Annotated in this window: 104 protein-coding genes, 3 tRNA genes and 1 pseudogene (1 of these 108 only partly in view); 68 read left to right on the top strand and 40 right to left on the bottom strand. The window is 61.8% G+C overall.

Annotation, left to right across the window (positions count from 1 at the left end; all coding sequences use genetic code 11):
- A partial coding sequence (locus ABWI03_RS23175) for a helix-turn-helix domain-containing protein (RefSeq protein WP_350835268.1) occupies positions 1–446 on the bottom strand: 446 nt, incomplete at its 3' end.
- A 238-nt stretch (positions 447–684) separates the two neighbouring features.
- On the opposite strand from ABWI03_RS23175, the gene ABWI03_RS23170 reads away from it, so the two are divergent.
- The 17 genes from ABWI03_RS23170 (at position 685) to ABWI03_RS23090 (ending at position 15,501) form a co-directional block, all read left to right on the top strand.
- On the top strand, positions 685–1,137 hold the full coding sequence (locus ABWI03_RS23170; protein ID WP_047272178.1) for a hypothetical protein: 453 nt from the start codon (positions 685–687) through the stop codon (positions 1,135–1,137).
- Positions 1,137–1,814 carry an SMI1/KNR4 family protein gene (locus tag ABWI03_RS23165; RefSeq protein ID WP_298776603.1) on the top strand — a complete coding sequence of 226 codons (678 nt, stop codon included), beginning with the start codon at positions 1,137–1,139 and terminating at the stop codon, positions 1,812–1,814. The genes ABWI03_RS23170 and ABWI03_RS23165 overlap by 1 nt, the downstream gene beginning before the upstream one ends.
- A 137-nt stretch (positions 1,815–1,951) precedes the next feature.
- Entirely contained in the window at positions 1,952–2,248 is a 297-nt protein-coding gene (locus ABWI03_RS23160; protein WP_353798872.1) for a hypothetical protein, read from the top strand.
- 236 nt (positions 2,249–2,484) lie between these two features.
- Complete coding sequence (locus tag ABWI03_RS23155) at positions 2,485–3,225, top strand: Imm52 family immunity protein (RefSeq protein WP_298776596.1); 741 nt, start codon at positions 2,485–2,487, stop codon at positions 3,223–3,225.
- Between the two features lie 46 nt (positions 3,226–3,271).
- A complete protein-coding gene (locus tag ABWI03_RS23150) occupies positions 3,272–3,853 on the top strand; it encodes a prenyltransferase/squalene oxidase repeat-containing protein (protein WP_298776594.1) in 582 nt (193 codons plus the stop codon).
- Positions 3,854–4,835: 982 nt separating this feature from the next.
- Positions 4,836–6,521, top strand: a complete 1,686-nt coding sequence (gene amt / locus ABWI03_RS23145) for an ammonium transporter (protein ID WP_007731720.1) — start codon at positions 4,836–4,838, stop codon at positions 6,519–6,521.
- A 51-nt stretch (positions 6,522–6,572) separates the two neighbouring features.
- Positions 6,573–6,875 (top strand): urease subunit gamma, encoded by a 303-nt coding sequence (locus ABWI03_RS23140; protein ID WP_003943837.1) that lies wholly within the window; start codon positions 6,573–6,575, stop codon positions 6,873–6,875.
- A gap of 29 nt (positions 6,876–6,904) precedes the next feature.
- Positions 6,905–7,342: an urease subunit beta gene (locus ABWI03_RS23135; protein WP_003943812.1), complete on the top strand. Its 438-nt coding sequence runs from the start codon at positions 6,905–6,907 to the stop codon at positions 7,340–7,342.
- A gap of 35 nt (positions 7,343–7,377) precedes the next feature.
- Entirely contained in the window at positions 7,378–9,096 is a 1,719-nt protein-coding gene (locus ABWI03_RS23130) for an urease subunit alpha (RefSeq protein ID WP_003943847.1), read from the top strand.
- 9 nt (positions 9,097–9,105) lie between these two features.
- A complete protein-coding gene (locus tag ABWI03_RS23125; protein ID WP_019746461.1) occupies positions 9,106–9,753 on the top strand; it encodes an urease accessory protein UreE in 648 nt (215 codons plus the stop codon).
- Entirely contained in the window at positions 9,737–10,450 is a 714-nt protein-coding gene (locus ABWI03_RS23120; protein ID WP_019746462.1) for an urease accessory protein UreF, read from the top strand. Before ABWI03_RS23125 ends, ABWI03_RS23120 begins: the two co-directional genes overlap by 17 nt.
- A 10-nt stretch (positions 10,451–10,460) precedes the next feature.
- On the top strand, positions 10,461–11,102 hold the full coding sequence (ureG, locus tag ABWI03_RS23115) for an urease accessory protein UreG (RefSeq protein WP_019746463.1): 642 nt from the start codon (positions 10,461–10,463) through the stop codon (positions 11,100–11,102).
- Positions 11,099–12,046 (top strand): urease accessory protein UreD, encoded by a 948-nt coding sequence (locus ABWI03_RS23110; protein ID WP_047888769.1) that lies wholly within the window; start codon positions 11,099–11,101, stop codon positions 12,044–12,046. Before ureG ends, ABWI03_RS23110 begins: the two co-directional genes overlap by 4 nt.
- Before the next feature lie 34 nt (positions 12,047–12,080).
- Positions 12,081–13,124 carry an urea transporter gene (gene yut, locus ABWI03_RS23105; RefSeq protein ID WP_095969524.1) on the top strand — a complete coding sequence of 348 codons (1,044 nt, stop codon included), beginning with the start codon at positions 12,081–12,083 and terminating at the stop codon, positions 13,122–13,124.
- Positions 13,125–13,228: 104 nt separating this feature from the next.
- Entirely contained in the window at positions 13,229–13,750 is a 522-nt protein-coding gene (locus ABWI03_RS23100) for a gluconokinase (protein ID WP_185564450.1), read from the top strand.
- Positions 13,747–14,529 (top strand): SDR family oxidoreductase, encoded by a 783-nt coding sequence (locus ABWI03_RS23095; RefSeq protein ID WP_166811806.1) that lies wholly within the window; start codon positions 13,747–13,749, stop codon positions 14,527–14,529. Before ABWI03_RS23100 ends, ABWI03_RS23095 begins: the two co-directional genes overlap by 4 nt.
- A 45-nt stretch (positions 14,530–14,574) precedes the next feature.
- Positions 14,575–15,501 carry a D-isomer specific 2-hydroxyacid dehydrogenase family protein gene (locus ABWI03_RS23090; RefSeq protein WP_298776580.1) on the top strand — a complete coding sequence of 309 codons (927 nt, stop codon included), beginning with the start codon at positions 14,575–14,577 and terminating at the stop codon, positions 15,499–15,501.
- Here ABWI03_RS23090 and nac read toward each other — a convergent pair.
- Complete coding sequence (gene nac / locus ABWI03_RS23085; RefSeq protein WP_030535780.1) at positions 15,495–16,418, bottom strand: nitrogen assimilation transcriptional regulator NAC; 924 nt, start codon at positions 16,416–16,418, stop codon at positions 15,495–15,497. The genes ABWI03_RS23090 and nac overlap by 7 nt on opposite strands.
- 191 nt (positions 16,419–16,609) lie before the next feature.
- Between nac and ABWI03_RS23080 the strand changes: the two genes are divergently transcribed.
- The 6 genes from ABWI03_RS23080 to ABWI03_RS23055 all read left to right on the top strand — a co-directional run bounded on the left by ABWI03_RS23080 (position 16,610) and on the right by ABWI03_RS23055 (position 22,421).
- Positions 16,610–17,413, top strand: a complete 804-nt coding sequence (locus ABWI03_RS23080) for a LamB/YcsF family protein (RefSeq protein ID WP_298776578.1) — start codon at positions 16,610–16,612, stop codon at positions 17,411–17,413.
- Positions 17,410–18,117, top strand: coding sequence for a 5-oxoprolinase subunit B family protein (locus tag ABWI03_RS23075; RefSeq protein ID WP_298776576.1), 708 nt, complete (start codon positions 17,410–17,412; stop codon positions 18,115–18,117). The genes ABWI03_RS23080 and ABWI03_RS23075 overlap by 4 nt, the downstream gene beginning before the upstream one ends.
- A complete protein-coding gene (locus ABWI03_RS23070) occupies positions 18,110–19,183 on the top strand; it encodes a 5-oxoprolinase subunit C family protein (RefSeq protein WP_124566648.1) in 1,074 nt (357 codons plus the stop codon). The genes ABWI03_RS23075 and ABWI03_RS23070 overlap by 8 nt, the downstream gene beginning before the upstream one ends.
- Positions 19,180–20,514 (top strand): MFS transporter, encoded by a 1,335-nt coding sequence (locus ABWI03_RS23065; RefSeq protein WP_235171076.1) that lies wholly within the window; start codon positions 19,180–19,182, stop codon positions 20,512–20,514. Before ABWI03_RS23070 ends, ABWI03_RS23065 begins: the two co-directional genes overlap by 4 nt.
- 96 nt (positions 20,515–20,610) lie before the next feature.
- Positions 20,611–21,366, top strand: a complete 756-nt coding sequence (locus ABWI03_RS23060) for an SDR family oxidoreductase (RefSeq protein WP_124566649.1) — start codon at positions 20,611–20,613, stop codon at positions 21,364–21,366.
- A gap of 11 nt (positions 21,367–21,377) precedes the next feature.
- Positions 21,378–22,421, top strand: coding sequence for an L-idonate 5-dehydrogenase (locus tag ABWI03_RS23055; RefSeq protein ID WP_298776572.1), 1,044 nt, complete (start codon positions 21,378–21,380; stop codon positions 22,419–22,421).
- A 59-nt stretch (positions 22,422–22,480) separates the two neighbouring features.
- Here ABWI03_RS23055 and ABWI03_RS23050 read toward each other — a convergent pair whose 3' ends face one another.
- From ABWI03_RS23050 to ABWI03_RS23035, 4 genes are all read right to left on the bottom strand, one after another.
- Positions 22,481–23,149: a 4-carboxy-4-hydroxy-2-oxoadipate aldolase/oxaloacetate decarboxylase gene (locus ABWI03_RS23050; RefSeq protein ID WP_298776569.1), complete on the bottom strand. Its 669-nt coding sequence runs from the start codon at positions 23,147–23,149 to the stop codon at positions 22,481–22,483.
- Between the two features lie 25 nt (positions 23,150–23,174).
- Positions 23,175–24,383, bottom strand: a complete 1,209-nt coding sequence (locus tag ABWI03_RS23045; protein WP_298776564.1) for an aspartate transaminase — start codon at positions 24,381–24,383, stop codon at positions 23,175–23,177.
- Positions 24,384–24,543: 160 nt separating this feature from the next.
- On the bottom strand, positions 24,544–24,948 hold the full coding sequence (locus tag ABWI03_RS23040) for a DUF4259 domain-containing protein (RefSeq protein ID WP_298776562.1): 405 nt from the start codon (positions 24,946–24,948) through the stop codon (positions 24,544–24,546).
- Positions 24,949–24,973: 25 nt separating this feature from the next.
- Positions 24,974–25,594: a LysE family translocator gene (locus ABWI03_RS23035; protein ID WP_095969527.1), complete on the bottom strand. Its 621-nt coding sequence runs from the start codon at positions 25,592–25,594 to the stop codon at positions 24,974–24,976.
- A 399-nt stretch (positions 25,595–25,993) separates the two neighbouring features.
- Between ABWI03_RS23035 and ABWI03_RS23030 the strand changes: the two genes are divergently transcribed.
- Positions 25,994–27,004, top strand: coding sequence for an alpha/beta hydrolase (locus tag ABWI03_RS23030; RefSeq protein ID WP_298776560.1), 1,011 nt, complete (start codon positions 25,994–25,996; stop codon positions 27,002–27,004).
- Positions 27,005–27,024: 20 nt separating this feature from the next.
- On the opposite strand, the gene ABWI03_RS23025 is transcribed toward ABWI03_RS23030, so the two are convergent.
- The 3 genes from ABWI03_RS23025 to hisC form a co-directional block, all read right to left on the bottom strand.
- The gene (locus tag ABWI03_RS23025) at positions 27,025–27,894 is read right to left on the bottom strand and encodes an MYG1 family protein (RefSeq protein WP_124566654.1); all 870 of its coding nucleotides are present in this window, start codon (positions 27,892–27,894) and stop codon (positions 27,025–27,027) included.
- A gap of 37 nt (positions 27,895–27,931) precedes the next feature.
- Positions 27,932–29,626 (bottom strand): bifunctional metallophosphatase/5'-nucleotidase, encoded by a 1,695-nt coding sequence (locus tag ABWI03_RS23020; protein WP_298776557.1) that lies wholly within the window; start codon positions 29,624–29,626, stop codon positions 27,932–27,934.
- Between the two features lie 100 nt (positions 29,627–29,726).
- Complete coding sequence (gene hisC / locus ABWI03_RS23015) at positions 29,727–30,803, bottom strand: histidinol-phosphate transaminase (protein WP_124566656.1); 1,077 nt, start codon at positions 30,801–30,803, stop codon at positions 29,727–29,729.
- Between the two features lie 61 nt (positions 30,804–30,864).
- Here hisC and ABWI03_RS23010 point away from each other — a divergent pair, with 61 nt between their 5' ends.
- The 10 genes from ABWI03_RS23010 to ABWI03_RS22965 all read left to right on the top strand — a co-directional run bounded on the left by ABWI03_RS23010 (position 30,865) and on the right by ABWI03_RS22965 (position 38,821).
- Entirely contained in the window at positions 30,865–31,584 is a 720-nt protein-coding gene (locus ABWI03_RS23010) for a dienelactone hydrolase family protein (protein ID WP_073512862.1), read from the top strand.
- A gap of 96 nt (positions 31,585–31,680) precedes the next feature.
- Positions 31,681–31,772, top strand: a tRNA-Ser gene (locus ABWI03_RS23005).
- An 82-nt stretch (positions 31,773–31,854) separates the two neighbouring features.
- Positions 31,855–31,927 (top strand) — tRNA-Arg (locus ABWI03_RS23000).
- A gap of 187 nt (positions 31,928–32,114) precedes the next feature.
- Entirely contained in the window at positions 32,115–32,891 is a 777-nt protein-coding gene (locus ABWI03_RS22995; protein WP_298776553.1) for a helix-turn-helix domain-containing protein, read from the top strand.
- Positions 32,892–33,046: 155 nt separating this feature from the next.
- Positions 33,047–34,081, top strand: a complete 1,035-nt coding sequence (locus tag ABWI03_RS22990; protein ID WP_298776551.1) for an iron-siderophore ABC transporter substrate-binding protein — start codon at positions 33,047–33,049, stop codon at positions 34,079–34,081.
- On the top strand, positions 34,078–35,121 hold the full coding sequence (locus tag ABWI03_RS22985) for a FecCD family ABC transporter permease (protein WP_298776549.1): 1,044 nt from the start codon (positions 34,078–34,080) through the stop codon (positions 35,119–35,121). The genes ABWI03_RS22990 and ABWI03_RS22985 overlap by 4 nt, the downstream gene beginning before the upstream one ends.
- A complete protein-coding gene (locus ABWI03_RS22980; protein WP_298776547.1) occupies positions 35,118–36,170 on the top strand; it encodes a FecCD family ABC transporter permease in 1,053 nt (350 codons plus the stop codon). Before ABWI03_RS22985 ends, ABWI03_RS22980 begins: the two co-directional genes overlap by 4 nt.
- A complete protein-coding gene (locus tag ABWI03_RS22975) occupies positions 36,167–36,982 on the top strand; it encodes an ABC transporter ATP-binding protein (RefSeq protein WP_298776545.1) in 816 nt (271 codons plus the stop codon). Before ABWI03_RS22980 ends, ABWI03_RS22975 begins: the two co-directional genes overlap by 4 nt.
- Positions 36,979–37,608 (top strand): pyridoxamine 5'-phosphate oxidase family protein, encoded by a 630-nt coding sequence (locus tag ABWI03_RS22970; protein ID WP_298776543.1) that lies wholly within the window; start codon positions 36,979–36,981, stop codon positions 37,606–37,608. Before ABWI03_RS22975 ends, ABWI03_RS22970 begins: the two co-directional genes overlap by 4 nt.
- 34 nt (positions 37,609–37,642) lie before the next feature.
- Positions 37,643–38,821, top strand: a complete 1,179-nt coding sequence (locus ABWI03_RS22965; RefSeq protein ID WP_298776540.1) for a cation:proton antiporter — start codon at positions 37,643–37,645, stop codon at positions 38,819–38,821.
- Positions 38,822–38,887: 66 nt separating this feature from the next.
- Here the strand turns inward: ABWI03_RS22965 and ABWI03_RS22960 are convergent, their stop codons facing one another.
- The 6 genes from ABWI03_RS22960 to ABWI03_RS22935 all read right to left on the bottom strand — a co-directional run bounded on the left by ABWI03_RS22960 (position 38,888) and on the right by ABWI03_RS22935 (position 44,631).
- Entirely contained in the window at positions 38,888–40,090 is a 1,203-nt protein-coding gene (locus ABWI03_RS22960; protein WP_298776537.1) for a DUF6461 domain-containing protein, read from the bottom strand.
- A gap of 98 nt (positions 40,091–40,188) precedes the next feature.
- A complete protein-coding gene (locus tag ABWI03_RS22955) occupies positions 40,189–41,433 on the bottom strand; it encodes an alpha/beta hydrolase family protein (protein ID WP_298776535.1) in 1,245 nt (414 codons plus the stop codon).
- Between the two features lie 80 nt (positions 41,434–41,513).
- Positions 41,514–42,203: a DUF998 domain-containing protein gene (locus ABWI03_RS22950; RefSeq protein WP_124566666.1), complete on the bottom strand. Its 690-nt coding sequence runs from the start codon at positions 42,201–42,203 to the stop codon at positions 41,514–41,516.
- A gap of 10 nt (positions 42,204–42,213) precedes the next feature.
- Positions 42,214–42,618 carry a very short patch repair endonuclease gene (locus ABWI03_RS22945; protein WP_019746481.1) on the bottom strand — a complete coding sequence of 135 codons (405 nt, stop codon included), beginning with the start codon at positions 42,616–42,618 and terminating at the stop codon, positions 42,214–42,216.
- A gap of 10 nt (positions 42,619–42,628) precedes the next feature.
- Positions 42,629–43,489: a hypothetical protein gene (locus tag ABWI03_RS22940; protein WP_095969539.1), complete on the bottom strand. Its 861-nt coding sequence runs from the start codon at positions 43,487–43,489 to the stop codon at positions 42,629–42,631.
- Complete coding sequence (locus ABWI03_RS22935; protein WP_153211133.1) at positions 43,486–44,631, bottom strand: DNA cytosine methyltransferase; 1,146 nt, start codon at positions 44,629–44,631, stop codon at positions 43,486–43,488. The genes ABWI03_RS22940 and ABWI03_RS22935 overlap by 4 nt, the downstream gene beginning before the upstream one ends.
- A 238-nt stretch (positions 44,632–44,869) precedes the next feature.
- On the opposite strand from ABWI03_RS22935, the gene ABWI03_RS22930 reads away from it, so the two are divergent.
- Positions 44,870–45,457 carry a putative glycolipid-binding domain-containing protein gene (locus tag ABWI03_RS22930; RefSeq protein WP_095969540.1) on the top strand — a complete coding sequence of 196 codons (588 nt, stop codon included), beginning with the start codon at positions 44,870–44,872 and terminating at the stop codon, positions 45,455–45,457.
- On the opposite strand, the gene ABWI03_RS22925 is transcribed toward ABWI03_RS22930, so the two are convergent.
- Positions 45,454–46,428, bottom strand: a complete 975-nt coding sequence (locus ABWI03_RS22925; protein WP_296553457.1) for a prephenate dehydrogenase — start codon at positions 46,426–46,428, stop codon at positions 45,454–45,456. The two genes, ABWI03_RS22930 and ABWI03_RS22925, sit on opposite strands and share 4 nt — an antisense overlap.
- Before the next feature lie 48 nt (positions 46,429–46,476).
- On the opposite strand from ABWI03_RS22925, the gene ABWI03_RS22920 reads away from it, so the two are divergent.
- The 4 genes from ABWI03_RS22920 (at position 46,477) to ABWI03_RS22905 (ending at position 47,955) form a co-directional block, all read left to right on the top strand.
- Positions 46,477–47,016 carry a tRNA adenosine deaminase-associated protein gene (locus ABWI03_RS22920; RefSeq protein WP_003943823.1) on the top strand — a complete coding sequence of 180 codons (540 nt, stop codon included), beginning with the start codon at positions 46,477–46,479 and terminating at the stop codon, positions 47,014–47,016.
- Positions 47,017–47,478, top strand: coding sequence for a nucleoside deaminase (locus ABWI03_RS22915; RefSeq protein ID WP_095969542.1), 462 nt, complete (start codon positions 47,017–47,019; stop codon positions 47,476–47,478). It abuts the gene before it with no gap.
- A gap of 138 nt (positions 47,479–47,616) precedes the next feature.
- Positions 47,617–47,808 (top strand): CsbD family protein, encoded by a 192-nt coding sequence (locus tag ABWI03_RS22910; protein WP_003943869.1) that lies wholly within the window; start codon positions 47,617–47,619, stop codon positions 47,806–47,808.
- Between the two features lie 56 nt (positions 47,809–47,864).
- Positions 47,865–47,955, top strand: a tRNA-Ser gene (locus tag ABWI03_RS22905).
- Positions 47,956–48,256: 301 nt separating this feature from the next.
- On the opposite strand, the gene ABWI03_RS22900 is transcribed toward ABWI03_RS22905, so the two are convergent.
- The 9 genes and pseudogenes from ABWI03_RS22900 to ABWI03_RS22860 all read right to left on the bottom strand — a co-directional run.
- Positions 48,257–49,822: an AMP-binding protein gene (locus tag ABWI03_RS22900; protein ID WP_298776527.1), complete on the bottom strand. Its 1,566-nt coding sequence runs from the start codon at positions 49,820–49,822 to the stop codon at positions 48,257–48,259.
- 102 nt (positions 49,823–49,924) lie between these two features.
- Entirely contained in the window at positions 49,925–51,358 is a 1,434-nt protein-coding gene (locus tag ABWI03_RS22895) for an aldehyde dehydrogenase family protein (RefSeq protein WP_298776525.1), read from the bottom strand.
- 19 nt (positions 51,359–51,377) lie between these two features.
- Complete coding sequence (locus ABWI03_RS22890) at positions 51,378–52,481, bottom strand: NAD(P)-dependent alcohol dehydrogenase (protein WP_298776522.1); 1,104 nt, start codon at positions 52,479–52,481, stop codon at positions 51,378–51,380.
- A complete protein-coding gene (locus tag ABWI03_RS22885; RefSeq protein ID WP_296553278.1) occupies positions 52,478–53,716 on the bottom strand; it encodes an NAD(P)/FAD-dependent oxidoreductase in 1,239 nt (412 codons plus the stop codon). Before ABWI03_RS22885 ends, ABWI03_RS22890 begins: the two co-directional genes overlap by 4 nt.
- A gap of 2 nt (positions 53,717–53,718) precedes the next feature.
- On the bottom strand, positions 53,719–53,913 hold the full coding sequence (locus tag ABWI03_RS22880) for a ferredoxin (RefSeq protein WP_095969547.1): 195 nt from the start codon (positions 53,911–53,913) through the stop codon (positions 53,719–53,721).
- Between the two features lie 39 nt (positions 53,914–53,952).
- On the bottom strand, positions 53,953–55,236 hold the full coding sequence (locus ABWI03_RS22875) for a cytochrome P450 (protein ID WP_298776518.1): 1,284 nt from the start codon (positions 55,234–55,236) through the stop codon (positions 53,953–53,955).
- 95 nt (positions 55,237–55,331) lie between these two features.
- Positions 55,332–56,489, bottom strand: a complete 1,158-nt coding sequence (locus ABWI03_RS22870) for a thiolase C-terminal domain-containing protein (protein ID WP_298776516.1) — start codon at positions 56,487–56,489, stop codon at positions 55,332–55,334.
- The gene (locus tag ABWI03_RS22865; protein ID WP_296553459.1) at positions 56,486–56,749 is read right to left on the bottom strand and encodes a Zn-ribbon domain-containing OB-fold protein; all 264 of its coding nucleotides are present in this window, start codon (positions 56,747–56,749) and stop codon (positions 56,486–56,488) included. Before ABWI03_RS22865 ends, ABWI03_RS22870 begins: the two co-directional genes overlap by 4 nt.
- A gap of 6 nt (positions 56,750–56,755) precedes the next feature.
- A pseudogene (locus tag ABWI03_RS22860) lies at positions 56,756–56,899 on the bottom strand (Zn-ribbon domain-containing OB-fold protein); the annotation flags it as partial.
- 416 nt (positions 56,900–57,315) lie between these two features.
- On the opposite strand from ABWI03_RS22860, the gene ABWI03_RS22855 reads away from it, so the two are divergent.
- The 3 genes from ABWI03_RS22855 (at position 57,316) to ABWI03_RS22845 (ending at position 59,951) form a co-directional block, all read left to right on the top strand.
- Positions 57,316–58,170: a MaoC family dehydratase gene (locus ABWI03_RS22855; protein WP_296553286.1), complete on the top strand. Its 855-nt coding sequence runs from the start codon at positions 57,316–57,318 to the stop codon at positions 58,168–58,170.
- Between the two features lie 82 nt (positions 58,171–58,252).
- Complete coding sequence (locus ABWI03_RS22850) at positions 58,253–59,164, top strand: SDR family NAD(P)-dependent oxidoreductase (RefSeq protein ID WP_296553288.1); 912 nt, start codon at positions 58,253–58,255, stop codon at positions 59,162–59,164.
- A 127-nt stretch (positions 59,165–59,291) separates the two neighbouring features.
- Positions 59,292–59,951, top strand: coding sequence for a TetR/AcrR family transcriptional regulator (locus ABWI03_RS22845; protein ID WP_298776512.1), 660 nt, complete (start codon positions 59,292–59,294; stop codon positions 59,949–59,951).
- A 27-nt stretch (positions 59,952–59,978) separates the two neighbouring features.
- On the opposite strand, the gene ABWI03_RS22840 is transcribed toward ABWI03_RS22845, so the two are convergent.
- Positions 59,979–60,152, bottom strand: a complete 174-nt coding sequence (locus ABWI03_RS22840) for a hypothetical protein (RefSeq protein WP_172436512.1) — start codon at positions 60,150–60,152, stop codon at positions 59,979–59,981.
- Between the two features lie 245 nt (positions 60,153–60,397).
- Between ABWI03_RS22840 and ABWI03_RS22835 the strand changes: the two genes are divergently transcribed.
- The 3 genes from ABWI03_RS22835 to ABWI03_RS22825 all read left to right on the top strand — a co-directional run bounded on the left by ABWI03_RS22835 (position 60,398) and on the right by ABWI03_RS22825 (position 61,894).
- Positions 60,398–61,081: a YceI family protein gene (locus ABWI03_RS22835; protein WP_124566673.1), complete on the top strand. Its 684-nt coding sequence runs from the start codon at positions 60,398–60,400 to the stop codon at positions 61,079–61,081.
- A gap of 123 nt (positions 61,082–61,204) precedes the next feature.
- Positions 61,205–61,555 (top strand): YidH family protein, encoded by a 351-nt coding sequence (locus ABWI03_RS22830; protein WP_095969554.1) that lies wholly within the window; start codon positions 61,205–61,207, stop codon positions 61,553–61,555.
- The gene (locus tag ABWI03_RS22825) at positions 61,556–61,894 is read left to right on the top strand and encodes a DUF202 domain-containing protein (protein WP_095969555.1); all 339 of its coding nucleotides are present in this window, start codon (positions 61,556–61,558) and stop codon (positions 61,892–61,894) included.
- On the opposite strand, the gene ABWI03_RS22820 is transcribed toward ABWI03_RS22825, so the two are convergent.
- Positions 61,860–62,801 carry a sterol desaturase family protein gene (locus ABWI03_RS22820; protein WP_095969556.1) on the bottom strand — a complete coding sequence of 314 codons (942 nt, stop codon included), beginning with the start codon at positions 62,799–62,801 and terminating at the stop codon, positions 61,860–61,862. The genes ABWI03_RS22825 and ABWI03_RS22820 overlap by 35 nt on opposite strands.
- Before the next feature lie 129 nt (positions 62,802–62,930).
- Here ABWI03_RS22820 and ABWI03_RS22815 point away from each other — a divergent pair, with 129 nt between their 5' ends.
- On the top strand, positions 62,931–63,386 hold the full coding sequence (locus ABWI03_RS22815; protein WP_095969557.1) for an RrF2 family transcriptional regulator: 456 nt from the start codon (positions 62,931–62,933) through the stop codon (positions 63,384–63,386).
- A 54-nt stretch (positions 63,387–63,440) separates the two neighbouring features.
- Here ABWI03_RS22815 and ABWI03_RS22810 read toward each other — a convergent pair whose 3' ends face one another.
- The gene (locus ABWI03_RS22810) at positions 63,441–64,553 is read right to left on the bottom strand and encodes a GGDEF domain-containing protein (RefSeq protein WP_166813141.1); all 1,113 of its coding nucleotides are present in this window, start codon (positions 64,551–64,553) and stop codon (positions 63,441–63,443) included.
- Positions 64,554–64,821: 268 nt separating this feature from the next.
- On the opposite strand from ABWI03_RS22810, the gene ABWI03_RS22805 reads away from it, so the two are divergent.
- The 5 genes from ABWI03_RS22805 to ABWI03_RS22785 all read left to right on the top strand — a co-directional run bounded on the left by ABWI03_RS22805 (position 64,822) and on the right by ABWI03_RS22785 (position 72,436).
- The gene (locus tag ABWI03_RS22805; RefSeq protein WP_095969559.1) at positions 64,822–65,436 is read left to right on the top strand and encodes a TetR/AcrR family transcriptional regulator; all 615 of its coding nucleotides are present in this window, start codon (positions 64,822–64,824) and stop codon (positions 65,434–65,436) included.
- Between the two features lie 55 nt (positions 65,437–65,491).
- The gene (locus ABWI03_RS22800) at positions 65,492–67,846 is read left to right on the top strand and encodes an MMPL family transporter (protein WP_124566676.1); all 2,355 of its coding nucleotides are present in this window, start codon (positions 65,492–65,494) and stop codon (positions 67,844–67,846) included.
- 114 nt (positions 67,847–67,960) lie between these two features.
- On the top strand, positions 67,961–69,694 hold the full coding sequence (locus ABWI03_RS22795) for an ABC transporter ATP-binding protein (RefSeq protein ID WP_095969561.1): 1,734 nt from the start codon (positions 67,961–67,963) through the stop codon (positions 69,692–69,694).
- Complete coding sequence (locus ABWI03_RS22790) at positions 69,691–71,622, top strand: ABC transporter ATP-binding protein (protein ID WP_353798873.1); 1,932 nt, start codon at positions 69,691–69,693, stop codon at positions 71,620–71,622. The genes ABWI03_RS22795 and ABWI03_RS22790 overlap by 4 nt, the downstream gene beginning before the upstream one ends.
- A gap of 70 nt (positions 71,623–71,692) precedes the next feature.
- Entirely contained in the window at positions 71,693–72,436 is a 744-nt protein-coding gene (locus ABWI03_RS22785) for an IclR family transcriptional regulator (protein WP_298776499.1), read from the top strand.
- A 5-nt stretch (positions 72,437–72,441) separates the two neighbouring features.
- Here ABWI03_RS22785 and ABWI03_RS22780 read toward each other — a convergent pair whose 3' ends face one another.
- Both ABWI03_RS22780 and ABWI03_RS22775 read right to left on the bottom strand, forming a co-directional pair.
- Positions 72,442–73,623 (bottom strand): multidrug effflux MFS transporter, encoded by a 1,182-nt coding sequence (locus tag ABWI03_RS22780; protein WP_298776497.1) that lies wholly within the window; start codon positions 73,621–73,623, stop codon positions 72,442–72,444.
- Between the two features lie 7 nt (positions 73,624–73,630).
- Positions 73,631–74,482, bottom strand: a complete 852-nt coding sequence (locus ABWI03_RS22775) for an alpha/beta fold hydrolase (RefSeq protein WP_296553301.1) — start codon at positions 74,480–74,482, stop codon at positions 73,631–73,633.
- A gap of 101 nt (positions 74,483–74,583) precedes the next feature.
- Here ABWI03_RS22775 and ABWI03_RS22770 point away from each other — a divergent pair, with 101 nt between their 5' ends.
- From ABWI03_RS22770 to ABWI03_RS22700, 15 genes are all read left to right on the top strand, one after another.
- Positions 74,584–75,069: a hypothetical protein gene (locus ABWI03_RS22770; RefSeq protein ID WP_298776494.1), complete on the top strand. Its 486-nt coding sequence runs from the start codon at positions 74,584–74,586 to the stop codon at positions 75,067–75,069.
- Positions 75,066–75,464, top strand: a complete 399-nt coding sequence (locus ABWI03_RS22765; RefSeq protein ID WP_296553304.1) for a hotdog family protein — start codon at positions 75,066–75,068, stop codon at positions 75,462–75,464. The genes ABWI03_RS22770 and ABWI03_RS22765 overlap by 4 nt, the downstream gene beginning before the upstream one ends.
- Positions 75,465–75,545: 81 nt before the next feature.
- Entirely contained in the window at positions 75,546–76,835 is a 1,290-nt protein-coding gene (locus tag ABWI03_RS22760; protein WP_298776490.1) for an aromatic ring-hydroxylating oxygenase subunit alpha, read from the top strand.
- Between the two features lie 122 nt (positions 76,836–76,957).
- On the top strand, positions 76,958–78,301 hold the full coding sequence (locus tag ABWI03_RS22755) for a M20 family metallopeptidase (RefSeq protein ID WP_298776487.1): 1,344 nt from the start codon (positions 76,958–76,960) through the stop codon (positions 78,299–78,301).
- Positions 78,301–79,257 carry a DODA-type extradiol aromatic ring-opening family dioxygenase gene (locus ABWI03_RS22750; RefSeq protein ID WP_298776483.1) on the top strand — a complete coding sequence of 319 codons (957 nt, stop codon included), beginning with the start codon at positions 78,301–78,303 and terminating at the stop codon, positions 79,255–79,257. Before ABWI03_RS22755 ends, ABWI03_RS22750 begins: the two co-directional genes overlap by 1 nt.
- Positions 79,258–79,287: 30 nt before the next feature.
- Positions 79,288–80,160: an alpha/beta fold hydrolase gene (locus tag ABWI03_RS22745; protein ID WP_298776481.1), complete on the top strand. Its 873-nt coding sequence runs from the start codon at positions 79,288–79,290 to the stop codon at positions 80,158–80,160.
- A gap of 109 nt (positions 80,161–80,269) precedes the next feature.
- Positions 80,270–81,226, top strand: coding sequence for an NAD(P)-dependent oxidoreductase (locus tag ABWI03_RS22740; RefSeq protein ID WP_298776478.1), 957 nt, complete (start codon positions 80,270–80,272; stop codon positions 81,224–81,226).
- A 204-nt stretch (positions 81,227–81,430) separates the two neighbouring features.
- The gene (locus ABWI03_RS22735) at positions 81,431–82,414 is read left to right on the top strand and encodes an ABC transporter substrate-binding protein (protein WP_298776476.1); all 984 of its coding nucleotides are present in this window, start codon (positions 81,431–81,433) and stop codon (positions 82,412–82,414) included.
- Entirely contained in the window at positions 82,411–83,274 is an 864-nt protein-coding gene (locus tag ABWI03_RS22730; protein WP_296553318.1) for an ABC transporter ATP-binding protein, read from the top strand. The genes ABWI03_RS22735 and ABWI03_RS22730 overlap by 4 nt, the downstream gene beginning before the upstream one ends.
- Positions 83,271–84,107, top strand: a complete 837-nt coding sequence (locus ABWI03_RS22725; RefSeq protein WP_138871461.1) for an ABC transporter permease — start codon at positions 83,271–83,273, stop codon at positions 84,105–84,107. The genes ABWI03_RS22730 and ABWI03_RS22725 overlap by 4 nt, the downstream gene beginning before the upstream one ends.
- Before the next feature lie 13 nt (positions 84,108–84,120).
- Entirely contained in the window at positions 84,121–84,906 is a 786-nt protein-coding gene (locus ABWI03_RS22720) for a class II aldolase/adducin family protein (protein WP_296553323.1), read from the top strand.
- Between the two features lie 134 nt (positions 84,907–85,040).
- The gene (locus ABWI03_RS22715; protein ID WP_296553325.1) at positions 85,041–86,051 is read left to right on the top strand and encodes an NAD(P)/FAD-dependent oxidoreductase; all 1,011 of its coding nucleotides are present in this window, start codon (positions 85,041–85,043) and stop codon (positions 86,049–86,051) included.
- 3 nt (positions 86,052–86,054) lie between these two features.
- Positions 86,055–86,375 carry a DUF362 domain-containing protein gene (locus ABWI03_RS22710; protein ID WP_021342539.1) on the top strand — a complete coding sequence of 107 codons (321 nt, stop codon included), beginning with the start codon at positions 86,055–86,057 and terminating at the stop codon, positions 86,373–86,375.
- Entirely contained in the window at positions 86,375–87,199 is an 825-nt protein-coding gene (locus tag ABWI03_RS22705; RefSeq protein WP_298776470.1) for an alpha/beta fold hydrolase, read from the top strand. The genes ABWI03_RS22710 and ABWI03_RS22705 overlap by 1 nt, the downstream gene beginning before the upstream one ends.
- Before the next feature lie 166 nt (positions 87,200–87,365).
- Positions 87,366–88,268, top strand: a complete 903-nt coding sequence (locus ABWI03_RS22700) for an IclR family transcriptional regulator (RefSeq protein ID WP_283385090.1) — start codon at positions 87,366–87,368, stop codon at positions 88,266–88,268.
- 7 nt (positions 88,269–88,275) lie between these two features.
- Here the strand turns inward: ABWI03_RS22700 and ABWI03_RS22695 are convergent, their stop codons facing one another.
- The 5 genes from ABWI03_RS22695 to ABWI03_RS22675 form a co-directional block, all read right to left on the bottom strand.
- Positions 88,276–89,799 carry an AMP-binding protein gene (locus tag ABWI03_RS22695; protein WP_298776467.1) on the bottom strand — a complete coding sequence of 508 codons (1,524 nt, stop codon included), beginning with the start codon at positions 89,797–89,799 and terminating at the stop codon, positions 88,276–88,278.
- Positions 89,800–89,843: 44 nt separating this feature from the next.
- Positions 89,844–90,791 carry a quinone oxidoreductase family protein gene (locus ABWI03_RS22690; protein ID WP_298776465.1) on the bottom strand — a complete coding sequence of 316 codons (948 nt, stop codon included), beginning with the start codon at positions 90,789–90,791 and terminating at the stop codon, positions 89,844–89,846.
- A 50-nt stretch (positions 90,792–90,841) separates the two neighbouring features.
- Positions 90,842–93,166 (bottom strand): CaiB/BaiF CoA-transferase family protein, encoded by a 2,325-nt coding sequence (locus ABWI03_RS22685; protein ID WP_296553338.1) that lies wholly within the window; start codon positions 93,164–93,166, stop codon positions 90,842–90,844.
- A 129-nt stretch (positions 93,167–93,295) separates the two neighbouring features.
- The gene (locus ABWI03_RS22680) at positions 93,296–94,267 is read right to left on the bottom strand and encodes an ABC transporter substrate-binding protein (RefSeq protein ID WP_296553339.1); all 972 of its coding nucleotides are present in this window, start codon (positions 94,265–94,267) and stop codon (positions 93,296–93,298) included.
- Between the two features lie 27 nt (positions 94,268–94,294).
- Entirely contained in the window at positions 94,295–95,077 is a 783-nt protein-coding gene (locus tag ABWI03_RS22675) for an enoyl-CoA hydratase/isomerase family protein (RefSeq protein WP_296553341.1), read from the bottom strand.
- 193 nt (positions 95,078–95,270) lie between these two features.
- Here ABWI03_RS22675 and tgt point away from each other — a divergent pair, with 193 nt between their 5' ends.
- A complete protein-coding gene (gene tgt, locus ABWI03_RS22670) occupies positions 95,271–96,560 on the top strand; it encodes a tRNA guanosine(34) transglycosylase Tgt (RefSeq protein ID WP_391622587.1) in 1,290 nt (429 codons plus the stop codon).
- Here the strand turns inward: tgt and ABWI03_RS22665 are convergent.
- The 3 genes from ABWI03_RS22665 to ABWI03_RS34200 all read right to left on the bottom strand — a co-directional run bounded on the left by ABWI03_RS22665 (position 96,551) and on the right by ABWI03_RS34200 (position 99,079).
- Positions 96,551–97,285, bottom strand: coding sequence for a queuosine precursor transporter (locus tag ABWI03_RS22665; protein WP_166813165.1), 735 nt, complete (start codon positions 97,283–97,285; stop codon positions 96,551–96,553). The genes tgt and ABWI03_RS22665 overlap by 10 nt on opposite strands.
- Before the next feature lie 118 nt (positions 97,286–97,403).
- Entirely contained in the window at positions 97,404–98,018 is a 615-nt protein-coding gene (locus ABWI03_RS22660) for a hypothetical protein (protein WP_095969577.1), read from the bottom strand.
- Between the two features lie 341 nt (positions 98,019–98,359).
- Entirely contained in the window at positions 98,360–99,079 is a 720-nt protein-coding gene (locus ABWI03_RS34200) for an RDD family protein (protein WP_378377144.1), read from the bottom strand.
- Between the two features lie 130 nt (positions 99,080–99,209).
- Here ABWI03_RS34200 and ABWI03_RS22650 point away from each other — a divergent pair, with 130 nt between their 5' ends.
- Positions 99,210–99,848: a DUF4190 domain-containing protein gene (locus tag ABWI03_RS22650; RefSeq protein WP_298776458.1), complete on the top strand. Its 639-nt coding sequence runs from the start codon at positions 99,210–99,212 to the stop codon at positions 99,846–99,848.
- 28 nt (positions 99,849–99,876) lie between these two features.
- Here ABWI03_RS22650 and ABWI03_RS22645 read toward each other — a convergent pair whose 3' ends face one another.
- On the bottom strand, positions 99,877–100,632 hold the full coding sequence (locus ABWI03_RS22645; protein WP_351647394.1) for an EAL domain-containing protein: 756 nt from the start codon (positions 100,630–100,632) through the stop codon (positions 99,877–99,879).
- A 218-nt stretch (positions 100,633–100,850) separates the two neighbouring features.
- Positions 100,851–101,593 carry the 3' portion of a tRNA glutamyl-Q(34) synthetase GluQRS gene (gene gluQRS, locus ABWI03_RS22640; RefSeq protein ID WP_298776455.1) on the bottom strand. The gene runs 154 nt beyond the window's last position, so the window shows 743 of its 897 coding nt (coding positions 155–897); its start codon lies off the right edge, out of view — the gene reads right to left on this strand; it ends in the stop codon at positions 100,851–100,853.

Genomic DNA, 101,593 nt, shown 5'->3' with positions numbered 1-101,593 from the left:
TTCTTGACGTCGACGTGGACCATCTGACCAGGTCGCTTGGCGGCGATGACCTGGGGTTTTCGGTTGGTTTCGCCGTTCGGGTCGATGAACCGGCGGCGGTGCAATCCCAGGTTCCGCAGGATTTTCGTGACAGACCGGCGAGCAATGGTGATGCCGTCGGTACGCAGCTCGAACGTGATTCGCGAGGCCGACCATTTCCGGGTTCGGCGCATGGACTCGATCTCGACCATGATCTCCGCCGGCGTGGCGTTCGGGTGGTGTTTCGGTGCGCTGGATCGGTCCTGAATTCCCAGGTCACCGTACTTGCGATACCTATTGACCCACTTGGAAGCGCATTGTCGGGAGATGCCCATTTCTGCGGCGACGTGGGCGATCGGACGACTCTGGCACCGCTCGATCAGGCGTCGTCTTCCTTCCACAGTGAGTGGGGCATTACGGTGTGTCACAGGGCTGGTCCCTTTGCTGTTGATGGTCAGTTTCGCAACTTCCATCCTGCCGCGAAGGACCAGCCCGTCCACTTCAATCCCGCGTCAGCAACGTCCATACCCGCAACAACTAGCGTCGAACTTCATTCACGCGGTGCAAGAAGTCGTAGATTCACTCACCGATGGTGCCGAGACAAGTCCAGAATCACCTCCGCAGCAGTCATCTGATTCGGGTGAGGCTGCACCCGAGGATCCTCGCTTGGATTCCGAAGGCAACCCGCTGACGGCCGCTGACTTAGCTCAATTGTATGCGTCGCTGCGTCGAAAAACGCCGACAAATGTGATCCGCGACATAGTTAACCTTGATCACGAAGGTGGCGGACCGGACCCGGTTCTTCCCGGGCTCACATTGCCCGACGTCCTCGAGGCGGATCACACCGTACCGATGAGGGTCATATTCGACATGCCTGGTTTTACGCAGTTGACCTTCGAGCAGCAAATTCAAGTATTGAACTATGTCGATAACTTCCTGGGTTTGAGCCCGACTGCGAATACGTCAAAGGGCGCCAAGAGTTGGGCAGACTGGTGGGGCTATGTGAAGGGTGGAATCCCGGTTTCCCCTGAATTCCGGGATGCTATGATCGAAATCGAAACTCATCTTACTGAGGAAATTCGTCAAATGATATCTAGTATATTGAATGGAGTTCAGTAGTGGATCTGGTCAAGATTTCGCGGTATGTCGACTCGCCCGTGCTTGTGGAGATTGACGACTTGACACCACTTGAACGTATGGCGCTTCCGATTTATTGGTTGGATGCACTAAATGGTGATCTTGCAGCTCGAATTTCGGGGATATTGGACCAATGGGATGTATTTGGGCGACCGATATTGGGCGACACTTACAGAAACATTAAAGAGAATCTATCCGATGTTCGGTTGCTCAGGTCTGAAAATAGGTTCTTTCTTCTATATAAAATTAAAATGGCAGATGGGACCGATCTCTACTATTTGGGTACGCCACCGGTAGTTGATGGTGGTGAACTTCCAGGGTATTGGAATAAATTCCCCCCCAGTCTAAAGAATTTCTATTCAAATTTGCACAACGGTTGGTACTATATTGCCGGTAAGACTGTCGGGCCACTGCCTCTTGAAGATATGTTTCGAATTGACAGCTTTGAATGGTCTATTCTGGACGGGCTGTCCCCTGAAGAGTACCCAGATCCGGCTCGTTGCATCGCGACATTCAGATCGGGCGGCGGCGGTTATCTTTGCTTGTACTTTGGTGAGGAATCGACAAGGGGTGTTGTGTGGTCATCGACGGAACCCCCTGAACTGGTCGATTACTCCACTTACCTTGATATCTGGACCAACGTCGGACTCGGTGCCTAGAGCCTGCGCCTTGGATAGCCAGACTGGAGACAGTCTAAGCAATTTGTGTGCGGTCTTGCCCCACGTGGCACGTGCCTCGGATCCAGTCTCCAAAGAGCAGATGATCAATTTGTCTGACCAGAAGGGATCTCGAGGTCATGATCGGTTTCGGGGGGGGTACCTCACGCATCGACTCGTTTTCCTGCACCATTGCCGACGAATCGCTGATTGCGCTGGCGTTAAGGGTCGTACAGGGGCTGGCCGATATCTGGGACTCTCGTGTCACCGTGCTCTACCACCGGACCGAGTCATCGCCTCAGCGCAACGTACCCGGCGACGCGATCGTGGGCAGTTGCACCTACTTCGGCCTTGAGTTGCTGATCGACGAAACACAACTCCCGCCCCAGGGTGGAGGCTTTTCCGTACAGGAACAGAACGATCGTCATCCAGCGTGATCCAAGCGCCCTGTGGGCCGCCGACGATATCCGAAGCATCCGCGCTGCAGCAGGATTGCCGACCGGAACGACCGGAGGTGCGTCTACCCAAGGTTCACGAGGGCTCTGGCACCCTAGACGTGAAACCAGGCGTTCCCGCCCAGCTCACGAATGTGATGGCGTCTCCATCTTCCTCTGACGTGGTGACGACCGCCGAGCGTGGGCTCCTAAGTTCAATGGTTGGAAAGGACGGGGCGATGAGCTTTTTCGGGCGACGGCCGACGGTAGCCGGATATTGGGGCACGCGGGTGCAGTCGAGTCAGGAAGTGGCGCAGACGATGCGCGCTTTCCTCGACGACCTGGAAACGATCGACCCGGAGTTGGCGTTGTCGTTGGTCTCGACTGCCGAGTTCGACAAGGTGCCAGCAGATCTCAGTGTGGACGGGTTGGTGCGTATCTTCGAGCATTCCCGCTCGAAGGAGATGGGGTATTCGGACACCCCGGGACCGGGCTACGACATCGACTTGTCGCCCGAGGACGGGACCGCGCGCCGGGTCGGTGCCTGGGTCGGCGGGCTGGAAACCAGTGCTCCCAACAGTGTCCTGGTGTCGTTGCCGACGGAGACGCAGCTCACCGACAGTACCCGGCGGTTGCTCGACCCGGATATCGGAGACGCGATCATGAGAGTGATCGTCAAGCATTGGGAACCGGAGCGAGCCCGGTGGAGCATCGGAGACTACCGGCACCTTCAGAAGCGGTCGAAAGGTGAGGTCGAGGTGGGATGGGAAACATACTTCCATTCAGGAGTTACGTTCGATCGCAGCGCGCTGCCCCAATCTGCGGTGGTGGAGGAACTGCCCATTGGCACGTTGATTCGGTTGGGGGACAAGCCAATGGAGGTCGCTGCCGCCGACATCGTGGTGGTGCGGGCGGCTTGGGTTACCCGCTGTAGGCCACGCAACGGGTCCGGAATTCACCATTGCATCAGACGTCGATAAATGTGTTAACCGGATGGCCTGCTTCGCCTTTCGATAGTATTGCCAGATGGCACCCCGAACCGACTTGCTCGCGTGGCTCCTCGATTCGGATCCAGCGATTCGGTGGCAGGTGGAGCGCGACCTGCTGAACGAAGCGCCCACTGTGTGGGCGGCGACGCGCGCGTCGATCGCCACCAAAGGATTTGGTGCACGCCTGCTTTCATTACAGGATCGAGACGGCCAATGGGCGGGTGGGGCGTTCTTCCCGGCAGAATTCGACTTCGCGGGAACTGAAGCAGCAGAACAAAGTTCGCAACCCTGGACGGCAACAACATGGACGCTCAACTCATTGCGTGAGTGGGGCCTCGACGCCAGTGTTCTGCGGGAGCGTCGTACCGCAGAACTGCTCGCGAAAAACTGTTGCTGGGAGTACGAGGGCCGGCCGTACTGGGATGGTGAGGTCGATTGCTGCATCAACGCCTGGACGGTGGCAAACGGTGTGTGGCTCGACATGCGCGTTGATGAACTGGCTGATTGGTTTGTGCGGCATCAACTTCCGGATGGTGGTTGGAACTGCGAGTGGATCGAAGGTTCGACGCGATCGTCGTTTCATTCGACCCTCAATTCACTCAAAGGGCTTCTCGCGTAAGAGATCGCGACCGGGGGAACAATTGAGACGCGCGCGGCTCGACGATCCGGTGAGGAATTCTTGCTGCAGCGCGGTCTGTTCCGGAGACTCTCGACCGGGGAACCGGTGGGGGACTGGATCGGCCGGTTCGCGTACCCGTTCCAGTGGCGTTACAACGTGCTCAACGCAGCCGACTACTTCCGCGAAGCGTCGTTGTCGGATGGAAATGAGCCTGATCCGCGACTGGCGGACGCGATCGAGATGATCCGGGCCGCTCGAGCCTCGGATGGGACGTGGCTCCAGGCCGGTCGCCAACCGGGGCGGGTGTGGTTCGAGGTCGACACAAAGGCGGGGGAGCCGTCGAAGTCGCTGACTTTGTCCGGCATCCGAGTGCTCGCCTGGTGGGATCAATCCTCCCCTCTAGGGTTCTGCATAACAAAAGAGTTACAGCGAAAGTCATTTCACCTTCGAAGGTTATCGAAAGGTGATCTTTGATCTTCCAGTCGAAATATCCAGTACGGATTAAGAACATATTAACGACAGGATTGCCCTCAGTGCGGTGAAGGTTAATCATCTGAACAGGTGAGAAGATGTTCGGTGAAATTACCTACCCGATTGGATAGGCGGGTCACCGACGTTGGTAATCAAATAAGGTGCTCGCGATTGTCTTGGTTAGGGAGCTAAGTCCCGAGCTGGAAACGGCATTTCTGCTCCGAAAGTGGCGCTCACCTGCGGCTACGTTCCCCATTTTGCAGGACTTAAACCACTTTCGGCGAGATTAGTCTCGCAATTGCAGGTTGTGGAGCGTCCGCAATGTTTAGGCAAAGTCCCATCTTTTCCCAGAACAATGCTCTACTAAACGTGAAAACCGGATGTTCCCCCGATTTTGCTGAGAAGGTGCAACTATGGGGCGTAGCGTACTGTCGCAGCGAACCGGAACATCGCGAATTGCTGCTCTAACCAATGACTTTGTTCAGGTCCGAATAATGCTCGGAGGTCGTCGATGTCGATGGAAATGGTGTTAGCCGAAGCAGTGATAGACAGTGGGGACACGGCGTGGGTGCTGATCTCCGCGGGTCTGGTTCTCTTCATGGTTCCCGGACTCGCCTTCTTCTACGCCGGTCTGGTGCGTGGTAGCAGTGCGCTCGTCATGTTGCAGCAGAACCTCGTCCCACTCGGACTCGTCTCGATTACCTGGGTCGTGTTCGGATACAGCTTCGCGTTCAGTGGAGACTGGGGTTCCGGCTTCCTCGGTGACCTCAAATTGTTCGGCTTGCAGGACATACACACTGCCGCCGCCCCGGGCTTCCACCTGATCGAAGGTGCAGTCGCGGTACCGACTCTGGCGTTCGTGGTCTATCAGATGATGTTCGCGATCATCACGCCCGCGCTGATCACCGGTGCGACCGCAAACCGGCTCAAGCCCTTGGGCTGGGCCGTTCTGCTCGTGCTGTGGTCGATCATCGTCTACCCCCCGATTGCGCACTGGCTCTTCAATCCCGAAGGCTGGTTGGCGCTCCGCGGAGCCCAGGACTGGGCCGGCGGAATTGTCGTCCACGCATCCGCCGGCGCCGCCGCCCTGGCAATCTTGCTGGTGGTCGGCAAACGTCCGGGATGGCCCAACGCCGAGGCAGTCCCGCACTCGGTGCCTCTGGCGTTGATCGGCGCAGGCATCCTGTGGTTCGGCTGGTTCGGATTCAACGCAGGCGACGGATTGGCCGCCGATGGTGTTGCGGCACAAGCCTTGATGAACACTCACATCGCCGCAGCGGGCGGCATGGTCGTCTGGCTCGTCATCGAAAGGTATACCGAGGGCAAGGCCACGGCGATCGGTGGAATCACCGGCGCGGTAGCCGGTCTCGCGACCGTTACTCCATGCGCCGGCTTCGTCAGCACCTTCTCCGCGTTGGCGATCGGCGCGCTTGCCGGACTGGTCTGCCACTTCGCGCTCGCGCTCAAGTCGATCTTCAAGTTCGACGACGCGCTCGACGTCATCGCGGTCCACTTCATCGGCGGCATCCTCGGTTCCCTCCTTCTCGGTTTGTTCGGCGAAAAGGCGATCAATTCGATCGGCCGCGATGGACTCTTCTTCGGCGGCGGCGCAGGACTACTCGGCGAGCAGGCGCTGGCGTTGATCGTCGTCATCGCTTTCTCGTTCGTGGTGACCTGGCTGATCGCCACGGGCATCGAGAAGACCATCGGTCTCAAGCTGGCTCCGAAAGACCAGGTGGACATCGACCGTCGTCAGCAAGGCATGGACGCGTACCGCTACAACGCCGCATTCGTCGACGCCGGTGGTGCGCCGCAGACCAGCGGGTTCGACTCGGGGGTCCTGGTCGAGGGGGCAAAACTTGTTCCGAACCTCGGCGCCCCGAAGCACGAACTCATCACCGCGGTATTGCAGACCATCGAGTCCGAGAAGCTTCGGGAGGCGCTGCTGGCTGCCGGAGCGGAGTCGATAGTCGTATCGGAAGCGCATGTCTCCGCGAGCGACTCGGCCTCGCTCAAGTTTCGCGGGCAACGCAACGACGTCGTGTTCACGGAGCGGTTGCGTGTCGAGGTGCTGGTCGCCTCGGAACATGCCCAGGCGGTTCTGGACGCGATCAACGAGTACTCGGGCGGCAGGAGGAGCGGTTTCGTCCAGCAGGCGGCCGAACCTCTCACCGAAGCGACGGAACAGGGGAGCTGACATGTATTCGACGACAGGGAGTTACCGCATGATCGACAAGGAGCGTTCGGAATGCATCTGACACCGCGAGAACTCGACAAGCTGACAATTCTCATGTTGGCGGATGTCGCACTGAGGCGAAAGGCAAAGGGGCTCAAACTCAATCATCCGGAGTCCGTCGCAGTCATCACTGCAGCCGCTCTGGAGGGAGCTCGGGAGGGCAAGACACTCGAGGAGGTCATGGCCGACGCATCGCACGCCTTGACGGTCGACGACGTGATGGAAGGTGTCGCGGAGATGATTCCGCGTGTGCAGGTCGAGGCGGTGTTCCTCGACGGTAGCCGGCTCGTCACCGTGCACTCTCCGATCCAGTAGCCCGACCGAGATGTCAGGAGCACTCCAAGATGGCAAGCAAATCGACGAAGAAGGATTCCGGCGGCGAGAAGAAAGTGCCGGTCGGCGGATATGTGTTGCGGGACGAGCCGATCGAGCTGAACGAGGGTCGTCCGCGTTTGAAGCTGCGAGTCCGAAATACCGGTGACCGTCCCATCCAGGTGGGTTCGCACTATCACTTCATGGAAGTCAATCGCGCGTTGTCGTTCGATCGTGAACAGTCCTTCGGCTGGCGCCTCGATATTCCCGCGGGCACGGCGGTCAGGTTCGAGCCGGGCGACGAGAAGGAAGTGACGTTGGTGCCGTTCGGAGGCAAGCAACGGGTTCAAGGCTTCAACGGACTTGTCGACGGTTGGGCGCCGACCCACGCCGCCTACCGGCCGAGGCTCCCCGGAGCCGTCCAGCGTGCCGAAGAACTCGGCTTCCTGTCCGAACCTCAAACCGACTGATTCTCGTTCACGGCGGACGAAGGAGAGCAACACCCATGACAAGCATTTCGAGACAAGAGTATTCGGGTCTGTTCGGGGTTACCACGGGTGACCAGATCAGGCTCGGCAACACCGACCTGTACATCGAGGTCGAGGAAGATCTTCGAACCATCGGCGACGAGTCGATCTACGGCGGCGGCAAGACGCTGCGCGACGGCATGGGCCAGGATCCGGAGTCGTGCAGCATCGACGGTGCCCTCGACCTCGTGATCACCAACGTGGTTATCGTCGATGCAACCATCGGCGTCGTCAAGGCAGACGTGGGAATCAAGGACGGGAAGATCGTCGGCTGGGGCAAGGCGGGAAACTCCAGCACGATGGAAGGCGTCACTCCGGGGCTGACGACCGGTCCGGCGACCGACGCGATCTCCGGTGAGCAGATGATTCTCACTGCCGCCGGCATCGATCCACACGTGCACCTCGTGTCACCGCAGCAGGCGTATCACGCGCTCAGTGGGGGAGTGACCACGCTGATCGGTGGCGGCATCGGCCCGACCGACGGAACCAACGGCACCACCATCACTTCCGGCATCTGGAACATGGAGATGATGCTCAAGGCCAACGAGGGTTTGCCGGTCAACGTCTGCATGCTGGGCAAGGGTAACTCGTCCGGGCATCAGTCCCTGGTCGAACAGATCAAGGCCGGTGCGGCCGGTCTGAAGGTCCACGAGGACTGGGGCGCAACCCCGGCCACGATTCGTGAGTCTCTGCGGGTGGCAGACGAAATGGATGTTCAGGTCGCCATTCACACGGATACGCTCAACGAGGCCGGCTACGTCGAGGACACCATCGCGGCCTTCGAAGGACGCACGATTCACACCTATCACAGCGAGGGCGCGGGTGGCGGCCACGCACCCGACATTCTGCGGGTGACGGGAGAGGACAACGTACTTCCGGCGTCGACCAACCCGACGTTGCCGTACGGCATCAACACTCAGGCCGAACTCTTCGACATGATCATGGTCTGTCACAACCTCAATCCCAAAGTGCCCTCGGATGTTTCTTTTGCCGAGTCCCGCGTTCGCGCCGAGACGATCGGTGCCGAGAACGTACTGCAGGACATGGGCGTCATCTCGATGTTCTCGAGTGACTCACAGGCGATGGGCCGCGTCGGAGAAAACTGGCTACGCGCGATCCAAACAGCGGACTGCATGAAGCGGTCCCGCGGGAAGCTGCCCGAGGATTCGCCGACGCACGACAACTTCCGCGTGTTGCGTTACGTCGCGAAGGTCACGATCAATCCCGCGTTGACGTTCGGTCTTTCGCATGTGGTCGGGTCGATCGGTGTCGGGAAGATGGCGGATCTTGTTCTCTGGGAGCCCGCATTCTTCGGTGCGAAGCCGAAGACGATCATCAAGAACGGTCTGATCAGCTGGCACGCCATGGGAGATCCGAATGCGTCGCTCCCGACACCACAACCGGTGATCTACCGGCCGATGTTCGGTGGATTCGGCAAGGCGTTGCCGCAGAGTTCGGTCTCGTTCGTCTCGCGAGCGGCACTCGACGACGGCATCAAGGACAGGCTCGGTCTCGAACGTCAGGTTGTTGCTGTCGAGGGAACCAGAACAGTCACCAAGCGTGATCTGGTTCGCAACTCGGCCACTCCGGAAATCAAGGTGGACCCGGAGACCTTCGCGGTGACTGCGGACGGCGTCCACGCATACGTCGAACCTGCCGAATCCATTCGCTTGAACCAACTTTACTTCTTCAGTTAGGGGTCTCCTGTGTCGGGAACAATCACACACACGCACGGCGCCGATGCGACGCCACACACGCACGGCGAGATGACCGCGCCGAGCGGAAAGCCGACGCGAATCGACGCGCTGCTCGGGAAGGAGACCGACGAGGAGTGGGTCGGTCGACTCGACAATGCGGTAGTCGACGTCTTGTCGCTCGATCAGTGGGAAGCGCAGAAGAGTCGGCTACGACGCACCACGATCGGTGGCCGTGAATTGGCCGTCTCGCTCGATCGGGGTATTCAGTTGCAGGACGGCGACATTCTGCTGTGGGACGAGCCGGCGAACACCGTCGTCGTGGCCAGGATCAACCTCAAGGACGTGTTGGAGATCGACCTGAGCGCACTGGTCGACGTCACGCCCGAGAAGATGATTCAGACGTGCCTGGAGTTGGGACATGCCGTGGGTAACCAGCACTGGCCTGCCGTGGTGAAGGGAATGAAGGTCTACGTTCCGTTGACGGTCGACAAGGCGGTCATGGGCTCGGTGATGCGGACACATGCTTTCGAGGGCATCGAGTACACCTTCATCCCGGGTGCCGAGGTCATTCCCTACATCGCTCCACACGAGGCACGCCGTTTGTTCGGTGCGGCCGCTCGTGAGGGCGAGGGGCATACCCATGACCCTCTCGTCTGAGGGATCCGGGCTCAGCATCAACCGCGCGATGCGGATGATGCAGTTTTCCGATTCCATGTTCCCGGTCGGTTCCTTCTCGTTCTCCAACGGTTTGGAATCGGCCGTGGCGCAGGGAATTGTCACCGACGGTCCGTCGCTGCGGGAGTTCGTACTCTCGGCGGCGCATCAGGGGGCGACGTGCGACGGTATCGCCGTACTCGCGGCGCACCGGGGCGCGACAGCCGGTGACTTCTCGGCGATCCTCGCCGCCGATCATGCAGTGATCGAACGCAAGCTCAACGAAGAAGCACGCACGATGAGTACCCGGATGGGTAAGAAGTTGGCCGAACTCGGCGGGCGCTTGGCCGGTGAGACCCTGTTCAACAAGTGGTTGGCCGCGATCGCATCGGGGGAGACGCCGGGTACCTACCCCGTCGGCCTCGGAATTGCGTTCGCGGAGATGGGTTCTCCGGAGGAGGACGCTTTCACGGTCAATCAGTACGGTGTCGCGATGACGTTGCTCGGCGCTGCCCTTCGCATCGTCCGAGTAGATCACCTTGCGACGCAGGAGATTCTGTTCGAGGTCAATCAGAGCGCCGGCCGTGAGTACGCCGCAGTGCGTGACTACGGACTCGACGACATGTCCAATTTCGCCCCGATGATCGACATTCTGGCTGCGGTTCACGTCAAGGCGCACGTCCGAATGTTCATGAACTAGAAGGAGAACGATGAAGAAGACAACGCGCATCGGAATCGGCGGACCCGTGGGTTCGGGTAAGACCGCACTCATCGAGGCGATCACGCCGGAGTTCATCAAGCGGGGCACCAGCGTTCTGATCATCACCAACGACGTGGTCACCACCGAAGATGCCAAGCACGTGCGTAAGGCTCTCAAAGGTGTTCTCGTGGAGGAGCGCATCGTCGGCGTCGAGACGGGTGCCTGCCCACACACCGCCGTTCGCGAAGACCCGAGTATGAATCTCGCGGCCGTCGAGGACATGGAGAAGACGTTCCCGGACACCGACGTGGTCTTCATCGAAAGTGGTGGCGACAACCTCACACTGACGTTCAGCCCTGCTTTGGTCGACTTCTTCATCTACGTCATCGACGTAGCCGCAGGCGACAAGATTCCGCGCAAGAACGGTCCGGGAATCTCGCAGTCCGACATCCTGGTCATCAACAAGACCGATCTCGCACCGTACGTCAACGCAGATCTCGGAGTCATGGATCGCGACTCCAAGGGAATGCGGGGAGACAAGCCGTTCGTCTTCACCAATTGCATGACAGGGGAAGGCATCAAGGACGTGGTGGACCTGATCGTGCACGGAGTCCTCTTCGACGAAGAGGAAGTGGGAGCGAGCGCACCGTGAGCGCACCGCCCGTCCCGGGAGCATCGCGAGCGCTCCCGGGGCCGATCCCGACCATCCCGGAACTCGACCAGTACCAGGATCAACCGAAGCAGGCCCCAGCCGGCAAGGTCGGGAAGACCGGCGTTCTCGAGATGCGATTTGTCGACCGTGGCGACAAGACGATTCTGCGGGACATGTACCGCAAGACACCGCTGCTGGTTCAGCAGGCGCTGTACTGGGACGAAGCGTTGCCGACCATGCCGTGCGTCTACATGATTTCCACGTCCGGCAGTGTGTTGCAAGGCGATCGACTGTTCCTCACCATCGAGATGGAGCCGGGTTCCCTCGCGCACGTGACCACTCAGTCGGCCACGAAGGTCCACCGGATGGATGCCAATCACGCGTCGCAACTCCAGAAAGTGGTGCTCGCGGAGAATTCGTATCTCGAACTGATGCCGGGGGTGACGATTCCGCACCGCAACGCGAGGTACTACGCGCGCACCGACATCACGGTGGATCCGACTGCAACGCTGTTGTTCTCGGAGATCGTCATGCCAGGTCGTAAGTACCACGACGGCGGAGAGATGTTCGTCTACGACCTGTACTCCACAATGATCAAGGCGGAGCGTCCGGACGGGGAGAACCTCTTCACCGAGAAGCTGGTGATCGAACCGGCACGTTTTCCCGTGCGATACGGCGGAATCATGGGCGATCACGACGTGTTCGGCAATGTCATCTTGTTGACACCGAAGGAGCATGCCGACGCGATTCTCGAAGAGGTAGTTCCGGGCCGTGACGGCAAGGTCGTTTCCGGAGCGAGTCGGCTACCGAACGACGCCGGTCTCATCTTCAAAGTCCTCGGTCCGGAGAGCGAACCCGTCAAGGCAAAGGTTCGTGATTTCTGGGCTTTGGTGCGAAAGGCAGTTCTGGACACCACCATTCCGCCCGTCCCGCTCTGGGGATGACGCGGATCGCCGGAGAAGGATCGAGGGACGTGCGATGACCACCATCACCAAACCGTGGGACGACGTCGCGGACAAGAACGTCGTGCTCAGATTCATCGACACGAATCTCAAAGGCTCCGGGCAAGTGATGTTTCAGGGCAATGCGCTGACCGGCCTGCTGTTTCTGGTCGGCATCTTCTGGGGCGCGACAGCCGCGGACACGATCACCGTCGCGATCGGTGCCGTGGTGGGTCTGGTGGTATCCACCGTCACCGGCATGATGCTGCATTCTGACGACGATTCGATGCGTATCGGCCTGTACGGATACAACGGAATTCTTGTGGGAGCTGCCTTTCCGACATTCCTTGCCGGTGGCGTGATGCTGTGGATCTACCTCGTGGTGGGAGCCGCTGCGTCGACCATCGCGTTCCTGGCTGTTGCCAATGTCTTCAAGACGTGGGGCGTACCGGCGCTGACATTTCCGTTCAACCTCGTCAACTGGTTCTTTCTCCTCGCGGCATTCCAGTTCTTGCGGATCGAAACGTCGGACCTCAGCGCGGGCCAGTTTCCGCAACACATCGGGGACGCGTCGGTTCATGCCGACATCACGTTCAGCTTCCTGTGGGACACGCTGTTCCGCAACGTCTCCCAGATCTTTCTGATCAACAACACCGTCACCGGCATCATCTTCGTGATCGCGCTGCTGGTCGCGTCACGCTGGGCGGCGTTGTTCGCGCTCATCGGTTCCGCGATAGCGATGGGTGCGGTGCTGGCGCTGGGTGCCAACACCGTAGACGTCGGCAACGGTCTTTACGGGCTCAGTTCGGTGCTGACGGCAATCGCTCTGGGGTCGGTGTTCTACAACCCGTCGTGGCGTGTGTTCGTCTACACCGTCTTCGGCGTGCTGGTGACTGTTGTCATCCACGGCACGCTGGTATCGGCCTTCGCCCCGATCGGCCTGCCCGCCGGGACGGGCCCGTTCGTCTTCGCTACATGGCTGTTCCTGCTGCCGAAGAAGAAGTTCGTTCCCATCCAGCACGACACCATCGAGGGCGGAGCGGCCGAGGGCAAGGATTCGATCGCGAAGGCGAACGGATAGGGCTCGAACGGGCAGAAGTTCCTAGATCGTTCCGCTATGGCACCCTCGCGAACCGGTATCACTCGAGTATTGTCTGGCCTTCGGTAGTCGGGCATGGTCGAAGCATGACCGTGCAGGTAGTTGTGATGGGTGTGGCCGGTGCTGGAAAGAGCACCGTGGCAGTAGGTCTCGCCACGTCTCTCGGAGCAGACTTCGTCGACGGTGACGATCTGCATCCCGAGTCCAATGTCGCCAAGATGCGTTCGGGGACACCGTTGACCGACGAAGATCGTGCGCCGTGGCTCGACGCGATCGCGGCCTGGTTGTCCGAGCGTGCCGATGCGGGACGCACGGGCGTCGTTGCCTGTTCGGCTCTGCGGAAGGACTATCGGGACCGGTTGCGCCCGGACGGTCTCGACGTGCAGTTCGTCCACCTGGCCGGCGATGTCGAGACGATCTCCGCTCGTATGCGTTCCCGCGCCGGGCACTTCATGCCGGAGAGTCTGCTCCTCTCCCAGTTCGACGCTCTCGAACCGCTCGCAGACGACGAGCGCGGCGTCACGCTGAATGTCGTCTCCAAACCGAGCACACTGGTGGGCGAGGCAGTCGACTACATCCATACATCTCAGAGGAGCGTCACAGCGTGAGTAGCACCGCAAGCCCCGGCCCGTTCGATATTTCCGGGAAGGTCGCGCTGGTGACGGGTTCGAGCCGAGGCATCGGCTCGGCCCTCGCTACTGGTCTCGCCGAGGCGGGTGCGGTAGTGGTGCTCAACAGCCGAAATGTCGACGTGCTCGAAGCCGAGCGTCGACGCATCGCCGACGCGACCGGTGCAACGGTGCACGCATTCGCTTTCGACGTCACCGATTCGGCTGCCGTCCGGGATGCGGCGACACGCATCGAGGCGGAGGTCGGCCCGGTCGAGATCGTTGTCAACAACACCGGCGTGCAACACCGTGCCCCGCTTCTCGAGTTCGGCGACGACGACTTCCGGCGTGTCATGGACACCAACCTGACCAGTGCGTTCTACGTCGGACGTGAATTCGCCCGAGCCATGGTCGAGCGCGGACGCGGGAAGATCGTCAACATCTGCTCGGTGCAGAGCGAACTCGGCCGAGCAGGTATCGCACCGTATGCGGCCAGTAAGGGTGGGCTGAAGATGCTCACCCGCGGAATGTGCGCCGACTGGGCACCCTTCGGTTTGCAGATCAACGCGATCGCACCGGGATACTTCGACACCGAATTGACCTCTGCGCTGGTCAACGATCCGGAGTTCACCGCGTGGCTCGCCAAGCGGACGCCCGCCGGACGCTGGGGCCGTACCGAGGAGCTGATCGGGTCGCTACTGTTCTTGGCATCCCCGGCTTCGGATTTCGTCAACGGTCAGATCCTCTACGTCGACGGCGGAATGACAGCCGTCGTCTGATTGTCCGCTGTTAGATCGTCCGCTACTCGAACAGAAAGCACCCACATGACAGACGCCAGCGCCCCTCGCATCCACCTCGGTCCCGTCGAGGATCCTCACGTCGCCGACGGAATACGCCGAGCCGGTGGAGCTCTCGTTCCACTGGCAGAAGCCGAGGGCGTCGTGTGGGTACAGGGGCCGGAGACGTTCCCGTCGTCGCTACCCGATTCGGTTCGCTGGGTGCAGTTGCCGTTCGCCGGGATCGAGCCCTGGTTCGACGCCGGTGTGATCGACGACAAGCGGGTCTGGACGTCTGCTGCCGGAGCGTACGCGGGCAATGTCGCCGAACATACGATGATGCTTCTCCTCGCCGGAGTTCGCTCTCTCCCCGAACAATTGGCGGCGCGCTCGTGGCGCAAGGAAGAGTTCGACCCGCGGGTGGGCACCTTGCAGGGCTCGACGGTGGCGATCATCGGTTGCGGCGGCATCGGCCGTGCGTTGATCCCGTACCTCGCCGCGTCCAAGGTCAAGGTCATCGCGATCACCCGCTCCGGGACCCCTGTCGAGGGTGCTTCCGAAACGCTCTCGGCCGACCGCACCGGCGAAATCTGGTCCAAGGCTGATCACTTCGTGATCGCGGCGCCGTCGACATCCGCGACGCGGCATCTGGTCGGCAAGGCTGAACTGGACCAGATGTCGGAGTCGAGCTGGATCGTGAACATCGCGCGTGGGACCCTCGTCGACACGGACGCATTGGTCGACGCCCTCGAAGCCGGTTCGATCGGCGGGGCGGCACTGGACGTCACCGATCCCGAGCCGTTGCCGGACGGGCATCGGTTGTGGAAGCTGCCCAACGCGATCATCACTCCACACGTCGCCAACCCGGCTACGACGCTCACCCGCGTCCTGGCAGATCACGTCGCAGCCAACGTCGCTCGGTTCGCCGCAGGTGAGGACCTCGCCGCCGTGATCGATCCGTCGGCGGGCTACTGACCGCTCGCGTTGGTTCCCTTCACATAGTCGGCCACGACGGTGCGCAGAACATCGCGCACCGCCTCGGCAGGTTTGGACAGGGGCTGATTGGCCGGGGTGCCCAGGGAGACATGCACTTCGATGCCCGGCTCGATGCGTCGTAGCTCGAGGGCTTCGACGTCCATGACCCTGCGGGCCACCGACCACGGCAGGACCGTCGCGCCCAATCCGGTGCGTACGGCCTCGGACAGCGTCATCACCGATTCCACTTCGGCCACGACGTTCGGTTGCTGCTCTGCCCGGTCGAAAGCCTGCTCCACCACCTTGCGAATGGTGTGCATCCGACCCGGAAGCAGCAGCGGCAGTTCGGCGATCTCGGGCAGGGAAATGTCGGATCCCGATTCGCCTGCCAGTCCGGTACCGAACGGCGCGACCACCACCAGTTCCTCGGTAAGCAAGCGTTCGAATGTCACACCCTTGATCGGGCCCGCGTCGTACAACAACGCCAGATCCATGCGACCGGTCATCATCGCTTCGCTGAGCACACCACCGAAGTTCTCGTTGATGTGCAACAAGATATTCGGGTGCTGCTCGCGTACACGGGCCAAGAGCGGCAACGCAATTGCCGTGGCGGTGCTGTACGGGGCGAGGCCGACGGAGACGCCACCCGCCAGCGCCCGTCCGACCACGGACACCTCGGCCTGAGCGCTCTCCACCTGACGCAGAATCACCTGAGCATGCCGATAGAGTGCATGCCCCGCATCGGTCGGCTCGACACCCTGTTTGCTGCGGATCAGGAGTTGCTGACCGAACTGCGTTTCCAGCGACGTCATCTGTTGGCTCAGGGCGGGTTGTGCGATGTGCAGGATGTCGGCGGCTCGGGTGATGCTGCCGGCATCGACAATTCGTACGAACGAGTAGAGCCTTCTCGTGTCCATGCTGTGCAAACTACCAGCTCAACGGACATATCGAATTCCGATCACCCCAACGCGAAACGGTATTAACAACCCTTTGGCGTTCCTGAGTAGCGTCCCAGAAACACCGAAGTCGACACACAGAACTTCGACAATCGGACCAGCCACGGGCAACGGCGCCCGTACGAACAAGTAAACGAACCGGAAGGACCGAAATGGCAACCAGCATCGATCTTGTCGCCGATCTCGGCGAAGGTTTCGGCACGTGGACCATGGGCGCCGACGATGCTCTGCTCGACACGCTGACTTCGGCCAACATCGCTTGTGGATTCCATGCAGGCGATCCACGAACCATGGATGCAACGGTTCGAGGGTGCGTATCCCGCGGTATCGGAATCGGCGCTCATCCGAGTTTTCCGGACCTCGCCGGATTCGGCCGTCGCGCGATGGATCTCAGCGAGAACGAGGTCCGAACCGACGTGCTGTTCCAACTCGGCGCCCTTCACGCCTTTGCGGTCGCGAACGGAACGTCGTTGTCGCATATCGCTCCCCACGGCAAGCTCGGGAATCTTGTTGCCGTACGCCAGGATTACGCGCGTGCCGTCGTCGATGCGGTCGCGGCCTTCGATCCGTCGTTGATCGTGCTCGCCCAGGACGGGGCGTTGGCCGGCGAGGCGACCGCCCGAGGATTGAGCGTCGGCATCGTCGGAATCGCGGATCGCGCATACAACTCCGACGGAACTCTCGTGCCCCGCAGCGAGCCGGGAGCGGTGATTCACGACGTCGACGTTCTGGTCGAGCGGACCGTTCGGATGGTGGTCGAGGAAGTGGTAGAAGCTGTGGACGGCACGTTGATCCCGGTTGTCGCCGATACGGTCCTGGTACACGGTGACAACCCCGGTGCCGTCGCGAATGCGAAGGCGATTCGCGCCGCGCTCGAGGCCGCCGGTGTCACCATTGCGCCGCTGACCCGGGTCGTGGCGTCACGGCGGGCCCGTGATGTCGGGTGTTCCGCGTGAAGACCTACGTCGCCGACTGCGGTGACGCCGCCGTTCGTGTCAGTATCAGCGGCGGGACCGCCGAGCAGAACTGGAACACCGTTCGATCGATCGCTGCACGTTTCGATCTCGGTGCCGACGGCATCGTCAGCGTCATCCCGACATACGACGCCCTGCTGGTCGAGTTCGACAACCTCCTCACCGACCACGACGCCGTCCGCGGCCTGGTTCGCGAAGCAACGACTATCCCCCGACCGCTGGAAGGTGACCCTAGGACGTTCGAGATCCCCGTCGTCTACGGGGGCGAACACGGCCCGGACCTGGGTGAGACAGCGCGGTTCCTCGGCGTCACCGAAGCCGAAGTGGTGCGCCTTCACTCCGCAGCCCCGTTGGTCATGCGTTGCTACGGCTCTCCCGGCGGCGCCCCGATGCTCGACGGCCCGGCGTTCGGTCTCCCCATTCCGCGTCGATCGAGCCCGCGACCGCACGTCGCGGCCGGTTCCGTTGCGGTGGCCGGACGTCAGGCAGTCGTTTCGGCCAGGCCTGCGCCCGGCGGTTGGGCAGTGATCGGCCGTACCCCACTCACCTTGGTCGATCCGACGTCGGATCAGATCTCGGAATACCGCCCCGGTGACCTGTTCGTCTTCCGCGCGATCGACGCCGATCGCTGGGACGAATTCGACGGACGCTCGCTCCTGCCCGTAGGGAGCGAACCCCATGGCTGAGACAGTCACCGTCCTGACTCCCGGAATCAGCTCCGTCCAGGACCTGGGGCGTGGATCGGCGTCGCAGTTCGGTCAGGCGACGGGCGGCGCAGCCGACCAGATCAGCGCGGAGATCGCCAACGCGTTGGTGGGTAGTAGGCGCGAGGCCCCGCTACTGGAGCTGACGGCCCTCGACTTTTCCGCGTCGGCGTCCACGGATCTGCTGATCGCCGTCACGGGCGCACCGGCAACGGTGACCGTCGACGGACATCGGCAACCGCAGTGGGAACCGATCGTCTGGCGCGCCGGTCAGCGGCTTGCCGTCACTGGAATCCACGACGGTTTGCGCGTCTACGTCGCCGTCCACGGAGAGCTGACGGCCGACTATCTCCTGGGGAGCTGCGCTCCCGACCAGGTCCTCGGATTCGGCCGTCACTTGACCGCGGGGGAGACGCTGGTCGTCGACACCGACTGCCCGCCGATCGACCACCCGGTTTTCCGACTACCGCTGTTCCGGCTGCTGCCGGACCGACCGTCCTTCGGCAACGTGTGGACGCTCGACGTGACCGACGGCCCCGACATCGACGACTTCGGTGAGAGTGCAGCCGCGCTGTTCGGCACCGAATTCGTAGTAGGCGATCAGAGCAATCACATCGGGCTGCGGCTGGCACCGGTCGATCAACAGCCGCTCCCACAGCGCACCAGCACCGGCGAGGTCCTCTCGCGCGGCGTCCCCATCGGCGCCGTCGAAGTACCCGCAGGCAACGAACTTCTGGTCTTGCATCGAGGTAGAGGCGTCACCGCCGGCTATCCGGTGCTGGCCGTCGTCACCACCGTTTCACTTTCACAGCTGGGACAGGCCCGACCCGGGCACCGCGTCCGATTCCGGAACTGCAACGTCGCAACGGCGGTTGCAGAGCACCGCGAACAGCAGCACCGCATCGCCTTGCTGAGGCGGCGTGTGGAGAACGTATTCACCACCCTCCGGATACCTCTTCACACCTCGGAAGCCCGAGTACCGAGCCACGTCGGCACCACACGCCCCGCGAGCGCTCCGCGCCGCGCGTCTATTTTGGAGACAGCATGACCAACACCATCGAAGCGGTAGACGGCCAGGTAGCCGACCCGCGCAAGGTTCGAAAAGTCGTCGCAGCGGGCTGCGTCGGCATCTTCGTCGAGCTCTACGACAACGGTGTCTTCGCGTTCATGGCGACGGCACTGGCCATTGTGTTCTTCGACGTGTCGAAGTCGAGCGACGCGCTGATGCTGGTGTTCGCCGGCTACGCGGTCTCGTTCTTCGTTCGGCCCCTCGGCGCGGTGGTCTGCGGCATCCTCGGCGACCGGATCGGTCGACAGAAGATGTTGGTGTTCGTCATCATGCTGATCAGCGTGGCGACCGCCGGTATCGGCTTGCTGCCCACCTACGCGGCCATCGGTATCGCGGCACCGGCACTGCTGATCTTCCTGCGGATCGTGCAGGGATTCTCCGTCGGTGGTGAAGCGGCCGGCGCCATGACGTTCCTCGCCGAACACGCCCCGGAAGGCAAGCGCGGCTTGGTCACGAGCTACGCGCAGATCGCGTCGTTCCTGGCCCTGCTGACCGGAACGATGATCGCGTTCGCCATGTCGCCGTGGCTCAACGCCGAAGCGATCAACGGCGGCGGACTCGCATCGTGGGCGTGGCGCATCCCGTTCCTCATGGCCATTCCGATGGGAATCATCGGCTGGTACATCCGTCGCGCGATCTCCGATACCCCGAACTTCGAGCGGCTCAAGGAATCCGGCGGTTTGTCGCGCAATCCGCTCAAGGAAGCGTTCTCCACTCCCGAGCACCGCCGCGCCATGATCCTCGCCCTGTTCATCCCCCTGATGAACGGTTCCGGCTACTACGTTCTGTTCTCGTACATGCCCACGTTCCTCAAAGGCGATCAGATCGGATTCTCCACCGGGACGGCGCTTCTCGTCACCGCATCCAGCCTGGTCGCGATCTGCTTCGCGATCCCGTTCATGGGTGCTCTCTCCGACCGGATCGGTCGCAAGAAGGTCATCGCCGGTGCTGCTGCAGCAATGGCGATCGGAGCGATCCCCTGCTACGCCATGATCGTGACCGGCAACGTCGGACTCGCCGTGCTCGGTGCCTGCCTCATGGCAGTGATCTTCGCCGGGCACACAGCCGTCATCCATATTCTGATCGTCGAACTGTTCCCCACGCGGGTTCGCTACTCCGCCTACGGCTTGGGCTACAACATCTCGTCCGCACTCTTCGGAGGTACCGCGCCGTTGTTGATGACCTGGTTGATCCCCGAATTCGGTATCTACGTTCCCGCCTTCTACGCGGTCATCACCGCAATCGGCACGCTGATCGCGGTCAGCACCATCACCGATCGCGCCCACGTTCCGCTTCGCGACACTCTGTGACTTCTCGCGTGAGTCACTCCTGATCCGGCCCGGTAGTCGCCTGCAGTCCGCGGCGGCTGCCGGGTCATACCAATTTCTTCCTGTAGGAGCACACAAATGCCTTTCTCCGATTACCGCACAGCACTCGTCACCGGCGCCAACACCGGAATGGGTGCCGCCGTCACCGAGATGTTCACCAAGCGTGGACTCACCGTCTACGGAGTCGCCCGCAATGCCGACAAGCTCGCTGAGGTTGCCGATCGAACCGGAATGATCCCGCTGCCCGTGGACATCACCGACACTGCCGCGCTCGCCGAAGCTGTTGGCGGACTGGAGATCGACATCCTCGTCAACAACGCCGGGGTGTCCGCGACCGGGAACATTCTCGACGCCGAAGAGGCGTCGGTGGACGCGATGGTGGACGTGAATCTTCGTGCCGTCCTGCACCTCTGCCGCATTCTGCTACCGGGAATGGTGGAGCGCGATCTCGGCCACGTCGTCAACATCAGTTCCATCGCCGGCCTGTACAACTTCTACGGCCACACTGCGTACCACGCGACCAAGGCTGCGGTGCACCAGATTTCGCGCCAGCTGCGAAACGACTGCATCGGCAAGCGGATTCGAGTGACCGAGATCTGCCCCGGCCGGGTCGAGACCGAGATCTTCGGCCGAAACCTCGGCGGCACGCCCGAGGCCATGCAAGAAGCATGGGAGACCTTCTACGAGGGCTACGAATCCATCACCACCAAGGACATCGCGGATACCATCGAGTTCGCGATCGACGCTCCCGGCCACGTCAACCTGGGTCTCATCGAGGTGCTCCCCACCTTCCAAGTGCCCGGTGGCCTCGACTTCATCCGTCGCAACGACTGAGAGAGCGCATCATGAGTTTTGTACTACCGGAAACGACGCTCGGAGTGGTGGCCCATGCGGCCGGTGACCTGCGGGTCGAGCACGTCGCGTTGACTGCGCCGACCGCTGAGCAGGCAGTGGTCGAGATCGCCTACGGCGGTGTGTGTGGATCAGATCTGCACTACTGGACGCACGGTGCGGCGGGGGAGTCGATTCTGAAGGCACCGATGCTGCTCGGTCACGAGGTGGTCGGCACGGTCGTGACGACCGCGGCCGACGGAACGGGGCCGGTAGTCGGAACTTCCGTAGCCGTACACCCCGCAACGCCCGGTGGGACCACCCCACGGTTTCCGAGCGATCGGCCCAACCTCTCACCCTGCTGCACATACCTGGGAAGTGCAGCGCAGTACCCGCACACCGAGGGGGCATTCGTGAAATACGCAGTGCTCCCGACACGCATGCTCCGGACACTGCCCGAGGGGCTGGACCTGCGGACAGCGTCGGTAGCGGAACCGGCAAGCGTTGCCTGGCACGCTGTCTCGCGAGCGGGAGACGTACGCGGAAAGAAAGCGCTGGTCGTCGGGTGCGGACCCATCGGGGCGCTGGTCGTGGCCGTGCTCAAACGAGCAGGCGCGCAGTCGATCACCGCGGTCGACATGCACGACGTTCCACTGCAGATCGCGTCGACGCTCGGTGCGGATCGAGTTCTGAAGGCCACCGACGTCGACGCCGTCGCTTCAGCCGATGCCGACGTGGTCGTCGAGTGCACCGGCAATCATCGCGGGCTCGAATCCGCTATCCGCGGGGCGACGCGCGGTGGACGGGTGGTCATGCTCGGGCTTCTTCCGTCCGGACCTCAACCGGTACACATCTCGCTGGCGATCACGCGAGAGTTGGAGTTGGTGGGTTCATTCCGCTTCAACGACGAAATCGACGAGGTGCTTCTCGCCCTTGCCGACGGTTCGCTTGCTGTCGATGCTGTCCTCACACACGAATATCCGGTCGAGGAAGCTGTGGAAGCCTTCGCGGTGGCCAAGGATGCTTCGGTGTCGGGGAAGGTGCTGTTACGGTTCTGAGGCCTTCGACCCTGTGCGCCTTTATTAACCGCGGGCGGTTAATAAAGGCGCACAGCAGGTTATTCGACCACCAAGCCCTTGGCTTCCAGCAGGGCAGTCAGATTGCTTACCTCGAGCGGAGTTTCGCCCCGCTTGTAACGTTCGATGTACTCGGCTTCGGCTTCGTCACGGGCGCGTGAGAGTTCGATGGCCTCGGCAACCTCCTCGCGGCGGACCACGACAACACCGTCGCAGTCGCCCTTGACGACGTCGCCGGGGTAGACGACCTGATCGCCGAAAACCAGGGGATGGTTGATCGGCCCGAGTGATTCCTTGACAGTTCCCTCGATGCACACGTGCTTGGAGAAGACGGGGAATCCGAGTTCGCGGATTTCCCGGGTGTCGCGCACTCCGCCGTCGGTGACCAGCGCGGTAATGCCGCGTGCGACACAGGCATTGGCCAGAACATCGCCGAACTGGCCGGCGGCTTGATCGCCTGAAGAGACGATCAGAACGTCGCCCGGCTGAGCGTAGCTGATCGCAACCTGCAACATGAGGTTGTCGCGAGGATGGCATTTGACAGTGAAAGCGGAGCCGCAGAACTTCATGTCGCGGTCGATCGGCTTGATCGCCGGATGCAGCGAACCCTTGCGACCCTGCGCCTCGTGAATCGTGGCCGCGGAGAACGTCCCCAGTTCGGCTATCAGGTCCTTGTCCGCGCGGTCGATCTTGGTCTTGACGTGAATCATCTTGTACTCCAGAAGGTATGGAAGATCAGGAAAGGCGTTCGACTGCAGCGGCGATCTGTGTCGCGGCTTTTTCGAGGACAGCCTCGGATGTGGCGAAGGAGATGCGGAAGTACGGCGAAGCGCCGTATGCCGAACCCTGAATAGTGGCAACCGACGCCTCGTCGAGGAGATAGAGGACCAGATCCTGGTCGGACTCGATCACGGTGCCGCCCGGGGTCTGCTTGCCGATCATGGCGGCGCAGTTGACGAACAGGTAGAACGCACCCTGCGGCACGACGGGCTCGAGCCCCGGGACAGCACCGAGGAGGCGAGCCGAGAGGTCGCGTCGAAGTCGGTAGCTCCGTACGGATTCGGTGAGGAAACTCTGGTCGCCGGTGAGGGCTTCCACGGCTGCCGCCTGGCTGATCGAGGACGGGCAGGAAGAACTCTGACCCTGCAGTTTGTTGATGGCGCCGATCAATCCGGAATTTCCGAGTCCGTATCCGAGTCGCCACCCCGTCATGGCATGAGACTTGGAGACACCGTTGGTGACCAGCACTTGATCACGAAGGTGCGGGGCGACCTCGAGCAGACTCGTGATCGGAGCGTCGCCGAAGTTGATCTCGTCGTAGATCTCGTCGACCAACACACTGACATGGGGATTGGCCTCGATCACCTCGGCGATGGCCTGCAACTGCTCGCGCGTGTACACCGATCCGGTGGGGTTGCCCGGGGCATTGAGGATGACCCACTTGGTGTTCGGAGTGATCGCGTCGGCGAGAGCATGGGGAGTGAGAAGGAAGTTGTCGGACTCCTCGCACTGAACGATCACCGGAGTTCCGTCGTGAGCGAGGACCATATCCGGGTACGAAACCCAGTAAGGAGCGGGAACGATGACCTCGACGCCGGCTTCGACCGTCGCCATGAGAGCGAGGAAGATGACCTGCTTCGCTCCGCCGCCGACGGTGATCTGGTTGTCCGCGTACTGGATTCCGGTCCGCGAAGCCGCGCGTGTTGCGATTGCCTCGCGTAGTGCCGGGATGCCGTTGACTGCCGTGTACTTGGTTTGGCCGGTGTTGATCGCCGTGATCGCCGCCGACTTGATGTTGTCGGGTGTGTCGAAATCGGGCTCACCGACCGTCAGGTCGAGTATTTCGCGACCCTGGGCCTTCAGCTCGCGCACTCGTTGTGCGGCAGCCACACTCGGCGACTCCCTGATTCTGTCGACGCGCGCAGCCGGAACGAATGTCGCCATGATGGTCTGCTCCTGGGTCCGGGGTGAGCGTGGATTCCCGTCGTCGACGAGCCACAATTCTCACTCGGTGATCCGTTCGACCATAGGGTCCTACCAGGGCATCTGACCAAGACCGAACCGTTGTGGCCCGATAAGCAAACGTGATGGAGCGGTGACGGAATCAGACCGACAGAACGCGCAGGTCCTCGAGACCGTCCACGACGGGAACTCGCCACGACGCAAGCTCTTCCGGTCCCTGCTCGTCCCACAGTTCGAACAGTTCCGAATCGGTCGATGCGATGGTGCGCTCGACCATCTCGATCAGCCAGGTGAACCGCTCGCTGGTCAGGGTCGAGGTGAAGGAATCGAGATCGAGGTCTTGGGTGGCAGGGTCGCGTTTGCGATCGGCGCGCACGATCAACACCAATTCGAGCAAGGCGACGGCGATTTGGCCGCCGTCCACCTCGAGGTAGTCGTCCTCGAATGCCCACTCCACCGATTCGAAGGTGAAGTCACCGTGTCCGATGGACGCGATCAAATCCCCTGCACCGTCGTTCTCGAACGGTCCCGATCCCCACGCGCCCACTGTCTACTCTTTTCCGATTGCCGTGTCAGCGCGCTTCGAGCGCGATCTTCGCTCCGAATCCTAGAAGAACTGTTCCGGTTATGCGCTCGAGTGCCTGTCGCACTCGGGGCTTCTCGAAGGTGCTACGCGCCCGTGAGAGAAGGACCACGTAGCCGCTGAGCCACACGATGGTGATGGCTGCGTGGATGAGCACCAGCAGCGCAAGCGATGGTCCCGTCGGCCATCCGGCCGGAACCAACTGAGGCAGCAGTCCGGTGTAGAAGACGGCGATCTTGGGGTTGAGCAGGTTGGTGGTAAAGCCCGTCTTCCATGTCCCGGCCTTCGGCGCGCGCGGGGCGTCGGCATTGTGTTGCATCCGTGAGGTCCGGCTCTCCCACAGTGCTCGCACACCGAGATAGATCAAGTAGGCAGCACCGGCGAGCTTGACCACGGTGTACGCCTCGGCCGACGCGGCCAGGATCGCCGAAAGCCCGAGGACAGTCAGCAGACCCCACACCAGAAGGCCCGAGACGATGCCGGCCGCTACCCGGAAACCGGCGGATCTGCCCGCGCCGAGAGCTGCCTGCGTCACGACGGCCATGTCCGGCCCCGGGACCAGAGTCAGTAGGGCGAGCACGGCTGTGGCGGCGAGCAGAGCGGTCAGCATGCAACAAGTATGAAGTCGGGGTGGGGAGCGAAGTCGGGCGGTGGTGTCGTGCCTGTGAACAAAGAGTGGCGCCGCGGTGTGAACTGCATGGACACGCCCGGAAACCGGCGTCTCGTGAGCACAGTTCGACAAAGTTATGCACACTGTGGGGAAACGGAACGATGCAGGTAGAAGGAATACCTCTGTTGTAATTCATCCTTTTGTCCACAGGTTATGCACAACTGGGAAGTGGATGTGAATGAAGTTATCCACACCTGTGTGTGCATCGGTGGAGAACTGTCCAACTCCATTGGATACCCGCGAGTAATAAATCCCAACCAGTGGGTTGACCCCGGGACGTTCGTCCTGTCCAATCGAGGGTTAGCGGTAGTCGTGCGATGCTCAGGGGGCGCTTGACGGATGCGGAGATTTGGGTTTGTCGGGATTGTGTTGGTCGTGCTCGCGCTTGTCGTGGGCGCAGTTGCGTATGCCGATCCGGCGCCTGAAAACCCACCCGGAGATATGGCCGGTCAGACCGGTGCTCACATCAATCGCATCGAGCAATTGTCGCCCACTCGCAGTGCCGTGTTCGTCGAGTCGCCGGCCATGCGACGCGAGGTGCAAGTGCAAGTTCTGCATCCAGCGACCAGTGCAGGTTCGCGTCCGTCCTTCTACCTGCTCGACGGAGTAAGTGCCGGTTCGGAATCCGGGTACTCCGAGAGCACCTGGACCCAGAAGACCGACATCGAAACGTTTTTCGCCGACAAGAACGTCAACGTCGTTCTCCCCGTGGGCGGTACCGGCAGTTTCTACACCAACTGGAAGAACGACGATCCGAACCTCGGTGTGAACAAGTGGGAATCGTTTCTCGCTGAAGAGCTTCCGGCGTTGATCGATTCTGCGTTCTCCGGAAACGGGACGAATGTGGTCGGTGGGGTGTCCATGGGTGCGCTCGGCGCGGCCAACCTCATCACGCATCACCCGAAGCTCTACACCGGATTAGCCTCGTACAGCGGCTGTCTCGACAACTCCGAGTCGTCTTCGCAGGATTCCGTGCGGCTGACCGTGGCCAGTAAGGCAGGCGACGCCACCAACATGTGGGGCCCGGCATCGGACCCCGACTGGCAAAAGCACGACCCGTCCACCAACGCGGAAATGCTGCGTGGGAAGACGATCTACGTTTCTTCCGGCACGGGCGCGCCCGGAGAGTACGACAACGTCTTCACGCCGAGTGGACTGCAGACTGCCATCGAAGGCGGACCGCTCGAGGCGCTTGCCAACACGTGTACACAACTGTTCGAAGCGAGGTTGGGGGAGTTGTCGATTCCCGCAGTGTTCGCGTATCGAAACGACGGCACCCATTCATGGCCGTACTGGCAAGACGCGCTTCACGATTCCTGGCCGACAGTGAAGACCGCCCTGGGAATGTGAACTGGACTGCGAGCTGAGAACTACTCGGCCAGTGCCAGTTCGAGCAACTGGAGGGCGCCGTCACGGGTCTGCGCAGCCGCGATGAACCCCGCCTTGTGGCAGAACACCGAACCGTCGACGCCCGTCTCGGCAGCAAGGTCCGAGCCGTTCAGGCCGCGCCACGGCTCCGGCAACAGCTTTCGTGAACCGAACTTGGAGTCCGCAGGCTTGACCGTCTGAATCGACCAGCCGCCGTTGGTGTTCGGGAAGATGGTGAACAGAAGTTCCGGCTGGGCCGACGCGGCGCGGCCGTGGGGAACGAAGCGTTCCAGCACGACGAAGCGCGGATCCGACGCTTTCTCGTAGGTCTCGGTGAACTCGCGCTCGGCTGCAGCGTCGCCGGCGTACTTGGCGCGCAGGCGAATCAAGACCTGAGTTGCGAGAACCACGGCCAGCTCGAACTGGGTGTCGAACTCCTCGTCGGTGGACGAGATCGGGTTGAACAGGTCCAGCACCGAGGACAGATCAAAAGGCTTGGTGCCGTAGTCGTTGAGGGTGTAGATCTCCTGGCCGTTGTCGACGGCGTCGATGCCCTCGACCAGACGACTGTCGATTCGGCGAAAAACGGAGGCGTCGCCTTCACAGAACTGCAGGCCGTATTCCTGCCAGAGCAGACCGAAGGCGGAGTACAGGATGCCGTTGCTGCGCTCGCCGGCATCGCGCTGATGATGGTCGAAGCGACCCTCGGCCGGGTTGTAGCGACCGCCGACGTCGAGCACGATGTCCGCGCTGTCGAGGACGGACTCGTCACGGCTGCGAACGACGGTGGCGTCGGGGTACAGCTGCTTGAGCAGCGATACGCCGAAGACGTCGTCTGCATGGAACTTGCCGTTATGGGTCGCGATGATCACCCGTCGAGACTAGGCAATCGAGCGCGGGGATGCCTATTCAGCCGACGGTGTGGATGCGATCGGTGGCAGGTGGCGAGACCGGGGACCCGGCTGCGAACAGGGCAGTCAAGGCGTCGAGGTCGTTGCCCGCACCGGTCATCTGGGTGGAGTTCTTCAGTGCGGTGAAGCCGTCCCCGCCCTCGGCGAGGAACTTGTTCACCACGACGCTGTAGACGCCGTCGGGGGCGATGTCCTGCCCATTCAAGCGCATTTCCGAGATTCGCGAGCCCGGCGCTGCTCGCCGGTCCATGGCGTAGGTGAAGCCCGCGGACGGGGAGAGGATGCGCTCGGTAGCGGTGCCGTCGAGGTCGATCTGGAATTGCTGTTCGAGAGCGTCCTTCAACACCGCTCCTGTGACGGAGAGCACCTCGAGGCTGTTGCCGAAGGGTTGAACACCGTAGGCCTGGCGGTAGGTGACCTGGCCGGAAGTGCCGAAGTCCAAGTCCTCGCGCATGCCGCCCGGGTTCGTCAACGCGAGTTGAGCGCCTCGTGTCGATCCGGCTGCGAGTTGAGCGTCGGCGACCAGGTTGCCGAGTGTCGATTCACCGCTGGGGACGCGGTCCCGTGTCAGATCGGCGGTGATGGTCCCCACCGGTCGCTGAGCGCTTTCCGACGCCTCCGACCAGGCTCGGTCCGCGAGAGCCTGAATATCGGGATCCGGCGAAATATCGTGTGTCACTATCTGATTGAAAGCGGACGTCTGATCGCGAACGACCTCGCGGGTGTTGCGATCGATGGTGACGTCTGCGACGGACACGATCCGGCCGTGCGAAGCGCCCTGCATGACGACTCTGGGATTGCCTGCGGGATCAGGGAATTCGCAGTTGTACTGCTGGTGGCTGTCGGCGGTGAAGATGACGTCGACCTTCGGTGAGGCACGCAACGCAATGTCGCGGGCCGGCCCGGACTCGACGTTGCAATCGTTGGGCCCACCTTCGACGGCCGGTTCGTCCCCACGGTGCAGGAGGACGGTGATGGCTTTGACGCCGAAGAAGTCGAGGACGTCGGCGGTGCGGTTGATCGCTTCGACCTCGTCGCCGAACTGCAGATCGGCGATCCCGCCGGGCGTGACGATCTGCGACGTGTTGGCGGGGGAAATCGCGATGACTCCGAGCGGAATGCCGTCGACCATGTTCACGGTGAAGGGCAGCGTGGCCGGAGTGCCGTTGGTGTACGTCATGTTCGCGGCCATCAGTGGGAAGTTGGCGCCGTCGAAGGACGGGCTGAACGTGCACGCATCGACGGCGGAGCAGCCGCCGGACTGCATGCGACGGAACTCGGCGAGTCCCTTGTCCAGCTCATGATTACCGATCGCGGAAGCGTCGATCTTCATCCGGTTCAGCAGTTCGACCGTCGGCTCGTCGTTGAACATCGCCGATTCCAATGCCGACGATCCCCAGTTGTCACCGACCGAGTACAGCAGCGAGTTGGTGGCCTGACTGCGAAGCTGTGTCACGTAGGCCGCGAGGTACGCCGCGCCACCGGCCGGGGTCAGTGAGCCGTCGGCCTGCCTGATCTCGCTGCGAACACCTTCCGGCGGGCGGAGACTGCCGTGCAGATCGTTGAACGCCAACAGACGTACCGACACCGTGTCCTGGGACTGGGCGGTGGCGACACCGCTCAGGGAGGTCGCGGTGGTGGCGAGAAGGGTTGTCGCGAGCACGGCACACGTTCGTGTCATGCGTCGCGTCATGCGTCGTGCTCCCTCACTCGGACCGGCTTCGAACCTCCCTGAGTGTGCCCGTCTGCCGAAACGAATTCCAGTCCTCGGCGTAACAGTTATGTATCGAGTGTCACGCGGTCACGCCGATGCCGGCTGCCCGCTTCGCGACGTCGGTGTTCGCGAAAGCGAGGAACGCATCGTTCTCGTGCGGATCGCCGATCGTCATCCGGACGCCCTCGGTGCCGTACTGGCGGATCAGAATGCCCGCTTCGGTACTCGCCTCGGCGAAACCGGGGGAGAGCTCTCCGAGAGGGAGGTAGACGAAGTTCGCCGACGACTCGGGGACGGTGTAGCCGGCTTCGATCAGCGCGGTTCGAACTCGCGTCCGCTCGGCGATGACGCCCTCGGTGCGGGCAAGCAGTTCGTCTGCTGCAGCCAGAGAAGCGATTGCGGCGGCCTGCGCGACAGCGCTCACGGTGAAGGGGGTGTGCACCTTGCCGAGGGCCACGATGATTTCCGGATCCGCGACCGCGTAACCCACGCGGATTCCTGCGAGGCCGTACGCCTTCGAGAAGGTGCGCAGAACAACCACGTTGGGGCGGCTGCGGAACAGTTCGATGCCGTCGGCGTCCGAGCGTGAGTATTCGAAGTACGCCTCGTCGAGCGCTACGACGACGTGTGCCGGGACAGCGTCGAGGAAGCTTTCGAGCTCCGCCTTCGACAGCGCATTGCCGGTCGGGTTGTTGGGGTTGCAGACGAAGATCAACCGCGTGCGATCGGTGATCGCGGCCAGCATCGCATCGAGGTCGTGGCCGAAGTCCTCGGTCAGCGGAACCTTGACCGAGACGGCGTGGCCGACCTGGGTGACCACGGGGTACGCCTCGAACGATCGCCACGCGTAGATGACCTCGTCCCCCTGATCGCACGTGATCTGCACGAGTTCCTGGCACAGCGTCACGGAGCCGCAACCAGCGGCGACGTTGGCCGGCTCGACCTTCAGGAACGCGGCCAGCGCCTCGATGAGTGCGACAGCGGCATTGTCCGGGTAACGGTTGGCATTGGCGACTGCGTCGGCGACGGCGTCACGCACACCGGGCAACGGCCCCACGGTCGTTTCGTTGCTCGCCAGTTTGATCGCACCCGGGAAATTGCGTCCGGGAACGTAGGCGGGGATAGAGGCGAGGTCGGGGCGAATGTGTGCGGTCACGAGTCGATTATGCGCGCACTGATGTGGTGCGTTGCGGCCGTCTGCGTGTCAGAGTTAGAAGATGTCGGAAATCTTCCGGGCCACGGCGTATCTGCGCGGAGCCGAAGGGGAGGTCGCCACGGCTGTTCCACTGACGGTGGTGGAGCCGGACGGCCCGACGCGAGGCGGAATCGTCGTCTTGCACGAAGCCCGGCAGTTCAGCCCGGCTCTGCTCAATCTGATGTGCTCACTGGCCGGCGAAGGGTGGGTGAGCGTCGCACCTCACCTGTTCCATCGCGAACCCGAACACATGCAGGGCGAGGTGTTCGGTGACAACCTCTTCGCCGACTTCGACGCGACCCTCGATTGGCTCGTCGGCCGTGAAGTTCTCGCAGACACCATCGGGGTGCTCGGATTCGACGACGCCGGAACCGCTGCGATGCTCGTGGCCACCAGCCGTCCCGTCGGCGCCGCGGTGAGTGTCGCCGCCCGGGGAATCGTCGAAGCGCTGTCGGTGGATGCTCAGGCGCTCGTCGACGCGGCCACTTCCTTGCAGGCACCGTGGTTGGCGCTGTACGGCGAGGACGATCCCAGCACGCCTCGCGAACACGTGACTCTGCTCCGGGAAGCGACCGCGAAGGCCGACGTCGCGACGCTGGTAGTCAGTTACGCCGGACTGGCTCACCGGGCCGACGAGCCGCCACAGCTGTCCGAGGACGCCGACCTCGACGACCCGGATTCGGCCTCGATCATCGAAGCTCAGACCCGGATCTTCGACTGGTTCGACAGTCACCTGCGGTAAGTCGGCAAAACAAGGCGCTGACCACACGTTTTGCCTTTGGTGGCGAAGGGTGTGTAATCTTTCGATCCGGCGGTCCGAAAGGATCGGAACCCCCAGGGAGGCGTGCCAGAGCGGCCGAATGGGACTCACTGCTAATGAGTTGTCCCTTTTACGAGGGACCGGAGGTTCAAATCCTCTCGCCTCCGCCAAGCCGGTGATTTTGACCGGCGGGTTAGAAATGATAGAAATTACGACGGCAGGACACGCAAGACCTGCTGGACAACAGAACATGCGCCCGTAGCTCAACGGATAGAGCACTTGACTACGGATCAAGAGGTTAGGGGTTCGAATCCCTTCGGGCGCACAAGAAAGAAGGTCACAGACTCCCGGTCTGTGGCCTTCTTTTGTTGTGGCACATTCGTAGTTTCTGAATGTGTGTGACGTCACCTCGGCGAATTTCGGGCGGTGATCCTCGCGATCGTAGGAACCGACAACCGATCCCAGCGACCTATGCTTGCTCCGGAGCAGCCGCGCGAACCGAGGAGAACCCGTTGGAGACCGTCGACAGTCGGACGCTCCCGGTCTACTCGGCCGGGGCGGTCGAGGTGCCCTTTGTCATCGCGGACATGGACGAGCTCGTTTCCCGCGAGACCCGGTGGGAGGCGCACTCGCACCCGACCCACGAGTTGTTGTGGAACGAGCGGGGAGCGTCGAGCGCCACGGTGGGGTCACGAACCTGGACGATCACACCGACGGTCGGTCTGTGGATGCCTGCCGGTGTCCTGCACTCGGCGATCGCACCCGCCGGCACCTGGTATCGGGCCGCTCAGCTCGACATCGCGTCAGTTCCTTCTCTGTCCGACGTGCCGGTGGCGATCGAGGTCACTCCGCTGCTGCGGAATCTCCTCGAGCGACTGGCAGACGATTCACTCGGAACCTCTTCCCGCTCGCTCACGGAGCAGATGGTGATCGACGTGCTGGCACCGTCGCCGAACGAGTTGCTGGTTCTGGTGCCGGACTCGGCGCTTCTGAAACCCATCGTCGACGCGATCGGTGACGATCCGAGTGACATGCGCACGCTGTCCGACTGGGCAAGGCTGCTCGGCGTCAGCCCGCGAACCATCACCCGGGTATTTCGGTCGGAGACCGGGATGAGTTTCGGACAGTGGGTCTCGGCGGTGCGGGCCCAACGGGCCGTGACCCTTCTTGCGCACGGCTTGGATCTGCAAGAGGTTGCCGAGCGGGTGGGATACCACTCGACCAGTGCGTTCGGGGCTGCTTTTCGACGCACCACAGGGGCTACACCAGGGATGTTCCGGGCCAGCTGATGGCCATCTCAGCCTGACTCGATCGCTACACAGGGTGTCCCAAACACGCGATTGCGCCACAATGCTCTCCCGTATACGGTTTAGGCAAACCTCACCTAAGTGTCTTTTCGAGCCGGGTTGAGGGCCGTACCCCTACTCGAGAGAGTTCTGTTTTCATGCGTTCAAAACGCTTCTTGGCGGTGGCCGCAGCAGCGGTCGCAGTTGCACTCGGTATGACAGCCTGCAGTTCCGACTCCTCGGACACCGCCGACGGCGGCAGCACCGGAAGCGGATCCAGTTCCTTCCCGGTCACGATCGAGCACGCTTTCGGAACGACGACGATCGACGCGAAGCCGGAGCGAGTCGCCACCGTCGCCTGGGCCAATCATGAAGTGCCCCTTGCTCTCGGCGTGGTTCCCGTTGGAATGGCGGCGGCGACGTTCGGCGACGACAACGGCAACGGCATGCTGCCGTGGGTCGAGGAAAAGCTCGACGAACTCGGCGCGACGCCGCCGGTGCTCTTCGACGAGACCGACGGCATCGACTTCGAAGCCGTCTCCGATACGAACCCTAACGTCATTCTTGCCGCGTATTCCGGTCTGACGCAGGAGGATTACGACACTCTCAGTGAGATCGCCCCGGTCGTGGCATATCCGGAGGGCCCGTGGGCAACCTCGTGGCGTGACGTCATCAAGTTCAACAGCATGGGCCTCGGCATGGAAACCGAAGGGCAGGAACTGATCTCCACCATCGAAAAGGAGATCGCCGACGAGGTTGCCTCGCATCCGCAGCTTGCCGGCAAGGCAACCATGTTCCTGACGCACGTCGACACCGCTGATCTGAGTCAGGTCAGCTTCTACACCGCGAACGACACACGCGCCGCGTTCTTCGAAGACCTCGGACTCTCGACGCCGAAGAGCGTTGCCGACGCCTCGACGGGTGGTGAGTTCTCGAAGAAGGTCAGTGCCGAGCGTGTGGACGTCTTCGACGACGTCGAACTGATCGTCACCTACGGTGACCAGGCGCTTGTCGACGCACTCAAGGCTGACCCGCTGCTCTCGCAGATGCCTGCCGTCGCCAACAACTCGATCGTGTTCCTCAATGGAACCGGGCCGATGGGAACGGCGGCCAACCCGACTCCACTCGCAATTTCGTGGGTACTCGGCGACTACGTCGATCTGCTCGCCGGGGCTGCTGGAAAGTCGGAGTGACTGTAACCTCGCAGGATTCGACGTCGGGCGCTCGCGATACGCGACGCCCGACGTTCGGCAATTCGTTGTGGCTGATCGCTCTTCTCGTTGTCCTCACGGTGCTCATGTGTACATCTATCGTCGTCGGCTCGCGTGAAGTCGACTGGTCCGACATCGTCGCCGCGCTGGGCGGTTCCACCGACAACATCGGCCAGGGTGCGATCGCGAAGCGCATTCCTCGGACGGTGCTCGCGATAATCGTGGGAGCTGCGCTCGGGCTAGCCGGCGCAGTGATGCAGGGGATAACCCGAAACCCGTTGGCAGATACCGGAATCCTGGGCGTCAACATGGGCGCTTCACTCGCGGTGGTGATCGGAATGGCGTGGTTCGGGCTGTGGACTCAGACCAGCATGATCTGGGTGGCGATACTCGGCGCAGCCGCCGCGGCATTGTTCGTCTACGTAGTCGGCTCACTCGGGCGAGGTGGAGCCACGCCACTCAAGTTGGCTCTCGCCGGGGCCGCAACATCGGCTGCGTTTGCTTCGTTCATCACTGCGATCATGCTGCCGCGAAACGATATTGCCGGCAACATTCGTTCGTGGCAGATCGGCGGCGTCGGTGGTGCGAGCTTCGAGGTGATCCGGCAGGGTCTGCCTTTCCTCATTGTCGGCTTCGTGATCTGTCTGCTGTCAGCGCGCAGTCTCAACTCCCTTGCGCTCGGCGACGAGGTCGCATCAGGCCTCGGCGAACGCGTCGCGGTGGTCCGGGCAGTGTCAGCGCTCGGTGCAGTGCTGCTCTGCGGTGCAGCCACTGCGATTGCGGGACCGATCGGCTTCGTCGGTTTGGTTGTCCCGCATCTGTGCCGATTGTTGATCGGCATCGACAACCGTTGGCTACTAACGTTTTCTGCGCTGACAGGGGCCGGCCTTCTCGTCGCCGCCGACATTCTCGGACGAATTGTCGCCCGGCCGAGCGAAATCGACGTCGGCATCATCACCGCGCTCATCGGAGCGCCCTTTTTCATCTACATCGTCCGCCGTCAGAAAATACGTGAGCTGTGACCACCACATTCGTTACTCCCGAAGTCGAGGTCGACGCAGTCGGAGCAAGCCGTATCCGGCGAGGTAGACGACGCCGCATCGTGATTGCCGTGCTGGCGGTCCTCGTTATCGTCTCGTTCGCGGTCACTCTGATGGTGGGAAAAACCTTCTACCCGCCGTCTGCAGTGCTTCGTGTCGTGTTGGGGGAGAACGTACCCGGCGCCTCGTTCACCGTCGGTCGCCTCCGTCTGCCTCGCGCTGTCCTCGCTGTGGTCGCCGGAATCTGTTTCGGCTTGGGCGGCATCACGTTCCAGACGATGTTGCGTAACCCGCTCGCGAGCCCCGACATCATCGGAATCAGCTCCGGGGCAAGCGCTGCAGCAGCTTTCGCGATCATCTCGCTTTCACTCGGCGGCTCGCAGGTCTCGATCTTCGCCATCGCGGTCGGTCTGGGCGTCGCAGTGTTGATCTACGTTCTCTCCTTCCGGGACGGTGTAGCAGGCACTCGGCTGATTCTGATCGGTATCGGCATCGCCGCGATGCTCGACAGCGTCACCGCCTACCTGCTCAGTACTGCCGCCGCGTGGGATCTGCAGGAGACGATGCGTTGGCTCACCGGCAGTCTCAACGGCGCCAACTGGGGTTCGACGGTTCCCGTGCTCCTGGCGTTGATCGTCCTCGGACCGGTGCTGCTGAGTCAATCGCGCAATCTTTCGACCATCCAGCTCGGTGACGACGCAGCGCAAGCACTCGGCGTGAGAGTGGAACGCACGCGCATTCTGGCGATCGTTGCGGCCGTCGGACTCATCGCCTTTGCCACTGCCGCTGCGGGTCCCATCGCCTTCGTCGCATTTCTCTCCGGCCCCATCGCCGCCCGCGTCGTGGGTCCCGGAGCATCACTCTTGATCCCGTCGGCGCTGGTCGGAGCGCTGCTGGTGCTCGTTGCCGATTTCTGCGGGCAATACGCCTTCGGCACCCGCTACCCCGTTGGTGTGGTGACCGGTGCGCTGGGAGCGCCGTATCTCGTCTACCTCATCATTCGCTCCAACCGAACGGGAGGTTCGCTGTGACCGAATCCCATACTCTGACTGTCGAAAACCTCGAACTCGGTTACGGAGGGCGGACCGTAGTCGAATCGCTCGACCTCGCTGTGCCGCCGGGAAAGATCACGACCATCGTGGGCGCCAACGCGTGCGGCAAGTCGACGCTGCTGCGGTCGATGTCGCGGCTACTCAGTCCCCGAAGCGGTCATGTTCTGTTGGACGGCAAGGATGTTCATCGCCTGCCTGCGAAGAAGCTCGCTCGCACGCTGGGTCTGCTGCCGCAGTCACCGATCGCACCGGAAGGGATAGGCGTCGCCGATCTCGTCGGGCGAGGTCGTCATCCACACCAGCGGGTGCTGTCGAGGTGGAGTCGCGAGGATGACGCAGCTGTCGCCGAAGCGCTTGCGGCAACGGACACAACTGGATTGGCCGAACGATCGGTGGACGAGCTTTCCGGTGGTCAGCGCCAACGTGTGTGGATTGCGATGGCGCTCGCCCAGCAAACCGATCTGCTTTTACTCGACGAACCGACCACCTTCTTGGACGTGAGCCACCAGGTGGAGGTCTTGGACCTGCTTACCGACCTGAACCGGACCCGGGGTACAACGATTGTCATGGTTCTGCACGATCTCAACCTCGCTGCCCGCTACGCCGATCACCTCGTCGCCATGGCAGAACGCCGGGTCTATGCTGCGGGTGATCCTGCCGAGGTGCTCACCAGCGACAACGTCCGCACCGTGTTCGGTCTCGACAGTCGAATCATCCCCGACCCCATCTCGGGTAAGCCGTTGGTGTTGCCGCTGGGGCGCCACCACGTCCTCGACGACGTGTTGACGTGACGGCGTCGAGTGTCCCGAGCGGGCGGATCGAATCCGTGGAACAACTCAATGCGATTCTCGGACAGCCCCATCCGACGATCATGGAGAAGCACACCGCCTACACGACTCCGTTGATCCGTGAATTCATCGAGCAGGCACGGTTTTTTGCGCTCGCGACGTCCGATGCGGCCGGAAATTGCGATTGCTCGCCGCGTGGAGACTTGGTCAGTCAGGTTCTGTTTCCCGACGAGAAGACGCTGGTGCTTCCGGATCGTCCGGGCAACCGGCGCGCTGACTCGTACCGGAACATGATCGAGAATCCCCACGTGGGGATCCTCTTTCTCGCGCCCGGCCACGACGAGATCGTGCGCGTCAACGGCACGGCGACCCTCTCGACAGATGCTGATCTGTTGGAGTCGATGGCGATGAACGGCAAGCCGGCGCAGCTTGCGGTGATCGTGAAGATCGACGAGGCGTATCTCCATTGCGCGCGAGCGATTCTGCGGGCAAAGCTCTGGGATCCGGCGACGTGGCCTACTCCCGAGGACGTGCCGAGTCTGCGCGACATGATGGCCGAGCAGCACACCCTCCAGGTCGAGGATCTCGAACCGGCTCGGCAGGAGGCGTACCGCAAGTACCTGTACTGAACGCGGATTTGTCACCTATGTCCGATAATGATCCGTGCCTTCAATTGCCTCATCGCTGTTCTGGATTGCGCTGATCGCGGCGGTCGCGCCGATAGTCGCGGGCTTGATCCCACGTCGGCTCGTTCCCGAAGTGGTGTTGCTGCTTGTCGCGGGCGCAGTGGTCGGGCCGTTCGCCCTCAACATCGCAGCTGACAGCGAAGCGATCGGAATCTTGCGCGAACTCGGCCTCGGCATGCTGTTCCTCCTCGCCGGTTACGAGATCGACCGACAGGAACTCAGTGGCCGGGGTGGCCGTCGTGCGCTCTACACGTGGCTGTTCTGCCTCGCGCTGGCGTTCACGGTGGTCGCGCTGCTGGGCATGAGGAACGTGATTTCCGCCGAAGCCGCTGTTGCCATCGCGATGACGTCGACCGCTCTGGGCACGCTGCTGCCGATCCTCAAGGACAACAAACTCCTCGACACACGCTTGGGCAAGACCGTCCTCAACCACGGGGCCGTCGGCGAACTCGGGCCGGTCGTCGCGATGGCGGTGCTGCTGAGCGCCCGTGGTGCCGTCCTGTCGCTGATCGTCCTTGCCGTCTTCGCCTTGATCGCTGTCATCGTGGCGGTGCTGCCCGGCAAGCTGATTCACGAAGGCTCGTGGACACATCGACTGGTGCGGGCAGGGGCGGACACCACGGCGCAGACGACGGTCCGCCTCACCGTTCTGTTGTTGGTCAGCCTCGGAGTGTTGTCGGCCGTGTTCTCACTCGACGTCATTCTCGGTGCGTTTGCCGCCGGCTTCATCCTGCGGCGACTGATGCCAGAGGGCGACGAGCGCCTCGAGATCAAGCTCGACGGGATCGCCTTCGGGTTCCTCATCCCGATCTTCTTCATCACGTCGGGGATGGCGATCGACGTCTCGGCGGTCGCCGCCAGTCCCGGCATACTGATCGCGTTTCTGATCCTGATCGTTGTCGTCCGCGGCGTGCCGGTGTTCTTCGTGACCAAGTTCGAGAAGGTCGAGCCGCCCTTCACCACGCGCGAAAGTGCGCAGGTCGCGTTGTACGGCGCGACCGGCCTACCGATGATCGTGGCGGTCACGGGCGCTGCCGTCGACGCGCATCAGATGTCTTCGGACAACGCGTCGATTCTTGTCGCGGCGGGTGCGATCACGGTTCTGCTGCTGCCGATGATTGCCACGCTGTTGACGAAAAAAGAGAAAGTGGCCTGATTCAGAGATCCAACTGCTCGTCGAGCCAGTCGAACATCCGCTGATCCGCCTTGCTTGCTTCGATTGTCACGGGCCAGAGAAAAAGAGATCGTCCACGTCGATACCGGTCTCCAACGCCGATATCTCGTGGGTTCCCGTCCTGTTTTCCCACCGCAAGGGAACCCCGGTTTCCGCGTCGAAGGCAACCGTGGAGTCACGGCCGGCCCAATCCGGTGGCATCTCGAATTCCCAGGCAGGGCGCCCGTCGACCTCTACTTCCTGCCCTGTCGTGTCGGGTGGGAGTAGGTCGGCAAAAGGTGTGTACGGCCAGGTCCTGTGTATCTGGAAGAGTTGTTCGATATAGATGTCGAGACTGTATCCGGTGCTTCGTCGGTCGAGTACACCGTCGGTGCGGAACCACGTCTGCTTTTGCCGGTTCTGCAGAAACAGCACTCCCTGCTCGTCTGCGAGACGGATGCAGGTGCGGGGTTTGAACCAGAATTCGAGACGCGCGGAGGGAACACCGCCCGAGGGGCGCCCGCGGAACATCATCCCGTGTAGCGGTATCCGTTCCGCTGCTTTGTAGCGGCGAGCTACCTCGCTCCACTCGGCGGGCGATTTCTGTGGAGAAGGCTCGGGTGGCACATCTGCCGGGGGCGACTGCCTTCTCGTGGGGACAACGACCACCGTAAAGTGACCTGTCTCGAACAGCGAGGCGGGGACTGCGACGCCGGTGATCTGCTCGGCGAGAGCAAAGGCACCCTCCAGTGCATGCTCGCCTGGATAGCCTTGGGCGTCATCGTCGATTCCGATTCCGCCGACATCAAGAATCAGATCCACTATCTGATCGTCCCCGACCACCGGGCTGGATCCGAAGAGTTCGAATTCAGCCACACGTGTCCCGTTCGACCACCAGATGAACTGACTGTCGGCATTGACGCCGAGATAGTGCGAAGCCACCTCGCGATCGGATAGAAGTGGCCGCATCGATTCTTCGGTGACGGCGAAGGAACCGCCGTCGATCTGCATCAACAGTGTGCTGTCGTCACTCACCGCTGCGAGGGCAACTACCGGCCCAGCCCAGGCTGTCTCGGGCTGTTCAGTGAGATCCGACATCACCTCTCCGAGTTCGGCAATCCCGATCGCCTCGGATTGTGTGTTCTCGTCGGCGCCGAGGGCGCTCAACACCTGTGTGGGGGTGGAGTCAGGGATGAGTGCGGCGCAGTATCCGAGAGACAGGCTCGTGTTGAAATACTGCTGAATCCATCCATAGTCGTGATAGGTAGGCACACTCACAAGCTTCCACAGATCGATACCTGACCACTGCCGAATGCCAACGAACGCATGGCAAAACACGCTTCAGTCGATCATTGGTTCGCGGACCTGAATCAGAGATCCAACTGCTCGTCGAGCCAGTCGAACATCCGCTGATCCGTCAGACGCCTCGCCATGGGCTGACAGTGGAAGTTCGCACCCTCGGCCGCGGTGAACGGAACCACCGTCGTCGGTCCGCCGGAGAGGGCGGCAAGCCGCTTGGATTGTCCAGGCCAGAACTGCTCGCCTTCCGGATCGGTGATGAGCAGGGGAGTGGAGATCGAACCGGCGACGTGTTCGAGGTGATACTTCCGAACGGCGGTGAGAGTGTCGTAGTAGCCACCGGCGAGGTACGGACGCGCACGGAAACGCCAGATCCGGGCGGTGTCCTTCGAGAACTTCATGCCAAGCCCAATCGCCATGTCGCGATCGAACGCCTCCGACTTCTCCTCGTCGAGTAGCTTCTGCATGTTCTTGGGGATATGGGCGAGCCACGACGCGGCCACATCCACAACTCCCGGATCGGCGATCGCCGCCGCGATCCGATGCTCGAATGCCAAAGACTGCGGCACCCAGTAACCGCCCTGGCTGATCCCGTACATCGCCAGCTTCAACGCATCGACGTCCGGCCGGTCCACGAGATAGTCGACGACAGGCGTGATGACGGCTTCCCAGTCGTGACGGAACGAGATGTTGCGCTCGAAGAGCATCGACTGCTGGCCGGGACCGTCGAACATCAACACGTTGTAGCCCCGCTCGAGTGCCCCGGCACCGCCGCTGCCCCACAGCCCGCTGATCGGGCCGTCGCTACCGTTCACCATGATCAACGTCGGCCGTCGCACGTCGCCGGGTGGTCGGAAGAAGTACCCGGGCAGGTAGGTGTCCTCGTAAGGGATTCGGACGCGTTCGACGGGTTGGGCGGTGGTGTCGACGAAGCGGTCCCACGCCTGTCGGTGACGTTTGAAGGTGGGGACCAGCACGGAGTCGTCACTGAGACCGTCGACGGCGTTGATCGCCACACCGAAGTACGACGCCGCCCGCAGGTACGCGTTGGACGCGCTTCGCGAATGTCCGGCCTCGGCGGACTGTTCGGCCTGCCCGAATACCCGTGTGCCGAGGTCGAACCAGGCCTCGTACCAGCCCTCGAGGTCCTTCTCGCCGACATGTGCGATGGCCGAGAGCACTTCGCCGGTGTCTGCCGCGCCGTAGGTGGCTTGTCCGAGGACGACTCGAAGCTCGAAGTCGAAGGATTCGTTTCGATAGAAACCAGCGGTGAACGCCTGGTGTGGGTGGGCGAAGAACGACGACGCGAGAGACATGGGCACACCTTCGCTAGTTCGGGGCAGCCATTTTCAGTTGTACTTCCAGGATCGCCCGAATCGCTTGCCGGAAAACCTTGTCAGCGTGGTGACGCTGTACCCCACGTGGACAACGGCTTCGACATCGCAAATGCCAGGGTGCACAACCACAACGACATTCCCAGCACCTGCGCACGTTGCGCGATACCCAGTCCGAGATTACCGCCGCCGGAGACTTCGATGCTGTTGGTCGTCAACATCCACACCGTCGCAAGGGAAGTCAGGATCAAAATGGTCAGGCCGGTCGTCCGCAGCGATCGATGCTCGCGATACCTGAACGCTCCCACGGTGAATGCGATCATCGCGGTGAAGATCGCGAAGACCGCAACGCTGCTCGTCAACGCGTGAACATGGTGGAGTTGCGGAAGCAGACCGTCGGGTGCGCTCGACGGGCAGCCCTCACCCGAGCATTCGAGGGGGAACGAGGCGTCGGCGATGGTCGCGATGCCGAACACCGCCAGCGCAATCCAGCCGGTGACGTAGAGCCTCCGCCGGGGCGTGATCAGCAGGCCCAGCGCTCCGGAGATCAACATCAAGATCGCGGACAGTACGTCGGCATTGCCGAAGACATCGCGGTATTTCTGGTTCTCGGCATCGAGTTCGCTGAGGAACGATGTCACCGGATCGAGGCCGGTGTCCAGGAAGAATTCGAGAATCCACGACGAGTAGACGATTCCGCCCAGAGCCAGCGCAGCCACCAAACCCCACCGCGCAACGTTGCGTTCCTTCACGAAATCGAGCTTACGGACCGAGCAGGGCTTTCTGGACGCGTTCGGCTGCTACCAGCGGATCTTCGTGCTCCCAGATGCGGATGACGGTCCAACCCTGCTCTGCCAGACGTGCATCGGTGTCGCGGTCACGAACCACGTTGGCGGCCAACTTGTCCGTCCACCACTGCGCGTTGTTCTTGGGAAACGTCGCGTGCTGCGGGCAACTGTGCCAGAAGCATCCGTCCACGAACACCGCGACTTTGCGGCGCGGAAACACCAGATCAGCACGTCGGCGAACACCTTTGACAGGCGCTCGGTCCACGAAGTACCGGAGTCCGCGCCGATGAAGCTCGCGTCGAAGTGCGATCTCGGGTTTGGTGTCGCGCCGACGCTGAGCGCTCATCCGAGCACTGGTGGCAGGATCCGTCGCAGGCACCGTGGTTCCCTCAGCCGTCGGAATCGTCGCTGTCTTCGGGATCGGACCAGGTGGGCGCAAACCTGTTGCGACGCTCTACTTCACCGTGCACGACGGTCACGAAGTCGGTGAACGAGAGCGTCTGACTCTCGGTGGGGCGTCCGTTGCGCGGCGGCGGTTCGTCGACGTCGAAGAACCGGACTGCGCCATCGGGTTCGTAGAGACCGATGTAGACCTTCTCGAAGAGGTCGTAGCGGGTGTCCTCGGCGCCGAGATCCACCCAGGCTTTTCCTGGAACGCCGACCACCGCGCGCTTGCCCCGACCCGAACGCTTCGAGAGCGTCGTGACGTGGTGTGCAAAAGAGGATTTGCCGGTGTCGCTGGTCTTGGTCGGGTCGCCGTCGTCGCATGTGGCATACGGCTCGAACATGACGGCGACCAACACGCTGTACGGCTGACGCTGATGCAGAACCATTGCCTCGCCACGCAATTCGTGGTCGTTGCGGACGATGTTCTTGGTCCAGCGTCCCAGCTTGCCGCTGCGGGGACTGTAGTCCTGGAAGTTGTACGTCTTGATGGAGACGCAGAGGATCAGGCCGAGAGTGGGGTCGAGTGCCTTGACGTCCAGGCGCTTTCGGCCCTTGGCGACATCGACGGTCGCCTCCTGGCCTTCGCCGGACGCTGTCGGGGTGATGTTGGGATACAGCGGACGCAGAGCGTCGGCCACCGTCTGTGCCAGTTGATTGGACAGTCGCTGGGCGTAGTTCTTCTTCTCGCCGCGATCGGCGTCGGCCGGGGGCTTGTCGCCCGCGAGTTGCAGTGCGCTCCAAAGCGGTTCGTGTTCCGGCTCGGAAAACAGTGTTTCAGGTTCGGGGAACAGCGATTCCGTCATGCTGCGGCCTCGGGGTAGCCGCCCATCCGCTCGAGGTGGCTTTCGACGTCCTCGATGAAACCGGGGATGAACCGAAGATTGCCCATGCGTGCACGCTTGAGGAAGCCGGCCGTGGCCCGCGCCGACAGCAACCGCGTGTCTTCGAGGAAACCGCTCAGATCCTCGTAGTCGTACTGGACCGGCCAGGTCGAAGTATGGACGCGGAAGGCCTGGCGGTTACGACCCCAAGCCGCGCTCGGCCATGCGTCGCCTGGTTCGAGCGGAGTCTCGCCGGCGGCGTCGTATGCGATGGGATCGTTCAACCGGCCACCGACCCACGACGCCATCCGCACGCTCACGGCATTGCCGACGAGCTTCCACCGGTGGCTGTGGCGAAGGCCGGGAACCTCGACGGACGGCAGCGTCCAGTCCGGATCGAAACCCTGCAGGCGCTCGGCGTCGACGAGACCGGGAGTGACGATCTCACCGGACGGCAACCGGACCGCCGGTTGGCTGGGGATGCCGACGGACGATCCGCCCTTGAGCGTCGGCACGGCGTTGACGGCCCATCCGAGACCACGGGTGCCTTCGGTCCAGTAGAAGCCGCAGGGGTAGTCCGCGGGATCGCCGCCCAAGCGCTCGCCGGCGTCCTGGCCGAACAGGATTTCGCGAGGATCGTCCGTGCGCGAGGCGAGCATGATGACGCGCTGGCGACGCTGGGGGAGTCCGAAGGCACGGGCGTCGACCACCCGGTATGCCCAGGTGTATCCGAGGTCTTCGAGGGCGTCGGTGATGTGCCGCATGGCAGCGCCCTTGCCGAGTTGCAGCATGAACGGAACGTTCTCGATCAAGAGCCAGCGCGGGCCCTTCTTGCGCTTGACCAGACGGAACACCTCGTCCACGAGGCCTGAGCGCGCGCCGGTGATGCCTGCCGTCTTGCCGGCTTGAGAGAGGTCCTGGCAGGGGAAACCGGCGGCCACCAATTCGATGTCACTGGGCAGCGCGCGCAGTTTGGTGACGTCACCGTGCAGCGGCACGTCGGCGAATCGCGAACGGAGAACTGCCTGGGCGCCCGGATCGATTTCACACAGCAGTTCGGTGTTCCACCCGTGTTCCGATAGCCCCAACTCGAGCCCACCGATACCGGCAAACAAACCCACCATGCTCCGCGACGACGTCACAGCACCCTTCCTCACGAACCGACCTAGAAGCACGGTACTCGAGAACTCCGACACCGTTTGCCAACTATTCGGTCCGCGGCGTGCTCCTGGCGGGAGAACCGTTGTGAAACGGCTAACACCGGACTCCACGGAAGCCGATCGAGTCCCGAAAAGGTCCCTGATCCGAGCAATAACCCGAACCAGCGGTGCTCCACGCCCGTCCGTCCATTACCGTGGTCGGGTGAGCATCCAACCTTCCGGTGACGCGTCCTGGCCCGCGGTATTGACCTGGCAGGCCCACAACGCTCCTCGAATGGAGTCTGTTCGTGTGCAGCTGAACGGAAATCGCATCAAGGCTTCGGGCCGGATCATCGGTGGAGCCTGCAGCGAGCACCCGGCATTCAGCGCGTCATACGACCTGGTCACCGACGAGGCCGGCATCACCCGCCGGTTGTCCGTGCGGACTGCCCTGGCTGCCGGTGAGCGTCAGATGTCGATCAGCCGGGACGAAGAAGGCACCTGGATGGTCGAGAACGGCGCGAGTCATCAGCGCTCGGCGTTCGATGGCGCACTCGACGTCGACGTGATCCTCAGCCCGTTCTTCAACACGCTGCCCATCCGCCGCGTCGGGTTGCAGAACGACATCGAAGACGTCGAAGTTCCGGTCGTCTACGTCAACCTTCTGGACCTGCGCGTCGAGGGCGCAACCATCACGTACAGCAGCGGTACCGACGGAATCAGTGTGTTGTCCCCGGTCTCCAGTTCGACGCTGTCCGTCGACACCGAGGGCTTTGTCCTCGACTACCCCGGACTGGCCACCCGCATCTAGGTTTCGGATCGGCGGATGACGCCGCCGCGTCGACCGGCGTCCCGCATCCGCTGGGGCCAGTCGGGTTCTCCGACCTGGACGTCCTCGATGTCCCAACGCTCGTGCGACTCGTACGCGCTACGCGCAGCGAACCCCGCGTCCACCAATTGGGCCGTCGAGCCGTTGTCCAGCAGATCGGTACGTGCACCCTGCAAAAGGTCGAGCGCTTCGTCCAGCGCGATCAGCAGGGCGTCGCGGTTGCCCTCGCACATCGCCCGCACCAGGCCGGGTGCGCTTCCGGCTACGCGAGTGCCGTCGCGAAATGATCCGGCAGCCAGCCCGAGTGCCAGTTCGCCACCGGCAGCTCCCGTGATCGCGAGTGTTTCCGCCAGCAGGTGAGGCAGGTGCGAGATACGTGCGACTGCTCGATCGTGCTCGAGAGATTCGGCCGGCACGACCACCGAGCCGCAATCGAGCGCGAGGTCGGCGACCTGCGACCACACCTGCGCGTCGACGCCGTCGTCGGTGGCCACTACCCACACCGCGTCGACGAACAGATCGGCATCCCCGACCGCCCAACCCGAAGCAGACGTCCCGGTCATCGGATGACCGCCCACGAACTTGGCGCTCAGACCAGCCCGTTCGACGGCGGCCTTCACCTCGCCCTTGACGCTGACGACATCGGTGATCGGGTTGTTCGGCGCGTGCGCGGCGATGGCCTCCAACGTGGCGTCGACGGCCGGCATGGGCACGGCGATCACGATGACGGCACCGCTCTCGTTCGCCCTGCGCAATGTGGCAACCAGGTCGGTGTCGGCGTCGAAACCGTCGGCTCGGGCCGCGTCGGCGGACTCGCTGGAGCGGTTGTACCCCCACGCCTGACGGCCGGATCGGACGGCCGCTCGAAGGAGCGAACCGCCGATCAATCCGAGGCCGAGAACGCAGACTGGTGGGGCGGAATCGATCGCAGACACGAGTTCAGGTTGGCACATCGATGCTCGGACTTCACTCACTGGCACCAGGCGGACTACCGTTGCGCCATGGGTGCACAGCGCGCGGGTAACAAGAGCGCCTCTTCGAACCAGTCGGAGGAGCTTGAAGGCTTCGGTGTCGCGGTGGTCCGTGAAGAGGGGCGTTGGACGGTCAAGGCACTGACGCCCGACGCGTTGACCTCGCTCTCGGCCGCCGAAACGCAGCTGCGTGAGCTGCGAAGTTCGGGTGCCGTGTTCGGCCTTCTCGACGTCGACGACGAGTTCTTCATCGTGCTTCGTCCGGCGCCGTCGGGCACGCAGTTGCTGATTTCCGACGCCACCGCCGCCATCGACTACGACATCGCCGCAGACGTCCTCGACGCCTTGCACATCGAGATCCCCGACATCGACCCGGACGACCTCGACGATGTCGAGCCCTGGGAAGAGGGCGATCTGTCCGTGCTGGCCGATCTGGGCCTGCCGGAACCCGTGCTCGCTGTCATCGCGGCCGAGACCGATCTCTATCCCGACGAGCAGTTGGGGATGATCGCGCAGCGACTCGGGTTCGCGTCCGAGTTCGGCGCAGCGCTCGACAAGCTCCCGCGCTAGATGACTCTCGCTGACGATCAGCGCATGATCCGTGCGGCCATCGTGGCCGCACGCTCCGCCTCCGACGCGGACGTTCCGGTCGGTGCCGTGCTGTTCGACGCGGACGGCGTCGAAGTGGCTCGTGCCGCGAACGCTCGGGAAGCGTCGTCCGATCCGACCGCGCACGCCGAAATCCTCGCGTTGCGTGCTGCCGCGAAAATCTACGGCGACGGCTGGCGTCTGGAAGGCGCGACGCTGGCCGTGACCCTCGAGCCATGCACGATGTGTGCGGGCGCTCTGGTCCTCGCCCGGGTTTCGCGGGTCGTTTTCGGGGCGTGGGAGCCGAAAACCGGAGCCGTCGGATCATTATGGGACGTAGTTCGAGATAAAAGATTGACCTATCGGCCGCAGGTGCGCGGCGGGGTCCTGGAGGACGAATGCGCTGGGCTTTTGGAAGATTTCTTCCGCGAGCAGCGAGCCTGAAATCGGTATTCCCCAGCGAGAGTGATCGCACACTCGGGTAGCCGGATCCGGCAATCGAGGGCATGGTGGAGGCAGATGCCGTCAGGGCATCGGCGGATCGTCGGAAGGCGATTCGTTCGCGTTCACAGAGGAGTACTCATGGGAATCGCAGACAAGGCTCAGAACAAGGCCGAAGACCTCGGGGGCAAGGCCAAGGAAGCTGCTGGCAGCGCTACCGGTGACCGGGACCTCGAAAACGAAGGCAAAGGCGACCAGGTGAAATCGGCCGTCAAGGATGCAGGCGAGAAGGTCAAGGACGCCGCGTCCAGCATCAAGGACAAGCTCACGTAATACCGCTCCACCTGGCGATTTCAGCCACGGGCACTCCATCCGGTAAAGTCACCAACGGTGGCGTGTCCGAGCGGCCTAAGGAGCACGCCTCGAAAGCGTGTGACGGGTAACCCCCGTCCGAGGGTTCAAATCCCTCCGCCACCGCCAAAGCTCCCCACCTGTTCACGCAGGTGGGGAGCTTTTTTGTGCCTGGACCTGGACTGGATCAAGAAACAATTGAGCAGAAATCTGCCATTCGGACGAAAGTGGCCCCCGGCCTCGGCGGAGGTCGGGGGCCACAACTGAGTCTTACAGGGGAGTAGTCGCCCCAGTCGCGGTGTAAAACCCGTTCATCGACACAACCCACTCGCTCCACGATTGGATCGTTGTCGTTCTCCTGGGACCTGTTTCTGATGGGCGACCGACGTGTCCTGCGTGATCGATGCGATTACCAGTAAGAATTCACGTACTACTGATCGTCAGCGAGTTCTCTCAGTTTCTTGCGAGACACTTTGCCGGCGGCCGATCGCGGAAACTCATCTACGAAGATGTATTCGCGCGGTCGTTTGAACCCGGCGATCTGCTCACGTACGTGCTGGTCCAGCGCAACGCGAAGGCCGTCGTCGTCGCTGAATCCTGGCGCCAACTGGACGACTGCCACCACTTTCTGGCCCCACTCCAGATCGGACACCCCGATGACACCGACATCTGCGACGCCGGGATGTCCGAGCAGTGCACCCTCGACTTCGGCCGGGTAGATGTTCACACCGCCAGAGAGAATCAAGTCTGCGCGGCGGTCCAGGACGTACAGGTAGCCGTCGTCGTCGATGCGTCCGACGTCTCCCGACGTGGCGAATTCACCCCAACGTGCGGCAGCGGATTTCTCCGGGTCACCCAGGTACTCGAACGGGCTGGACTTGAAATAGATGGTGCCCTCTTCGCCTGGAGTCGCTTGTTCTCCGTCCAGGGTTCGAAGTACGACTGCGTCCGGATTCGGCCGTCCGACAGTTCCAGGGTGTTCGAGCCACTCTGCCGAGGAGCATGCGCACACTTGCCCCTCCGTGGAGCCGAGATATTCCCACAGAATCGGTCCGACCCAATCGATCATGGCGTACTTGGTAGCCGGGGGACACGGAGCGCCGGCATGGAGGATGGCCTGCAAACTCGAGACGTCGGCGCTGTCTCGAAGATCGGCCGGCAGATCGAGAAGCCGTTGAAAGTGGGTGGGAACCATATGCGTGGACGTGATGGCGCTTTCGCCGATTGTTCGAAGCACAGCTTCGGCATTGAAGCCCGGCAAGATGTGCAGCGTATGCCCGGCGTGCAACAGGAACAGTGAATTACCGCCTGGCGCAGCGTGATACACGGGAGAGCACACCAAATGCCGTCCGGGGGTCCCCGGCGGGATTCCCAACTTCGACAGATGCTGAACGCCCGATTCGAGCGAACTCTCGGGCGTTGCATCCGAGAGCGGGCGACGTACACCCTTCGGTCGTCCCGTCGTGCCGGACGTGTACATCATGAGCGAACCGAGCGACCGTGTGGCGGGAGTGTCGTCCGAGACGTCGGTGAAGGACTCGTAGCTGCACCAGTTGGCCGGGGCGCTGCCGATAACCACGCGGTGCGGTACGGCGTCCTCCACGCGACCGACGACCTTGTCTGCGAGTTCTGCGTGCACGACGAGAACGGACGCCTCGGAATCGCGAACGATGTACTCGACTTCAGGTGCGGCGAGGTGGGTGTTGATCGGAACGAAGTACAGACCACTCTGCATGCAGGCCAGAGCAATTTCGTAGTACTCCGCCCCATTCGACAACAAGCCCGCGGCAACGTCGCCTTTACGTAAACCCAGACTGGCGAACTTGTTGCTGAGCTGGTTGACCTTGCTGATGAGCTCGCCGAAAGTTTTTGTCTTGCCGTCTATTACGATCGCGGGCCGGGTCGGATCGTGCTGGCCCAGAAGCCAGGCACCGAGCGTCGAGGGATGAGATGGTTGTTGGTGATCCTCGCGTTCGCTGTTGACCACGGTAGACATGAGTGTCCTCTTTCTGAAGAGATTTCGGGGACTGGGTCGGCTGGCCGCCTCGCTGTATCCCGCTGTCGAGGGATCGTCGCTGACGATCGGAAGGGCAGGCCGTTACTGACGCGAGGGACCCGCGATTACCTGTAGTTCGGTGAAACCGTGCAGGCCCCACGGACCATTTTCCACTCCGACGCCGCTGTGCTTGTGACCGCCGAAAGGGAGGTGGGGGCGGACGCCTCCACCATGCATGTTGATCGACACCTGTCCGGCCTCGATTTGCGGTGCGAGCTGCGCGGCGTGGTCGGCGTCCCCCGACCATACGGATGCAGTGAGCCCGTACTCACTTCGGTTGGCGCGGACGATGGCGTCGGCTTCGTCGCGGAACGAGATGATGGGAAGCGCGGGGCCGAATTGCTCTTCGTCGACGATCCGCATTCCGTCGTGCACCTGGTCGAGGATGGTCGGCTGATGAAAGTAGCCGTCCCTGTCGATTGGTTTACCGCCGGCGGTGGCCCGGGCGCCATTGCTCACGGCGTCCGCGACCAAATCCTTGACCCGCTCGTACTGCGGTTTGTTGTTGATGGGCCCGAGTACTGCTCCGTCGACCGTGCCCTCGTCGACCTTGACGGATCTCGCAATTTCACTGAGCGCCTCGACCAGTCGGGGCTGGATACTTTCGTGCGCGTACACGCGCTTGACGGCGAGGCAGATCTGTCCGTTGTTGGCGAAGGCGCTGCGGAAGAGGCTGGGGGCGATCGCATCCACATCCACGTCCCCGAGAATGATGGCCGGATCGTTTCCGCCGAGTTCCAGAGTGACACGCTTGAGGTCGTCGGCAGCCCCGAGCGCGACCTTCCTCCCGACCGAGGTTGACCCGGTGAAACTGACTTTTCGTGGAATGGGGTGTGAAACCATCGCTTCGCCAAGGGGGTCTGGCCCGGTAACCACGTTGAGCACCCCGTCCGGGAAGGTGCCGCGAAGAATATTAGCGAGTGCAAGCGTGGCTAGCGGAGTGTACGGCGAGGGCTTGACGACGATGGTGTTGCCCGCCCGCAGTGCCGGAGCAATTTTCCACATCGCGAGCGCGATCGGTACGTTCCACGGGGTGATGGCACTGACAACGCCCAGCGGTCGGCGGACGACTTCCTCGAAGCCTTGTGCATCGTCTCGGATAATCTGGCGGGGAACATCGAGGTCGGCGTAATAGCGCAGCCACGTCGCCGCCAGATTGAATTCCAGCGTCGAGTCGGCCAGCGGCTTGCCCTGTTCGAAGGTCAAGATCGGGGCGAGTTCGGCAGTCCGACTCTCGATGACGTCTGCTGCTCGGCGCAAAGCGTCACGACGATATTCGTCGTCGATCCGCCACGACAGGTATGCGTTCTGAGCCGCGTCGAAAACGTCGTCGAGCTGGTCCGGTGTGACGGACGGAGCCTGTGCGAATACCTCGCCTGTTGCGGGGTTGATCACGCCGAAGGTGCCGGTGGTGAGAAGATCGCGTCCATTCGACGTTGCTGCCGCCGACAAAGCTAGCGAATCCGTTGAGGTCATTCTCGATCCCATTTCGTGGTCAGTGTTGTGCCGGCGTCAGCACCGGCTTGATGGTCTTGCCGGAGAGCGAATCCTCCACGGCCTGGTTGATCTGCTCGAGCGGGTAGGTCTGGACGAGCTTGTCGAAGGGGAACCAACCGCGCTGCCACAGATCCAGGAGCTGGGGAAGGAAAACCTGTGGGATCGAACTACCTTCCAGGGCGAACGTCACGGTCCGGCCCGTCAGCAACGTCGGGTCTATTTCGAATTTCGCCTGGCTCCCGCCCACCAACACGGCTTTGCCCGGGATGTCGAGGATGCTGACGGCCGTCGTGATGACCGAGGCCACAGCGGTTGTCTCGAAGGAGAAGTCGAAACCGCGTCCGCCGTTCTTGATCGCTTCGACGAGGTCAGGTGTGTCGCCGCGAACGGTACGAGTGGCGCCGACTTCCAACGCTGTTTCGAGCCTGGTATCGACCAGGTCGATGACGACGATCTCGCGGGCGCCTGCTGCCTTGGCGGCCATTACGGCAGCAAGGCCGACACCCCCCGCTCCGAACACTGCAATACTCTGTCCGGCAGCCAGTTTCATCTCGTTGAGAACTGAACCGGCTCCGGTCTGCAGGCCGCAGCCAAGAGGGCCGAGAAGCTCGAGTGGGAGCGTTTTGTCCACCACGACCAGATTGCGCTCGGTTGTGATGGCGTGCGTGGCGAAGGAGGACTGCCCGAACCATCGGTTCGCCAGCGGGAGGCCCATCCGATCGATTGCGCTCGTGCTGAGGTCCGCGCGGCGGCCTGTCGTATTGCGAGCAAAGAACTCGTCGCAGTAGGACGGTATTCCGGCTCGGCAGTTACGGCAGCGGCCACAGGAATCGAAGCTGATCAGTACATGGTCGCCAACCTCGATACCTCTGACCGAGCTACCGACTTCCTCGACGATGCCCGAACCTTCGTGGCCGAGAATGATCGGCCCCATCTTCGCAACCAAATCGGGATTCAGTATATGAAGGTCGGTGTGGCACATCCCCGCACCGACTACCTTCACGAGAAGTTCGTCCGATGCCAGCGGTCCGAGCGTCACCTCCTCGAGTGCGAACTTGCCGTCGCCGTCGCGCAGAACGGCGGCAATTGCGTTGGTGGTCATGATTTCTTCTCCGTGGGGTCGAGGAGCTCGAGCGCATCTGCAAACGTGCCCTTGTTGGCGATGATGCGGCGCAACTTCATGATCTTGCGTTGTTCATTCAAGGTGGCGGAGCCGACCAGACGGTTACCCGAGCGGTACAGGGCCACGAATTTGTCGGTCTCCGGATCGCCGGAAGCAAAAACCACCTCGTCGGCGACGGCGGTCCCGACGAACTGGATCCGGCTGTCGTACCAGTCGCTCCAGAAGTAGGGGACGGTCTCGTAAGGCTTCGCATCGCCGGGTGTGACAGCGTTGACAGCTGACTGGTGGGCCTGGTCCGCGGCATTCGTCCAGTTCTCCAGCCGCACCGAGAGTCCATCGAACGCGGGGTTGGGCCAGTGGACCACATCGCCTGCTGCATAGACGTCTTCGAGTGAGGTTCGAAGGAATTCGTCTGCTATCACCCCGCCGTCCACCGGATGTAGTTCGATGCCCGAATCTGCCAGCCACCGGGTTGCGGGAGCTGCTCCCACACCGACGACAACGAGCTCGGCCGGCAGCGAAGTGCCGGTACTGAGCCGGACGGCCTCGACATGGGTGGTGCCGATCAGCTCTTCGACCTGGACGTCGCACAAGAGCGGAATTCCATTGCGTTCGTGCAGCTTTGCGAGTGCCTGGCCGACGGTCTCACCGACTGCGCGGACGAGTGGAATTGGAGCAGCTTCGACGATCGTCACGTCTGCGCCTCGGTCTCGGGCGGACGACGCGAGCTCGGACCCGATGAATCCAGCGCCAACTATCACGAGCTTTGTTCCGGGGAAGAGTCTTTCGCGGAGCGCGAGTGCATCATCGATCGTGCGGAGCGCGAAAACGCCGTCCAAATCCGGGGTGTTGGGCAACGAGCGTGGCGACGCGCCTGTCGCGATGATCAGCTTCTCGTAGGGAATCCAATCGCTGTCTCCGACTCGCACACGGTGTGATGTCGGATCGAGTTGTGTCGCCGGCTCCCCGAGTAGAAGTTTCACATCGAGGGCGGCGAGCTCCTCGGTGGTTGTGTGAAAGTCGACCTCAGCGCCGTCCTTCAGGAATTGCTTACTCAGGGGCGGCCGGTCGTAGGGAAGATGGAATTCGTCGCCGACCAACGTGATCGATCCCGTATATCCCGCTTGACGAGCAGATTCCGCGGCCCGCAGACCGGCCAGAGACGCCCCGACGACAACGAGTCCCGCACCGTGATCGATATCTGTTGCGCTCACGATCAGGTCTCGTCGAGGGTCAGCGCTTTGGCGGGGCACGATCGAACAGCCTCCCGGACAAGGTTTTTGTCGTCGTCATCGACCAACTCCTTGTGCAGAATCAACGATCCGTCGTCGGCTACCTCGAAATAGTCCTCGGACACGGATTCGCAGATTCCGATTCCTGTGCACCGGCCGCGATCGACAATGATTTTCATAGCGTCGTTCCTGTTCTCTACTGTCTTTACTGGGGTTTGTTACACGCGGACCGGGAGGCGCTTGATCCCGTTGATGAACTCGCTGTAGAGGTACACCGGCTCGCCGACCTCCATGTGCGGCAGTTTGGTCAGAATCTGTGAGTACAGTGCTCGCAGTTGGGCCTTAGCGACCAAATGGCCGAGACAGTAGTGGATTCCACCGCCGCCGAAGGCAACATGGTTGTTGTTGGGGCTGCGCTGTAGGTCGAACCGGTGAGGATCGTCGAAGGTGTCCTCGTCGCGGTTTCCCGAGCAATAGAACATGACAACCTTGTCGCCTCTGATGATCTGGGTTCCGCCCAGCTCGATGTCCGCAGTGGCCGTACGTGCAAATTCCTGGACGGGAGAGGTGTGGCGAATGAACTCCTCGATCGACTGTGCGATACGTCCGTCGAAGTCCTCCGTCAGCCATCGCTTCTGGTCGGGATTCCGATCCAGTGACATGGCGGTGTGGCTGGTCGTCTGTTTCGTTGTGTCGTTGCCGGCCACACTGAGAAGGAGCATCATCGAACCGATTTCGAGCTCAGAGAGCGGTTTGCCGTCGAATTCGGTGTTGGCCATGGCTGTAGCGATATCGTCGGCCGGGTTCTCGCGACGGAAATTGACCAAGTCGTTGCCGATCTCCGACAAGATCGCGATCTGCTGCATCGTGAACTCTGTCGGGGTCAACCCCTCGGGGAGCACCTCGGGGTCGGCGGCGCCGACCAGATTGTCCCCAGCCGTTGCGAAGTCCTGAACCAGGCTCTCCGGGACGCCGACAAGGTCGGCGATAGTGAGCATCGGCAGCTTCGAGGCGACTTCGGAGACGAAGTCGAATTCGCCTGCGCCGACTACCCGGCCGACGATCTGCTCGGCGCGTTCTTCGATCTTGTCCCGCAGACGCCTGACGGCCTTCGGTGTGAAACCAGAGCTGATGATTTGGCGATACCTGGTGTGATCGGGCGGATCCATCATCACGAAGTTCGGGGCGCCGTACAGTTCTGGATCGTTCGGCGCGAACCCCACCCCCCGCCACTTGTGCGGATCGGAGCTGAAGAGCTCGTGGTTCTGGCTGACGAACGAGATGTCCGCACTTTTCACGATGGCCCAGAATCCGGGTTCGCCGTGGTCGGGCTTGAAATGGGGGCGGTCCATGGGCTTGTGCCAACTCAACGGCGCATTCTCGCGCAGCCACGCGAATGTCTTGTCCCGCTCGACAAATGGTTTACTCCAGAACTCGACGCTGGTGAGGTCGATGTGCGGTGCTGTCAGCGGGTGCTCGGTGGATGGAAGTGAGGTCGTCATGCAGGTACCTTTCTGTTGCTCCCCCAGGGATGGGCTGTTCGGTCGAGGATCTACTCTTCGTTGGGTATTACGTTCGGCGAGAGGAAGATTCCTGCTTATGAACGCTGATTCGAGAGCACCAAACTGCCTGCGGCACCGAAGTAGAACCCGACGCCCTGGACAAAACTGATTTCGACTCCGGGAACCTGCTCGCACGCCTCACCGCGTAGTTGGCGTACCGCCTCCTGTATGGCGAACATCCCGTACATGCCGGAATGGGTGTACGACATGCCGCCACCGTTGGTGTTCATCGGAAGTCGGCCGCCCTTGGACGTATGCCCCTCGGCGACAAAGTCTCCCGATTCGCCGAAACCGACAAAACCGAGATCCTCGAGCATGTAGAGCGGGACGTGGGCGAATGCGTCGTACGCCATCAGATGGTCGACGTCGTCGTGGGTGATTCCAGCGGTGGCGAACGCTTCGGCGCCGGCGAGACGGAATGCTCTGAAGGATGCAGGGTCCTGCATTTGCGAAACCATCGGGGCTTCTGCGGACTCACCGGACCCGAGTAGGTATATGTGGCGGTCGGATCCCGGCATGTCTGCCGCTCGTTCGGCACTGGTCAGAATCACTGCGCCACCGCCGTCGGTCAGAACACAACACATGTCCCGGGTAAACGGATACGCCACGCGAGGACCGGCCAGCACTTCGTCTACCGTCGTCGGCTTACGACGGAAAGCCCGAGGATTGTCGAGCGCCCAGTTGCGCTGCGAAACAACCAATTCAGCCATGTGTTCGATGGTCATTCCACGCTCGTGCAGGAAGCGCAGTGCCGGAAGTGTAAAGGTCGTATACGGCATGGTTGCGCCGTAAACAGTCTCGAACTGACCGCTCATGGAGTTCAAACTCCGCGGATACGGTGGGGCGCCGACTTGGGACCTACCGGACTCCCCGTGGGTCACGAGTACAACGTCGGCGGCACCCGAAGCAATGGCGGCCGCGGCGTGACGCACGTGCAGCATGAAACTGCATCCACCGACTCCCGTTCCGTCCAGCCAGCGAGGGGTTATACCCAGGTGGTGAGAGACATCGAGGGAAAGCAGTCCGGTGGTAGCGACGCCGTCGATGTCCGCGGGTGTGAGGCCGGCGTCGGCCATTGCGTTGCGGGCAGCGTTGGCATGTAAATCCAGGACAGATGTGTCGGGCAGGACGCCGATTTCCGTGGTCTCGGCCGCGCCGACGATCGCGATGTCTCCGTTGTGCATCGATGTCATCGGGCAGACTCCTGTACCGGCGTGAACACGGGGAGTTTCATGTCCCCTCGTTCGATGAAAGTGACTTCGAGTTGTTGGTCGAGCACGAGGTACTCGGGGTCGGCCTCCACCCCGACCACGTTGCTCATCAGGTGCGGGCCCTCTTCGAGTTCGACCAGTGCGACGACGATGGGGGTAGCGGGGTCGAAGGGAGGTGTCGGTCGATAGTTGATCACGTAGGACAACAGTCGGCCTCGGCCACTGACGGGTGTCCACTCCACGTTGTCTGAGTTGCAGTTCGGGCAGAATGGCCGCGGATAGAAGTAGTGCCGTGTGCACGCCAGGCAATGTTGAATGGTGAGTTCCCCCCGCTGCGCGCCCTCCCAATAGGGGGCGGTGGCAGGGGTCGGAACCGGTACAGGCCCTGTCAAGGGACAGTCCTCTCGTCGTTCGGATCTGTGATGGATAATCAAGTCTCTCAACGGAATACGTCCGTCAAGTCGGGTGAATGAAACACGTTCCGCGAGTTTGTTTCAAACGGAATACCATCCGTTACGTTTCTTCGAATCGTGTCGAGGCCAGGGTCTTTCGGTTAAACGGAACGCGTTTCGTAACGATCAGAGTGATCCAGTTCATCCTGTATGTCAAGGTCTGTCGACAAATTCGGATGTTCCGGCTTACGGATTCGGATCCGGGCTTGCCATTCGCATACGTAACGTGTTCTCTTTAGTTGGAGTGGGTTGTCGGACAACGTTTTCGGAAACTTTGTCGCGCTGCTGGGCACTTACCGTCCGGTAACCCCGCTCCACTCCTATACGTGCCTATTTGGATGAAATCGAGGTTCTACATGCCGATCGACAGCTCACTCGTCGGACTTTCCGGCAATCCGGTCTGGAAGAGTTGGACGTCGAAAGACGCATTGCTGTATGCCGTGGGTGTCGGTGCGGGTCAGCCTGACCCGCTCGACGAGCTGGAGTTCACCACCGAGAACAGTGAGAACATCCCCCAGAAGGTTCTTCCTACATTTGCGAACGTGGCGTTCTACGGCGACGGCGACGGCGACGGATTCACGCTGCCCGATGATGTGGACTACAGCAAGCTGCTGCATGCATATCAAGCGTTCAGTTTGTCTGGCCCACTCCCGACAGACGGCCGCGTTGAAACCACCCGCACGATCACCGGTGTGTACGACAAGGGTTCAGGTGCCTTGCTCACGACGGAAACCGTCGCCCGCGACTCTGTCGGTCAGATCGTGGGAACCATCGAGTCAGGGTCGTTCTTCCGCGGTTACGGAGGTTTCGGCGGCGAGCGCGGGCCTTCAACTACCTGGGAACTACCGGCCTACAAGCCGGATCACGTTGTCACATACACAACTCGGGCGGACCAGGCGTTGCTGTACCGACTGAGCGGTGACCGTAATCCTTTGCATTCGGACCCGATATTCAGCGCACGCGGCGGGTTTTCCACTCCCATCCTGCACGGTATGTGCACCTACGGTTACGTCGGTCGGGCTCTCCTGCACGCTGTGGCCGATTCGGATCCGACGCGCTTCACGGGGATGTCGGGACGGTTCACCAAGCCACTGTTGCCCGGACAGACAATCACTACCTCGATCTGGGTTGCGGGTGGAGCTGTTCGGTTCCGGACAGTCGATGACATCGGCGACGTGGTCATCGACCACGGCACCGCCACAATTCGCTGACGGCACTGCCGTAATCCACTGACACTCAACCCGTTACATACTCGCCGCGATGTTGTTCGTGGCATGAACAAAGGAAAGATTCATGGGTTCACTCGAAGGTCGCGTAGCGATCGTGACCGGAGGCGGCCGAGGCATCGGTGCGTCGATCAGCAGAATGTTCGCTGCCGAAGGTGCAAAACTGGTCATCAACGATCTCGGTTCGTCGCCGGACGGTCAGGGCGGGGATCAGGGCCCGGCGCGTGACGTCGCTACCGAAATCGTGGCAAATGGCGGTCAGGCCGTTGCCGACGGCGGCGACATCGCAGATGTCGCGACCGGTCAACGCCTTGTCGATCTTGCGCTGGAGCATTACGGCAAGCTGGATGTTCTCGTCAATGTGGCAGGCATTCTCCGAGACAAGATGATTTTCAATCTTCCGGAAGAAGACTGGGATGCAGTCATTCGAGTGCATCTGCGTGGCCACTTCAGCACCATCAAGCCGGCGGCGGCGTACTGGCGTTCGCAGAGGAATCCCGACGGCCACTACCGCATCATCAACTTCACCTCCGATTCCGCGTTGCAGGGTTCGCCCGGGCAGCCGAACTATGCCGCTGCCAAGATGGGGATTATCGGTTTGACTGCGTCGACGGCCAACGCGCTCGGGCGATACGGCGTGACGGCCAATGCGATCGCTCCGGGTGCCGTCACGCGTCTGACGCAGACCGTGCCTGACGAGAAGCGGGTGGGAGAGGGCATCGACGATTCCGTTTCGCCGGACAACATCGCGCCCATCGTCACCTACCTTGCCGGTACGAGTTCCGATTGGCTGTCGGGCCGCACGATCGGCGCCATGGGCTACGAGGTGAAACTGTGGAATAACCCGGAGGTAGTCTCCACGGTCGCCTCGGATGGACCGTGGAACCTCGACGACCTGACCGCCAAGGTCGAGAAGGACTTCCGTCCGTTGGCTGACGGTCTGCACCCGTCCATCTTCATGGGTCAGCTTCCGTCCTGATTCGTAAATGCCTGATTAACGGATGGGACTGATCCGAGTGCCTGAGTTGGTGCCGGTGCAGGGGCGTTATCGTGGAGGCAGATGACGCGTCGGCGTCAGTCTCGGAACATGATGGGGGACAGACTGGATGTCCGCAGTGAAGGTGAACGGCCGCACCGCTGAGGCCAAGGCATTCCGTGTCGAGCGAGTCGTGAAAGCCACCCGCGAGTTGGCATCCGCGGGCGGTTACGAAGCTGTGCAGATGCGGGAGGTCGCTCGAGTTGCCCAGACTGCCCTCTCGACGCTCTACAAGTACTACGCGTCCAAAGACGATCTCATCACGGTAGCCGTTCGGTCGGAACTGGACTCCCTGGCTGAGGATTTTCTCCGCCGTCCGTCGAGACAGCGGACGGCGGAGGGGCGCGCAGGAGAAGTCTTCGTGCGGGCGTTCCAGGGGATGGTCCGAGATCCTGGGTTTGCACACGCTGCGATGTGCGCGCACCAAACGCTACGTGAGTACACCCCCGACCGGGATGAGCTCCGGGTAAGTAGCAACGAGATAACGCCTTGGGCCACCCCCTTCGGCTATATTGCCGTCACTCAAGCGTGGGGGGCGGATCACCGATGCACTCCGATGCAGTCCCGCACACTCGGCATGTTGGAGACCTTGTGGAGTGCCAGCGTTGTCGGGTGGCTGAACGGGGACACGTCGGTCGACGAGGTGAAACGGCGCCTTCGACTGGCGGCGAAGCTCTTGCTCGGCGCGGATTCTGTTGGCTCGAAAGTCAATTCGGAAGAAACAGGCTGACGCGATCGTGCTCGAACCCGACGGTCTTCACGAGCGTCGCGTTATCCACTCCGCAGCCGCAGCGTCGATGTCCTGCTGCAACTTCTCGAAGAAGGACGGCGTCGGGGTAGGTACCAAGTCCGCGGCCGTAGTCAGTGATCGGCCGAGGGCGATTCGCCGCTCGAGCAATTCCTCGTCCGTCAGGAGCGTCAGATCCGGCATCGCGGTCCCCCTTGTCCGGTGCGATTTCTGTCGGGGCAGACCGTGCGCATCGGGATCGATGCATGATTCGATGCGCACGGCCGAGGCATTCCAGGCTGGGGGCCGGAATGCAAAATCTACTTTACCAAATGATTACCAATTGCTGTGGATAGCATGTCGCGCTCGGTTACCGCGGAGTGCTTTCACAGCGTTCTCCCAGGTGTTAAGTCCTGACAATCGTTGAAGCTGCAACTATCGTCGAAAGCATGAAAAAGATCTGGTGGATAGGCGGAGCAGTAGTTGTGGTCGTACTAGCCCTGCTTGTGGGGCCGTGGGCGTACGGGAAATTCATCGCCGAAGACGATGCGCCGGCGGCCGTGGTGTCCACACAGGGGGCCGAGGCGGCGTCCGGATCGATCGACGGGCAGTGGACCGTCGTCCCCGGGCAAGGGGACAACCAGACCGCAGCCGGGTACACCGTCCACGAGATTCTCAACGGATCGAGTGTGACCGTCGTCGGAACCACCGGCGAGGTGAGCGGAAGCGCGGTCGTCGAGGGTGAGAAGCTCACGGCCGGTGAAGTGACTGTGCAGGTGGCGAGTATCAAGACCGACTCGGACCGGCGCGACGGCCAGTTCACGGGCAACGTGATGGACACCAGTACCTACCCGACGGCGACGTTCACGATCGACTCCCCGGTGGATCTTTCGGCCGTGCCGACCGATGGAACAACGGCAACGGTCACGGTGTCTGGAACCTTGACTCTCAAAGGGCAGTCCAAGCCGGTATCGGTCGACATGACCGTGCTGCATTCGGGCGATTCGTTGATCGCCTCGGGCTCGATCCCGGTCACCTGGACCGATTTCGGCGTCGAACCCCCGTCTCTCGGCTTTGTCACCGTCGACGGTAGCGGGTCGGTGGACTTCCTGGTCTCGCTCGCCTCGAGCTGAATTACGTCCACCCGATTCGCACTGCTTCGGGACGGGCAGGGAAGATTAAGGACATGACCTTCCCTTCTTGTTGTCCGTCCCGAAGGCAGCGCGCGAATCGTGCCCGGACGGAATGAACGAGTGATGCCCAGGTGGAGGCCCTTCCGGGCTGGTGAAGACCCCGACCCACGTTTCACTCTCGCCAACGAACGGACATATCTGGCCTGGATTCGCACCGCGACGGCCTTTGTCGCGTCAGGCGTCGGACTCGAGGCCTTCGGCGGCGACATCCTCAACCCGACGGTTCGCGCCGGCCTGGCCGCATTGCTGCTCGTCGGCGGCGCTCTGATCGCCATCACTTCTTTCATCCACTGGATCAGTGCCGAGCGCGCGCTGCGTGCCGAGCGCTCGTTGCCGGTGCCGCTGATGGCGCCGGTGGTCGGCATCGTGCTGGTGATCTGCGCGACCGTCCTGGTGGTCGAGGTCGTGAACTGATTGACCGCGCTGGAACCTTCGGAAGGACTCACGCCGCCGGACCGGGGCCTGCAGTCCGAGCGCACATCCCTCTCGTGGGTGCGGACGAGTCTGTCGATACTCGGCTTGTCGGCGGCCTGCTTGAGATGGTTGCCGCCGTTCGGCTCGGTGGCCTTGATCGGTCCGTCCGTCGCGGCGGTGCTCGTTGTTGTAGTGACGGTCTACGAACGTCGGGCGCGACCCAGGCGGTTGGCCCAGTTTTCAGTCGAAAAGGCAACGCCTGCTCTGGGTATGGGCGCAGCTCTCGCGCTGGGCCTTCTGCTGCTCAGTGCGACGGGGCTGTGGATTCTGTTGAAGTGACCTCGGCTTTCGGTGCCCAGCCGGGCGGGCCGAACACGTAGCCGGCTCGCTGCCGCCACGAGGTCGACGCCTTCCAGTCGCGAGCGATTGCAGCGTACTCCCGCGTTTGGAGCTTCCAGATGTTGTACGTTCCGACCGGCGTCGTGAGTCCGTAGGTGGGCCTGTGGGTTTCGGCCGCGAACGTGCCGAACATCCGGTCCCAGACGATGAGGATCCCGGCGTAGTTGCGGTCGAGGTACTCGGCGTCGGAACCGTGATGGACTCGGTGATGCGAAGGCGTGTTGAAGACGAATTCGACAGGACGCCAGAGTTTTCCGACTCGCTCGGTATGGACGAAGAATTGGTAGACGAGGCTGACGGAGAAGCCGACGAACACCATCCACGGCGGGATGCCGAGGAACGGCAACGGCAGCCACATGATGATCTCGCCGCTGTTGTTCCACTTCTGCCGTAGCGCGGTACTGAAATTGAAGTACTCACTCGAATGATGAGCTTGATGTGTCGCCCAGATGACTCGAACCCGGTGTGCGATGCGGTGATACGCGTAGTAGAGGACGTCGATTCCGAGAAGCAGGATCACCCAGGTGTACCAGGCCGTCGGCGACAGATGCCACGGTGCGAGATACACCCAGATTGCCGAATAGCCGATCAGTGCCAGTACTTTCCAAAATGTGCTCGTGGCGATGGACACCAAGCCGAGGAGGACGCTGGTCCGGGCGTCGGCGCTACGGTATCCGCCCTGCGCCGGCCGCGCACGTCCGTCGGCGTCGTTCGGATGATCTTCGAGTGCTCGGGCGGCGAACCACTCGATGCCGAGGAAGATGACAAACGCAGGGATTGCGAGAGTGACCGGGTCATGGAGTGGTTCGAGAAGTGACCGCCATGACTCGAGAAGCGTTTCCCACATGCGATTTGTCCTGTTCTTTTGCTTCGTTCGTTACATCATGCACCAATATGTAACGTCAAGGAACCCTTTTGGGACAAGAATCTGGCGGGTTTGTTGCGACTTTTCATAGAACAATGGTAGGAATTGCCGGTGCATATCACCGCGAAGGTGGACTACGCCGTGCGGACTCTGGTCGAGCTAGCGGCAGTCGGTCCAGACCCGGCCAAAGCCGAGTTTCTCGCCAAATCCCAGGTCATACCTCACAAGTTCTTGGAAGCGGTGCTCTCGGACTTACGGCGCGGCGGCCTGGTCAACAGTCGTCGAGGCCCGGACGGTGGATACTGGCTCGCCCGATCCGCAGACGAGATCACGATTGCTGACGTCATCCGCGCCGTCGAAGGACCGCTTGCGTCGATACGGGGTCAGCGCCCCGAGGACGTCGACTACGGGGGGCCGGCAACGCCACTCAAAGAGGTGTGGATCGCAGTGCGCGTCAACCTTCGCGCCGTGCTCGAAAACGTCACGCTCACCGACGTCGCGGGTGGCGAGTTACCCGAGTTCGTTCACGAACTGACTGCAGACCCCGGGGCGTGGAATCGTCGCTGAAACGGCGCGATTTCACGCTGTTCGTCGTGGCGTTCACGCTGTTCGTCGTGGCGTTCACACTGTCCGTCGGGGGCGTGAAACAGTTGTCGGCGCAGTGTTCGCGGCGTTGCCGCCCGCAGATTTCGCGTCGTACATCAGGTGATCGGCCGCGATGATTGCCCGGGAGAACTCGTTGTAGTCGAACTCCTCTTGATGTGGGACGAACGGTAGCGTCGCTGCTCCGACGCTGACCGTGGCCAGTGGGCGGTCGGAGGCGTTCACCACTGCTTTGGGCAGTGTTGCGATTCGCTTGCGCAATCCGTACGGGGTGCCGATCATCACGACGGTGAACTCCTCGCCGCCCGTGCGTGCGGCGTAACCGAAACCGTTCACATGCTCCTGCAGGCGAGTTCCGGTCCGGCTGATGACGGCGTCTCCGACTTCGTGGCCGAACGTGTCGTTCACCGCCTTGAACTTGTCGATGTCCACGACGGCAACAGCGATGTCGGCACGATTTGCCGACGCGACCGACCAGATGTGTTCCGACATGTCCCACAGCCCCCGTCGGTTCAGCAGGCCGGTGAGCGCGTCCACTTTGGATCCCGTTGCACGCGAGAGTAACTGGCGCCAGGTGAACTGAATCGTCGCCGGAATGAAGATCACGGCGCACAGTACGACGTCGGTACGCGCAAGCACGCTGGTCGCCGAGTACTCGCCGTTCGTCAGGCCGAGCACGGTCAGGGCGATGACAAACGTCGTGGCAAAGGCGAGGTGGAAGGCCAGCCAGCGATAGTCGAGGAAATAGGTGAAGTAGGCGCCGGTGGCGACGAAGAGCACCGCGCCGAACAGTGCGGCGTTATGGCTGGTGAACGTGATGAGTATCGAGGCGGTTCCGAGATCTGCCCACAGTCCGTAGAGCTCGAGTGTGCGTGCCCCTCTGATTCGGCCCACGAACCAGAGAAAGGTGGGAATCAAGTTGATCGTCGCGATGCCGATGACCCACGCTCGTGCAAACGGTCCGTCGGGGCCCTCGGTGCTGAAGAGAAACAGGTAGGCCACGAGCGAGAAATTGAGTGAGCAGAATCCGATGGTGAGATGAACGAGACGTAGGACCGTGCCTCTTCCGGTCTTCGATCCCCACAGCATGACCGAGGACGAAACCGGCCAGGTGTGCAGGAGCGGATCCATCAGATTCCTTCGCCGAACTCGTTTGGTTAATGAAGAGCAAAGTATGTCAGCCTCTGTTGCTTTACGCGTCAACTCGGGTTGGAGTTTCATGCGGGGCGTCACCGGCAACAACTACTGACGTGTTCGCTGGGGTGTAGGGCGAGCACTGGGTCGTAGGGCGAGCAAAGGTGTGAGCCAGGCCTCGAGAATTCGAGCGGTGTGTTCGAACGCACAATTTTGCAGAGCTCTGCAAAGTTGCAGAGGTCTGCAAGTTCGGTACGGTGGTGGAGTGATAACCGAGCCAAGCCTTCGCGACCGCAAGAAGGCAGCAACCCGTACCGCACTCAGTGACGCGGCGGCACGACTGGCTCGCGCTCTCGGGATCGAATGCGTCACCGCTGATGCGATCGCCTCCGAGGCGGGGGTGTCGACGAGGACATTCCACAACTACTTCTCCAGCAAGGAGGAGGCGGTTCTGGCGAGTTTCGAGGAAACAGTGGCTCTGTGGATCGAGGCGCTTGCAGCCCGGCCCGCGGATGAGCCCATCCTCGACGTGCTCGAGGATCTCGTGGTCGAAATCGTGAGCGATTCCGGCTCGAGCGTGAAGGAAAAAGTAAACATCTGGATGTTGTCGGATTCGAGTCCTGCTCTCTATCGGGATGCGGCCGACATGCATCAGCGGATCAACCGTGCAGTCACTCGGGCATTGGCCGAACGCACCGGCACGGACGCCGAACGGGACCTGTATCCGACCCTCCTCCTGGGGGTGGTGGCCGGGGCTTGTAAGTCGGTGATCGACATCTGGTCTGGTGGAAAGTCGGAGGCTTCCAGTCCGGAAGAGTTGGTCCACGACGCTTTTCGGCAAATTCGTGCGGGATTGCCTGCGCCGCCACCTCGCCCCTGAGACCCACTCGTAATACCTGTCCACGTACACGCACCGAAACAGCAAGGAGCCCGTCGTGGCCACCTATCTCTATCGGATCGGCAAGTTCGCCTATCGGCGAAAAGGCGCGGTCCTCAGCGTTTGGCTGATAATCCTGGTCCTGATGGGCGTCGGGGCAGCCACCCTGTCCGGCCCCACCAAGGATTCGTTCTCCATTCCGGGTACGCCGGCGCAGCAGGCGCAGGACCTGATGGCTGAGCGTTTTCCCGATGCTCCCAATCCGATGGATTCGCTGAGCGCCCGATACGTCGTACAGGCACCGGCAGGCACGACGCTGGCGGACCCGGCGAACGTCAAGGCCATGGACGACATGCTCGCGAGTATTCGCGGCATCGACAAGGTCGCCGACTCCGCCAAGGTGGACCCGGCAACTGCCACTCCGGAACAGGCCGCGAAGGCGTTGGTCAATCCGGTTGCCGGCAACGACTCCATGGTTGCGATGTTCAAGGAGAAGGCCGCTGCAGCGGGAACTTCCGAGGCGCAGGCTGTTGACGACGCGCGGGCGTTGTCGCCGCTCAGTGCCGACGGCACAGTCGGGTATGTCGAGGTTCCGTTCAGCGGTGACTTCGCCGATCTCGATCAGGCGTTGCGTGATTCGATCAACTCCGCAGCCGATGTCGGACGGTCCGAAGGGCTCAACGTCCAGGTCAGTGGTTCGGCCGCCCAGGAAGCAGAAATGCCCGGTGGTGTCACCGAGCTGATCGGTATCGCCGTCGCCGCTGTCGTTCTGGCCATCACGTTCGGTTCGCTTGTGGCCGCAGGGCTTCCGCTTCTCACGGCGATCATCGGTATCGCGATCGGCAGCCTCGGAATCACGGTCGCCACCGGATTCATGGATCTGAGTTCCATGACTCCGACGCTGGCGATCATGATCGGTCTGGCAGTCGCGATCGACTACTCGCTGTTCATCATGTCCAGATTCAGGCATGAGCTCACGCTCACCGACAATCGTGCCGAAGCGGCGGGCCGCGCTGTCGGAACTGCCGGTTCCGCAGTGGTATTCGCTGGATTGACGGTCATCATCGCGCTGGTCGCGTTGCGCGTCGTCGGCATCCCGTTCCTTTCGGATATGGGTGCGGCCGCAGCCTTCACGGTTCTGATCGCGGTTCTGATCGCCTTGACCTTGCTGCCCGCGATTCTGGGTATGTTCGGGCGCAAGGCTTTTGCCGGTAAGATTCCCTTCCTCAGCAAGCGTGCAGAGGAGTCCGAGGACGAGGATTCGGGCAAGCCGAAGTTGGCCCTGCGCTTCATCAGCGCCGTCGTGCGTCGTCCGCTCGTACCGCTCATCGGTGGTGTAGTCCTTCTGGGTGCATTGGCCCTGCCCGCAACGGGATTGAGCCTGGCATTGCCGTCGGAGGCCACCGGTGACCCGGCGACGAGTGCGCGTCAGGCATACGACCTGATCGACGAGGGCTTCGGTGACGGTCGAAACGGGCCGCTCATTGCGGTCGTCGACGCCAAGGGTGCCAGCGTCCCGGCGGGGGAGGCCTTCGCGGAGGTCGTCTCGACCATCTCGAGTTTCAGCGACGTCCAGAACGCACAGGTCGTCGGGGTCAACACGGCCGGCGACACCGCGCAGGTGCTGATCACTCCGAAGAGTGGTCCGACCGATCCGGCGACCATGGATCTGGTGTCCAGCCTTCGTGGAGCCGAAGGTGGACTCAACGATTCGATCGGCGTCAGCTACGGCATCACCGGCCAGACCGCACTCGAAGGTGACGTCTCGGACACGCTGAAGGATGCATTGGTGCCCTACCTTGCGGTAGTGGTGGGCCTCGCATTCATCTTGTTGCTCTTGGTGTTCCGCTCGATCCTGGTCCCGCTGACGGCGACGCTCGGCTTCCTGCTCAGCGTGCTCGCGACATTCGGTGCCACGGTGGCGATCTTCCAGCACGGTTGGCTGGGCATCATCTCGAACCCGCAACCGCTCGTGAGTTTCATGCCGATCTTCCTGATCGGTGTGGTGTTCGGACTGGCGATGGACTACCAGGTGTTCCTCGTGACGCGTATGCGTGAGGAGTACGTCCACGGCGCGACGGCGAAGGAGGCCGTGACCATCGGCTTCAACCACGGTGCCCGGGTGGTCAGTGCGGCCGCGGTCATCATGATCTCCGTGTTCGGTGCCTTCATCGCAGAACCGAACTCGTTCATCAAGTCGATCGGATTCGCGCTCGCGGCGGCGGTGTTCTTCGACGCCTTCATCGTGCGCATGGTCATCATCCCGTCCGTCATGGCGCTGCTCGGCGACAAGGCGTGGTGGTTGCCGAAGTGGCTGGACAAGATCCTGCCGAACGTCGACATCGAGGGTGAGAAGCTCAGCAAGGCCCTCCGTGACGAGAAGGAAGCGGAACTGCAGTCCGCATCTGCTTGATCTCTGCTGTGCGCCTTTATTAACCCCCCGCGGTTAATAAAGGCGCACAGCAGTTTTTGCGTATCGAAATATCCAGCGGCACATGTCGGCCAGGATTGGTAACCTTCGCTCACTATGCTGATCAGGCTGCTGCGCACTTATCTGACGCCGTACCGGGGTGAACTCACGGGCGTTGTCGTCCTGCAGTTTATTTCGACTATGGCGGCCCTTTACCTTCCGAGTCTCAATGCCGACATCATCGACAATGGTGTGACCAAAGGCGACACCGGCTACATCCTCTCCACCGGCGGGATGATGCTCATGGTCACGCTGACGCAGATCCTCTGCTCGGTGGGTGCCGTCTTCTTCGGTGCGCGAGTCGCCATGGGCGTCGGACGCGACCTGCGAGCGTCGGTGCTGCATCAGGTCGGGACGTTCTCGGCCAGGGAAGTCGGCCACTTCGGTGCGCCTTCGTTGATCACCCGAAACACCAACGACGTCCAGCAAGTTCAGATGATGGTCGTGATGAGTTGCACCATCCTCGTCATGGCGCCGATCATGTGCGTCGGCGGCATCATCATGGCTCTGCGCCAGGACCTGAATCTGTCCTGGATCCTCGGCGTCAGCGTCCCTCTCCTCGTGATCTCGATGGGTTTCCTGATCGCCCGGATGGTGCCCGGTTTCCGGGTCATGCAAGGCCGTCTCGACGCCGTCAACCGTGTTCTTCGCGAACAGATCACGGGCATCCGGGTTGTCCGAGCATTCGTGCGGGAACCGTACGAGGTCGAGCGTTTCGGCGACGCCAATCGCGAACTGACGGAGACGGCCCTCGGCGTCGGCCGCCTCATGGCACTGATGTTCCCGCTCGTAATGCTGATCAGCAACGTCACCAGCGTCGCGGTCATCTGGTTCGGTGGCCATCAGATCAACGAGGGCTCGATGCAGATCGGCTCGCTCACCGCCATGCTCAGCTACATCATGCAGATCCTGATGGCCGTCATGATGGCCACCTTCATGGCGGTGATGCTGCCGCGTGCGTCGGTGTGCGCCGAACGTATCTCCGAGGTGCTCGACACGGATTCGTCGGTGATCCCGCCCGAGAATCCGATCCGGGAGCTGAAGGACCCGGGCGTCGTCGAACTTCGTGGCGCTCAGTTCCAGTTCCCCGGAGCCGAGGAACCCGTGTTGCGCGACATCACCTTTCGTGCCGAGCCCGGAAAGACGACCGCGATCATCGGCGGCACCGGATCGGGAAAGACCACTCTTCTCAACCTGATTCCACGATTGATCGATTCCACCTCCGGATCGGTATCGGTGGGAGGAGTCGACGTCCGCGACATCGACACGGAGTTGCTCTGCTCGGTGATCGGTCTGGTTCCGCAGAAGCCCTATCTGTTCTCCGGCACCGTCGCCACCAATCTTCGCTACGGAAACCCAGAAGCTACCGACGAATGGCTGTGGGAGTGCCTCGAAATCGCCCAAGCTGCCGACTTCGTCCGTGCCATGCCCGAAGGCCTGGACACACCGGTGGCACAAGGCGGTACGACGGTATCGGGTGGTCAGCGTCAGAGACTCGCCATCGCCCGAGCGTTGGTGCGTAAGCCGCAGATCTATCTGTTCGACGATTCCTTCTCGGCACTCGACCTCACTACTGATGCGAGGCTGCGTGCGGCGCTGCGGCCGGTCACGCAAGACGCCTGCATCGTCGTTGTTGCGCAGCGTATCTCCACCATCGTCGAGGCCGATCAGATCATCGTGCTCGACGACGGCGCCATCGTGGGGATCGGCACGCACGACGAACTCGTGGTCAGTTGTCCCACCTACGGCGAAATCGTCGCCTCTCAGCTAGCCGTACAGGACGCATCATGAGCAACCGACCGACTTCCTCGCCTCCCATCGGCCCGCCCGGCGGCGGCGATCCCACCAAGAAGGCCATGAACTTCGGCCCTTCGCTCAAGCGTCTCCTCGGTCGCTTGAGTCCGGACAAGCCGATCGTCGTCCTGATCTTCGCTTTGGTGACGGCAAGCGTCGTACTTTCCTCGATCGCTCCGAAGATCCTGGGAAACGCCACCAACCTGATCTTCGACGGCATCGTCAGCAAGCAACTCCAGCCGGGGACGACCAAGGAACAGGCTGTCGAAGGATTGCGCGCTTCGGGGCAGGGTCAGCTCGCCGACATGGTGTCCGGCATGGCCGTTGTGCCCGGAACCGGAATCGATTTCGACGCCGTCGGCAAGGTCTTGATGATCGTGCTGCTGTTGTTCGTCTGCGCGTCGCTGTTCAGTTGGCTGCAGGCGTATCTGCTCAACATCGCGGTGCAACGGACCGTGCGCCGTCTGCGTGAGGACGTCGAGCAGAAGATCCATCGACTTCCCCTGCGGTACTTCGATACCCACGCCCGCGGCGACGTTCTCTCGCGCGTGACCAATGACATCGACAACGTCGCGCAGAGCCTGCAGCAGACGCTCAGCCAACTGGTCATGTCGGTGATGACCGTCCTGGGCATTCTCGTGATGATGCTGTGGATCTCGCCGTTGCTCGCCCTGATCGCGGTGGCAACCGTTCCGCTGTCGATCATGGTCACGGCGTTCATCGCGAAGCGTTCACAGAAGCACTTCGTGGCGCAGTGGAGGAGCACTGGCGGCATTAACGCACAGGTCGAAGAAGCGTTCAGCGGCCACGAGTTGGTCAAGGTGTTCGGCCGCCAGCAGGAGGTCGAGGAGCGCTTCCGCAAGCAGAACGAGGATCTGTACGAGTCGAGCTTCAAGGCACAGTTCATCTCCGGTCTGGTCATGCCGGCCGTGATGTTCCTCGGCAACCTCAACTACGTCGCCATCGCGGTGGTGGGCGGCATGCGCGTCGCGTCCGGAACGATGACGCTCGGCGACGTGCAGGCGTTTATTCAGTACTCGCGGCAGTTCACCCAGCCGCTCACGCAGATCGCGTCGATGACCAACCTGCTGCAGACCGGCGTCGCTTCGGCCGAGCGGGTCTTTGCGCTGCTCGATCAAGACGAGCAGTCGGAGGATCCGAGGGGCGCGAAGTCGCCCACGGTCGACCAGGGCCGCGTCAAGTTCGAGAACGTCACCTTCAGTTACAAACCGGAACAGCCGCTGATCGAGGACCTGTCCCTGACCGCCGAGCCGGGTCAGATGGTTGCGATCGTCGGACCCACCGGAGCAGGCAAGACTACCCTCGTCAATCTCATCCTGCGGTTCTACGAACTCAATTCCGGCCGAATCACTTTGGACGGCATCGATATAGCCGACATGACGCGAGACGATCTGCGCTCACGCATCGGCATGGTTCTGCAGGACGCGTGGCTGTTCGGTGGAACCATCCGTGAGAACATCGCGTACGGCAAGCCCGGTGCCACCGACGAGGAGATCCGTCGCGCGGCAGAGATGAGCTACGTCGACAAGTTCGTGCACTCCTTGCCCGAGGGCTACGACACGGTCATCGACGAGGAAGGCAGCAACGTCAGTGCCGGTGAGAAGCAGCTCATCACCATCGCCCGTGCCTTCATCTCGCAGCCGTCCATCCTGATCCTCGACGAGGCGACCAGTTCGGTGGATACACGTACCGAACTGTTGGTCCAGAGCGCCACCGCGGTTCTACGCAACGACCGCACCAGCTTTGTCATCGCACACCGTCTTTCGACAATTCGTGATGCGAACCTGATCGTGGTGATGGAGGAAGGCCGGATCGTGGAGCAGGGGAGCCATGAGGCGCTGCTCGAATCCCGCGGCGCGTACTTCCGTCTGTACAACAGCCAATTCGTGGGCGCGGAGATCTAATGCCTCAGTAGACTGGAGCAGACTTGGTCCGCTGGGTGGACCACATTCTGTGTACTGGAGGCGCTCGGCGATGCATTCGTTGCTGGGGAAAGCGCGCCTCATACTCGATTCCTTCGATGCGGATTCGGGAGCACTTTCGCTCACCGAGCTTGCGAACCGGAGTGGCGTTGCGAAGGCGACGGTGCATCGAATAGCCGGTGAACTGGTGTCTCTCGGTCTACTCGAACGGGTCGGCACTAAGTACAGGTTGGGGCTACGGCTCTTCGAACTGGGGCAGTTGGTTCCTCGTCAACGGATTCTGCGCGAGGTGTCCTTGACGTATGTGCAGGATCTTCACGCGGCGACCCGGGAGACGGTTCACCTCGCGATTCGCGACGGCCTCGATGTTCTGTACATCGACAAGATCTCCGGTCATCACGGGGTGGACCTGCCGTCGCGGGTGGCCGGCCGGCTGCCGATGTATGCGACGGCAACCGGCAAAGCGATACTCGCGTACTCACCGAATTCCGTTTTTCGAGCGGTGACAGGCAACGGATTTGTCGAGTTCACCGATCGGACGGTGAACTCGGAAGACGGGTTGCGTAGGCAACTCGACGCTGTTCGTTCGCAGCAGTTGGCGGTCGAGACCGAAGAGGTTCGCCTGGGAACATCGAGTATCGCTGCCCCGATCTTCGGTGGACACGGTGAAGCAGTTGCCGCGATCGGTGTGTCGAGTCCGCGGTATCGAATGGATACCGAGCGTTTTGCCGAACCGTTGCGCGCGGCGGCCGACGGGATCAGCCGGAAGGTATCGGTTCTCGAACGCTCGGCATAACCGTTCTATCGACGTACGCAGAGCAGCGCGATCACGCCGAGAACGGAAGCCCCGGTCATGGAGATGGCCACGGCAAGACTGGTGTTGCCGAGAAGACCGACGATGGGCGCAACAACAGCGGCAGCGCCGAACTGCGCAAATCCGATCAGCGCGGCTGCTGAGCCTGCGGCTTCTCCGTGGCGGGACAGTGCAACTGCCGGTGCATTGGGCATGACAAAACCCGTTGCGCAGAGCATCAGCAGGATGGGGACGGCAAACCCGACGAATCCCCACGAGTCGGTGGCGGCAACAACAACAAATGCAGCGCCGACGGCGCTACTGCCCCACATCGCCCAGATCGTGATGGAATTCGGCGACCACCGGCCGAGAAGCACGACGTTGAGCTGGGACGAACCGATCAGAACGACGGCGCCGCCGGCAAAGGCAAATCCGTACGCTGTGGCGCTCAGTCCGAACTGTTCCTGCATCACGTAGGACGACGCGGCGATGTACGACCACAAAACGCCGCGGCCGAGACCGCACACGAGCACCAACACCATGAAGTGGGCATCACGGCCGAGCGCAATGTAGGTTCGCGCGATGGCGCCGATGCCCTTGCCCGACCGATTCTCGGGTGGAAGTGTCTCCGGAAGCGATACCGCCGCGAGCGCGATCATGGCGATGCCCAGGACGAAGAGAGCGAGAAAGACTCCGCGCCATTGTGTTACGGACATCAGTGCCCCACCGGTGGAGGGAGCCAGGATGGGCGCTACGCCCATGACCAACATCAGTCGCGAAAGTACAACCGCCGCATCGTGTCCGGTGAAGAGATCACGAACGATTGCCATCGCGATCACGCCGGTCGCGGCGGCGCCAAAACCTTGAAGGGTCCGCAGCGCGGTGAGGACTTCGATGGACGGAGCAAAAAAGCAGGCCAACGACGCGCCGACGTGAATTACTGTGCCCACGAGCAGGGGACGTCGACGCCCGTAGATGTCGGACAGTGGGCCGATGAGCAACTGGCCGAAAGCCAGACCCAGCAGGGTGCCCGTCAGGGTCAACTGAACCATCGTGTCCGACGTGCTGAATTCCTGCGTGATCTGCGGCAGCGCAGGAAGATACATGTCGACGGTGAACGGCCCGAGGGCGGTGAGAATTCCGAGAAGCAGTACCAATCGGATCCGTGCACCGCCCGTCGGGGCGATCACAGTTCGTTCAGTTGTGCTGTTGGTCAAGGAAACCCGAAACTACACTGTAGTAGTCGTATGGTCGCTCTTCCTGAAGATGATGCGACGCCTTGTCCATGATGTAGAGATGGCCGTGGGGAATCATCCGCGCCAGCATGAGCGGGTAGTCCGGGGTGAGGAACGCGTCGTGCATACCCCAGGCGAAGAGCGTCGGCGCCTGGATCTGGCCGAGTTCAGCTGTGAGATCCTGCCAATCTCCACGAGGTGAGTCCGCCGAGGCAGCCAGGGCCATTTCTTCGGGGTCGAGACTTTGCTCGTATCGCATCTGGAGGGTTTCGGCGGGCAACTTCGATCCGTCGAACCATTCGAGGCCGGTGATCAAGGTGCGGAGTTTTTCGAGGGTGGGGCCGGTGCCGCCGTAGTAGACGTCGCGGGCGTTGCGGCCACGACGGCCGTCCTCGGGGAGCGGCGCGAGTGGTCCGTAGAAGACGGGCATGCTGCCCGTGATTACCAGGGAGCGAACGCGTTCCGGGTACTTTGCCGCAAGATTGAGCGCTATGGTGCCGCCCCAGGAGTTGCAGACAAAGTCTGCGCGTTCGATTCCGAGCTCGTCGAGCAGGGCAACCATCTTGGCGGCGTGGAAGTCCCACATGGGGCCGGTGATGGTGCACTTGTCGGACCGACCGTATTGCAGGAGATCAACGAGAATCGCTCGTCGATCCGAGGCGAAGAGCGGTGCCACCGGCCCGAAGTCGGACCACGCAGTGCAGCCGGGGCCGCCTCCGTGCAGGAAAATCGTGGGGTCGCCCTCGCCGAGGTCGTAGTAATGGAATGTGACGCCATCTGCTTTGGCGTACAAGCTCTTCGGTTGATCAGCCATGGCTATACCTGACCTCGAGGTGAGCGGTATGGGAAGCATTGCGGTCCGGCAGGCGAACCCGGTTCGTGGCTGTGAGACTTCCGAATGCCTAGCGTGCTGGCATGAGAACAGAACTCGAGCACGCGCGTGATCGCGCGGAGGCGATGATCGGTAAGCGGGAAACGCGAGAGTTGGGAACGGTGCGTCCAGCGGAGTCGGTTGCGTTTGCGGTTGCCGCCGCCGAGACGGACTCCCGGTTTCTCGACCCGGAGCACCCGGCATTTGCCGTCCATCCGATGTATCTGCCTTCGCTTTTGCGAGGACCGCAAGGCGGCTCCGATCGAGAGTACCGAGCAGATGGCATGTTTCGTGACGAAGTGCCGGGCACAGACGGTATCGACGTGCGCTTGATGGCGGGCGGGCAGAGTGTGACGTTTTTGCGACCCGCCCCGTTGGGTGAGGATGTCGTCGTAGGGCGAGTACTCGATACCGTGACGACCAAGGGCCGGGCTCCGGACGAGTTTCTGCTGCTCTCGGTCACCAAGACTTACCGGGGTGCGCAGTCCGGCGCATTTGCCGAGGTCGTCGAGAAGTTCATCGTCCGATGACCGAAACGGTGGTGGTGGGCACGCCGATCGAATCGGTGACCTTGGTCTGCGATCCGATTCGGATCCTTCGATTCGGGGCGTCGACGCACAATTCGCACCGTATTCACTACGACGCCTCCTATGCGCAGACGGAGGGGTTGTCCGCACCGGTGGTCATGGCCCAGTTGCAGGGCACGCTGTTCTTTCGTGCCGCGTCACACTTTGCCGGTGGATACGAAGGAGTTGTGTCCGTCTCCTGGCAGAATCGTGCGCCCGCGCCCGTCGGAGCCACGCTCGAGGTGTCGGGTGAAGTGTCCCAAATCGACAGTGACCAACTGACTTTGGCGTTGCGGGAGCATTCGGACGATGGTGTGCTGTGTGCTGTCGGAACCGCTGTGGTGGTCCGGGTCTGCTGAGCGAACCGAATCCGTTGGCGTAGACCGCAATCTCACCCAAGATCTGTTTCATTCAAACATTCAGTGTCGAGAGGACTTCACATGACTGGTGTCGAGGCGTCGGAAGCCACGTTCGCGCTGCCCGAGCGGCCACGAGCGGCCGGTCGGCAGGATTGGACGGCATGGCCGGGTTACAACGCAGCCGGCAGCGGATACCGCGGTTACTGGTACCCGGTCACGTGGTCGAACCACATCACCAAAGACCCCAAGAGCTACACCATCTGTGGTGAAAAACTGGCGATCATCCGCGACGCCGGCAAGGCATATGCCTTGCACGATCGCTGCCCGCACCGCGGCGTTCCGCTGTCCGAGGGCGATCAGCAGTTCCCGGGAACCGTCAGCTGCCCGTACCACGGCTGGACGTACCGGCTCACCGACGGCAAGCTGGCCGCGGTCATCACAGACGGTCCGGATTCCAAGATCTGCGGCAAGCTGAACGTCCAGACCTATGCGATCGAGGAGCGACTGGGTCTAGTGTGGGTGTACATCCCGATCGCCAACGAGCCGGCGCCGTCCATCGACGACCAGTTGCCGCGTGAGCTGGTGGAGAACAAGGGCATCGTCGGTGGTCGTATTCAGCCCCGAGAAGGTAACTGGCGCTTCGCATGTGAGAACGGTTTCGACGAGGGACATGCGAAGTATCTGCACCGCACCGCATTGTGGCGTCTGTTCAAGCCGATGCCGACGTGGAACATCACGAGTATCGTTCCGGAGGGACGCTGGATCTACCGGGTGCAGGAAGAGGTGTACTGGGAGGCGGAGTTCCCGGGCGTGGGAACCTGGACGAACAAGCGGTGGTGGAAGAAGAAGCCGGACGAGACCCAGATTTCGCAGATCGGAAACGTCGGCGCCGGTCTGGACGTCAATCCTGTGATCGCAGCTCAGAACTTCCCCGGTTTTGCTTCACTGTCCATGCCGGGTGTCCTGCGCATCGCGTACCCCAAGTTCATTCACTACGAGTTCTACGTCCCGGTGGATGAAGACAACCACAAGTACGTCGGCCTCATGGTCAACTTCGTCTCCGGCGCAGCAAAATTGGGCTTCTACGCCAAGTACCTCGGCGCGATCCGCTGGCTGTTCCACGGTCAGTTCTCGGGTCAGGATGCGTGGATGGTCGAGGTCACCGATGCGCCGCCGGAGAAGCTGTACCGACCGGACGTGTCGCTGACAACGTGGCGAAATCTGGCAGAGGAAGAGTACGCCGAGAAGATCGCCGACGCGGCCAAGCACACCCCCAAGGCGCCGGTCAGGCCCACCCGAGAGCGCCGGACGCCAACGCCCCGCCCGGCCCCTGTCGCCGACGCTCAGATTCCCACCGGCACCAGCGAATAGGAGAGATACATGTTCAAGATTCTGACGGCTGGCGCTATCGGTGCCGCTGTTGCAGTGGCAGTCCCAAAGCTGTGGCAGCTGGCCGGCGAGCGCAGCAATACTCAGGTACATCAGGTCAATCCATGACCACTGCGAGGGCCGACGCTCTCGCAGGGCTAGGCGACGAGCGCCGGGAATGGGTCGAGCGAGCCTACGCCCATGTCGATCGTGCGCGATTGCGGGATCTCGCCACTTCGGTGGTGAACATTCCCAGTCCGACGGGTGACGAAGCACCGCTGGCCCGCCACATCACGGCGGTCTTGGCAGCGTCGGGCATCGAGGCCCACACAATGGATCTCGATGATCGACAAGCGAACTCGTGGGGAAGGCTCCGCGGTGACGGGTCCGGACCGGATCTGTTGCTGTATGCGCCGATCGACACCGTCACGACGGGCGATCCGGCGGAAGACCTGCCGTGGGTGGGAAACGAGTTGCGAGCGGATCTGACGCCGCATGCTCAGTTCGACGAGAACTACGTGATCGGATTGGGTGCGTCGAACCCCAAAGGCCACGCCGTCTGCATCGTCGCGGCGGCCGAAGCAATTGCCGCAGCGGGTATTCCGCTCCGCGGTGACTTGGTACTCGGATTCGGCGCCGGCGGTATGCCGACCAATGCCCGCCCGGGCGTCGGAAACCCCCGACGCAACACCGGCCAGGGCGTCGGCTGCTCGTTCCTCCTGGAACAGGGAGTGTGGGCGGACTGTGCGCTGATCGCCAAGCCCGGCTGGACGGTTTCCTGGGAAGAAGTGGGCCTGGCCTGGTTCGAGATCACGGTGCACGGTCTGCACACCTACGTCGGCTCGCGCCACCGGTTGCCGTACCGCAACGCGATTACCGCCGCCGGCGAGGTGGTCGCCAAGTTGGAGGAATGGTTCCCGAAGTACTCGGCGGCGCATCAGGACGGTTTGGTTGCGCCTCAGGGGATCGTTGCCAACATCCGCGGCGGGTGGGAGCGAACAGCGTCGTTCACCCCCGAGCAGGTGCGCCTTACCGTTGATCTGCGGCTCAACCCGCGGACGACGCCCACCGCGGCCAAGCGTGAGCTCAAAGCCGTCGTGGCGGAGATCGCACAATCGCTGGATCTGCAGATCGACGTCGAACAGGTTCTTGCCATCCCCGGTGAGGGTTCCGACCCTCGAATGTGGTTGCGCCGCGCCGCGGTCGACGCGTGGGAAGCTGCCGAAGGGAAGCCGCATCAGGATTTCTTCGACGCCAGTGGGGCCACTGACGCAAACATCCTGCGCAGCCGCGGCATCCCGACGATTCGGGTGGGTATGCCCAAGGTGGTCGACGCACCGTTCGAGGTGGACTTCGCGATGGGGATGAACACTGTGGATCTGGCTGCGGCGGAGAGATTTACGAAGTATCTGATCCGAGTGGCCCTCGACACCGTCACCCGCTCGCTCGAGGAAGTAGGAATCGACTGATGGCGAAAATAGTTCTGGGTATCGGTGCCTCCCACAGCACCTTGATGAACACCCATTGGGAAGAGACGACGCACAAGGCGGAGGCCGAACGCTTCCGGGACGCGCTGTATCTGAGCCGGGAGAGGATCGCGGCGTCGAAACCCGATGTCGTCTTGATTCTCGGCTCCAACCACTTTCGCGGTTTTTGGCTGGATCTGATTCCGGCGTTCACTCTCGGCGTCGGAGAGTGCATTTCCAGTGGTGAATCAGGAACACCCAAGGGGCCGCAACGGGTCGATGTGGACTTCGCCAGGCACCTTGCAAACGAGCTGATCGAAGGTGGCCGGTTCGATCTTGCCTACTCGGCGCGATTGCAGATCGATCATGGGCAGTCTCACGCGATTCAGTACCTTCTCGACGGAATCGACGTTCCGATAGTTCCGTTGGTGGTCAACGTATTCGCGCCGCCTCTCCCGACGTTCAAGCGATGTGAGGAATTGGCGAAGGCCCTGCGGGATGCCGTTGCGTCGTATCCGGCGGATACCCGCGTCGTGGTGATCGCGTCCGGCGGATTGTCTCATCGGCTGCCCTGGCCGGACTGGCGTGATCCGCACGGTGAGGACGAGGATTTCATGGTTCAAGCCTGGCTGGACGGCCGGGAGAACTGGTCCGACTACGACGTCCGGCGACGCCAGATCATCCGCGCGGCCGATGCCGCGATCACTCCGGAGTTCGATGACCGAATTCTTGATCTGTTTGCCAGCGGCAAGGCAAGTGAGCTTGCCGAGTTCACGACGCAGCAGATCGAAGACGAGGCGGGCAACGGTGCGCAGGAGCTGCGGACCTGGCTCATGATGGCCGCGATGCTCGACTACGTTCCGGGCGAACGCCTTGCCTACGAAGCGATTCCCGAGTGGCTCACCGGTATGGGTGTCACGATTCTCGATCCAGCTGGAACAGCCAGCGCAACAACATAATCTGCACCTTCAGTAAAGGAAGTTTCTCTGATGACAATCTGGAACGAACTTGCCGGGCTCGATTTCGAGTTGACGACCGTCGACGCCGGCGGTGTGCCCACGCGCTCTCTGCAGGCAGGATCCGGTGACGAGGCCGTGATCTTCCTGCACGGCACCAGCGGACACCTCGAGGCATTTGCACGCAATATTGCACCGCACGCCGAGTCTTACCGGGTTCACGCGATCGACATGCTTGGCCATGGTTACACCGGCAAGCCTGACTACCCGTACGAGATTCCGCGTTACGTCGAGCATTTGGTGACCTACCTCGACGCGGTCGGACTGGACCGTGTGCACTTGGTGGGCGAAAGCCTCGGTGGTTGGGTCGCTGCCTACCTGGCCAGCGAGCAGCCCGAACGTGTTCTGTCGCTGCAGTTGCTGGCAGCAGGTGGAACAGTCGCGAACCCGGTAGTCATGGAGCGCATCAAGACGTCGACCGCGAAGGCCGTCCAGAGCGACGATATCGAATTGACCCGCGCACGTATGCAGTTGCTCATGCACGATCCCGCCGATGCAACCGAGGAATTGGTTCAGGCTCGTCACCGGATCTACCATCAGCCTGATTTTGTCGCCAACATCCACAACCTTCTCTCCCTGCAGGAGATGGAGGTTCGCCAGCGGAACCTGCTGCGTCCGGATCGAATGGCACTCATCAAGGCGCCCACTCTTGTGGTCTGGGGCCAGGAAAATCCGTTCGGTGATGTTCCGGAAGCGAAGAAGATGGCCGAGGATATTCCGGGCGCTCAGCTCGAACTCTACTCGGAGTGCGGTCACTGGCCGCAGCACGAGCAGGCAGAGAAGTACAACCCGCTGAGCCTCGAGTTCTTGGCAAAGGCGTCAGCCGGCGCGAAGGCATCTATCTGAGAAGTTCCTGCCAAATATACTGCTGCGTAATGGAGCCGGCCTCTCGATCGGGAGGCCGGCTCCCGCCTTGCCGAAGGTACAGTCATCGTCTTACCGCGAAGGAGTTCTCGTGAAGAAAGTACTTCTGCTGACGGCCGACGCCGACAACGGGCTCGGTACCGCAATCCGTGACGCCGTCGGAGGTGAGGCGGAGGTAGTTCGATTGTCTGAGCGCACCACGGGGGCGCTCCGTGCGGAGTTGCCGACGTGCGACGTCGTGGTGGGGGACTGGAGTGGTGATCTGCCACTGGGCAAGGAGGAAGCAGAGCTCGGCCGGAATGTGCTCCTCGTCCAACAGCCCGGTGCCGGAACCAATTTCATCGATGTGGAAGCCTGGCGCGCCGTCGGAGTTCCGGTCGCGAATACTCCCGGCGCAAACGCGAATTCGGTTGCGGAGTGGGCAGTGCTGGCGGCAGGTGCGTTGTGCCGCTCCGTGTTCTGGGCGCACAACGAGGTTACCGATGGGCGCTGGCCACAGGAATCCATCCTGTCGCGCGATTGCCGCGATCTGGCGCAGTGCCGGGTCGGCGTCGTAGGTGTCGGTTCGATCGGCCGCCGGTGTGCAGAATTGTTTGCCGCCTTCGGTTGCGACGTCTACGTCACCGCGCGTTCGAGACCGCGTGACACTGTGGCTGCGACGTTTGTGTCGCTCGACGAGTTACTGCCTCTCGCGGAGGTGCTGGTGCTGGCCGTCCCGCTTGCGGAATCAACTCGGGGACTGATCAATTCCCGTCGAATTGCGCAGTTGCCCACCGGAGCGATCGTGGTCAATGTGGCGCGCGGCGCTGTCGTCGACGACGCGGCATTGGCGCGTGCCTTGCGTTCCAGGCATGTCGGCGGCGCTGCCCTCGACGTGTTCGACGTTGAACCACTACCGATTTCGAGCCCGCTTCGTGGATTCGATTCGACCCTCCTGAGCCCGCACGTCGCCGGTGGCAGCGCCGGAGCGCGTGCGTCGATCTACTCGATGACGGCGCAGAATGTCGCCAGTGCACTGCGCTCGCAGACAATTCGGTGGACATTGTGATTCGGTGGACATTGTGATCGAGGGCAGTGTTACCGCAGTATTTCGGTCTGCACGTTCCTCCAGGTGCAGTGTTTCGCCGAGGTAAGTTCCTGTCCCCGGTCCGCACGGTGGACCCGGTTGGTTCTCGGGTGTAGGTACACACAGCTAGGTTTGCTCTCCACGACCCGCAACTGCGGCACAGATCACAAACAAAGGTGTGAGTAGATGGCCTCGCTGTCAAAGTTTGGAAGGACTGCTCTTGTTTCGGCTGCGCTGCTGCTGACCGTTGCAACCGGCGCATGCAGCCGCCCGGCGACGCAAAGCACAGCTGATTCCGCCGGAAGTGGACCACTGCGTATCGCAGTCGGAATCGATGCTTCCTACGCTCCGTTCTTCGTGGCGGAACAGGAAGGCATGTTCGACGCCGCCGGTCTGGACGTCGAACTCGTCCAGTTCGGTCGTGGTGGCGAGGCCGTCGACGCACTCTCGACCGGCCAGGTCCAGATCGCCGGTAGCTCCGATACGACAACGATCGCCCAGTTGCGTCAGAATCCGTCGTTGCGTGCGATGTACGCGTACGAGGCGTCGGGTGACTACATCAAGGTCGTGCTGCGCAACGGTGTCGACTCACCGGCTGCGATCAAGAAGATGGGCATCGTCCCGGGTCTCAGCCAGATTTCGACGGACAAGTACCTTGCTGCCAACTCCATTGCCCCCGGTTCGGTCGAGATGATCTCGGCGACCCCGACGGACATGCCCGCGCTGCTCAGCCGCGGCGACATCGACGGGTTTGTCCTGTGGGAGCCGTGGCCGGCCACGGCCCTGGATCAGGGAACCGGCCACGTGGTGGCAGTAACCGGAGACTACGGCTGGTTCTATCATCATTGGGCGATCACGACGGCTCCGTGGCTGTCGGCCAACGAAGAGACAGCGCGAACCGTCGCGAAGGTGCTCGACGAGGCAACGCGCAAGGTCGAGTCCGATCCGGGCGTGGCAGCGTCCGCGACCAAGGCGGCTGTGAATGTCAGCGAGGATCAGACTATTGCCGCGGTGGACGAGATCGACTTCGCCGTGGTGAATCTCGAAGCTGCGGATGTCGAGTCGGCGCAGTCGATCGTAGATTTCTACAAGTCGATCGGTGTTCTCAGCGAACAGCCGGATCTCGAATCGGCAATGCTTCTGAATTGGTACAAGGATGGTGCACAGTGAGTATCGCAACAAGTAATTCGGCGTCCAGCTCGACAAATAGCGCGGGGGCAGGTGGTCCTGGCAAAAAGAACACCGGTGTTGCCATCGACGTGCTCGACCTCGGAATCAGCTTCGGCGCGGCGGAGATCGTCGCCGGAATCGACATGCATGTGCAGCCAGGTGAATTCGTCTGTCTGCTCGGTCCGAGCGGCTGCGGCAAGTCGACGTTGCTGTCGTCCATGGCTGGCTTCGTGGAACCAAGCGCCGGCGAGATCGTGTGCGACGGAGATGTCGTCGAAGGTAGTAACCGTCACGCCGGCATGGTGTTTCAGAGCTCCGAAGCGTTGTTCGAATGGATGACCGTGAGCCAGAACGTGGCCTACGGCCCCAGGATGCGTGGAGCGAACCGCAGCGAGCAGGCCGGTATCGCGGCCGAGTACCTCGCGATGGTCGGTTTGCCTCACGCGGGTGCAAAGTTCCCCTCGCAGCTGTCCGGCGGTATGCGGCAACGCGTTCAGATCGCGCGAGTTCTTGCCAACCAGCCGTCGTTGGTTCTCATGGACGAGCCGTTCGGTGCGTTGGACGCTCAGACTCGTCAGGTTCTGCAGACCGAACTCGACCGTATCTGGCGGCACACCCGCTGCACCGTGGTATTCGTGACTCACGATATCGACGAGGCGCTGACGTTGGCTGACCGTGTGATCGTGATGTCGGCCGGCCCGCGAGCCCGGATCAAGAGCGTCTACGAAGTCAATGCGGCTCGCCCGCGAGACCGCAACGATCCCGAGGTGATCGAGCTCTACGAGAAGCTGCGGGACGACATTCGGGCAGAAGTGGTTGCGTCGCTGCGGAACCAAGGCATTGAGGAGGACGAGCTGTGACGGCTGTAGTGACCGGTGGTTCAGCCGGTGTGAGAACAGCGAAGGTGGCGCAGACAAAGAAGCGTTCGTCGGCGCGGCGATCCAAGATTGTCAAAGCGACGCTGATGTATGCAGCCTCAGCGGCAATCGGTTTGGGCATCTGGTCGTTCCTGGCGTGGTGGTACGGGCCGACCACCATTGCATCACCGGCCGAGGTATGGTCGGCGGCACAGGAACTGTGGGAGAGCGGCGTTCTGTGGTCGTCGATTACCGCGTCGGGCCAGCGAATTCTCATCGGCTGGTTCCTGGGTGTCGTGATCGGTGCTCCCGTCGGAATTCTGATGGGCCGCATTGCCATCGTGCGACAGCTCCTCGATCCGTACATCGAGTTCTTCCGGTTCATTCCGCCTATTGCGTTTGTCACTCTCGCCGTTGTCTGGTTCGGCATCGGTGAGACGTCGAAGGTTGTTCTGATCTTCTACACCTCGGTATTCATCGTCACGGTCAGCACGATTGCCGCGACCGTTGCGATCAGCGAGAACAAACTGCAGGCAGCGGCGAATCTTGGTGCCAACAAGCTTCAGATCATGAAGACAGTGGTCTTGCCCTCGTCGATCCCCGGCATAGTCACCGGCGCTCGCCTGGCGATGGGCAACAGCTTCCTCACCATCGTGTCGGCGGAGATCGTCGCCGCCGATCAGGGTATCGGTTCGATGATCTGGCAGGCTCGAAACTACGGCCGGATCGACTGGACGTTTGTCGGCATCATCGTCCTGGGCATCATGGGTTTCATCTTCGACCGGATCCTCCGCATTCTGTCCTCGCGGTACCTCGCCCGTTACGGCGTCAAATAGTCAGGAGCGCAGCATGAATCACCCGCTGAGCATTGCCGAGCAGGCCGGTATTCCGGGACCGCCAGAGTTCGCCGACGTCGAGAGTGAGCGGCGTCGACGCAAGACCGCCGTCATCGGCGGGTATCGGATCCTGTCGAAATTCGGTTTGGACGAGGGAATCTCGGGACATATCACCGCTCGAGACCCGGAAGATCCGCAGACTTTCTGGACTGCGCCGTTCGGGCGGCACTTCTCCCAGGTTCTGCCGGAGGAACTGCTGCATGTGGCGTCGGACGGCACGGTCATTTCCGGAAACGGACCGCTCAACCGAGCAGCGTTTGTCATCCACAGCAAGGTTCACGAGGCTCGTTCCGACGTCATCGGAGCTGTTCACGCTCACGGTTTGAACGGTAAGGCGTTCTCCTCGCTGCACACCCGACTCGCACCGATCACTCAAGACGCGTGCGCCTTTCACGAGGATCACTCGATCTACGAGGAATATCACGGGGTGGCGCTGGACGAAGAGGAGGGGATCCGCATCGCGGATGCCCTCGGATCGAACAAGGCCGTGATCCTCACCAACCACGGCCATCTGACCGTCGGAACGTCCGTGGAGAGCGCAGTGTGGTGGTATGTGTCGATGGAGCGGTCGATGCAGGCGGAGTTGACGGCGCGAGCCGCCGGTGATCCGGTTGTCCTGCACGAGAAGATCGCGGCGCAGACCCACGAGGCAGTCGGCACCGAGAAGGTGGGGTGGTTTGCGTACTCGACTATCATCCAGAAGATCGCAGCAGACGAACCCGAGGTATTCGCGTACTGAATTCTTGCGAGCATGGGGCTCGTCGACCGAGAGGTCGGCGGGCCCTTTTCGTGTTGTCCCGCAACTGTTACCGAGGTCTGTTGAGCGGACCGGTTTCATTTGCGGGAGTCCGGCGGCGCAATACCGTATCGAGTGTGAAAACAACGTCTCCCACGGCGACCGACAACGAGATCGGCGTCGATATTCTGATCATTGGTGCCGGCCCCGCCGGGCTATACGGCGCGTACTACGCAGGCTTCCGCGGCCTCTCGGTTGCCGTGATCGATGCCCTTGTGGAACCGGGGGGACAGGTCAGTGCGATGTACCCGGAGAAGGCGATCCTCGACATCGCAGGATTCCCTTCGGTCAAGGGACGCAACCTCATCGAGGGTTTGATGGCGCAGGCCGCCCCGTTCGATCCGGTATACCTACTGGGCATGCAGGCTCGTGAGCTGTCGCATGACGACGACGGCCGGGTGCGGATCATCACCAGCGCGGGCCAGGTAGTGGTGGCCGGCGCGGTTGTCATCACCGGCGGCATCGGAACCTTCACCCCGCGTCCGTTGGCGAAGGGTTTGGAGTTCATGGATCGGGGGCTGAGTTACTTCGTCCCGGATTTGTCGGCGCACACCGGGAAAGATGTTGTCATCGTCGGTGGTGGCGACAGCGCATTCGACTGGGCCGTGCACCTGGAACCGATTGCCAAGTCCGTCACCCTGGTTCACCGGCGAGATCGTTTCCGCGCGCACAAGTCCACAGTTGCCAAGGTGCGGGAAAGCAGTGTCCAGGTTCTCGTCAACGCCGATGTCTCGGCGGTACGTGGAAATGGGTGGATCGGCGAGGTCGACATCACCTACAAACAAGACAAGAGCACGTCCACCCTGCCAGCGCAATCCGTCATCGCGGCATTGGGATTCACGGCCGACCTCGGTCCGATGATGGAGTGGGGAATTGAGATCGAAAATCGCCACATCGCGGTGAATACACGGATGGAGACGAATGTTTCGCGTGTGTATGCAGCCGGGGACATCACGGATTATCCCGGCAAGGTCCGGTTGATCGCCGTCGGTTTCGGTGAAGCCGCGACTGCGGTGAACAACGCTGCGGCAGCGCTGGATCCGGAAGCGGAGATCTTCCCCGGACACTCCACCGAACAGGAGGGTTAGGCCATGGCATTTGTCATCGGTGAAGCATGCATCGACTACACGGACCGATCGTGCATGGAAGAATGCCCCGTGGATTGCATCTACGAGGGTGATCGCAAGCTCTACATCAACCCGAACGAATGCATCGACTGCGGCGCTTGCGAATTGGCCTGCCCAGTGGAGGCGATCACCGTCGACCGGAAAGCAGACCCGGATTTCAAGGAAGACAACAAGCGCTTCTTCCTCGAGATCTTGCCTACACGTAGCGAGCCTGTCGGAAATCCGGGTGGTTCGGCAAAGATCGACATCGTCGGCGTCGATACTCCGATGGTTTCGGCGTTCTGATGACTGGCGGCCTGCAACTCGGATACGTGGATTCGTCCTTCGGGCAATTGCATTACGCGCAACAAGGTTCGGGTGATGCGATTCTCCTGCTTCATCAGGCGCCCCGTTCGTGGGACGAGTTCCGCGAGCTCATTCCACTCCTTGCCGACGACTTCCTCGTTGTCGCGATGGACATGCCGGGGTACGGCAACAGTGCTCCGGTGCCCGGCCCGCAGACCATCGAGACCTATGCGCGAGGCGCGTGGGAATTGCTCGACACCCTGGGCGTCGATCGAGTGACGGTCATCGGCCACCACACCGGTGCGGCAGTGGCGCTCGAGATGGCGGCATCACGCCCCGAGAGGGTGCACGCTGCCGTGCTCTCGTCGTGTCCGTGGACCGACTGCAGCTATCGCGAGGGGCACTCGGGACCCGGTGGGATCGATTGCGTCGACCGAGCCGCAGACGGTAGCCATCTCACCAGGCTGTGGGCGATGCGTCGCCCCTACTACCCGGAACCAGGCACCGCGCTACTCGACAGGTTCATCCGGGACGCGCTTGCCTACCGAGTTGATCCGGCGGAGGGCCACAAAGCCTGTGCCCGCTACGTCATGGAGACGAGGATCGGTTCGGTGACTGCCCCGGTTCTGCTGATCGGAGCGCAGAAGGATCCCTTCTCGATGCCCAACCTGGGCCCCTTGCAGACGAACCTGACAGGTGCGGCGGTCGTGGAAACGGCAATCGTCGAATCCGGGACGGTGGCTCTCATCGAAGAGCACGCCCCCCAGATCGCCGAAGCCGTCCGCGTGTTTCTAGAGAATTACGCAGGTAGACGCCCGGTGTAAACTCTGCGAGACGGGTTCACTGAGCGGACCGTGTGGCGTGCGTCTCACCGCACAGTCGCCATAGTCTGAGTATCGAAGCACCTGCACCCAGCGAGGACCCGACCGATTTCGGTCGCTGTGGCACTCGGTCTCGGCAGGCTGTCACAGATCGTTCAGGAGGACACTCATGGCCGCTCCACAACAATCCGTCGGGTTCGGATCGGTACTACCCATCGCGTCGGAAACGACCGCTGCATCGCAACCTGCAGGTGAACTGTCCTCGGTCCTGGGCAAGTCTCGAATGATCTTGGATGCTTTCGACACGGACCACAGCGATTTGTCTCTGACGGAGCTCACTCGGAGGAGCGGGGTCGCGAAAGCCACGGTTCACCGGTTGGCCGGTGAATTGGTCGAGTGGGGATTGCTCGAGCGCGCGGGTACCAAGTACAGGCTGGGCCTGCGTTTGTTCGAGCTGGGCCAATTGGTGCCACGTCAGCGGATTCTCAGGGATGCAGCCCTTCCGTATATGGAGGACCTTCTGTTGGCGACGCAGGAGACCGTTCATTTTGCGGTTCGTGACGGCATCGACGTTCTCTACATCGAGAAGATCATCGGGCATCGCGGGCTCAATCAGCAGTCGCGGGTAGCCGGTCGGCTCCCTTTGTACTGCACTGCGACTGGCAAGATTATTCTTGCCTTCTCTCCGCAGTCGGTTTTCGACGAGGTTGTCGAGCAGGGTTTCACCGCATTGACCAGCCGAACGACGATGTCCGTCAGCGTGCTGCGCCAACAACTCGAGCGAATGCGCAAGGAACAACTCGCAGTGGAAGTCGAGGAGACGCGGCTCGGATACATGAGTGTTGCCGTACCCGTGTTCAGTGGGCCGCGCACCCTGGCGGGCGCGCTGTCGGTGACTGCTCCGACGGCTCGGCTCAACGTCAGCCGGATCACCGGCGCACTGCGAACTGCAGGCGTCGGGATCACTCGAAAGCTCCATGCCATGAAATGCACACATTCACCCAGCGACCCGCTCGCTCTACGCACCATCTGCAGCCCGGTGATGTGCTCTTTCAACGGTTGCGGTAAGTAGGGCGCACCTAGCGACGTGCGCGGAACTCGCTCTTCTCGCAGTCCCAGGTCTGCGAGCCGACGCCCCGAGCCCGTAGCACTGCTTTCTGCACCTTTCCGGTCTCTGTGAGTGGCAACGATTCTACGACGTCGATATACCGGGGAAGGGCGAAATACGGAAGATGAATCTGGGAAAAATCCAGAATCGAGGTGGGGTCGAAATCTCTTCCGGGGCGCAGGATCACGGTTGCCATGACGTCGTCTTCGGCCAGGTCCGACGGCACCGGGAAGACCGCAACCTGACTGACCGAAGGGTGTAGCGCCAGGACTGCTTCCACCTCGGCGCCGGAAATGTTCTCACCTCGACGTCGAATGACATCCTTGATTCGATCGACAAATCGGAACCATCCGCCCTCCTCGCGAATCACCCTGTCTCCGGTTTGGATCCAGCTTCCCGGCTCGGGGATAGGGTCGCCCAGATATCCCTGTGAACAGGCGCCTGCCACCGTGGTGCGGACTACCAGTTCGCCGGGCTCTCCGTCGGCCACAGCGGTACCGTTGTCGACGACGACGGCCTCGTAGCCGCTCATCACCATACCCATGTACCCGGCTCGTCGGTTTCCTGGAAGCGTGCCGATCACGAGATTGGTTTCAGTACTTCCGAATCCGTCCACAAGTTCCACACCGAATCTCTGTGCAAACGGTTCGATCAGATGTGTAGGGGTTGCCGGGGCAAGCGCTACGCGGACGCTGTGCTCTCGATCCTGTGACGACGGGTCAGCGTTCATCAGCATGGCAACCATCGCGCCCAGGAGATAGTCGACAGTCGCGCCGATCCGGCGAACCTCGTGCCAATGATTCCGGACCGAAAAATGTTGACCCAGTACAAAAGTCGACCCTGCCCAGAGGGACTGAACAAATGTATTGAGCGCATTCGTGTGAAAGAGCGGCAAGCAGTTGTAGAGGACGTCATCCGCGGTGAGCCCCAGTGAGGCGCCGACGCCTTTGCCCCACTGCAGGAACTGCGCGTGCGGGCATCGGACGCCTCGGGGCAGACCGGTGGTGCCGGAGGTGAAGAGTATCGCGGCTAGGTCGAGCGGATCGAGGGTCTCGGGCTCGCAGCCAGGATGCGAACCGGCAGTGGGGACGTATTGTTCACCCATAACCCACACGGTACCGTCGAATCCGGTTACAGCGAACGAGTATTCGGGTGAAACCAGGATCCGTTGCACGCCGGCCTGTTCGAGTGCACTGGCAACACTGTCGGCTCGGAGGGCCGTATTGAGCGGGACGACAACCGCACCGATCCACGCGCATCCGAGAACAAGGTCTGCCAGTTCGATCCTGTTGCCGGACAGTGCCGCCACGCGCTCCCCACGGCTGACGCCGTGATTACGGAGATCCGCCCCCATCGACGCTGCACGATGCCGCAGTTCGCGGTAGGTGACCGTGATCCCGTCGACGACGAGGGCCGGGTGCTCGGGGCGCTCCACGGCTCGCTTCCGGATCAACTCCGGAAGCGAACGCGGAACGGCATGTGTGTCGCGGGGCATGAACGACTCCTTGCCGATAACTCGTAAGACGGGAACTATCCCTGTCAGGGTACGACGACGGCCCGTCCGGCAACCTTGCCCTCGCCCATCAATTGCAGTGCAGTTGCGATGTCATCGAGCGGAAATTCCTGTACCGCAACGGAAATCTTGCCCTCGACAAGGAGCCGAATCATCTCCGGTGCCAGTTCGGCTTGGCGGGCTGTCTTGCGAATCATATTGACGGGCAGAATTCGGACGTCGCTGAGCAGCCAGTTCGGCAAGTCGAGGGTGAGGCTCTTGCCCAACGTGTACCCGATCAGTGCCGCGCGCCCACCGGGGACAACACTTGCCAGAAGGTGCGGCAAGCCGTCACCCCCAAGTGTGTCGATTACCGCGTCGACGCTGGGTTCGGAACCCAGCACGCCGGCAAGTTCGTCGCCCTGTCCGACGACAGGGCACACGCCCTCCGGAAGCAGCACAGCCTGATCCGCGCGCGGGACGACACCGATCACCTCGGACGCTCCGGCAAGCAGGGCAAACTGCGCTGCCATCGATCCGACTGCCCCCGACGCCCCGGCGACGACAACTCGTTCGCCCGGAGCGACGGCTGCTACGTCATTGACGGCAACGTAGCCGGTTGTGCTGGGCAAGAAAAAGGTTGCCGCGACGGCCGGTGAAAGCGCGGGATCGAACGGCGTGAATGCCTTGTCCGCTGCCACCAGATACTCGGCCCAACAGCCGTTCTTGAACAGGCCGACTCCGCCACCTCGGACGAGAAGGCGCGTCCCAGGCTCGTAAGTGTCGGATTCGATTACCGTCGCAGCACCATCGGTTCCGCCGATATGCGGCAGATTCGGCTTGACTCCGAAGTTTCCGCTCGCGACGGTGATGTCGAGATGACCGAGCGCAGCAGCGTCGATCCGTACCAAGGTCTGGCCCGTTTCGCGTGCGGGAATATCGACGTCGTCGATGACCGGTGAGGTGCCGAACTGATGAAGTCGGGCCGCGCGCATGGTGTCTCCTTGAATCGATCGGTGAAAGGTGTTGAGGAATAAGAGTGCGGTCAGGACAGAATCGCCTGGTCGCGGAGCCGTGCGATGAGTTTGTCGTCGTAGTCGAGAACGGACTTCAGAACGTCGTCGGTGTCGGCACCCAGTACCGGCGCAGCGCGTCGGATCGAGCCGGGTTCGGAGTTACGGCGAACCGGGATGCCCTCGTGGAGGAAGGTGCCTGCGAGTGGATGTTCCTGCGGGGAATAGAAGTTGCGTTCCCGTAAGTGCGAATCGCGGTCGATCAGGTCGCGCCCGTCCTGGATGGTTCCAGCCGCGACACCTGCCGATTGCAGGCGCTCCATGACGGTCTCGGGAGGCAGAGTCCGGGTCCAGTCGGCGATCGCGTCGTCGATACGCTCCTGGTCAGCTCTGCGGTTCTCCGCATTCGTGAAGTCAGGATTATCGATCCATTTCTCCGCTCCGATGATGCGACACAATGTATTCCACTCCGTTGTGTTGCGAATGGCAATCGAACACCACTGGTCGCTGCCGAGGCACGGGTACACGCCATGCGGTGCGAGTTCGGGATGGCTGTTGCCGATCGGCTCGGGAGACTGCGACCGGGCAGCGCGGAGAACGCTGGTACCCATGTGTGCCGCCATGGCTTCGAGTTGGGACAGATCGATGTGCTGACCCCGACCTGTACGGTCGCGGTAGTCGAGGGCCGCCAGCACCGCGACTGCTGCTTGCAGTCCGGCGACTATGTCGCCGTGTCCGTAGATGACTCCGACGACGTCGTCGGAGTTCCAGCCGGTGAGCGAGGTCAATCCGGTACTTGCAGAAACGATGTCGGCATAGGACACCCAGTCCTTGCGAGGACCCGTGTGGCCCATGCCGGACATCGACACGTAGATGATGTCCGGGTTGAGTTCTCGCAGTTGCTCGTAGCCGAGCCCCATTTTGTCCATGACCGACGAGCTGAAATTCTCGACCACGACGTCCGAGTTCTCGATCAGGTCCCGCAGAACCGAAAGACCTTCGGTGGATCGGGTGTCGAGTGTGATGCTGCGCTTGTTGCGGTTGACATCGTTGAAGTATCCGCTGGTGTTCGGATTGTCATGGGGACCGCGAGACAGATGCATGAACGGTGCAAAGCGTGTGGGGTCAGGCCGCCCGTTCGACTCGACCTTGATTACCTCGGCTCCGTGATCGGCCAGGATTCTGGTGCCGTACGGCCCCGCGAGTACCCACGTCAGATCGAGCACGCGGATACCTTCGAGGCTGAGGGTGGAATCGTCACTATCTCCCAATATTTCGTGCACGGGCGCACATGGATTGGCGTGCAAGAGATCTTGATGCTGACCCAGCCTGGCAGCCTCGAGTTTGCCGATGCGTCGGCCTTCCGGGAACGCGAAGCCGAATCCGAGATCACGGTATGTGCCGTGGTCGCCGGTCACGTCGGTGAAGAAGTCCCGATCGTTGAGTTGTGGGTTGAGCAACAGTTCGTCGGGCCGATCTACCGCGGCCCAAGGCAATTTGCGTGATTGCGCGCTGACCGCGAATTCTTCCTTCGGCCACTTCGAGATGAAGGTCGACAGAACGTCGAAGATGTGTTCCTGGTGTGTCTTTCGGTAGACCGCATCGGACCACTGGGGTTGATCGAGGTCGCCCTGCGCGTCGTTCTCGATCAACCATGCAAGCATCCCGTCCCACATGCGGGGGCTGCCGCCGAGTCCACCACCGACGTAACCGTCGGCGGCCGGAAACAATCCGTGCGGAACGAGCGGATGCACCCGGCCCGGACGTGGCGGCACACGGTCCTCGTGAATGTAGGCGAGAGTGCCCGCTTCCAGGGCGGCGGCAACACATTCTTGAGCGCTGATTTCCAGCAATGCGCTCTGGCCTCTGGCTCGCGAACGCAAGCCGAGAAGAGCACCGATTGCGGCATTGATTCCGGCGAGTTGTTCAGCCTGGAGTTCAGGGAGCAGGAGTGGAGGGCGATCGGGGTCACCGACTTGAGCCATCATTCCGCCGAGTGCCGCCACGGTGAGGTTTGTTGCCTGCCAATCCCTTCGAGGACCCGATGTGCCGAACGGTGTGACTCGGACGTGCACGAAGGGGTTTCGACTGTTTGTCGGAGTCCCGGTCGCGCTGCCGTCGAGCAGGATGTCAGTACCGCGAAGAAGTGTGTCGAAGGCGAGACGATCATCGTCGTTGTCGAGATCGAGGACCACCGACTTCTTGCCTGCGTGCCAGTGCAGGTACGAATCTCCTTGGGACTCGGCGCGGCTGGGGTCACCGGTCGGTGGTTCCACCAGAACGACTTCGAAGCCCAGGCCGACGAGGATGCGCCCGGCGAATCGCGTGAACGGACTGGAAATCTCTACAACCCGCACCGGGGAATGCACCACAACTACTCCGTTTCAATCCGAGATGAGGCCGAACCGACTGTTGTCGAACGTAGTTCTAGGGGCCGGTCGGCGACATGGTTACGGTCTGCCCACCGGACCCGCTCTCACTCGCGTTCAGGTGGCGTTCTGCTCGAACCATCCCGAGAGGAGGACGGCAGACGGATCGATGTCCGCGGAGATCTTGCCCTGCGCACGGAAGAACGCAACAAGTTCGTTCGCTCGCTCCACATCATCATCGGTGAATCCGCGCCCGCCGAAATCGATTTGGGTCACCCGGTCTGCCGCCTCGGTGGGGTCCATTTGGATGGACGCGGCAATCGCGGTCGCAGCGCGGGCGGGATCGGAGTTCACGATTGCCGATGCCTCGGAGATCACCTTGAACACCTTTCCCGCGGTCTCTTCGTTCGCGGACAGCCAATTATCAGAAGCGATGATCCACTGCGCATACTTGGCGCCGAAATCGCCGGTTGTGGCAACAACGCGTCCGCCTGTATTCACGCTCTGTGTCACCCAGGGGTCGAAGGAGAGAAAACCGTCGATGTCGCCGCGCGCCAACAAGGCGGGTTGTTCGGGCGGACTCGTACTCACAAGCGTGACCGTCGCGGGATCGATGCCGAGGCTGGCGAGGTACTGGTTCGTGAAGTAGAGACCGATACCGGGGAAGACACCCAGGGTCTTTATCGATTTCGGTTCGACGCCGTTTCGCAGAACTACCTGGAAGTACCGGTCGGATTCCTGGAACACGCCCAACGCCCTCAGGCTCGGATTGGCAGCCATGACGGAAAGCGCCGTCGAGTCGGCATTGCCGGATAATTCCGAGGTTCCGGCTACGACGTTCTGTGCGCCGGCCGCTCCACCCTCCGTCTGGATGACCTGGACGTCGAGGCCTGCGGCCTGGAACATGCCCTCGCGGTCTGCCAGGAAAATCGGGGCGTACGACGGGTCCACTCCCACAGCGATCCGTACCAGGCCACCGCTTTCCGCGGAGTTGTCGGTCGCGGGGCGAGTGCAGCCGCTGACAGCGATCGAGAGGGCTGCGAGGGCAGCGACCGTGCCAACCCACTTGTTCTGAAATCTGTTGAGCATGATGACCTCTCGGTAAAGGTGGAGTTTTCAGCGGCCAGTGAAGGTGGGGGGCCGCTTGTCGAGGAAGGACTGAAGGCCCTCGGCAGCATCGTCCGTCTTGATCAGTTCGAGCACGGCGTCGAACTCGAGGTCCAACGCTTGATCTAGTGGCAACGAAATTCCTTCTTCAACAATGCGTTTGATCATTCCGATGGTGGCCGTGGGCTTCGCTGCGAGTTCGTGAGCAAGGTCGGCGCAATGTGTATCGAGCTCGTCGTCCGCAACGACAGTGTCGACCAGGCCGATGTCACATGCACGCTCGGCACTGAGTCGTTTGCCCTCGATCATGAGCACTTTGGCTCGGTGTGTACCGACCAGCCGTGGAAGCCGTTGACTGCCACCCGCACCTGGAAAGAGACCCAGACCGATCTCGGGGAAGCCGATGGTCGCGGACTGCGCCATGACCCGGAAGTCGCAGGCCAAGGTCAATTCTGCTCCGCCGCCGAGTGCGTGTCCGTTGATCTTCGCGATAACAGGTTTCGGTGCCTTCTCGAGGATCCGTTGTACTTCGACCCACGGGCGCATCGCTCGCTGAGTCTCTTCGGTCAAGTTACGCATCACCGTGATGTCCGCGCCGGCGACGAAGAAGCGGCCCGTACCCGTGATGACGATGGCACGGACGCTTTGATCCGACGCGAGTGTCGGCAGTAAATCCAGAAGCTCGGCGATGAGGCTGGGATTGAATGCGTTGGCGGGAGGTTTGTCGATGACGACGGTGGCAATCGAGTCTGTGACGTCGACGGTGACAAAGTTGTAGGTCTGTCTCGTCAAGTGAGCTCCTGTCAGCGGGATGGCGGTGTACACCGGTCGAGCCGGAGGTGTGCCCAGGGAAGTATGTAGCGGCACTCTCAGACCGCGATACCGCTCGGGTCCGTTCAGTAGACCGATGCCGACCAGTGATCGCGCGGGACGTTTTTCTTGCTGTGATCATGTCGGTACTCAGCGCTGTGACAGGATTGAACCCGTGACTTCTGCAGTACCGACACCGCCCGAGCCCGTCGTCGACAAGCGTCCCGAGTCGATCTTCACGATGGGGACCAGGCTCGAGGACCGACTCGGACGAACCGGCACCATCCACACACCGCACGGCGATATCGCGACGCCGTCGTTCGTGGCCGTCGGAACCAAGGCCACGGTCAAGGCTGTGTTGCCCGAGTCCATGAAGGAACTCGGTGCGCAGTCGTTGCTCGCCAACGCGTACCACCTGTACCTGCAGCCGGGACCCGACATCGTCGACGAGGCCGGCGGGCTGGGCAAGTTCATGAACTGGGACGGGCCCACCTTCACCGACAGTGGCGGCTTCCAGGTCATGTCGCTGGGCGTCGGGTTCAAGAAGGTGCTGGCGATGGAGGCCGTCGGCGTGCAGTCCGACGACGTCATCGCGAAGGGCAAAGAGCGCCTCGCGACGGTCGACGACGAGGGTGTGACGTTCAAATCGCACCTCGACGGCAGCAAGCATCGCTTCACCCCCGAGGTGTCGATGCAGATTCAGCATCAGCTCGGCGCCGACATCATGTTCGCGTTCGACGAGCTCACCACGTTGCTCAACACCCGCGGCTATCAGGAGCGATCGGTCGAGCGCACGCAGGCGTGGGCGATTCGCTGCATCAACGAGCACGAGAAGCTCACCGCTGAACGCGCCGACAAGCCCTACCAGGCGCTTTTCGGTGTCATCCAAGGTGCGCAGTACGAGGATCTGCGTCGTCAGGCCTGCCGTGGCCTCGAATCGATCGAAGGCGAGAACGGATACGGCTTCGACGGTTACGGCATCGGTGGTGCCTTGGAGAAGCAGAACCTCGGAACGATCGTGCGCTGGTGCAACGAGGAACTACCCGAGAACAAGCCACGTCACATGCTCGGTATCAGTGAACCGGACGACTTCTTCGTCGCAATCGAGAACGGTGCGGACACTTTCGACTGCGTCAATCCGTCGCGTGTTGCTCGCAATGCAGCGATCTACGTCCGCTCCGGCCGGTTCAACATCAACACCAGCCGTTTCCGTCGTGACTTCACACCTATCGACGACGAGTGCGACTGCTACACCTGCGCCAACTACACCCGCGCGTACATCCACCATCTGTTCAAGGCGAAGGAAATGCTCGCGTCGACACTCTGCACCATCCACAACGAGCGATTCACCGTGAAGCTGGTCGACGACATCCGAGCCAGCATCGAAGGCGGCTACTTCCACGACTTCAAGTCGGACATGCTCGGAAAGTTCTACGCGGCGAAGACGCCTGCACCTCAGGCGTAGGTCGGTTCGCGCTTCTTCACGTAAGCGATGACGCGGTAGGTGATCGGCATGACCAGCACCTCGACAAGCGTCTTCCACAGGAAGCCGACCAGCACGTAGTTGATGAAGTCTTCCCAGGTGCTGATGCCGATGACACCGGCCGCGATGGAACAGAAGATGAGGGTGTCGGCGAATTCGCCGACGACGGTCGAGCCGATCAGGCGCGCCCACAGGTGCTTCTCCTGCATACGCTTCTTCATCATCACCAGGACCAGTGAGTTCAACAGCTGGCCGACGAGGTAGGCGGCCAAGCCTGCGACCAGTAGCCGAGGAATGACGCCGACCACGGTCTCGAGGGCAGCCTGGTTCTCGTAGAACTCCGCTGACGGGAGTTGCACTGCAATCCAGAAGCACGCAGCGGCAAGAATCAGTGCGCCGAAGCCCAGGTAGATCGCGCGTCGGGTCGCCTTGAAGCCGTAGACCTCGCTGAGCACGTCACCGAGGACGTAGGCGAGCGGGAACAAGAAGAATCCACCATCGGTGATGATGGGCAGAATCTGTAAGGGACCGAGCGAGAAGTCGGAATCCGCAAAGAAGGCGACCCCCTTGGTCGCCGCCACATTCGAGATCAGCAGCGTTGCGGTGAAGAGCGCGACGATTGTCGGGTAATAACCCCGGCTGACGTGCGCAAATTTGGTTTCTTGGGTCGATTCGTCTTGCTGATCCTGAGCTGTCACGTCCGTCATCCAAGCACCACAAGGCGCTCGGATGCGAGTTGGCGACCGTCCAGTTGCGCAGAACACACCGAAGGCCCTGCGGTTTCACGTGGAACCGCAGGGCCTTCGAGGTATGTGAACGAACTGATCAGGCAGCTACCGGACCGCCGGTCAGTACGCGATATGCGTAGGTACTGGCGATCAGCGCGACGGGCGCCGTCACCAGTAGTCCGATTCCACACAGCAGTGCACCGACGATGTTGATACCGATCAGAGCGAGCGCCAGCAGGATCAAGGTTCCGACGTTCGACGAGGTCAACGCATAGCTCGACTTGATGCCGGAAATCGCATCCTGGTTCTTGTCCACGATGAAGGTCAGCGTGTAGTAGAGCAGGAACGCCGCGATGATGCCGGGAATTATGCAGAGAGCCAAACCGACGTAGGTAGCTACGGCTACAAGGAAACCGCCGAGGACAACCGCACCGATGTTGGTGAATTGGAAAAAGGTGCCGAAGGCCGGCTTGATTCCGTCCAATTCGCTCAATGCTCCACGAAGGAATGCGGCTTGGATGATGTAGCCGACGACTGCAGTGACCAATCCGCCAACGATCGACAGCGCGTTGAACTCGGTGTTGGTGTAGTCGAAGCCGTTGAACGCGCCCTGGATCAGTCCGGCGATCACAAACGCGATGAGCGAGATCCCGATCCAGACGAGCGCATTGTCTTTGAATTTGTTCCAGCCGTACGTAATTGCTGCACCCACGGAAAGCTGGGGGCCGCCAAAACCTGCGCCGTAGTCATTCGGAGGCGGAGGCGGGAAGTTGCCACCACCGGGAGGAGGCGGGTACCCACCGGGCGGCGGATAGTTTCCGCCGGGAGGGGGATAGTTTCCGCCCTGGGGTGGCGGTGGGTATCCACCGGGCGGCGGGTAATTGCCACCTTGAGGCGGAGGCGGGTAGCTACCGCCCTGTGGAGGCCCGGCCGGAGGGGGATAGCTCCCTGGAGGGGGTGCTCCCTGCTGGCCGTACGGATCCTGGGGTGGGAATTGCTTCCCATCCTCGGGGTTCTGATTGGGGTCGTGCCCACCGGTTGTCATATTCCTACCTAGCCCTTGACTACCTGAGTTCCACCAGCGAGCTCGTCATGCTTGCCCTGCTTGGTGGGGCTGTTGTTGATGGTGACTGCGATGACGATGTACGCAACCAGCGCGAGGATTCCGCCGATGATCGGAATGATCGAGAGCAAAGTGAAAGCGTTGCGAATCGCAGACTGCTGGACTGAGGGGCGAGGTGCGCCGCCCGGACCGTGTACTGAAAGGCCCAGAATCATCTTTCCCAAAGTCCGACCCTGCGTTACTTCCATTGCGATGAAGTACGCGAAGGTCAGAATTCCCGAGAACAGCCCCGAGACCAGAATCAAGCTGTCGGAGTCACTGACCAACAGAGCCAGAATCGCGGCGATGATGCCGACGATGATGCCGTCGATGATGCGGGCACCGAGTCGAATCCACAGATCGCCCGGCTGAGCGCCCGAAGGCAGCCGGTTTCCTCCGCCGTACGCACCTTGGTCGTTGAACTGCGGAGGAGGCGGGAAGTTTCCGCCCTGGGGTGGCGGTGGGTATCCACCGGGCGGCGGGTAGTTGCCACCCTGAGGAGGCGGGAAGTTTCCGCCCTGCGGAGGTGGGTAGCTTCCGCCCTGCGGGGGGCCGGCGGGAGGCGGGTAACTTCCGGGAGGAGGTGTTCCCTGCTGGCCATATGGATCCTGGGGTGGGAATTGCTTCCCGCCTTCTGGATTCTGGTTGGGGTCGTACCCGCCGGTTGTCATGTGTTCCCCTCAGTCGTAAATATCGCGCTCGAGTGTGACAGTGGATATGACCCTACTGGGATCAAAGAGCGATGTGGATGACATCTGCTCACTTGGATTCGGAGGTCACCTGTGGTTTAGGCTGCGTTGTATGACGAGTTCCGGGGGCAACAGCGACGATTCTTCGAGCGATTACCAGGCAAAACCTGGATACGGAGAATTTCCGAGCCTGCCTTCTGAGGGGTACGGCGTGTCCCCGTCCGAAACGCAGTCTTCACCTGAAATTCCCGGATATACCACTCCCAACGAGCAGTACCCGGGTTACCCACCGCCGTCGTACAACCCCACCGGCAATACGCCTGAGCCGGGTGGAATTGGTGAACCAAACCCATATCTGCCGCCGCAGACCTTCAATCCACCTAATCAATACCCGGCCAATCAATATCAGCAACCCGGACAATATGGACAGGCTCAGTACGGTCAGCCGCCGAACCCGTACGGTCAACCGAATCAATTCGCGGGCGGGTACGCACCGCCGATGCGGCCGGTCGGTACCAATGGTCTGGCAATTGCATCGCTGGTTGTGTCGCTTGCGGGCGGTTGCTTTTACAGTCTCGGCGGAATCGTCGGGATTATTCTGGGAATTGTCGCGCTCAACCAGATCAAGCAGACAGGTCAAGAGGGACGCGGTCTTGCGATTGCCGGAATTGCGGTCGGAGCGACTTTCTTGGCGATCTTTGCCGTGATTCTTGTGGTCGCACTCATAGCAAGTGCATCGTCGCCGTACTGAAGTGGCGCTGTACTGAAGTGCGCAGCGCTCACACGGGCGTGACGATGGATGACGCGGGGAGCGGCTTCCCGAAGTAATAGCCCTGGCCCATATCGCAGCCGGCTCTCGAGACGTTGGCTGCGTGTTCGGCGGTTTCGACGCCCTCTGCGATCGAATCAAGCCCGAGCTTGCGGGCGATGTCGGCGATGGACTCCATGACCATGAAGGCGCGATCTCCAGCACGACCCGCTGCGCTGACGGCCCACGTCAACGATTGGTCGATCTTGAGAATGTCGAGCGGCAATTCCGACAACGCGGAGAACGACGCGAAGCCCGCCCCGAAATCATCGAGGGCAATTCGAATTCCTTCGTTGTGCAGGATGTGAAGAGTGTCCGCGGCATGCCTACCTACGACGCCGAGTTCGGTGACTTCGACGATGATTCTGCTCAGTGGCGTTTCTGAACTGTCGAGTGCTCCGAGGATCTCGTGAGCGGCGTGCGGCGTCGCGAGTTGGCGAGGCGAAAAGTTGACCGCAACCATCATGTGCTCAGGCCACGACGCTGTTTGGGCGCAAATCATATCCAGAGCTTGTAATCCGATGGGAATGATGAGTCCGGAAGATTCGGCGGAGCGCATGAAATCTTGAGGCTCGATCAACCCTCGGAGTGGATGGCGCCACCGCAGAAGTGCTTCGTAGCTGATAATTGCTGACGAGTTCAGATTGACCTGGGGTTGATACAACACCTCGAATTGATGGTCGTCGAGTGCCTCGCGAAGCTCGCGGACCAGTCGCCCGTGCCGCACGTGCGTGTCAGCGTGGATGCTGCAAGTGGGTACTGCGGTCGGATTCCAGGTTCAGATCCGGGGCGTGGTTTTGCAGGGACCACTCGCCCTCAATTGCCTTCGCCAGTCTCGACCGTACTTCACTATTTGGAAATTGCCAACGAATAGCTATTGCGGACCGCTTTGTCATATCGGACAATCGAGCTTTTGTCCCGACAAGGCGCTGATTGATACTTCACTTACCTTGCCGGGAAAATCCACGGGGTCCGGGGGATCTTGCGAGAGTCGAATCGATCCGCCAATAGCGGAGGCGTGACAACTTCGCCGGGTTCGGCGAGACCGATGCTCGACGCGATCATCGTCAGAACCTGTTCGGCACTGCGTCCGGCTTCGAGTTGATCTGCCAGCGTCACTGCGCCATCGCGCTTCGCGAGTCGTTTGCCTTCACTGTTCAACGCGAGAGGAACGTGAGCGTACGACGGTGGTTCGATGTCGAGCAGTTGGGCAAGGTACGCCTGACGCGGCGCCGAGGTGAGGAGGTCGTCGCCGCGGACGACTTGATCGATGTTCTGGGCGCCGTCGTCGACGACTACGGCGAGGTTGTAGGCGGGTACTCCGTCTCCGCGGAGCAGGACGACGTCGTCGACTTGCCTCGTCACCTCGCCGAACAGTTCGTCGTGCACGGTGAATGAATCGATATCTGCCCGAAGTCTCAGAGCCGGGGATCGGCCGCTTGCCGACCTGTCGGTGCGTTCGGCCTCCGACAGGTTTCGGCACGTGCCAGGGTAGGCGCCATCGGGAGCATGGGGAGCGGACGGCGCCTGCAGGATCTCCTTGCGTGTGCAGAAGCAAGGGTAGGTCAGGTCGCGCTCGCGCAACCGGTCGATAGCCTTGTGGTACAAGGGAAGACGGTGTGACTGTAGGACGACCGGGCCGTCCCACGTAAGGCCGAGCCTGCGCAGATCGTCGAGTTGTCGTTCCA

Origin of the sequence: Rhodococcus baikonurensis (assembly GCF_040489275.1) — a bacterium.
GTDB lineage: Bacteria > Actinomycetota > Actinomycetes > Mycobacteriales > Mycobacteriaceae > Rhodococcus_F > Rhodococcus_F baikonurensis.
This window is presented reverse-complemented; position numbering and strand designations above follow the sequence as displayed.

Excerpts from the sequence above, each read along its gene's own strand:
- ABWI03_RS23160 (WP_353798872.1), top strand. The coding sequence starts at position 1,952 with ATGATCGGTTTCGGGGGGGGTACCTCACGCATCGACTCGTTTTCCTGC.
- ABWI03_RS23155 (WP_298776596.1), top strand. The coding sequence starts at position 2,485 with ATGAGCTTTTTCGGGCGACGGCCGACGGTAGCCGGATATTGGGGCACG.
- ABWI03_RS23150 (WP_298776594.1), top strand. The coding sequence starts at position 3,272 with ATGGCACCCCGAACCGACTTGCTCGCGTGGCTCCTCGATTCGGATCCA.
- amt (WP_007731720.1), top strand. The coding sequence starts at position 4,836 with ATGTCGATGGAAATGGTGTTAGCCGAAGCAGTGATAGACAGTGGGGAC.
- ABWI03_RS23140 (WP_003943837.1), top strand. The coding sequence starts at position 6,573 with ATGCATCTGACACCGCGAGAACTCGACAAGCTGACAATTCTCATGTTG.
- ABWI03_RS23135 (WP_003943812.1), top strand. The coding sequence starts at position 6,905 with ATGGCAAGCAAATCGACGAAGAAGGATTCCGGCGGCGAGAAGAAAGTG.
- ABWI03_RS23130 (WP_003943847.1), top strand. The coding sequence starts at position 7,378 with ATGACAAGCATTTCGAGACAAGAGTATTCGGGTCTGTTCGGGGTTACC.
- ABWI03_RS23120 (WP_019746462.1), top strand. The coding sequence starts at position 9,737 with ATGACCCTCTCGTCTGAGGGATCCGGGCTCAGCATCAACCGCGCGATG.
- ureG (WP_019746463.1), top strand. The coding sequence starts at position 10,461 with ATGAAGAAGACAACGCGCATCGGAATCGGCGGACCCGTGGGTTCGGGT.
- yut (WP_095969524.1), top strand. The coding sequence starts at position 12,081 with ATGACCACCATCACCAAACCGTGGGACGACGTCGCGGACAAGAACGTC.
- ABWI03_RS23100 (WP_185564450.1), top strand. The coding sequence starts at position 13,229 with ATGACCGTGCAGGTAGTTGTGATGGGTGTGGCCGGTGCTGGAAAGAGC.
- ABWI03_RS23090 (WP_298776580.1), top strand. The coding sequence starts at position 14,575 with ATGACAGACGCCAGCGCCCCTCGCATCCACCTCGGTCCCGTCGAGGAT.
- nac (WP_030535780.1), bottom strand. The coding sequence starts at position 16,418 with ATGGACACGAGAAGGCTCTACTCGTTCGTACGAATTGTCGATGCCGGC.
- ABWI03_RS23080 (WP_298776578.1), top strand. The coding sequence starts at position 16,610 with ATGGCAACCAGCATCGATCTTGTCGCCGATCTCGGCGAAGGTTTCGGC.
- ABWI03_RS23070 (WP_124566648.1), top strand. The coding sequence starts at position 18,110 with ATGGCTGAGACAGTCACCGTCCTGACTCCCGGAATCAGCTCCGTCCAG.
- ABWI03_RS23065 (WP_235171076.1), top strand. The coding sequence starts at position 19,180 with ATGACCAACACCATCGAAGCGGTAGACGGCCAGGTAGCCGACCCGCGC.
- ABWI03_RS23060 (WP_124566649.1), top strand. The coding sequence starts at position 20,611 with ATGCCTTTCTCCGATTACCGCACAGCACTCGTCACCGGCGCCAACACC.
- ABWI03_RS23055 (WP_298776572.1), top strand. The coding sequence starts at position 21,378 with ATGAGTTTTGTACTACCGGAAACGACGCTCGGAGTGGTGGCCCATGCG.
- ABWI03_RS23050 (WP_298776569.1), bottom strand. The coding sequence starts at position 23,149 with ATGATTCACGTCAAGACCAAGATCGACCGCGCGGACAAGGACCTGATA.
- ABWI03_RS23045 (WP_298776564.1), bottom strand. The coding sequence starts at position 24,383 with ATGGCGACATTCGTTCCGGCTGCGCGCGTCGACAGAATCAGGGAGTCG.
- ABWI03_RS23035 (WP_095969527.1), bottom strand. The coding sequence starts at position 25,594 with ATGCTGACCGCTCTGCTCGCCGCCACAGCCGTGCTCGCCCTACTGACT.
- ABWI03_RS23030 (WP_298776560.1), top strand. The coding sequence starts at position 25,994 with ATGCGGAGATTTGGGTTTGTCGGGATTGTGTTGGTCGTGCTCGCGCTT.
- ABWI03_RS23020 (WP_298776557.1), bottom strand. The coding sequence starts at position 29,626 with ATGACGCGACGCATGACACGAACGTGTGCCGTGCTCGCGACAACCCTT.
- ABWI03_RS23010 (WP_073512862.1), top strand. The coding sequence starts at position 30,865 with ATGTCGGAAATCTTCCGGGCCACGGCGTATCTGCGCGGAGCCGAAGGG.
- ABWI03_RS22990 (WP_298776551.1), top strand. The coding sequence starts at position 33,047 with ATGCGTTCAAAACGCTTCTTGGCGGTGGCCGCAGCAGCGGTCGCAGTT.
- ABWI03_RS22955 (WP_298776535.1), bottom strand. The coding sequence starts at position 41,433 with ATGTCTCTCGCGTCGTCGTTCTTCGCCCACCCACACCAGGCGTTCACC.
- ABWI03_RS22940 (WP_095969539.1), bottom strand. The coding sequence starts at position 43,489 with ATGACGGAATCGCTGTTCCCCGAACCTGAAACACTGTTTTCCGAGCCG.
- ABWI03_RS22935 (WP_153211133.1), bottom strand. The coding sequence starts at position 44,631 with ATGGTGGGTTTGTTTGCCGGTATCGGTGGGCTCGAGTTGGGGCTATCG.
- ABWI03_RS22925 (WP_296553457.1), bottom strand. The coding sequence starts at position 46,428 with ATGTGCCAACCTGAACTCGTGTCTGCGATCGATTCCGCCCCACCAGTC.
- ABWI03_RS22920 (WP_003943823.1), top strand. The coding sequence starts at position 46,477 with ATGGGTGCACAGCGCGCGGGTAACAAGAGCGCCTCTTCGAACCAGTCG.
- ABWI03_RS22915 (WP_095969542.1), top strand. The coding sequence starts at position 47,017 with ATGACTCTCGCTGACGATCAGCGCATGATCCGTGCGGCCATCGTGGCC.
- ABWI03_RS22910 (WP_003943869.1), top strand. The coding sequence starts at position 47,617 with ATGGGAATCGCAGACAAGGCTCAGAACAAGGCCGAAGACCTCGGGGGC.
- ABWI03_RS22900 (WP_298776527.1), bottom strand. The coding sequence starts at position 49,822 with ATGTCTACCGTGGTCAACAGCGAACGCGAGGATCACCAACAACCATCT.
- ABWI03_RS22895 (WP_298776525.1), bottom strand. The coding sequence starts at position 51,358 with ATGACCTCAACGGATTCGCTAGCTTTGTCGGCGGCAGCAACGTCGAAT.
- ABWI03_RS22890 (WP_298776522.1), bottom strand. The coding sequence starts at position 52,481 with ATGACCACCAACGCAATTGCCGCCGTTCTGCGCGACGGCGACGGCAAG.
- ABWI03_RS22880 (WP_095969547.1), bottom strand. The coding sequence starts at position 53,913 with ATGAAAATCATTGTCGATCGCGGCCGGTGCACAGGAATCGGAATCTGC.
- ABWI03_RS22875 (WP_298776518.1), bottom strand. The coding sequence starts at position 55,236 with ATGACGACCTCACTTCCATCCACCGAGCACCCGCTGACAGCACCGCAC.
- ABWI03_RS22870 (WP_298776516.1), bottom strand. The coding sequence starts at position 56,489 with ATGACATCGATGCACAACGGAGACATCGCGATCGTCGGCGCGGCCGAG.
- ABWI03_RS22855 (WP_296553286.1), top strand. The coding sequence starts at position 57,316 with ATGCCGATCGACAGCTCACTCGTCGGACTTTCCGGCAATCCGGTCTGG.
- ABWI03_RS22850 (WP_296553288.1), top strand. The coding sequence starts at position 58,253 with ATGGGTTCACTCGAAGGTCGCGTAGCGATCGTGACCGGAGGCGGCCGA.
- ABWI03_RS22845 (WP_298776512.1), top strand. The coding sequence starts at position 59,292 with ATGTCCGCAGTGAAGGTGAACGGCCGCACCGCTGAGGCCAAGGCATTC.
- ABWI03_RS22840 (WP_172436512.1), bottom strand. The coding sequence starts at position 60,152 with ATGCCGGATCTGACGCTCCTGACGGACGAGGAATTGCTCGAGCGGCGA.
- ABWI03_RS22835 (WP_124566673.1), top strand. The coding sequence starts at position 60,398 with ATGAAAAAGATCTGGTGGATAGGCGGAGCAGTAGTTGTGGTCGTACTA.
- ABWI03_RS22830 (WP_095969554.1), top strand. The coding sequence starts at position 61,205 with ATGCCCAGGTGGAGGCCCTTCCGGGCTGGTGAAGACCCCGACCCACGT.
- ABWI03_RS22820 (WP_095969556.1), bottom strand. The coding sequence starts at position 62,801 with ATGTGGGAAACGCTTCTCGAGTCATGGCGGTCACTTCTCGAACCACTC.
- ABWI03_RS22810 (WP_166813141.1), bottom strand. The coding sequence starts at position 64,553 with ATGGATCCGCTCCTGCACACCTGGCCGGTTTCGTCCTCGGTCATGCTG.
- ABWI03_RS22795 (WP_095969561.1), top strand. The coding sequence starts at position 67,961 with ATGCTGATCAGGCTGCTGCGCACTTATCTGACGCCGTACCGGGGTGAA.
- ABWI03_RS22790 (WP_353798873.1), top strand. The coding sequence starts at position 69,691 with ATGAGCAACCGACCGACTTCCTCGCCTCCCATCGGCCCGCCCGGCGGC.
- ABWI03_RS22785 (WP_298776499.1), top strand. The coding sequence starts at position 71,693 with ATGCATTCGTTGCTGGGGAAAGCGCGCCTCATACTCGATTCCTTCGAT.
- ABWI03_RS22775 (WP_296553301.1), bottom strand. The coding sequence starts at position 74,482 with ATGGCTGATCAACCGAAGAGCTTGTACGCCAAAGCAGATGGCGTCACA.
- ABWI03_RS22770 (WP_298776494.1), top strand. The coding sequence starts at position 74,584 with ATGAGAACAGAACTCGAGCACGCGCGTGATCGCGCGGAGGCGATGATC.
- ABWI03_RS22765 (WP_296553304.1), top strand. The coding sequence starts at position 75,066 with ATGACCGAAACGGTGGTGGTGGGCACGCCGATCGAATCGGTGACCTTG.
- ABWI03_RS22760 (WP_298776490.1), top strand. The coding sequence starts at position 75,546 with ATGACTGGTGTCGAGGCGTCGGAAGCCACGTTCGCGCTGCCCGAGCGG.
- ABWI03_RS22755 (WP_298776487.1), top strand. The coding sequence starts at position 76,958 with ATGACCACTGCGAGGGCCGACGCTCTCGCAGGGCTAGGCGACGAGCGC.
- ABWI03_RS22750 (WP_298776483.1), top strand. The coding sequence starts at position 78,301 with ATGGCGAAAATAGTTCTGGGTATCGGTGCCTCCCACAGCACCTTGATG.
- ABWI03_RS22745 (WP_298776481.1), top strand. The coding sequence starts at position 79,288 with ATGACAATCTGGAACGAACTTGCCGGGCTCGATTTCGAGTTGACGACC.
- ABWI03_RS22735 (WP_298776476.1), top strand. The coding sequence starts at position 81,431 with ATGGCCTCGCTGTCAAAGTTTGGAAGGACTGCTCTTGTTTCGGCTGCG.
- ABWI03_RS22720 (WP_296553323.1), top strand. The coding sequence starts at position 84,121 with ATGAATCACCCGCTGAGCATTGCCGAGCAGGCCGGTATTCCGGGACCG.
- ABWI03_RS22710 (WP_021342539.1), top strand. The coding sequence starts at position 86,055 with ATGGCATTTGTCATCGGTGAAGCATGCATCGACTACACGGACCGATCG.
- ABWI03_RS22705 (WP_298776470.1), top strand. The coding sequence starts at position 86,375 with ATGACTGGCGGCCTGCAACTCGGATACGTGGATTCGTCCTTCGGGCAA.
- ABWI03_RS22700 (WP_283385090.1), top strand. The coding sequence starts at position 87,366 with ATGGCCGCTCCACAACAATCCGTCGGGTTCGGATCGGTACTACCCATC.
- ABWI03_RS22695 (WP_298776467.1), bottom strand. The coding sequence starts at position 89,799 with ATGCCCCGCGACACACATGCCGTTCCGCGTTCGCTTCCGGAGTTGATC.
- ABWI03_RS22690 (WP_298776465.1), bottom strand. The coding sequence starts at position 90,791 with ATGCGCGCGGCCCGACTTCATCAGTTCGGCACCTCACCGGTCATCGAC.
- ABWI03_RS22680 (WP_296553339.1), bottom strand. The coding sequence starts at position 94,267 with ATGCTCAACAGATTTCAGAACAAGTGGGTTGGCACGGTCGCTGCCCTC.
- ABWI03_RS22665 (WP_166813165.1), bottom strand. The coding sequence starts at position 97,285 with ATGACGGACGTGACAGCTCAGGATCAGCAAGACGAATCGACCCAAGAA.
- ABWI03_RS34200 (WP_378377144.1), bottom strand. The coding sequence starts at position 99,079 with ATGACAACCGGCGGGTACGACCCCAACCAGAATCCAGAAGGCGGGAAG.
- ABWI03_RS22650 (WP_298776458.1), top strand. The coding sequence starts at position 99,210 with ATGACGAGTTCCGGGGGCAACAGCGACGATTCTTCGAGCGATTACCAG.